Origin of the sequence: Spirosoma utsteinense (assembly GCF_014282275.1) — a bacterium.
Taxonomy (GTDB): domain Bacteria; phylum Bacteroidota; class Bacteroidia; order Cytophagales; family Spirosomataceae; genus Spirosoma; species Spirosoma utsteinense.
The window spans coordinates 115,343-201,310 of record NZ_VFIA01000009.1 but is presented as its reverse complement, the minus strand read 5'-3'; the positions used below and the strand labels follow the sequence as shown (position 1 = coordinate 201,310).

Annotated in this window: 73 protein-coding genes and 1 riboswitch (1 of these 74 running past the window's edge); of the genes, 29 read left to right on the top strand and 44 right to left on the bottom strand. The window is 53.6% G+C overall.

What is annotated here, in order from left to right:
- Nucleotides 1-286 precede the first annotated feature (286 nt).
- Complete coding sequence (locus tag FH603_RS09570) at nt 287-1,339, top strand: endonuclease/exonuclease/phosphatase family protein (protein WP_186737262.1); 1,053 nt, start codon at nt 287-289, stop codon at nt 1,337-1,339.
- A gap of 20 nt (nt 1,340-1,359) precedes the next feature.
- Here FH603_RS09570 and FH603_RS09565 read toward each other — a convergent pair whose 3' ends face one another.
- Complete coding sequence (locus tag FH603_RS09565) at nt 1,360-2,829, bottom strand: gluconokinase (RefSeq protein WP_186737261.1); 1,470 nt, start codon at nt 2,827-2,829, stop codon at nt 1,360-1,362.
- Between the two features lie 145 nt (nt 2,830-2,974).
- On the opposite strand from FH603_RS09565, the gene FH603_RS09560 reads away from it, so the two are divergent.
- Nucleotides 2,975-4,552 carry an FG-GAP repeat domain-containing protein gene (locus tag FH603_RS09560; protein ID WP_186737260.1) on the top strand — a complete coding sequence of 526 codons (1,578 nt, stop codon included), beginning with the start codon at nt 2,975-2,977 and terminating at the stop codon, nt 4,550-4,552.
- Between the two features lie 15 nt (nt 4,553-4,567).
- On the opposite strand, the gene FH603_RS09555 is transcribed toward FH603_RS09560, so the two are convergent.
- From FH603_RS09555 to FH603_RS09545, 3 genes are all read right to left on the bottom strand, one after another.
- Nucleotides 4,568-5,548 carry a type I phosphomannose isomerase catalytic subunit gene (locus FH603_RS09555; RefSeq protein WP_186737259.1) on the bottom strand — a complete coding sequence of 327 codons (981 nt, stop codon included), beginning with the start codon at nt 5,546-5,548 and terminating at the stop codon, nt 4,568-4,570.
- 168 nt (nt 5,549-5,716) lie between these two features.
- Complete coding sequence (locus FH603_RS09550; protein WP_186737258.1) at nt 5,717-7,087, bottom strand: alpha-L-fucosidase; 1,371 nt, start codon at nt 7,085-7,087, stop codon at nt 5,717-5,719.
- 45 nt (nt 7,088-7,132) lie between these two features.
- Complete coding sequence (locus tag FH603_RS09545) at nt 7,133-7,993, bottom strand: sugar phosphate isomerase/epimerase family protein (protein WP_186737277.1); 861 nt, start codon at nt 7,991-7,993, stop codon at nt 7,133-7,135.
- A 263-nt stretch (nt 7,994-8,256) separates the two neighbouring features.
- Between FH603_RS09545 and FH603_RS09540 the strand changes: the two genes are divergently transcribed.
- Entirely contained in the window at nt 8,257-10,539 is a 2,283-nt protein-coding gene (locus tag FH603_RS09540) for a DUF5916 domain-containing protein (protein ID WP_186737257.1), read from the top strand.
- A gap of 106 nt (nt 10,540-10,645) precedes the next feature.
- Nucleotides 10,646-11,494: a sugar phosphate isomerase/epimerase family protein gene (locus FH603_RS09535; RefSeq protein ID WP_186737256.1), complete on the top strand. Its 849-nt coding sequence runs from the start codon at nt 10,646-10,648 to the stop codon at nt 11,492-11,494.
- A 67-nt stretch (nt 11,495-11,561) separates the two neighbouring features.
- Here FH603_RS09535 and FH603_RS09530 read toward each other — a convergent pair whose 3' ends face one another.
- Both FH603_RS09530 and FH603_RS09525 read right to left on the bottom strand, forming a co-directional pair.
- Nucleotides 11,562-13,502 carry a glycoside hydrolase family 88 protein gene (locus FH603_RS09530; RefSeq protein WP_394366380.1) on the bottom strand — a complete coding sequence of 647 codons (1,941 nt, stop codon included), beginning with the start codon at nt 13,500-13,502 and terminating at the stop codon, nt 11,562-11,564.
- A gap of 310 nt (nt 13,503-13,812) precedes the next feature.
- A complete protein-coding gene (locus tag FH603_RS09525) occupies nt 13,813-14,877 on the bottom strand; it encodes a M20 family metallo-hydrolase (protein WP_186737255.1) in 1,065 nt (354 codons plus the stop codon).
- Nucleotides 14,878-15,074: 197 nt separating this feature from the next.
- On the opposite strand from FH603_RS09525, the gene FH603_RS09520 reads away from it, so the two are divergent.
- Nucleotides 15,075-16,379 (top strand): chorismate-binding protein, encoded by a 1,305-nt coding sequence (locus FH603_RS09520; RefSeq protein ID WP_186737275.1) that lies wholly within the window; start codon nt 15,075-15,077, stop codon nt 16,377-16,379.
- Nucleotides 16,380-16,495: 116 nt separating this feature from the next.
- Here FH603_RS09520 and FH603_RS09515 read toward each other — a convergent pair whose 3' ends face one another.
- Nucleotides 16,496-16,666: a hypothetical protein gene (locus tag FH603_RS09515; protein ID WP_186737254.1), complete on the bottom strand. Its 171-nt coding sequence runs from the start codon at nt 16,664-16,666 to the stop codon at nt 16,496-16,498.
- 146 nt (nt 16,667-16,812) lie between these two features.
- Nucleotides 16,813-17,070 (bottom strand): adhesin, encoded by a 258-nt coding sequence (locus FH603_RS09510; protein ID WP_186737253.1) that lies wholly within the window; start codon nt 17,068-17,070, stop codon nt 16,813-16,815.
- 190 nt (nt 17,071-17,260) lie between these two features.
- Here FH603_RS09510 and FH603_RS09505 point away from each other — a divergent pair, with 190 nt between their 5' ends.
- Together FH603_RS09505 and FH603_RS09500 are read left to right on the top strand one after the other, a co-directional pair.
- Nucleotides 17,261-18,364 carry a glycoside hydrolase family 130 protein gene (locus FH603_RS09505; RefSeq protein ID WP_186737252.1) on the top strand — a complete coding sequence of 368 codons (1,104 nt, stop codon included), beginning with the start codon at nt 17,261-17,263 and terminating at the stop codon, nt 18,362-18,364.
- 111 nt (nt 18,365-18,475) lie between these two features.
- Nucleotides 18,476-19,579, top strand: a complete 1,104-nt coding sequence (locus tag FH603_RS09500; protein ID WP_186737251.1) for a hypothetical protein — start codon at nt 18,476-18,478, stop codon at nt 19,577-19,579.
- An 83-nt stretch (nt 19,580-19,662) separates the two neighbouring features.
- Here FH603_RS09500 and FH603_RS09495 read toward each other — a convergent pair whose 3' ends face one another.
- Entirely contained in the window at nt 19,663-20,865 is a 1,203-nt protein-coding gene (locus FH603_RS09495) for an alpha/beta hydrolase family protein (protein WP_235985417.1), read from the bottom strand.
- 439 nt (nt 20,866-21,304) lie between these two features.
- Here FH603_RS09495 and FH603_RS09490 point away from each other — a divergent pair, with 439 nt between their 5' ends.
- The 5 genes from FH603_RS09490 (at nt 21,305) to glgX (ending at nt 25,465) form a co-directional block, all read left to right on the top strand.
- Nucleotides 21,305-22,018, top strand: a complete 714-nt coding sequence (locus tag FH603_RS09490) for a YiaD family glycine zipper/OmpA-like lipoprotein (protein WP_186737250.1) — start codon at nt 21,305-21,307, stop codon at nt 22,016-22,018.
- Between the two features lie 52 nt (nt 22,019-22,070).
- Nucleotides 22,071-22,286: a hypervirulence associated TUDOR domain-containing protein gene (locus FH603_RS09485; RefSeq protein ID WP_186737249.1), complete on the top strand. Its 216-nt coding sequence runs from the start codon at nt 22,071-22,073 to the stop codon at nt 22,284-22,286.
- A 5-nt stretch (nt 22,287-22,291) separates the two neighbouring features.
- A complete protein-coding gene (locus FH603_RS09480) occupies nt 22,292-22,642 on the top strand; it encodes a DUF3140 domain-containing protein (RefSeq protein WP_186737248.1) in 351 nt (116 codons plus the stop codon).
- A 69-nt stretch (nt 22,643-22,711) separates the two neighbouring features.
- Nucleotides 22,712-23,167: a ferritin-like domain-containing protein gene (locus tag FH603_RS09475; protein ID WP_186737247.1), complete on the top strand. Its 456-nt coding sequence runs from the start codon at nt 22,712-22,714 to the stop codon at nt 23,165-23,167.
- Between the two features lie 186 nt (nt 23,168-23,353).
- Complete coding sequence (gene glgX, locus FH603_RS09470) at nt 23,354-25,465, top strand: glycogen debranching protein GlgX (RefSeq protein WP_186737246.1); 2,112 nt, start codon at nt 23,354-23,356, stop codon at nt 25,463-25,465.
- Between the two features lie 94 nt (nt 25,466-25,559).
- Here glgX and FH603_RS09465 read toward each other — a convergent pair whose 3' ends face one another.
- From FH603_RS09465 to FH603_RS09440, 6 genes are all read right to left on the bottom strand, one after another.
- The gene (locus tag FH603_RS09465) at nt 25,560-26,288 is read right to left on the bottom strand and encodes a DUF3891 family protein (RefSeq protein WP_186737245.1); all 729 of its coding nucleotides are present in this window, start codon (nt 26,286-26,288) and stop codon (nt 25,560-25,562) included.
- Nucleotides 26,289-26,355: 67 nt separating this feature from the next.
- Complete coding sequence (locus FH603_RS09460) at nt 26,356-26,859, bottom strand: pyridoxamine 5'-phosphate oxidase family protein (RefSeq protein ID WP_186737244.1); 504 nt, start codon at nt 26,857-26,859, stop codon at nt 26,356-26,358.
- 100 nt (nt 26,860-26,959) lie between these two features.
- On the bottom strand, nt 26,960-27,373 hold the full coding sequence (locus tag FH603_RS09455; protein ID WP_186737243.1) for a four-helix bundle copper-binding protein: 414 nt from the start codon (nt 27,371-27,373) through the stop codon (nt 26,960-26,962).
- Nucleotides 27,374-27,910: 537 nt separating this feature from the next.
- The gene (locus tag FH603_RS09450) at nt 27,911-29,389 is read right to left on the bottom strand and encodes a hybrid sensor histidine kinase/response regulator (protein ID WP_186737242.1); all 1,479 of its coding nucleotides are present in this window, start codon (nt 29,387-29,389) and stop codon (nt 27,911-27,913) included.
- 110 nt (nt 29,390-29,499) lie between these two features.
- Nucleotides 29,500-29,937, bottom strand: a complete 438-nt coding sequence (locus tag FH603_RS09445) for a response regulator (protein ID WP_235985416.1) — start codon at nt 29,935-29,937, stop codon at nt 29,500-29,502.
- Nucleotides 29,938-30,099: 162 nt separating this feature from the next.
- On the bottom strand, nt 30,100-32,430 hold the full coding sequence (locus tag FH603_RS09440) for a PAS domain-containing sensor histidine kinase (RefSeq protein WP_186737241.1): 2,331 nt from the start codon (nt 32,428-32,430) through the stop codon (nt 30,100-30,102).
- A gap of 221 nt (nt 32,431-32,651) precedes the next feature.
- Between FH603_RS09440 and FH603_RS09435 the strand changes: the two genes are divergently transcribed.
- The gene (locus FH603_RS09435; RefSeq protein WP_186737240.1) at nt 32,652-33,296 is read left to right on the top strand and encodes a porin family protein; all 645 of its coding nucleotides are present in this window, start codon (nt 32,652-32,654) and stop codon (nt 33,294-33,296) included.
- A gap of 120 nt (nt 33,297-33,416) precedes the next feature.
- Here the strand turns inward: FH603_RS09435 and FH603_RS09430 are convergent, their stop codons facing one another.
- Nucleotides 33,417-34,889, bottom strand: a complete 1,473-nt coding sequence (locus tag FH603_RS09430) for a sigma-54-dependent transcriptional regulator (protein ID WP_186737239.1) — start codon at nt 34,887-34,889, stop codon at nt 33,417-33,419.
- A 98-nt stretch (nt 34,890-34,987) separates the two neighbouring features.
- Complete coding sequence (locus FH603_RS09425; RefSeq protein ID WP_235985415.1) at nt 34,988-35,356, bottom strand: response regulator; 369 nt, start codon at nt 35,354-35,356, stop codon at nt 34,988-34,990.
- A gap of 475 nt (nt 35,357-35,831) precedes the next feature.
- On the opposite strand from FH603_RS09425, the gene FH603_RS09420 reads away from it, so the two are divergent.
- The gene (locus tag FH603_RS09420; RefSeq protein ID WP_186737237.1) at nt 35,832-35,993 is read left to right on the top strand and encodes a lmo0937 family membrane protein; all 162 of its coding nucleotides are present in this window, start codon (nt 35,832-35,834) and stop codon (nt 35,991-35,993) included.
- A gap of 253 nt (nt 35,994-36,246) precedes the next feature.
- Here FH603_RS09420 and FH603_RS09415 read toward each other — a convergent pair whose 3' ends face one another.
- Nucleotides 36,247-37,332, bottom strand: coding sequence for an endonuclease/exonuclease/phosphatase family protein (locus FH603_RS09415; RefSeq protein ID WP_186737236.1), 1,086 nt, complete (start codon nt 37,330-37,332; stop codon nt 36,247-36,249).
- Nucleotides 37,333-37,625: 293 nt separating this feature from the next.
- Between FH603_RS09415 and FH603_RS09410 the strand changes: the two genes are divergently transcribed.
- The 3 genes from FH603_RS09410 to FH603_RS09400 all read left to right on the top strand — a co-directional run bounded on the left by FH603_RS09410 (nt 37,626) and on the right by FH603_RS09400 (nt 38,732).
- Nucleotides 37,626-37,877, top strand: coding sequence for a YtxH domain-containing protein (locus tag FH603_RS09410; RefSeq protein WP_186737235.1), 252 nt, complete (start codon nt 37,626-37,628; stop codon nt 37,875-37,877).
- Nucleotides 37,878-37,923: 46 nt separating this feature from the next.
- Nucleotides 37,924-38,292 (top strand): YtxH domain-containing protein, encoded by a 369-nt coding sequence (locus FH603_RS09405; protein WP_186737234.1) that lies wholly within the window; start codon nt 37,924-37,926, stop codon nt 38,290-38,292.
- A 107-nt stretch (nt 38,293-38,399) separates the two neighbouring features.
- Complete coding sequence (locus FH603_RS09400; protein WP_186737233.1) at nt 38,400-38,732, top strand: MGMT family protein; 333 nt, start codon at nt 38,400-38,402, stop codon at nt 38,730-38,732.
- 7 nt (nt 38,733-38,739) lie between these two features.
- On the opposite strand, the gene FH603_RS09395 is transcribed toward FH603_RS09400, so the two are convergent.
- From FH603_RS09395 to pgi, 5 genes are all read right to left on the bottom strand, one after another.
- Entirely contained in the window at nt 38,740-39,273 is a 534-nt protein-coding gene (locus tag FH603_RS09395) for an NADPH-dependent FMN reductase (RefSeq protein ID WP_186737232.1), read from the bottom strand.
- An 18-nt stretch (nt 39,274-39,291) separates the two neighbouring features.
- Nucleotides 39,292-39,858, bottom strand: coding sequence for a precorrin-2 dehydrogenase/sirohydrochlorin ferrochelatase family protein (locus tag FH603_RS09390; protein ID WP_186737231.1), 567 nt, complete (start codon nt 39,856-39,858; stop codon nt 39,292-39,294).
- A 90-nt stretch (nt 39,859-39,948) separates the two neighbouring features.
- A complete protein-coding gene (locus FH603_RS09385) occupies nt 39,949-40,878 on the bottom strand; it encodes a hypothetical protein (RefSeq protein ID WP_186737230.1) in 930 nt (309 codons plus the stop codon).
- Between the two features lie 211 nt (nt 40,879-41,089).
- Nucleotides 41,090-41,956: a PorT family protein gene (locus FH603_RS09380; RefSeq protein WP_186737229.1), complete on the bottom strand. Its 867-nt coding sequence runs from the start codon at nt 41,954-41,956 to the stop codon at nt 41,090-41,092.
- A gap of 157 nt (nt 41,957-42,113) precedes the next feature.
- Nucleotides 42,114-43,772: a glucose-6-phosphate isomerase gene (gene pgi, locus FH603_RS09375; RefSeq protein WP_186737228.1), complete on the bottom strand. Its 1,659-nt coding sequence runs from the start codon at nt 43,770-43,772 to the stop codon at nt 42,114-42,116.
- Nucleotides 43,773-43,894: 122 nt separating this feature from the next.
- Between pgi and FH603_RS09370 the strand changes: the two genes are divergently transcribed.
- The gene (locus tag FH603_RS09370) at nt 43,895-45,562 is read left to right on the top strand and encodes an ArnT family glycosyltransferase (RefSeq protein ID WP_186737227.1); all 1,668 of its coding nucleotides are present in this window, start codon (nt 43,895-43,897) and stop codon (nt 45,560-45,562) included.
- 123 nt (nt 45,563-45,685) lie between these two features.
- Here the strand turns inward: FH603_RS09370 and FH603_RS09365 are convergent, their stop codons facing one another.
- On the bottom strand, nt 45,686-46,699 hold the full coding sequence (locus FH603_RS09365) for a glycoside hydrolase family 5 protein (protein ID WP_186737226.1): 1,014 nt from the start codon (nt 46,697-46,699) through the stop codon (nt 45,686-45,688).
- Between the two features lie 102 nt (nt 46,700-46,801).
- Between FH603_RS09365 and FH603_RS09360 the strand changes: the two genes are divergently transcribed.
- Complete coding sequence (locus FH603_RS09360; RefSeq protein ID WP_186737225.1) at nt 46,802-50,152, top strand: DEAD/DEAH box helicase; 3,351 nt, start codon at nt 46,802-46,804, stop codon at nt 50,150-50,152.
- A gap of 85 nt (nt 50,153-50,237) precedes the next feature.
- On the opposite strand, the gene FH603_RS09355 is transcribed toward FH603_RS09360, so the two are convergent.
- Nucleotides 50,238-52,151: an alpha/beta hydrolase family protein gene (locus FH603_RS09355; protein WP_186737224.1), complete on the bottom strand. Its 1,914-nt coding sequence runs from the start codon at nt 52,149-52,151 to the stop codon at nt 50,238-50,240.
- A gap of 389 nt (nt 52,152-52,540) precedes the next feature.
- Here FH603_RS09355 and FH603_RS09350 point away from each other — a divergent pair, with 389 nt between their 5' ends.
- Nucleotides 52,541-52,843 (top strand): hypothetical protein, encoded by a 303-nt coding sequence (locus FH603_RS09350; RefSeq protein ID WP_186737223.1) that lies wholly within the window; start codon nt 52,541-52,543, stop codon nt 52,841-52,843.
- Between the two features lie 230 nt (nt 52,844-53,073).
- On the opposite strand, the gene FH603_RS09345 is transcribed toward FH603_RS09350, so the two are convergent.
- The 6 genes from FH603_RS09345 to thiM form a co-directional block, all read right to left on the bottom strand.
- Nucleotides 53,074-54,870: a M61 family metallopeptidase gene (locus FH603_RS09345; RefSeq protein ID WP_186737222.1), complete on the bottom strand. Its 1,797-nt coding sequence runs from the start codon at nt 54,868-54,870 to the stop codon at nt 53,074-53,076.
- Nucleotides 54,871-55,031: 161 nt separating this feature from the next.
- Nucleotides 55,032-55,766, bottom strand: coding sequence for a hypothetical protein (locus FH603_RS09340; RefSeq protein ID WP_186737221.1), 735 nt, complete (start codon nt 55,764-55,766; stop codon nt 55,032-55,034).
- Between the two features lie 161 nt (nt 55,767-55,927).
- Nucleotides 55,928-56,578: a thiaminase II gene (gene tenA / locus FH603_RS09335; protein ID WP_186737220.1), complete on the bottom strand. Its 651-nt coding sequence runs from the start codon at nt 56,576-56,578 to the stop codon at nt 55,928-55,930.
- Between the two features lie 6 nt (nt 56,579-56,584).
- On the bottom strand, nt 56,585-57,391 hold the full coding sequence (thiD, locus tag FH603_RS09330; RefSeq protein ID WP_186737219.1) for a bifunctional hydroxymethylpyrimidine kinase/phosphomethylpyrimidine kinase: 807 nt from the start codon (nt 57,389-57,391) through the stop codon (nt 56,585-56,587).
- A 64-nt stretch (nt 57,392-57,455) separates the two neighbouring features.
- Nucleotides 57,456-58,079: a thiamine phosphate synthase gene (gene thiE / locus FH603_RS09325; RefSeq protein ID WP_186737218.1), complete on the bottom strand. Its 624-nt coding sequence runs from the start codon at nt 58,077-58,079 to the stop codon at nt 57,456-57,458.
- Complete coding sequence (thiM, locus tag FH603_RS09320) at nt 58,076-58,891, bottom strand: hydroxyethylthiazole kinase (protein ID WP_186737217.1); 816 nt, start codon at nt 58,889-58,891, stop codon at nt 58,076-58,078. The genes thiE and thiM overlap by 4 nt, the downstream gene beginning before the upstream one ends.
- 47 nt (nt 58,892-58,938) lie before the next feature.
- Nucleotides 58,939-59,040: riboswitch (TPP riboswitch) on the bottom strand.
- A 255-nt stretch (nt 59,041-59,295) separates the two neighbouring features.
- On the opposite strand from thiM, the gene FH603_RS09315 reads away from it, so the two are divergent.
- Nucleotides 59,296-60,411, top strand: coding sequence for a glycoside hydrolase family 18 protein (locus FH603_RS09315; RefSeq protein ID WP_186737216.1), 1,116 nt, complete (start codon nt 59,296-59,298; stop codon nt 60,409-60,411).
- A gap of 20 nt (nt 60,412-60,431) precedes the next feature.
- Nucleotides 60,432-61,172 carry an SDR family oxidoreductase gene (locus FH603_RS09310; protein WP_186737215.1) on the top strand — a complete coding sequence of 247 codons (741 nt, stop codon included), beginning with the start codon at nt 60,432-60,434 and terminating at the stop codon, nt 61,170-61,172.
- Between the two features lie 85 nt (nt 61,173-61,257).
- On the opposite strand, the gene FH603_RS09305 is transcribed toward FH603_RS09310, so the two are convergent.
- Complete coding sequence (locus FH603_RS09305; protein ID WP_186737214.1) at nt 61,258-62,601, bottom strand: vanadium-dependent haloperoxidase; 1,344 nt, start codon at nt 62,599-62,601, stop codon at nt 61,258-61,260.
- Nucleotides 62,602-62,845: 244 nt separating this feature from the next.
- Between FH603_RS09305 and FH603_RS09300 the strand changes: the two genes are divergently transcribed.
- Both FH603_RS09300 and FH603_RS09295 read left to right on the top strand, forming a co-directional pair.
- Nucleotides 62,846-63,112, top strand: coding sequence for a hypothetical protein (locus FH603_RS09300; RefSeq protein WP_208493090.1), 267 nt, complete (start codon nt 62,846-62,848; stop codon nt 63,110-63,112).
- 41 nt (nt 63,113-63,153) lie between these two features.
- Complete coding sequence (locus tag FH603_RS09295; RefSeq protein ID WP_186737213.1) at nt 63,154-63,543, top strand: DUF5991 domain-containing protein; 390 nt, start codon at nt 63,154-63,156, stop codon at nt 63,541-63,543.
- Between the two features lie 550 nt (nt 63,544-64,093).
- Here the strand turns inward: FH603_RS09295 and FH603_RS09290 are convergent.
- From FH603_RS09290 to FH603_RS09280, 3 genes are all read right to left on the bottom strand, one after another.
- The gene (locus FH603_RS09290; RefSeq protein WP_186737212.1) at nt 64,094-65,191 is read right to left on the bottom strand and encodes an alpha/beta hydrolase; all 1,098 of its coding nucleotides are present in this window, start codon (nt 65,189-65,191) and stop codon (nt 64,094-64,096) included.
- 138 nt (nt 65,192-65,329) lie between these two features.
- The gene (locus FH603_RS09285) at nt 65,330-66,373 is read right to left on the bottom strand and encodes a proline iminopeptidase-family hydrolase (RefSeq protein ID WP_186737211.1); all 1,044 of its coding nucleotides are present in this window, start codon (nt 66,371-66,373) and stop codon (nt 65,330-65,332) included.
- Nucleotides 66,374-66,455: 82 nt separating this feature from the next.
- Entirely contained in the window at nt 66,456-68,339 is a 1,884-nt protein-coding gene (locus FH603_RS09280; protein WP_186737210.1) for a heparinase II/III domain-containing protein, read from the bottom strand.
- Nucleotides 68,340-68,579: 240 nt separating this feature from the next.
- Here FH603_RS09280 and FH603_RS09275 point away from each other — a divergent pair, with 240 nt between their 5' ends.
- Nucleotides 68,580-69,584, top strand: coding sequence for an NAD(P)/FAD-dependent oxidoreductase (locus tag FH603_RS09275; protein ID WP_186737209.1), 1,005 nt, complete (start codon nt 68,580-68,582; stop codon nt 69,582-69,584).
- A gap of 114 nt (nt 69,585-69,698) precedes the next feature.
- The gene (locus tag FH603_RS09270; protein WP_186737208.1) at nt 69,699-70,019 is read left to right on the top strand and encodes a 2Fe-2S iron-sulfur cluster-binding protein; all 321 of its coding nucleotides are present in this window, start codon (nt 69,699-69,701) and stop codon (nt 70,017-70,019) included.
- Between the two features lie 117 nt (nt 70,020-70,136).
- Here FH603_RS09270 and FH603_RS09265 read toward each other — a convergent pair whose 3' ends face one another.
- Nucleotides 70,137-71,519: a glycosyltransferase gene (locus FH603_RS09265; RefSeq protein ID WP_186737207.1), complete on the bottom strand. Its 1,383-nt coding sequence runs from the start codon at nt 71,517-71,519 to the stop codon at nt 70,137-70,139.
- A gap of 233 nt (nt 71,520-71,752) precedes the next feature.
- On the opposite strand from FH603_RS09265, the gene FH603_RS09260 reads away from it, so the two are divergent.
- Nucleotides 71,753-73,252: a glycosyltransferase family protein gene (locus FH603_RS09260; RefSeq protein ID WP_186737206.1), complete on the top strand. Its 1,500-nt coding sequence runs from the start codon at nt 71,753-71,755 to the stop codon at nt 73,250-73,252.
- An 8-nt stretch (nt 73,253-73,260) separates the two neighbouring features.
- Here the strand turns inward: FH603_RS09260 and FH603_RS09255 are convergent, their stop codons facing one another.
- The 7 genes from FH603_RS09255 to FH603_RS09225 form a co-directional block, all read right to left on the bottom strand.
- A complete protein-coding gene (locus FH603_RS09255) occupies nt 73,261-73,782 on the bottom strand; it encodes a RidA family protein (protein ID WP_186737205.1) in 522 nt (173 codons plus the stop codon).
- 25 nt (nt 73,783-73,807) lie between these two features.
- Complete coding sequence (locus FH603_RS09250; RefSeq protein WP_186737204.1) at nt 73,808-75,379, bottom strand: serine hydrolase domain-containing protein; 1,572 nt, start codon at nt 75,377-75,379, stop codon at nt 73,808-73,810.
- Between the two features lie 374 nt (nt 75,380-75,753).
- The gene (locus FH603_RS09245; RefSeq protein ID WP_186737203.1) at nt 75,754-77,889 is read right to left on the bottom strand and encodes a M3 family metallopeptidase; all 2,136 of its coding nucleotides are present in this window, start codon (nt 77,887-77,889) and stop codon (nt 75,754-75,756) included.
- A gap of 165 nt (nt 77,890-78,054) precedes the next feature.
- The gene (locus FH603_RS09240) at nt 78,055-78,582 is read right to left on the bottom strand and encodes a GNAT family N-acetyltransferase (RefSeq protein WP_186737202.1); all 528 of its coding nucleotides are present in this window, start codon (nt 78,580-78,582) and stop codon (nt 78,055-78,057) included.
- On the bottom strand, nt 78,579-78,992 hold the full coding sequence (locus FH603_RS09235) for a Dabb family protein (protein WP_186737201.1): 414 nt from the start codon (nt 78,990-78,992) through the stop codon (nt 78,579-78,581). The genes FH603_RS09240 and FH603_RS09235 overlap by 4 nt, the downstream gene beginning before the upstream one ends.
- 134 nt (nt 78,993-79,126) lie before the next feature.
- Nucleotides 79,127-82,060 (bottom strand): M16 family metallopeptidase, encoded by a 2,934-nt coding sequence (locus tag FH603_RS09230; protein WP_186737200.1) that lies wholly within the window; start codon nt 82,058-82,060, stop codon nt 79,127-79,129.
- 81 nt (nt 82,061-82,141) lie between these two features.
- Nucleotides 82,142-82,858 (bottom strand): SDR family oxidoreductase, encoded by a 717-nt coding sequence (locus FH603_RS09225; RefSeq protein WP_186737199.1) that lies wholly within the window; start codon nt 82,856-82,858, stop codon nt 82,142-82,144.
- Nucleotides 82,859-83,068: 210 nt separating this feature from the next.
- Here FH603_RS09225 and FH603_RS09220 point away from each other — a divergent pair, with 210 nt between their 5' ends.
- Both FH603_RS09220 and FH603_RS09215 read left to right on the top strand, forming a co-directional pair.
- Complete coding sequence (locus FH603_RS09220; protein ID WP_186737198.1) at nt 83,069-83,836, top strand: cupin domain-containing protein; 768 nt, start codon at nt 83,069-83,071, stop codon at nt 83,834-83,836.
- Nucleotides 83,837-83,869: 33 nt separating this feature from the next.
- Complete coding sequence (locus FH603_RS09215; protein WP_186737197.1) at nt 83,870-84,763, top strand: EamA family transporter; 894 nt, start codon at nt 83,870-83,872, stop codon at nt 84,761-84,763.
- Nucleotides 84,764-84,789: 26 nt separating this feature from the next.
- Here FH603_RS09215 and FH603_RS09210 read toward each other — a convergent pair whose 3' ends face one another.
- Nucleotides 84,790-85,968 carry the 3' portion of a glycoside hydrolase family 88/105 protein gene (locus tag FH603_RS09210; RefSeq protein ID WP_186737196.1) on the bottom strand. It continues 195 nt past the right edge of the window, so 1,179 of the gene's 1,374 nt are visible here — the last part of the coding sequence; its start codon lies off the right edge, out of view — the gene reads right to left on this strand; its stop codon occupies nt 84,790-84,792.

Here is an 85,968-nt window from a genome sequence, read left to right as displayed (position 1 = left end):
ATCAAGTGTTGTCTGATCGGCTTCTGACAAGACGAATGGAGTAGCGATTTGGCCCATACTACAAAGCTACTCTATTTTACTTCAACTATTAATTTGGAAGAGCACTAGCCCAACCCGATCATACCAGATGGATTTTCACAACAGTCTGCTGCATACAGCCAATAGATTGAAATCCGGATCAGGTCTGTCGTTGTTTCCCGACTAAGTTGTTTATTTACGAAAAGCACATCGGCTACCTATTCTAACCGCTTTGCCGGTCTGTACTCCTCTTTCAACGCACTTGTTTATGCTCGGTACCCCTTCTTCGCCTGTGGCTACTTCGCGCTGGCAGCGGTTTCGTCAGCGCCCACAGTCGGTTAGCCACTGGCTCAATGGGTTGGCCATCGGACTTTTCCTGGCCTGGCTGGCGGGAAGACTGCTGGGTCGTTTTTACTTCTTCGAGTTATTTACCCACTTCCAGACGCAGTACTTCGGTTTGGCAACCATACTAGTACTAGCCAATGTGCTTAGCTTGCTGGTACTGGGAAAGAAAAGCCTGGCCGGCTTCACGGTCATTCCGTTTTTGGTCTTTTTGGGGGTGAAAGGTTTCGAATACCCCATATGGGTGGCGGGTGATTATGACCCTGATGAATTGCCCCTGGCCGCCGACGTCCGGATTTTTCATGCCAATGTATTGTATAGCCGCACCGACTATGCCCCTACCCTGTCGCTGATCCACCAACAGCGGCCAGACATCTATGTTTTGCAGGAAATGACGCCCGCCAGCATTAGGCTCGTCACCAGAGAGCTGAGTCGGGAGTATCCCTACTGGTTTGCCTGCTGGTCGAAAGGGCCGTGCTGGGTGCTGGCCGGGAGCCGAAACCCGATTCGGGTCGATCAGCCGTTGGCAAGAACCCAGCGGATCATTGCGGGGACGACGCAGGTACGGGGACGAACGATAGGCCTGGTCACCGTTCACCCGCGTACGCCCCTGCTGCCGTCCTGGTTTCAGGAACGCAATGCCCAACTGACCAATGCGGCTCAGCGAACCCGATCGCAGGCGTTGCCAACGGTGCTGGTTGGCGACTTCAACATCAGCGTCTTCTCCCCGCTTTACAAAACTATTTTCAGACCCGTTGAGCGGACCTCCGAACGTCCACCCGTTGAAAAACCAGGGAATTTACGGCCCGCCCGGCGTTCGCTGACCCAACCGACATGGCCGCGCTTTTTTCCGCCGATGATGATTCCTATCGACCATGTCTTCACGAACGCCGGGTTCCGGCCTTTTTTATTCCACACCCTGCCCCACCCCGGCTCCGACCACCGGGCTGTTGTTGCTGACCTGAGTTTCAGTCGCTGAGCCTGCCAGGCTCAACGTATTTAGTACAACCGTGCCGATCCAGCCTGCCACTTTTTAAAGACATCGATATAGGTACGGTGCCGCAACGGGTCAGGCTTGAACGTCTCGCCAAACGCCACGCGTTCGGCTGCTTCGTCGAGTGAGGCAACCAGGCCAACGGCTTTCATCGTGAGTAGTACCGCCCCCATTGAACCGCTTTCGTTGCTGGCGTTGAGCCGAACAGGAATGCCAGCCATATCAGCCAGCATCTGCACCCAGAAGGTAGACTGCGCAAAACCGCCATTCGCGTGGATCACCCGGGCAGGCCCCGTATGCGCCACCAGCAGTTGATTGATACTAAGCAGATTGAAAAGCACGCCCTCGAGCGCTGCCCGCGCGAAATGGGCCTGCGTATGCTGCCAGTCTACATTCAGGTAAGCACCCCGCACGCTGGCATCCCAAAGCGGAGCGCGTTCGCCCTGGAGATAGGGCATGAACAGCAGCCCGTCGCAACCGGCCGGTACTGATTCTGCTTCGGTCAAAACTGCTTCCGTATCAAGCCGCGTCAGTTTTTCTGTCACCCATTCCAGTACGTTACCGCCGTTATTGGTTGGCCCGCCCACCACATAATGGTCTTCGTCCAGTATGTAGCAGAACAAACGCCCCTGCTCATCGCGGAGGGGCTCACGAACCGTTTGGCGGATGGCTCCGCTGGTTCCGATGGTAAGGGTGGCGGTACCCGCTTTGATGGCACCAGCACCGAGATTGGCCAAACACCCGTCCGAGGCCCCGATCACCAGCGACACCTCGGCCGACAGGCCCGTTTTGGCCGTTTCCGGCGAGAGCTTGTGTAACCGCTGATGCGTTGTTGGAACCAGCGTAGACAATTGTTGAGGCCGGACACCCGCATACTGTATCGCCTGCTCACTCCACTGCCTGTTAGCCGCATCGAATAAGCCCGTAGCGGTTGCAATGGAGTAATCGACCTCGAATGCACCAGTCAGTTTAGTCCACAGGAACTCTTTGATCGACCCGAAGCGAGCGGCCCGACGGAGCAGACGCGGGTCGTGTTCGCGGAGCCACGCCAGTTTACACAGCGGAATCATGGGGTGGATGGGTGTACCGGTTTGGGCATGAATGGCTTTGCCCAGCTCGGCCAGATCGGTACGGAGCGCGGTAGCTTGGGCTTCCGCCCGATTATCGGACCAGAGTATGACGTGACTAAGGGGGGCACCGGCAGCATCCATAGCCAGCAGGCTGTGCATGGCCGTGCTGAAGGCAACATGGGTGATGGTATGACCACTGGCAGCGACTTCCTCACTGACCTCGGCCATGACCTGCACGAAAGCCGACCAGATCTCGGCCGGATCCTGCTCAGCATACCCTGGCTCGGGATTGAGCGTCGTAACCGGAGCCGACGCATGAGCAATAATCTGACTGAGGTCATCCGGAAGCAGAGCAAGGGCTTTGACATTGGTTGTACCGACGTCGACCCCAACGAAACAGGTCATAGGCTGAAAATAAGTATGGGACGCAAAACAACACTTTTTTGAGTAGACTACCCGGCAGCAAGCGCAGGGCTAATGCCTTTTCGGTAACGAACACAGGTACTTTTTAAACGCTTTTTTGGGGTTATCTTTGTCAAAAGAGCCAAGTATGTATTTCCCCCGCCTGACGGTTATTGTCTTTCTTTTCATACACCTGCTGACGGCCTGTCGGTCTACCTCTTCCCAGGAAACGCCCACAACACCCACCACGCCTGCCCTCACCCAACTCAGCGGTCGACAGCTTAGCCAGCAATATTGCGGAAGCTGCCACCTGTATCCGGCCCCGTCACTGCTTGATAAAAAAAGCTGGCAGCAGGGCGTGTTGCCGCAGATGGCCCTGCGGATGGGGCTGTCGGATAAGCGGATGAGTACCCTGACCGATTTCAACGACACCAACGAACTGACGCGGGTGCTGGCCGCAAACGCCCTACCCGAAACCCCCATGCTCCACCCTGGAGACTGGCAGAAAATCGTTGCCTTTTACACCACCGAAGCACCCGACAAGCCGGTTCCGCAACCCGCTCATGATGCCCTGCAAGCCAGTCTGCCCCTGTTTCAGGCACAGTCGTCTACACAGGCCCTGTACGGATTCGTGACGTTGCTGACGTATGATTCACTGACCCACCGCACCTGGGCAGGCGACGGGCGCGGTCAGGTTTATGCGCTTGACCGAAATCTGCACCGGGTCGATTCGTTGCAGTTGGGAAGCCCCGCCACCGACCGGCGCACGAATCCCGATGGAAGTGCTGACTGGCTCACGATTGGCATCCTGAATCCAAATGATCAGCAGAAAGGGATGTGGTCGCATGCCGCGAAGAACAGCCCCGCCATAACACCACAACTACGGGGGCTGGAACGGCCCGTGCAGGTAACCACGGGCGATCTGAACCGCGATGGACGCGAAGATGCCGTCGTCTGCCAGTTCGGGCACTATACCGGCAAACTAACCTGGCACGAGCGCCTGCCCCAAACCAGTCCCGCCGGCGACAACTACCGGGAACATATCCTCGACGCCGTATCCGGAGCCCGGCTGTCGATCGTCCGCGATGTCGACAACGACGGCTGGCCCGACGTGGTGGCGTTGCTAACCCAGGGCGACGAGCAGGTAGCGGTTTATCATAACCTCCGCAACGGATCATTCCGGAAAGAGACCGTACTGCGCTTCCCGTCTGTTTATGGCTCCAGCTACCTCGAACTCATCGACATGAACCAGGATGGCGCGCCCGACCTCGTTTACGCCAATGGCGACAACGCCGATTACTCGCCTATCCTGAAAGGGTATCATGGGGTGCGTATTTTCCTGAACGACGGTCATTTCAAGTTCCGGCAGGCCTGGTTTTACCCCATGCACGGAGCTACGCAAACCGTTGTCCGGGATTTCGATCAGGACGGTGATCTGGACATAGCCGCCATTGCTCACTTCCCCGACTTTTCGCAACAGCCCTATGCGGGCTTCGTTTACCTGGAGAACAGGGGCAAACTCGCGTTCACACCCCGCACCTTCGCCACCGCTAACCGGGGCCGGTGGTTACGAATGACCGCTGGCGATATCGATCAGGATGGCGACGAGGATATTCTGCTGGGTTCTTTTTTCCGCCCCACCACCTTCGACCATGCCGACCTGATGAACTACTGGCGGAAACCCGGAGCCGGCATTATGTTGCTGAAGAACAAACTGAAGCAGTAGCGTCTGGTGAGCCCACTAGGGCACATAGGTTTCCAGCACCGTCATGTCGCCATCTGGCACGAGCGTTACGTTCGTTACCGAAGCCGGAATCAGCGCACACTCCCCCATTTTCAGCGAAACGCTGTAGCCACCCGGCGCGTTGACGGTAAGCCCGCCCGATACGCAGATCAGGACTACGAACGAATCGAGGTGGGTGTAATCGTGCTCCACTTCCTGATTGAAAGTCAACACGTTGGTTACGAAGTAATCGCTTTTTACCGCGTTGACTCCCTCATTGATCTTACGCTCGTACTGCGTCTTGTAGTCGTCGTAATGGTGGTAGTCGATAGCATCTACCGCCAGGTCGGTATGAAGTTCCCGCTTCTGGCCCGTCGTCGCATCAACCCGGTCGAAGTCGTAAATGCGGTAGGTGGTGTCGGATGTCTGCTGGATCTCGGCCAGTAGCAGCCCTTTCCCGATATAATGCACCCGGCCAGCGGGCAGGAAAAACACATCGCCGGGCGAAGCAGGCTCAATATTCAGGATATCCTGAATAGTATTGTCGGCCACGGCTTTAACATATTCTTCTTTCGTCACCTCGCGGTTGAAACCAGCGTTGAGCTTCGCGTCTTCGTCGGCCTGCATGATGTACCACATCTCGGTTTTCCCGTAGCCAACACCCCGCTCTTTGGCGAGTTCGTCGTTCGGGTGAACCTGAATGGACAGGTCGTCGTTGGCGTCGATGAATTTGATGAGCAACGGAAACCGGTCGCCGTACTGTTCGTAGACATGTTCGCCAACCAGCGCACCTTTGTACTGTGCGAGCAGGTCCCGAAGCGATTTTCCCTTCAGACTGCCTTCTTCCACCACCGACACGTTGCCTTCAACGTCAGACACTTCCCAGGTTTCACCGCAGTTGGGCAGGGGGCTGAAATCTTTACCGAGGACGGTGTTGATCTTCTGACCACCCCAGATTTTGTCTTTAAAAATGGGCTCGAACGTAAGCGGGTACAACATGAATATGGATTCGATTAAGCGTTTTGATTACTTCGTTGACAGCGAATGCCGGATGAATCCGTCAGACTCGGTCTATGAACAACAGCACACGGATCAAATTGTCACTAATTTCTTTTTAGCCCATCTACTCTGGCGGCAAAATGCTGCGCTGGCGGGAGCCGTCAGCGGTTATTTTTCTTCACCTGCCGACGCTTTGTATACGCCCACTTCAGCCAACTGAACCGGTCCGCTCGCGTTGGTAACCATGAGCCGGATGAGCGACGAACGAACGGCCGGAAACCGCAGCAGTCGTTTGTGGCCCACGGTTGTGAACGTTTGAATCGACTGCCACTCGGTACCGTTCCAGTACTCGACCCGACCGCTGGCAATCCGCTGTCCGTTGGCAATGTTTTCCTGAATCAGTATTCGGTCGAACGTCTGCTCTCCGTTCAGGTCGATGGTCAACGGCTGGGTAGCCGAGAGGGGGAGAAACGTGGTCAGTTGCTTGTCGGTCAGCTTCGGATTTTTTGCCACCAGATTTGTTTTGAACGTCTCGTTCAGCACCCGACGGAAAGCAGCCAGACTGGCTACGTCCGAATCGGCCAGCAGGCCGTCGCGATTGGGCGGCACGTTCAGCAACAGGAGACTGTTGCGCCCAACCGACTGATAATACAGGTTGACAAGATCCTGCGCCGACCGCACCTTGCTATCTTCGGCGGAGTGGTAGAACCAGCCTGGCCGGATAGACACATCCGTTTCGGCCGGCACCCATTGTTTACCCGTCGGATCGCCCCGGTTCAGGTATTTAGGGTCGGCCTTGCCGGGGGCAAGTCCTTCCGTATTGATCGTCGACCAGCACGTCTCACCAGCGTTTCCCGCTTCGTTACCCACCCAGCGCACGTCTGGTCCGGCATCGGAGAACAGAACCGCCTGCGGCTGCAACTGCCGCACCAGCGCCCAGTAGCCCGCAAAGTCATAGGTCATATCCTTTGCGTTTTCGCCCTTCGCCCCGTCGAACCATACTTCCGAGATGGGGCCGTAGTTCGTCAGCAACTCGCGCAGCTGGGCTTTGTAATAGTCGTTGTAAGCAGCCGTTCCGTAGCGGGCTTCGTGCCGGTCCCAGGGCGAAAGGTACACGCCGAACTTAAGGCCGTATTCGCGGCAGGCATCGGCCACTTCGCGCACCACATCCCCTTTGCCATTCTTCCAGGGGCTGTTTTTTACCGAATGCTCGGTCAGCTTCGACGGCCACAGGCAAAATCCATCGTGGTGCTTGGCCGTGATAATAGCCATCTTGAAACCAGCATCGCGCAGCGCCCGTATCCACTGGCGGGCATCGAGTTTTGTTGGGTTGAAAATAGCCGGACTTTCGGTACCATCACCCCATTCCTTGTCGGTATACGTGTTGACCGTAAAATGCAGGAAAGCGGTGGTTTCGAGTTGCTGCCAGGCCAGTTGGCGGGGCGTAGGACGCGCTAGGCTGGTAGGGTTAGACTGCGCCTGGGCAAACGAGCCCATTAATAACGCAAACAGCAGCGGTGCTGCGCGACGGATTTGCATTGGATACCGGTTAATTGGCTACTTGAATGGCGGTTGACGGCTCAACTACTTGACACTCTTCAGATACGCCATACTCTGGGGCACCTGCGTGGCAAACGATGAGCTTTCGTCCTCGATATAGTAATGTTTGATACCAGCTTTTTTGGCGGCCTTCAGCACGGCGGGCATATTGATCTGGCCGGTACCGAGCGCCACGTCATTTTCGACCGACGTGCCCCCCGACAAATCGCCCGGTATACCTTTCCGGAGGTCTTTGAGGTGCATCAGCTTGAAGCGGTTGCCGTACTTGGTCAGCAGTTCTTCGGGTTTCTGGCCCGGGAAGGCCGCCCAGAGCAGATCCAGTTCGAAGCTTACGTACTTGGGATCGGTGTTCTGGACGATGTAGTCGAAGAGGGTACCGTTTTCGTATTTAACAAACTCATAGCCATGGTTGTGATAGCAGAACGTAAGGCCAAATTCATCCTTGAGCTGCTTGCCGATGCGGTTGAAATTGGTAACGGCGGCTTTGGCATCCTCCAGGGTGAAGGGTGGTTTCTTGAGAATCCAGGCCAGCATGATATACTCTGCCCCCATGATCTTGGCGTTTTTTCCTATTTCCCGCAGCTTCTCCGGGTCCTGCAGTGCATCGTAACTGCCACCAAACGATGAGCAGCGCATCCCGCGGTCGTCGAGCAGTTTCCGGGATTCGGCAGCTGTTTTGCCCGCAAAGACACCACATTCCAGGTCCGTGATTCCCAATGCTTTGATGCTGTCGAGCGACGCTTCTACATTGGTCTTCATGCCCCGGCGGTAGGTGTAGGTCTGCATACCGGGTGTTTGAGGGAAGAGCGACTGGGCGTACGAAAGCTCGCCGTTGAATACGCTGAGCAGCAGCCCAACGATGGCTGCTTTACCCGAATAGTTCATGATGTTCATGCCTGTTTTTTGCGTTATCGGTTGCGCTGACAACGATTTATTGCCGCCCGCACCTCCCCTGTAAAGGTCAGGCCAAATTTGTTTTACTGCAAGCCGATCGAAGAAAACAGCTAGTAGCCCGAACGAATGAAGCCAGGACAACCCGTATATCATCCCGGAAAAAATCCGTTTAACCTTCTTTGATTTCAAAAGCCATCAATAAAAAATACCTTTCTGGCTACGATATCCTTCATCCAACCTGTTATCCCGATTACATGCCCCATTTTTACCGTAAGGCAATGCTGGTCATCTGTTTGCTCATGGCCCGACCGCTCCTGGCGCAACTGCCGGAACCGGCCGACCCCGATGCTACTCACAACCTGCACATCACCCGAACCAAAGCGCCCATCAAACTCGATGGACTGCTCGACGAACCCGACTGGCAGTCGGCTCCGGTAGCAGGCCAGTTTTTTCAGAATTTTCCGTTCGACTCGTCCTTTGCCAAACTACCTACCGATGTTCGGGTGACGTTCGATGCCAATTTTCTATATATCGGTGTTGTTGTCGGGCAGCCTCGCAGTACTTATATAACCCGGTCGCTCAAACGCGATTTCGAGGGCGGCACGAGTGATGTGTTCATCATCAACATCGACCCCTTCAAGGACAAACTCAATGGATTTCATTTTGCCCTATCGCCCTTTGGGGTACAACGCGAAGGCCTTATCGCCAACGGCTCCGAACTGTCGCTCGACTGGGACAACAAATGGTATGCAGAGGTAAAGAACTACGACGACCGCTGGGTAGCCGAAATTGCTATTCCGTTTAAAACCCTCCGTTACCGGCAGGTTGACGGCCAGAACACGTGGCGGATTAACTTCGGGCGTAATTCCCTGAAGCAGAACGAAACCTCAACCTGGTATCCTGTTCCCCGCCAGTTCCGGCCCAACAACATGGCGTTCACGGGCCTGCTGGTCTGGGATGATGCGCCACCCAAGCCGGGTCCGAACATCTCCCTGATTCCGTACCTGTCGGCCCGTACCAATCGCGACTTCGAGTTAGGGACGCCCATGGATAAAGGGATACAGGTGGGGGGCGACGCTAAAATTGCCATTACGCCTTCGCTTAACCTCGACCTGACGGTAAACCCCGATTTTTCGCAGGTGGAAGTCGACAGGCAGGTGACGAACCTGAGCCGTTTCGAGCTGTTCTTTCCCGAGCGACGTCAGTTTTTTCTCGAAAACAACGACCTCTTCGGCACCTTCGGGTTCGATAACAGCCGCCCGTTTTTCAGCCGGCGTATCGGCATTGCCAGAGGCACCCTCCGGCGCGTCAATACCGACGGTGACACGCTCAGTTACAGCAGCGCGGTGAACGTACCCATTCAGTTTGGCGCACGGCTCAGCGGAAAGCTGGACAAAAACTGGCGCATCGGTCTCCTGAACATGCAGACAGCGAGGGTCAGCCGCATCGACCTGCCCGCAGCCAACTACAGCGTAGGGGTGTTACAGCGCAAAGTATTCAGCCGAAGTACCATTGGGGCCGTATTCGTGAACAAGCAGAACTTCCAGACCGGTGACCAGCCGGGCACAGGCCCGGCCGCTTTCAACCGGGTGGCCGGACTGGAATACAATCTTTACTCGAAGGACAACAAGTGGGAAGGAGAATTTTACTACCATCGGTCGTTCAGCCCGCAAGAACTGACGACCGATGCTCAAACGGGGGGTGCCCACCTGATGTATACCGACCGCCGGTGGGAAATAGCCGTTAACGGGCAGTACATTGGCAGGCACTACCGCGCCGATGTGGGGTATGTACCGCGCCGGGGTGTTGTCAACTCATACCCCAAAATCCAATATAAAATCTACCCCAAAAACCCCGCCGTGTCCAGGGTTGTCAACGTCTGGGGGTTTGGCAGCGAACATGAACTCTCCGCGAACCTGCCTGCCTATCAACTCACCGACCGGAACAGTAACGTCTATTTGTTTTCCAGCTTTCTGAGCCAGGCCGAAGCCTACGTCGGTATGTCCAATAGCTATACCTACCTGTTTTTCGGGTTCGATCCGACCAATACCGACAGTAAAACCCTGCCTGAAGGGACAGGCTACACCAATACGACTTTGTTCGGGGCTTTCCAGTCGAATCAGCGCCGGAATTTCTCCTACAGTGCGGAGTTCACGACCGGACAGTATTTTAACGGCCGCTCTTCCAATGTAACGGGCGGGTTCACCTACCGATACCAGCCCTACGGCGTGTTTGCCATCGATTACAGTTATACGGCGATTGTGCTGCCAAAACCGTATGCCAGCGCTAACTTCTGGCTTGTGGGACCTCGTGCCGAGCTGTCGTTCAGTCGATCCGTATTTTTCAGTACGTTCATTCAGTACAACACCCAGGCCAACAATATAAACGTCAACTCGCGGCTTCAGTGGCGGTTCCGCCCTGTGTCGGACCTGTTTCTGGTCTACACCGACAATTATTTCTCGAACCAGTTTATTCAGAACCCGCTCGTCAAAAACCGGGCGCTGGTGTTGAAAATGACCTACTGGCTGAATGTGTAACCCGGCAATCGGTCAGTTGGCTATCAGTAAATCGGGCGGCTGTTTGTCTTGTATTGGCATAACGATCGGTGTACTAACCCGCTCCACAGCCTTTAATCAGTCAATCATGAAGCACCTTATTTTAGTCGGTTTGTTGCTGCTGACATCGCCTTCCCTTTTCGCACAAAGCAGCCAGTCGATTTTTCCGCAAACGCCCGGCATGGTATCCTATACCTACCGCAACAGTTTCAAGAACAATGTGGCAGCTACCCTCGACACCATAAAGGCGCTGGGTATCACCGATATGGAGTTCTCCAACCTGTTTGGCAAAACAGCGGCTGAACTTCGGAAACTGCTCGATGAACGGGGAATGCGCTGTTCATCATTTGGCGTAGGCTACCCCGATCTGATGAACAAACTACCGGAGGTGGGCCAGAACGCAAAGACGCTTGGCGCGCAATACGTACGGGTGGCCTGGGTTCCCCACGATGGGGCCTTCACGCTCGACGCAGCCAAAAAGACGGTGGCTGATTTTAACCGGTTCGGCAAACAGCTCTACGATGATTTCGGTCTGAAGTTTTGTTACCATAACCACGGCTACGAGTTTGAGAAACACGAAAACGGCACCCTCTTCGACTATATCGTTCAGAACACCGATCCGAAGTACGTAAGCTTCGAACTGGATATTCTGTGGACGGTTTTTCCGGGCCAGGACCCGGCGGCCCTGCTCAATAAATACGGCAACCGGTTTCAGCTCATGCACCTCAAAGACCTTCGCAAAGGAATTGTCGGCAACCTGTCGGGGGGTACACCGGTCGAGAACGACGTGGCGCTCGGCACGGGCCAGATCGACCTGCGTGCTGTGTTGAAAGCCGCCCAAAAAGCGGGCGTCAAACACTATTACATCGAGGACGAGAGCCCCAGCATTGCTACCCAGGTTCCACAAAGTATTGCGTACCTGAAAGGATTGAAGTAAAAAAACGGGTCTGATTTACCAGTATGATCACTGACAAATCAGACCCGTTTTTTACGTTAACGTCTGCTTATTGTTTCAGCAGCCACATAACCAGCTCTTTCCCGGCCTGAAAATTCTGATACAGGGCCGGAATCCGCCGTCCGTCGGTATACTCATTATACAGCCACGGATCGCCCACGGCAAACACAGTTCCCTTGCCTACCCTGGCTGTAGCCATGATGACGTGTTTGCCACTGGTCAGCATAGGCTGCGCCGGGGGCGTCAGGGCTAGCGGGGCCAGTTCCTTGATATAAATCGTCTGGGTAGTGGTGAAGATCGGGTTTCCGGTGGGGATGGTCAATTTGCCTCCCTCCCACTGGGTTCCAATGACACGGTTGACCAGCTCATCCTGAAATTTCATCCCAAAGCGACCGGCGAGTTCGTTGAAATGCGGTATTTCGCAGTTGGTGGTATCATTCGCCATCAAGACCAGCACACCACCCGCTTTCACCCACGATTCAATGGCGTCGATGTCTGGTTTCCGGATGTAGTTGGGATTGGCGGTCTCCTTCTTTGTGTCGGGGTCGACGATGATATAGACATCGACATTTTTCAGCGATTGGGCAGTGGGCGCACCGGGTACAGCTACTGTTTTTGCGCCGAGTTCGCGCATCGTGTTGCCCCAGAGCCAGAAACCGGAGTGCATCCGGTCTTCCCAGGTATAATGAAACCGGACCGGTTTCCCGTTTTCGGGTCCACCCGAATCATCCTTCCTGAATTCGTGGTTAAAGTAGTAGTCAAGGCCAACGGTTTTACCCCGCCCCAGCTTGCGTTCGCCGGCCATTTCCATCTCGACGCTGGCCATAATAAACGGCCCTACACCTTTCAGGTCGTTTTTTCGAATAGGTTCGCTCAGGTAGTACGCATAGCTCCCATCGCGGTAGGGCGTGCCGCCCAGCCCGCCAACGCTAACCGTACCATTCAGGTTTAACGTCCCTTCCGGTGTTGTTTCAACGAACGTTTTCAGAATACCGTCATACCCCCGTTTGGCATTGGCCTGCATGGTTTCGGGCAGGTAGCCTAACCGGACACCTTTCGCCAGCGCGTATACGAACATACACGAAGCCGACGCTTCCAGATAATTCCCCTTCCGGCTACCCTGATCCACGATCTGATACCAGCAGCCCGACGTCTTGTCCTGATACCTGACAACGGCAGGCATCAGTCGCTGTAGATACCCTACGAAGGCCGCACGTTTGGGATGATCGGCTGGCAGGTAATCGAGCACGTCGACCAGCGCCATCGCGTACCACCCGATAGATCGGCCCCAGAAATTGGGCGACCGTCCTGTCGTTGGATCGGCCCATTTCTGCGCCCGGCTCTCGTCGTAGCCGTGGTAAAGCAGGCCCGTTTTAGCATCGACCAGGTGTTTTTCGATGAGGGCGAACTGTAGGGCAATATCATTCAGATTCTCAGGCTGCCCGTAAAGGGTTCCGTATTCAGCATAGAAGGGCGCAGCCATGAACAGACCGTCGAGCCACATCTGATTGGGGTAACGCTGCTTATGCCAGAAGCCCTTCTCCTTCGTGCGGGGCTGTTCGGCAAGCTGAGCGCGGAGCACATCGGCTGCTTTTCGGTACTTCTCGCGGTTGGCTTCTGTTTGTTGAGCCAGCGTCAGCAACACGCGTCCGCCGGGCATATTGTCCAAGTTATACTCATCGACCCGGAAAGTACGGATACGGCCATCGGCCCCGACGTAGCGGTTAATGTCGCGGAGTATGTATTCATAATAGCGGGCGTCGGCGGTGCGGTCCCATACCCGTTCGAGGGCTTTCAGCACCAGCCCCTGCTCATAATCCCAGCGGGCGGGCTGCCCTTCTTTCGTAACAATAGAGTCAGGGTGCAGCGCCATCAGGCGGTCGGCCATCTGAACGGAGTAGGGCTTGTTTTGCGAATACCCCGGCTGGGTAAAACAAGCAAGCAGAAAGGTCAGCAGATAAAGGATACGGATTGGTTGAGGGACAGCCATCAGGTTCGTGGGGTTTCTGAAAGCAAAGTAGCACCGTGCGCCTTTCTAACCTACACAACCGGCCTGACAACCGATTGGGCCTTCCTGAAGCGACGGTAAACGGACAAATCACCGCTTACTGGAGGGGTTTGGTTGGCCATAAGACAACCACTAGTAGGGGCGTTTGATATGGATAATACCTTGCCCGTTTTTCCGAGTTTGGCTGGTCATAAAACAACCACTACCAGGGGCTTTGCCCACTGGCAGGGTTTTGCCACCAACCCTGCCAGTGGGCAAAGCCCCTGGTAGTGGTTGCGATCAAAGCACCTGATCAAAGCACCTGATCGAGCATCTGAATATACCCGTCGATCCCGTCACCTATTTCACGAAGGTAGATAAACTCGTCGGCCGAGTGTGACCGGCCCGAGTGGCCGGGACCGCATTTGAGCGACGGGCAGTTGAGCACGGCCTGATCCGAGGTTGTGGGTGAGCCGTAGGTATGACGACCCAGGGCTATACCAGCCTGGACGATGGGGTGATCGGCCGGGATGCTCGACGGCTTCAACCGAATGGAGCGGGGTTTCACGTCGGCCCGGACGTTGGCCCGAATCGTTTCTATGACCTCTTCCAGCGTGTACTGCTCCGTTACCCGCGCGTCGATGGTGAACGTACAGGAGTCCGGCACCACGTTGTGCTGGGTTCCAGCCTGGATCATCGTGACCGACAATTTTATTGGTCCCAGTGTGGGCGAGACCTTGGGAAACTGGTAGCCCGTCAACCAGTCGATATCCCGAATGGCGTTGTATATGGCATTTTCACCCTCGTCGCGGGCAGCATGGCCACTAACGCCGTGGGCCGTGCAGTCGAGGACGAGCAATCCCTTCTCCGCAATAGCCAGCTGCATTTCGGTTGGTTCGCCAACAATGGCGAAACTGAGGGGCGGCAGTTCCGGCAGGAGTAGTTCCAGCCCGTTACGACCCGAAATCTCTTCCTCGGCGGTGGCCGCCATGATGATATTGTGTGTCATGCCGGGCCGATCGTAGAAATGGACAAACGTTGCCAGCAGCGCAACCAGACAACCCCCGGCATCATTACTGCCCAACCCAAACAGTTTGCCGTCGCGCTCGATAGGTTCGAACGGATCGAGCGTATAGGATGTATTGGGGCGTACCGTATCGTGGTGCGAGTTGAGAAGCAGCGTTGGTTTGGCGGGATCGAAGTGCCGGTTTTTAGCCCAGACGTTATGCTGGAGCCGGTCGAAAGGGATCTGGTTCTGCTGAAAGAACGCTTCGATCAGCGCGGCTGTCTGGTCCTCTTCACGGCTGAATGAAGGCGTGGCAATCAGGCGTTTGAGCAGGGCGAGTGCGTTGTCGGCCAGGGCGGTGGATTGTGACATAAGCATACAATTGGGCCATCAAAGATACGCCAATAACGCATGCCCGTACCGACAGAACGTAGCTGGAATAGCCTGCCATGCCGCAGAAACACACAATGACCTTAGGGACAGATGAACAAACCGTAAAAACAGTGCACAAATTTCGTGTACAAACTGTTACCCTTACAGCCGACTCTAAACCGGCCGCTCTGCTGGCTATGCAACCTGACTTCGTCATCAATTCCGTTCGTACAACGCAACCCACCGCCCTCGATTTTTGGGAAACGGCCCGGCTGTTGGGCTTTCCCAGCGCCCTCTGGCGATTACCAAACCACCACGACAAGCACCTGATCGTTTCGCTGGACAAAACGTTGCCCCGCCTATCGGTCGATCTGGAGGAGTTGCCCGCCGGGTTTGCCCTTAGCCCCTTCGACAACCTCGATACGGGTACAGACAGCCCCGCCCGGACGCTCTTTATGCGCGCCGATATCCACGCCGTTTTCTCTGAAGCCGGTCCGGCATCGCATACGGTTTCTCCTCAAATCGGAGAACTGGGCGAAGCGGCCGAGCAGTTCCAAACCCTGTTGACAGACAGTCAGTCCCGGCCGGCTCCCAAACGCCCAATACCCTCCCGGCCCGTTCCCCTACCTGACCCGGAGGCCCAGGACCGGTATATGCAGGGGGTAGCTAAAGCGGTTGAAGCCATGCAACGGGGCGAACTCAGGAAGGTTGTGCTGTCGCGAACAAAACGCGTTTCATTCACCGATGCTCCGAACGCCGTAGCCGTGTTCGACCAGTTGTGCGCTACCTACCCAACGGCCTTTGTATCGGCGGTTTACCTGGCCGAAACCAACCAGATCTGGATCAGTGCCACGCCCGAACGGCTGGTGAGCAATAGTGCCAGCGGTATTTTTCAGACCGTATCGCTGGCGGGAACCCAGTCGGCGCTGGAACCCGACGGTACACCCAAGCGCCCATCGGAAGCGATGTGGTCGCAGAAAGAAATTGAAGAGCAGGCATTGGTCAGCCGATACATCATCGAATGTTTCAAACGGATCCGACTGCGGGAATACCTCGAAGAAGGGCCAAAAACGATCATTGCCGGCAACCTCATGCACTTGAGCACATGCTTTACGGTCGACACCCAGGCCGTGCGCTATCCCCAGCTCGGGACGGTTATGCTCCGGTTACTGCATCCCACGTCGGCTGTATGCGGTATGCCCCGCGATGCGGCTTTTTCCCTTATCCGACGGAGTGAAATCCATAACCGGGAGTTTTATGCCGGCTTTCTGGGGCCGGTCAACATCGACAGCAGTGATGCCCGTACGACGAGGTATGATCTGGAGCAGGCATCGGCAGCTACCAACCTGTTCGTCCACATCCGGTGTATGAAGCTGGAAGGAAACGTAGCGACACTCTACGCTGGAGCAGGCCTGACCGAAGACTCGGTGCCCGAACGCGAATGGCAGGAAACAGAAATGAAATGCCAGACGCTGTTGAAGGTGCTGAACGAAATGCCCTGACGAGTCTACCACCTGCCCCCCCAAAGCAAGTGCCGGTCCGTAGGGTCAATCATCGATGATTGACCCTACGGACCGGCACTTGCTTTGGGGGACGCTAAAAAAGGCGACCGGATGACTTAAGCACCTTCAGCCGGATCGTTGGGCGAGCGGGAACCTGCTTCGCTGGTTCGGTCACCCGATTCGCTGGCGGCTGATGATTGGGTATCACTGTCAGGCGCAGTACCTTCTTCGTCTGCGTTCTCGGTAGTAATAAGTGGCTGGTCTTCAGCTGATTCAGATGGCGTCATAACGTTAGTTAGTTAAAAGAACATAAACGACCTGGGTAGCAATGTGTTCGAGTGAGACTCGTTTCTACGTCCGCAAGTACACTTCAGCAGTCATAACCTACTCACCACCGGTCGTTTATGGAATGAAAAACAGGTAACGGTACCGACTACATGCTGTCGTCGTCGAGGTCGTCGTCAACGTCCTCATCCAGTTCTTCGCTCAGATCGATGTCATCCAGATCGGCCTCGTCGATATCGGCTAGGTCGGCGTCTCCGTAACCGCTGGCGGCACCGGAGCCCAGTTCATCAAATTCCGCACCGCCGTCAAAATCGTCGTCATCGTCGTCTTCGAGGGCAGCAGTTTCCGGATCGGGGTTCATCATCAGGACATCATCGTCCTGGTCGAACAGTGGCTGGTTAATCATGGGTGAATTGGTTTCAAAAATGTGTCAGGTTTGCACTGCTCATAACCCACCTCATCGAACTAAGGTTGCTTTGCTTAAAAACTATTTGAGCAAACGGCTTCGAACAGCAACGCGCTTTCCTTGTTGGTAAGTTTGGGCATGAGTACGAATCAAAAATACAAAAACCACCCATTAATCCACTACAAATCCGATGCGTAACTACCAACTTCGCCGACTGTCCGAGCAGCCAATCCTGAAAACGAGCGATGTAAAACCAGCCACGGAGGGCTTCGACGTGCTGGGTGCTTTTAATCCGGCAGCCTGTCTGGTAGGTGATGAAGTCATTCTGTTGTTGCGCGTAGCGGAGGCTCCCCGCGCCGAAAAAGGGTTTATCAGCATTCCTCTGATCGAGGAGCAGAACGGCATTCTGACGCTGACAATCAAACACTTTACCGAACCGGACGAAGACTACGACCCACGCGTTGTCACAATCCACGGCAAGCAGTACCTGACCTCGCTGAGCCATCTGCGGCTGGCCCGCAGCCGCGATGGTATTCACTTCGATATTGACGAAAAACCGTTTTTGTTCCCGGCCCGCATGGACGAGTCGTACGGCATCGAAGACGCCCGTATTACTTTTCTGGAAGGAAAATATTGGATTACCTACACGGCGGTGTCGGAACATGGTCCGGGTGTGGGGCTGGCCGTAACAACCGATTTCCGCGATGTCGAACGTGTTGGGATGATCCTGCCACCACCCAACAAGGATGTAGCCCTCTTCCCCGCCCGCATCAATGGTACCTATCGGCTGTTACACCGGCCCATGGTGTCTGACATTGGTAAACCGTCTGTCTGGCTGGCCGAATCGACCGACGGTATTCATTGGGGTAACCATCAGTTTCTGTTTGGCGGCCGTGGCCTGACCGACCCCCGGTTCGCCTGGGAAGGGGCTAAGATCGGGGCAGGCCCTGAGCCCATCCTGACCGACGAGGGCTGGCTGGTATGCTACCACGGAGCCGACCCTACCCACGCCTATTCACTGGCACTCGCCCTGCTGGACAAGGACGATCCGTCTATCGTCCTCGACCGGTCGGAAGCCCCGTTGTTGACGCCTGAACGGGTCTGGGAACGCGAAGGTTTTTTTCCGAATGTTGTCTTTGCCAATGGCTGGATTCAATGGCCTGATCAGGAACCTGCCATGTCAAGCGATGCAGGCGAACTGTCCCGTTCGGGCAAAATCTGGGTGTATTACGGTGCCGCCGATTCGGGTGTGGGACTGGCCGAGTTGATAACGGTTGATGCCTCAAATCAGTAGCGAACCCCAGTTGCGCCGGGGACGACGGCAACTCCGCGAAATGGCTATGTAGTTGGTTTGCGGCAGTAATTCGTAGTATTGCGGCCCGATACACCAACCATCTATACGAAAATGAGCACCCCTTTTTATAGGCTGGCAGTAGTACTGCTGCTGACTGCGGGCTGTAAAACCACCAGGCTCCCTTCTTCTTTTAAACCCGTTGCGGCCAGTACGGACACAGGTATACTGAACTGTTTTGTGGCGGGAACCACGTTACAGGGGGAGACCGTCTGGTGTGAAGCGTCGGCAGTAGCCTTCGACGGCAGAAACCTGTTGTTTGCCAACGACAAAGACATGCCAGCCCAGTTGAGTCCGGTCTTCGCGAAAACGCCGGCTACCCTGGCCGACTCGACTCAGGCCCCGACTTACCTGATGCAGCCCGCTTACGCTGCAGGCCGTAAATATGAGGACTTTGCCCAAACCCCCGACCGGAAGTTCGTGCTGCTCACCACCGCCTTCGACCGAACTAAACCCGGCAGCAGCGACTGGGATGGGTACAACACGATCTTATACTGGCCCACCGGCCATGAGCAGCAGCCGCATGTACTGGCACCCGACGATACCAGCCGCACATCGATCGCTTACCGGACAAAACTGGCGCGGGCACTGGCTACCAGCGAATTCCCGGAGGGTGCGCCTTACTTCAAAGTAGAAGGGCTGGCCGCTACCGATCAGCAGCTGCTGTTTGGCATTCGTGAAGTGGGCGAATCGTTTAAACGGTTCAAACCCGTCGACAAGATCGTGGCGGTGTCGTACACTGTTGAGAATACAGCGACTGGCGCGCGCATCCGCCTGAACGATGACTGGCGTGTGATCGCGGACTTCGATCCGGCCCAGACGGAGCCGACACTGCCCAAGCCATTGAGCCTGTCGAGCCTTGAGTACGATCCTGGTCGCCACTGTTTCTGGCTGCTGACATCGATCGAAACCAGCAGCCAGCTCGACGCCTACCTCTGGTACTGCACTCCCGCCGACCTCCTGGCCAACAAACCTTTTTCGCTTGTGCGCGATGCGCAGGGGCAACCACTGCGGTTTGGCCATAAAGCTGAAGATCTGACGATCCTGGATAAGAACAGGTTGCTGATCATTCATGACGATGACCGTTTTCAGCTACCCGTTGGCAGCAAAACACGCCAGCCGAACCAGGCCCCGTACACGATCGTTACGCTCAAATGATCTTTTTGCCGCTCTATCGGCATCGACTGGCAGCGAACCACGGGTTGTTCGCTGCCAGTCAGTGAAGCAGTTAACATGGCACCCTATTGCGTTCCCCCAAAGAACGAGTACGTTCCGGTAACGAAGCCTAAAATTCCGCTGGCATGGTTGGCTCCTCTCAGCTTTTCAAGCGTTACGTTGGTAGCGCCCCGCTTCTGCATGGCATCGTAGGTATTTTGCGAGTTCAGGTAAAGCACCGTATCGTCAGCGTCGCCGTGGTAAAGCCGGGTGCGGGTCTCTGGTTTCCAGTCATGGATATCGTTATCCTGAACGGCTTTCAGGAAACCGGCATCGGTCCCTTCGTTGATGGCTTTCTTAAAACTATCGGTGAAGGTGGTATGCAGGCTGACATTGATTGTGACATCCTTCCCGCTGGCCGTAACCTGCGATGCGTAAGGCTCCCTGAAATAATAGTTCATGGGGCGATTCAACCCGTATATACGATCATAGGTCAGCAACACCCAAACGTAGAGCCGGTTTATGCTGGCAACGCCACTGGTGGGTTCATTGACGATGTGTTGCATGAACGACGGTTTATCATAAGCCCCGGCTCCGCAACTCGATGCGACGAGGTTGAACTCGTCTCCGGTTTCTTCCTCGATTTTTTTCTGTAGCGCCATGGTAGCATACCCACCTTCCGAGTAGCCCGCCAGGAACAGGCGATCGTCCCAGCCAATCTGGTTTTCGCGGACAAACTCGCGGGTTGCCCGCAGCATGTCGAGCGATGCCGTTGCCAGACTGGATCGGTGTTCATAGGGATGAGGTACGTCTTTCGACGCGCCATAACCAACATAATCCGGCGCAGAAATGATGTACCCATGCGAGGCAAAGAGTGATCCGAGCATGTAGGCTTCGCTACCCCGACCAAAATAAGACGGCGCATCAGCGTCGTTCTGGATGGTACCATGTTGCATACTTAACAGGGGCACCGCCTTGCCGGCATCCGTGGGTACGATAACCACTCCGGAGGCATTGATTTTTGTACCATCGCTGTTGGTAGTAGTATACTCCAGCCGATAAGCCCGAATACCAAACCGGACGAAGAATTGAAACACGGCGCTGACGCCCGTATATCGACCCCGTAACTGTGACGGTGTGCTTTCTGTAATGAGAGAGCTGCTGATAAGTACCCTGCCTGCCGCTGGTGCCACCGGATCGAGCACGCTCGAGGTCTGGCAACCTGTTGGCGCTACCAGCAACATGCTACCCAGCAGCAGCATGATAAATAACGACTTTGTAATAAGCATGAATTGAATGTATAAAAATCTATAATAGTCTAGTATTCTAACGCACAGTCACTCTTTTTCGTTTGCTGCCCAACCGGGTTATACCTTAATCCCCCAAATACATATAACTGACTATCAATTGATTATAACAGTCTAGTCTGATATTCATGTCGGCGACTGTAAATTCTATGATAAAGGCTGCCGGAACCCATTTTCGTCTAATTTAAGTGGGGTAGTCTGTAGAAACCCCTCTACACAAGTAGGCATATGCCTTCCCGTTTTCCCTACTAGGCTTATTTGTTATACCTACTATACGTCAGATTTTAATTGGCTACAAAAACAAGTCAACTAACTTATTATCAATTGTTTATTCCACTCACACAAAAATCTATAGTCTTACTACATTAAACTGGTACAAGGTTTGGACATCTATTGTCAGTACCAATTATTCACAACACCTATGAAGAGTCAGTTCAATTCTATTGGCAAAAAGTCACTTATCGTGCTTATGGCCGGAAGCCTTTTATCAACAGATGTACTTACAAGTTGCAAATCAATCAAGAACAACACGAACAAAACGCAGCGGGGAGCTGGTATAGGGGCTGGTAGTGGAGCCGTAATTGGGGGCGTTGTTGGCCGTCGTTCGGGGAATACAGCACTGGGTGCCATCCTGGGAGCTACCGTTGGTGGAGCTGCCGGGGCCGTTATCGGCCGTCGGATGGACAAGCAGGCTGAAGAAATGAAGCGTCAGATGCCAAACGCCCAGGTCGAACGGGTTGGTGAGGGTATCAAAATCACGTTTGGTTCAGATATTCTCTTCGATGTCAACTCATACCAGTTGAAGTCAGAAACGAAACGTCAGCTCACCGAATTTGCGCAGACGCTCAACAAATACGAAGACACTGACATTCGTATCGAAGGCCACGCCGACGCTACGGGTACAGACTCACACAACCAGCAGCTTTCCAATCAACGGGCTAAAGCAGTCGGCTCATTCCTGGAATCGCAGGGGGTTAAACAGTCACGGGTCGATGAAAAAGGATACGGGGAGTCGCAACCCGTTGCTGATAATAATTCAGAAACTGGACGCAGCAAAAACCGCCGGGTCGATATTGCCGTCTTTGCTAACAAGCAAATGCAGCGCGATGCCAAAGCGGGCAAGCTGGATCAGTAAGCAATTCAGTGGCGTGAGGTGCCAACGAGTAGAAACCTAAACGAAACGGACAATGGCAACGGTGAAGAAAGGCGATGAAGTTACGTGGAAGTATGGTAGTGGGAAAGCTGAAGGCACCGTTGCCGAAGTTCATGAAGAAGCAGTTGAGCGAACTGTGCAGGGCACCAACGTGAAGCGCAATGGCTCTGCCGATGAACCGGCACTGGTTATTAAGCAAAAGAACAATAAAAAGGTAGTGAAATCGACCAGCGAGGTCACTAAAAAATAACTGCTATGGCCATTGCCTCACTCGACGACAAAGAGAAAAAAGATATCAGGTCTGACTTCAAGGAGGTCGTAAACATGTCGGCTACTCAAATCGACAAGTGGCTTCAAACCGACGAGTCAAAGTCTGTTGGTCAGAAAAAAGAGGACGATGATGAATCGATCGGGCATAAATCGGGCGAAAAGATCATCGAAATCCTTGGTAAGCAGGCAGATGACTTATCAGACGATGAATACGCTCACATGCGCAAAGTTGTTAGCTACGTTAAGCGACACAGTGCTCAGCGGCCCAAAGAGGTGGCTGGTTCGCCCTGGACGTACTCATTGAAAAACTGGGGACACGACCCGGAGAAGAAATAAAGAATCAGACAATCCTATTCAGTATAATCAGTTCACGCAATTCAATACACAATCAAACAACTTAACGTTATGAATGTTAAAGACACAAGAGGTGAAGTTCTCGATCAGCTGAATAAATTACTGACTCGTAACCATGATGCCGAGAAAGGTTATCAGGAAGCGGCTGAAAATGTAAAAGACACAGAACTGAAAAGTCTGTTTCTGGCTCAGTCCCGTCAGCGTGGTGAATTTGCGGCTGAATTAGACCGCGAAATACGGTCGCTCGGTGGCGAGTCTGACAATGGTACCAGCTTGGCGGCTGACCTGCATCGGGCCTGGATCAACATAAAATCTACGTTCGCCAGCGATGATGACAAAGCAACTGTACAAGAATGTCAACGAGGTGATAAAGATGCCCTCGAAAATTATAACTCCGTTTTACAGGAGACCGATTTAGTTGCCAGTACGCGCGAATTATTGCTGCGTCAGAAACAGAGCATCGACTCGGCGCACGCGTCGATGGCTCGTTTGGCCTTGGTAGTGTAGTGAATGGTGGGATCGGAAAGCCTACTCTCATTGAGGGTAGGCTTTTTTGTTTTTAATCTACTAATCCTATTGACTTTATTTAGCATTAACCCGCTACTCTTTCTAAAAAAACCATTCTCTCTTACAGGTGGTTAATCTCAGGCAAGGATGTTAATTGGATTAAAAACCATTCCTGAAAATCACGTTATGAGTAAGCAACAAAAAACGGCTCCTGCTCCAGAGCCAATTCAAACAAAACCGGGCAAGCCTTACCCCCTGGGTGCTACTTATGATGGCGAAGGCGTCAACTTTGCTTTGTTCAGCGAAAACGCTACTGCCGTCTATTTATGCCTGTACGATCCAGCCGATCCTTCATCTGAAACGACACGTATACCCCTGATAGAGCAAACTGATCTGGTTTGGCACATTTATGTCGACGGTCTGCAACCGGGTCAGCTTTATGGATTTCGTATCGATGGTCCTTACGACCCTAAATTAGGCAGCTTCTTCAACGCCAATAAATTATTGCTCGACCCGTACGCGCGGGCTATCAACGCGCCCATCAATCATAATGATGCCTGGCTGGGTTACGACTACAAAAACAAATCGGAAGACCGTTACCTCATCAAAAGCGAGGAAGATAGCGGCCCTTCTATGCCTAAATCGGTCGTTATCGACACAGATTTCGATTGGGACGGTGACGCTGCTCCGTCCATACCCATGCATCGCTCCGTGATTTATGAGATGCACGTAAAAGGGTTTACGCATACGCACCCGACGATCGACAAGTCTATTCGGGGCACCTATGCCGGTCTGGGAACGACCGAAAGTATCGATTACCTGACGAAATTGGGCATCACGGCTGTTGAACTGCTACCGATTCATCAGTATACAGATGAGAGCTACTGGGGTTACAACAGCATTGGTTTCTTTGCTCCGCAGAACACCTATTCGTCGTCCGGTATGGCAGGCCAGCAGGTGACGGAGTTTAAAGAGATGGTCAAAAGTCTGCACAAAGCGGGTATCGAAGTGATTCTCGATGTGGTTTATAACCATACCGCCGAAGGAAATCATTTTGGCCCTATGCTTTCTTTCCAGGGTATTGACAACCGGGCCTATTACCACCAGGTTGGCGATAGTCCGGAACACTACATGGATTATACAGGCACCGGCAATACCTTTAACATGAGCCATCCCCGCGCTTTGCAGCTGGTAATGGATAGCCTTCGTTATTGGGTAACGGACATGCACGTCGATGGATTTCGGTTCGATCTGGCATCGGCGCTTGTGCGTACCGATGAAGAAGTTGGTCGGGTTTCGTCATTCCTCGATACAGTGGCACAGGACCCGATTCTGGCACAGGTGAAACTTATTGCCGAACCCTGGGATATTCAGTCCTATCAGGTTGGTGATTTCCCGGTTCGCTGGTCGGAGTGGAACGGAAAATACCGCGATACCCTCCGGGGCTTCTGGAAAGGCGACGAGGGCAAAGCGCGGGAAACCACCCTTCGGTTGCTGGGCAGCCCCGACCTCTACAGCGATGGTCGCTCGCCAGCCAACAGCGTAAACCTGATTACTGCCCACGATGGGTTTACGCTCAATGACCTGGTTAGTTACAATGACAAGCATAACGAAGCCAACGGCGAAGACAACCGCGACGGCTCGAACGATAACATGAGTTGGAACTGCGGAGTCGAAGGTCCAACTGACGAGGTGGCCATCAATGACCTGCGCGAACGGCAGAAACGTAACTTCTTGGCAACCATGCTACTCAGTCAGGGAACACCGATGCTGGTCATGGGCGACGAATGTGGCCGCACACAGCATGGCAACAACAACGGCTACAATCAGGACAGTGAGATTAGCTGGATGAACTGGAATTGGGATGAGAAGCAACAGGCTCTTTTCGATTTCACGAGCCAGCTGACCAGTCTGCGCCGGGAAATACCGCTGCTAAGCCGGCGAAAGTTCTTTGGTAACGAGCAGGTTGCTTACATGCGGCCTGATGGGCAAGAGATGACAGAAGATGACTTCAATAACCCGCATACGCATTGTCTGGCTCTGTTTATCGATGGGTTACGGGTCGATGAGCAAACGGAGGATGGTCAGGCTATTGGTGACGAACAGTTGCTGTGGATCCTGAATGCCTACTGGGACGATGTCCCGTTTATGCTCCCTAAAATTGGGCGTAAAACCTCCTCCTGGGAAGTTGTTGTCGACACCTCGACGGGCCAGCTTACGCCGGATTGGAAAGACGTTAAAGGAGGCCATGAGTATGTAGTCCCCGGCCGCTCATCTGTACTGCTCCGGCTGCGCTAATCGTACCCTTTAGCAGGCAATAGAAAGAGCAGGCTGATTTGTTTGGGCATTATGCCATAAACAAATCAGCCTGCTCTTTTATACTGTACACCACTTATCCTTTACGAAACGTCCATTCTTTCAGCACCATTGGCGCGTCCTGCATCGCGTTGTATAGCTCGGTATCGTCCTGAAAAACGAGTTGCGGCAGCGAAAATGTTTCTACATGAATGGTAAAGTCCGATTCGGCAAACGGCCAGGGGCTCATACCCAACGATTCGTCTGGATGCTGAAAAATGAAATAAGGTATACCATCCGGCCCCTTGCTCACTTCCAGCTGTCGGCCTTCGGGCTGCACCTGATCCAGGCATAGCACCAGCGAAAGGGCATCGCACCATTGAACGAACGCATAGGCATAAGCCGCTTCTGCTTTCGATGCGTTATATTGCTTACGCCACTTAAGCTGATTGCCCGCCTGCTGGTCCAGGAACGTATCCAGCGCCTTGTCGGCACCCCGTTTGGATTCGTAGAGAAATGTAGTATGCATGGATAGCATCAGCGCATTCCAACGACTTTTCTGCAGGCCGATTTCGATCATCTTATAGCACTGCTTTACGGAATATTCCGGAATCTGGAAAGGCAACGGCGCGCCCGCCGTGGTCAGATGGTTGCGTCCTTCCCAGGGATCCTGCCCATCGTCGTGTTCCGTCAGCGCAATCAGGGTTTCAATCCAGTGGACGGGTCGTTTATCGATTTGCCAGCGCAGAGCCGCCTGAACTGCCAGCAGCCCATGTGCTTGCTGGTTGATTATCTGCCAGCCCGTATCCGTTTGAGTTACAATCATAAAATGCAAATGAGTGAACCATCAAGCCTTGGTGGCTCACTGATTCACTCATTCATTTAGTTGCCCGTTAATTATATACCTTCTCGTTTTCACCCATTTTAGGCGGATTACCCGTCACGACGGCTGCTGCTTGCTGAAACAAACGCACCATAGTGCTGTCATTCGAATCCCAGTATTCGGCCATCTGAGTGTGTACTTTAAGCAATGTCAGTTCTGGGTCATCCTTACCTTTCGGGAACCAGGCTTTAGCCTGCGGGTTCCATAGCTCGTCTATTTTAGCCCGGTCGTCTACCTCATTGGCAACACCTGATATAGACACATAATCGGCATCACTGACAGAAGCAAAGGCTACATTGACCCGTCTCTCATTCTGTTCGATCTGATCGACTTTAGGCGATGTACGCTGCGTAAAGAACCAAACGTTGCCTTCTTCATCGAACTGTAACGCAGCCATAGGCCGACTTACAAGATTACCCTGATCATCCACGGTGGTCATCATTGCGATGCGAATTTCTTCAACCATATCGCGGACTTTACTCATTTGTTCGTTCTTCTGTGGTTTGCTTTCCATAACGTAATGCGTGTAGGTAAAAAAACGTGAAGCGTAAGCGGTCGACGCAAGCGGTTTCGCCTGAGACATCCAGCTTACGCCTTACGACTATAACTAATTGTTAATTGTAAAGTGTTTCGCGAAGGTCGATTCCGTAAAACAGTGTTGCAGGGGTAAAAGCAGGCGTATTGGACGCTTCACTATGATGAGCCATATCCAGAATACCGACACAACTCGAAATTGTTTGCTGACAAAGCGCATAGACCTGACGACAGCGCTGTGTTTCGAAACCGTTTACCTCCTGTGCACACTTTTCACACACTTCAATACAAGCCTTTGCCAATAACCGGGTGTTTTCCGAACCCCGAACATAAAGCATTGCCAGCTGGCGGCACATGTCGGCGCAGTCAAGACTAAGGAAAATGCTTCTATACCAGTTTTCGATGTCTTCCGAGCGTGAACATTCGGTAGCAAATTCGTCACAGAGCGTGGCGCAACTGGTTAGTGAATCGTAGATAGTTTTCTTCCAGATCATAGCAAGAGGTTAGTTTAAGAGGGGTTTGAAAGACCTATACGTATGATCGTAACTGAACCCCTGCACTCTCCGTTTCCATCCGATCAAGGCGTGCCCAGCGACGCGCTTCAACAACGCTGACCGTTACTATGCGTTGTGGGTCGAGTTGCCCTTGTTCCAGTAAGTGGTTAGCAATTTCGATTGCTTTTGCGCGAGTACTAGGGTTAAGCGAACGCATCGCTGCCGGAAAATGAGAAGGTGTCCACATGGGGATAGTTGTCATACTAATTTACTATGTGCTTAAACTGTGCCATATCTATTCACACTGATAAGCAACCCAAATCACCATCAATAACCTACTGATAGTCAACTGAATAGATATCTTATTTTAAGCAAGATGAGCAGGAAAGGCCGTTAGTAAAGTGTGTATATTTGGGGACACTCACTATAATGTGTGTATGTTTTTACACAGCTGAAAACCCACAAAAAAACCAACTCTATATGAGTTGGTTTCAATTTTCCAGTTGTTTACGATTGGCTAACGGGACTGTCTTTCAACTATCTGGGAAAGTACAGTTTGAAGGTAGTTCCCTGCCCCAGTAAACTATCGACCTCAATGGAGCCTTTATGGCTGTTAATAATATTTTGTGTAGCGGTCAGGCCAAGGCCCATGCCACCCGATTTACCGGTAAAGAACGGATCGAACAGACGTTGCCGGTCGGCATCGCTGATGCCACCCCCATTGTCAGCCACTTCCACATAGACGCGATTATCTTCCGTAGATCCTGTCCTGACGGTAAGAATCCCTTTCCCTTCTTCCATGGCCTCAACGGCATTGACCAGAATATTGAGTAATGCTGTTTTTACCTGATCGCTATCCAGCAGCGCTGCACAGTCATTGGTATCGAAGCTGGTTTCGAGCCGCATGCGTTTGAGCTTGATCCGGTCAGCCACGAGTTGCAGGGTAGATTTCACGATAACATTGAAATCCTGCCGTTTACGGTCGAGTTCCCGCGGTTTGGAGGAATTGAGCATTTCCGTGATCAGCTGGCCAATACGGTCTACGTTCCGGCCAATGATATCGGTAAACATGGTGATGTACTCACTGTCTGTATCCAGTTCATCCTTTAACTGTTCCAGGGCAAGACTGAGGTTCGTCAGCGGATTTCGAACTTCGTGGGCAATGCTACGGGCAATTTTACCCGTCATGGTCAGTTTTTCGGCCAGGATCAAATCCTGCTGCGCCCGTTTTTGATCCGTAACATCGCGTACGATACCCTGGTACCACTCGGGCCGGCCAACGACATCATCAACGGCCCAGACCGAGATCAGGCAAATGCGTTTGCGTTTGTTCTTGGTAATGAGCACCGCTTCGAAGTCTTTGATCTGGCCATGTTCACGCACGTTGAACCGAAGTTCACGCAGGCAGTTCAGGTCGGCAAACAGCCGGGCGGGATTCAGTTGCCTCAACTCGTCGCGGCTGTAGCCCAGCAGACGCTCCACGGAGGGGTTCGCATCCTGGAAATGCATCTCGTTGTTGGCAACGAAAATAGCATCGATGGATCGTTCGAACAGGGAGCGGTATTTGTTCTCTTTTTGGGCTACTTCAGCTAATACACTGGCCTGGCGCAGGGCATAGCGAATACTCCGGCCGAGCAGTTGGGCATCGATACGGCCTTTTACCAGATAATCGGCAGCACCCAGTTCCAGCGCCGATTGGTCGACGGTAAGATCATCCTGCCCCGTGAGCAGAATCATGGGGGCGCGGCACCCCATCAGAAACGCTTCCTGAATAAGGTTGGTACCGGTTTGGTGTCCAAGGCGGTAATCGACCAGATATACATCATGTGCATTGGTCCCGATCATGCTCAGCGCACGGTCGTAACTATCTACCCAGTCAAGTTTGATGTTGGCATTTTCCCTGGCCGAGACCAGCGCCCGTGTCAACATATAATCGTCTTCGTCGTCTTCAACGAGTAAGACACGAATCACTGTTTTGGGTTCAGCGATGTCGAGCGGGGGAGCGACAGCATTCATAAACATTGAGTAAAAAATAATGAGCAGTCTATACTTGTCTACTGACTAAGTACAAAAGTCAAAAAAAGTCCATGCAGCTTGTAGTAAGTGCTGGCAGCCATTCAGGTTGCTTACGGCAGTTTGACGGTATCCATCCAGTACGTTTTAAGCGTACCTACCATTTCAACAAGTCGGTTAAAATTAAACGGCTTCGTTACAAATGAATTAACCCCTAGATTATAAGTCTTCAGGACATCTTCATCAGCCGATGACGTTGTCATAACGATCACGGGCAAACGACGCAGTTTAGGATCGTCCTTGATTTCTGAAAGCGCCTGAAATCCGTTTTTCCGGGGCATATTAAGATCCAGAATAAGCATATTCGGCCAGGGAGCATTTACTTCATTATAACGCCCCTGCCTGCGCAAATATTCCATCAGATCTTCGCCATCCTCCACAAACTGAATTCCCTGATCGTATCCATTCTGGCGCATGGCCTGCTCCAAAAACATACGATCATCCGCATCATCGTCGGCGATTAAAATAGTCATTGTAAGCTTACGGTGCATACGTTCGGTTTAGTAGTCAATGTTACGGAAAGCGCTGGAAATTCTTTATACTGACCCAGGCGTCAGTAGTTTATTCGTAACGAAAAGCTAAATACAGAAAGAAAATCTACTTAAAGAAAAGAGAATAACTATTAGTCATCAAAAATAGACAAAAACGAGACACTATACGTTGCCTATAGGCAATAAAATCGTAAACACAGACCCCTCACCCGGCCGTCCCTGAGCCTGTATATACCCCCGATGATTTTCAACCACTTTCTGTACAATCGACAGACCAATTCCGGTTCCGGTATAGTGTGAACGGGTGTGTAACCGCTGGAACAGCTGAAAGATCTGCTCGGCATATTGAGACTCGAAACCAATGCCATTATCGCTTACATCGATGCGATGGTAAGCGAGGGTCAGTAAATCGACGGGAACGAGTGTAGCGAAGCCGGGTTCCGGCGTGTTGACTTTCGTGTAGGTAATCCGGATATGTGGTATAGTTTCGGCACGGGTGAATTTAAGGGCGTTGCTGAGCAGATTCTGGAACAACTGCCGCCATTGCAACGCATCACCCTTGATAGTCGGCAGTGAATCGATCTCAGCACGTGCCCCTTTTTCAATGACTGTAGTGTCAAGATCGGTAAGTACATCCCTGACTACAGCGCTAAGGTCGACCGGGCAAAATTCGTCACTGTTGCTCGTTACCCGGGAAAACGTCAGCAGATCCCGAATCAGGATTTGCATCCGTTCCGCGGCCGATTGCATACGCCGGATCATGTCGGCTCCGGTTTCGTCCAGCAGTGACGAATATTGCTTCTGCAGGATATCGCCGAAAGCCATAACTTTTCGCAGCGGTTCCTGTAGATCGTGGCTGGCGACATAGGCAAACTGTTCTAAGTTAGCATTCGACTTGCGCAATTCACCAATCAGTGTATCGGCTTGTCGCTGCGCTTTTTTGCGTTCGGTAATATCGATGAACGAGATCACTAACCCATCGCCATCCAGTGGTGTTGCCGACGAATCGAGCCAGACTTCCACATCCGCTCGGTGGTAGGCTTCCATGCGTTCTGGTTGTTTCGTTCTCAGCACACGCTCATACATGGCAAATAAACCCATATCGATATGCTGGGGGTACAGTTCCAGTAGATTTTTTCCAACCAGATCACATTCCGAAGACCCAAGGTATAGCTCGGCAGCCTGGTTGGCCGATAGTATTCTCAAATCGATCAGGACGCCCTGATCATCATAAACAGGATCGTTGGACATTACTCCATTCAACGAACCGTCGAGAAGCTTGCTGACAAATTCAGCCTGCTGCGTCAGTTCCAGCGCAGCCTGCTTGTTTATGGTAATATCTGAGAAAGTCACAACGAGCCCATCGCCCAGTTTCGAACCCGACAAATCGATCCAGGTCGCGGTATCCTGGTAAAAGGCTTCGGTTCGAAACGGCTGTCCGGTTTCTACCGTGTTCACATACCGCGCCATCAGGCCCATATCCAGCTCCTCGGGGTATAGCGTAAGGAGTTTCTGCCCTATCAGCTCAGTTCCAAGGCGCTCCAGGTAGTGTTCAGCGGCAGGGTTGGCCAGAATGATTTTAAAATCGCAGATCACTCCGCTTGCCGGATCACGGATCGCTTCATAGGCAATGATACTGTTGATCGCTCCATCCAGCACACTATTTACCAACTCGGTTTGTTGCTGCTCCACCTGTTTGGCGTTCTTCAGATAGGTCATGTCATTGAACGTGATCACGAAGCCATCGTCCAGCTTGGCAACCGCTACATCGTACCACCCTTCCGCTCCTTTTCCGTCGCTGTAATCTGTCTCAAACCGCAATGGATTACCGGTTTCAACAACGTCAATGTACTGATCAAAGAAATCATGCGCTATCAACGACGGAAACAGGCTCAGCATGTTCATGCCAACCGGATTTTCTGTCAGCCCCAGTACGTTCATAGCGGCCCGGTTAATGGTTTGAAACTGAAAATCGACAATCGAACCCTGTTTCCCGTCCTTAGATTGCGCCCGAACAGCCACATAGGTAATGATTCCGTTCATGGACGCATCAAGCACTCCCTGCAGCCGTCGCCCCCGCTCTTCCAACTCAGCTTCGGCCCGTTTGCGAGCTGTTATATCGAGGAGTGTTGCCACAAATCCACGGGCCAGAGGAGTGACCGATACATCGATCCATACATCGAGAAAGTCAACATAGATTTCATCCCGCACTTCCTCGCCTGACTTGACCACGTGCACCAGCCGATCGATCAACCCCAGTGGACCTGCCGATGGACAGGTTTGCAGCAAAGAGACTTTTCGCATGTCGGCGAGCGACATAAATGTCATTCGCTCGGCTGCTCCATTCGCAAAATTCACCCGAAAATCATCTATCGTACCCTGACCATCGTGGAGTGGTTCGAAGGCAAGCATGGGGGTAGGCGACTGATTCAGAATAGCCAGCAAAAAGGATTCCTTTTCTGGGGTGTCAGCAGCTTTCGGGTGGGGTGTCATACACGAGCGAATTGATTGGTGTGTTCTACAAAGTGGGGAAAATAGTACGCATTTTATTCATCAACCCATTAAACCAAGTAGTTCCATAGATTGTCTTAAAGTGGTAAAATGCAAGGTGATAGGCCAATTGGAATCGATTTTGGCACTCTTGGCACGAATTTAACACATTAGACATGAAAAGCGGAGTAACATTCCGTCTATGTACCAATCACACAATCGCTATGAAAAAATCCATGAAAACCCTGCTGGCTGCTGCCATTTTAGCTACCGGCGCAACATTTCTCAACACCTCCGATGCAGTAGCCCAAAACCGCGTACGAACCGGTATAAAAGGAGGGTTAAGCGCAAGCTCATTGTTTTATGATAGCCAGGGCGTAAGTAATAAGAACGAACGAATTGGTTTTCATGCCGGCGTATTTACCCAGGTTCCGGTAAGTGAGTTTTTTGCCATTCAGCCAGAATTACTGTATATCAACAAGGGTGCATCGGGCGACTACAACATCGTTGGGTTTACAGGCAGAAATACCTTCAAACTCAACTACGTTGAATTACCAGTGCTGGCCACGTTTAAACTTGGTCAGGCTGTTGAGCTACAGGCTGGTCCGTATGTATCCTACCTGATGAACTCCGATCTTACTTCGAACGGTGACTTCGGGACGGGACGGGGCGCGATCAACCGCGGTAATTTCAACAAAGTAGATTATGGAATTGCTGGTGGCCTGAACGTATACTTTGGCAAAGCCTTTGTTGGTGCCCGCTACGAACAGGGGCTTCAGCGTATTGCCAATGGCGGTGCTGCACAGGCGGTGCTGGGTAATGCAAAAAATGGAGTAGGCTTAGTTTCGGTAGGCTTCAGCATTAACTAAGACTTTTTTTGATTAAAGTCGTAAAAGTCATAAAAGTCGTAAGGGGCTGACGCAAGATAACACCTGCGTCAGCCCCTTACGACTTTTATGACTTACGACTAGTACGACTCTTTTTACGACCTAAAGATGAATGTCGTACGCTTTCAGCTTGTTGTATAGCGTTTTGCGGTCGATGTTGAGTACTTCAGCCGCTTTTGTTTTGTTATATCCCGTTTTCTCCAGCACCTTGAGAATGGCTGCCCGCTCGGCGCTTTCCGAAACAGATTTCAGGTTTGCGGCCGATTGAGAAATAACAGGAACGCCCGACCGGTTAGGGTGGTAGTTTACCTGGACGTCGGTTGTTGCATCAACAGCCGTCAGATACTGGGGCGATAGAATTTCGTGGGGCAGCACATCGGCTTCAATATAATCACCCTGCGTTAGTAGTACGGCCCGTTTTACCACGTTCTGAAGTTCGCGCAGATTGCCGTGCCAGTAATATTCCTTCAGCTTTTCACGAGCTTCTTCTTCAAATCCCTGAATATCTTTCTCCAACTGCCGGTTAGCTAGTTCCAGAAAGTGTTCGGCAAAAATCATAATATCGGCCTTCCGCTCACGAAGGGGCGACAGGTGCATCTCGAACTCATTGATACGGTGGTAGATATCTTCGCGGAAACGCCCTTGCCGGACCGCATCACGCAGGTCCTCGTTGGTCGCTACAATAATTCGAACATCGACCGGAATATCCTGGTTTGAGCCAATGCGCCGGATTTTTCGCTCCTGCAATACGCGCAGCAGTTTGATCTGGTTATCGTAGGAAAGATTTCCGATTTCGTCCAGAAAAAGAGTGCCTCCGTTAGCAAACTCGAAGCTGCCGGCTTTGTCGGCCATCGCCCCCGTAAAAGAGCCCTTCACGTGACCGAACAACTCGCTACCAGCCAGATCTTTGCTCAGCGCTCCACAATCGATAGCAACGAACGGTTTGTCGGCCCGCTTACTTTTGAGGTGAACCGCATTGGCAACAAACTCTTTACCGGTGCCTGTTTCGCCCGTGATGATCACCGACATATCGGTTGGGGCAATCAGATCGATGTGTTTCTGAAGTTGATCGGCAACACGGCTTTTACCAAATATAAACCGCTTGCCATCGGGGGTAACCATGACTTTGGCCGATGCTTTGGAAACACTCCCCTTGGGTACGCCGGTTGAACTCGATACGGCTGTCGACCCGGTCGGTTGACTGAGCGACTGGCTACGTCGTTCCAGGGCACCTTTGATCGTATACAGTATTTCGTCGGGATAGAGTGGCTTGGTCACATAGTCATAAGCACCATGCTTTACCGTTTGCACAGCCACCCGCACGTCGGAGTAACCAGTAATAATGATAACGGCTGTGTTGGGATGCATTACCTTAATCCGGCGCAACATCTCCAGGCCATCTATATCAGGAAGTTTGAAATCGCAGATAACTAACTCATAAGCTTCTTTCCGGAGTAAAGTCAGACCATCCTCGCCCCGCTGCACTGATTCTGTCTTGTACCCCTGCTTGCTTAGAAAACGTTCGAGGAGCAGACATATATCATTATTATCGTCGATGATCAGTATTTTTTCCATGTATGGGAAGTAGCTTATTCAGACAGCTTTAGCCCGGAAAATAACAAAAGGGTGAACAATGTGACTAAGCTCGGCTGTATAAACAAAGTTACTCAAACCTAGATAGTTTGCAAAGCCATCTCCACTGACCGGCGCGTGAATGGCTTGCCAATGAAATAACTTGCTCCCTGTTCGGTGGCCCGCCGACGTTCGGCTTGGCCATCAAACGCACTGATCATAATTATTTTCGCGTCTAATTGCTCCTGTTTAATAGCGGGTAACAGATCAAAACCCAGCCCGTCGGGCAGATTAAGATCCAGAAAGATAGCGTCGAACTGCTGTGTGTTCAAACATTGACGTCCTTCTTCAATAAAATGAGCACAGGTAGGCTGATACCCAAGCCGACGTAACAATCCTGACAATAGCAGGCATATATCGGTCTCATCATCTATGATTAATACGCGTTTTGTGGCCGTAGCTCCATTCATAACGGTAGGTCTGAACTGCGATCTCGCGTCAACTCTCGTCATCATCCTTATCACGATCAGTATTGGTTTGCTAGTATATATCATGTTTATCTATACAATTCTATGCCCAAACTTATCGGTTTGGTAAAAACAGCGTATAAATGCCTACTAAACCCTGTCAGATTAAGGAATTATATCTTTCTTACCCCTTCTGCTCTCAGAAACAAGTATGATCATGATTCAGAATGCAGAGGTTACGGTGAGGGTTTTTTCTACGTTTATTCTACACCTGTAGATAAAAGTCCACATATTTTTCTGGTAGGGTTCGCCAACCGACTGAGATAACAAAAACATTTAATAACAGCTAAATGCTCATTTTCAAGCCAATAAGGCCCTTTTTTTGAGTAGACAACGGGGGCGTTTCAGATTTGGCACAACTTTTTCTATCTACCTAATCAACTACGAGACATTTACTCTGATTTACTCACGAAACGTCATGGGAAATTTACTTTACACGATAGCAGTTATCCTTATCATCATCTGGTTACTAGGCTTTTTAGGCTTTAACAGTTTTGGCTTGGGTAGTCTGATCCACGTTCTACTAGTCATTGCGGTCGTTGCGATCGTATTGCGACTAATCCAGGGCCGGGGGGTGTGAGGTAGGAAGTACTAGGTTATATTGCAAAGAGAGGTTTTACTTCTTCACGCACACAAAAATTATCTGGATCACCCTGATCCAATTCAGTCACGGATTAACCCGTGCAACCACATTTTAGGTTAAGTACAAGTTACGGTGGGTACGGAATCCCTGCGCCAAGTTGAGCGCAGGGATTTTTTTTGTCTACTTATTTCTAAGGGCCAGCCTCTTTGACGCCAGCCTTTTTTTAATCGATACTAAACTGGCAATGAACTTACTCGTTCGTTGCTTTCTTAATGATCTCTTTTGTTTCCTGGAGGTCATCGCTTTCGGGCTTAGGCAGGTCTTCAGCCCGATTTGGGTCGGGGTTGTAGGTCAGAGAGACCAGCATAGGAAAATGGTCCGATCCACAGTTTGGCAACCGCCGAATTTGCACCAGTTCAAAATGATGCGATACGAAGATATGGTCAAGAGGCCATCGGAGGAAGAAATAATTAGCATTGAACGTACTGAATAATCCCCGCCCGATGCGTGGATCGAACAAGCCGCTCACCCGCTGAAACAAGCGCGTTGTGTGTGACCAGGCTACGTCATTCAGGTCGCCAGCCACAATGATAGGCCCTGATTTATGACGGGCCTCTTTTCCAACCAGTAACAGTTCGGCATCCCGCTCTGTGGATCGGTAGTGTTCTGTCGGGCTCGGCGGCATAGGATGGACACCGTAGAAATGAACAAGCTGTCCCGATGCCATCGTGAGCTGTACGTATATGGAGGGGATATCCTCCTGTATAAGGAAGCGCAGTTCGTGTGATACCATCGGCAGCCGGGAATAAAACAGCAACCCATACATATTCTCCAGCGGACAATGTATCTGGTGGGGAAAGTCTTTTTCGATTGGCGACATCGCCTGCTTCCAGGTTTTGTTCGTCTCGAGCAGCAACAAGATGTCCGGTTGATGCTTCTCAATGAGTTCCAGCACCTCACCGGTCTTTTTGTTCTCCTGGTATACGTTGGCTGTCAGGAGTCGCAACGTATCAGGATCGGTAGCCTGGCCCTGGCGCTTTCTGTCCTTTCCTGTTGAGCGAACCTCCCGCTTGTGTAGCGCGGTATATGGATAGATGAGCCATCCCTGATAAAAGGAAGCCGCTACCAGTCCAATCGGAAGCAGAGAGGCAGGACCATCTACCGCGTGGCCAAATACAGCCCATGCTAACAAACCGAGCAGTGTCATTACGGATACCTGTAAATGAGGAAAGTCCCATATGCGTATCCACCAATAGTCGAGCCGGATCAGGTGAGCGAATGAAGCGAAAAGAACGAAACTGGTATAAAAAATTAGAAATAGAGAAATGGTGGTCATTCGATTAATCTGTGTAGTCTGGGGATCATACTTCGAGATAAACTGATTTAGTACAGGCATTTGTTTACAGATCCTACCCATGCTCCCTACTTCACGGGGAAGGTTAGGTCGGGAACAGTTGGGTAAAACATGGACGGCCCTGTAGAAAATACTCCCCATATAGCGAGTAACTCCGGCATACCGGAAACTTATATAACCGGCTTACTGACAGCCGCTTACTAGTACAGGAGAAAAGGTGGTACAAAATTTTCTATAGGAAGGTCGTATCAAGTCACACACTAAAGCCAGTACACATGAAATCGTTACCCGGAATTTTGGTAGGTTTAGCAGTCGGGGCTGTCGTAGGCCTTCTGCTCGCTCCCGAAAGTGGCAAAAAAACCCGTAAACGAATTTCGTCTGAATCGGATTCGTTCTTCAAAGATCTTCAGGACCAGCTCCAGACAGGTCTGGATAATATCAAAGGCCAATACAATGAGTATGTAGACACAGCTGCGTCGAAAACGCTGGATGTTGTCAAACAGGCAAAACGTAAGGCTAATTCTTAATTAATTAATTCATTCACGGACTAACTACCTTAAAACAACGAACAAGATGAGAAGCACACGCGATTTTCTAACAGGTATTCTAACAGGTGTAGTAATTGGTATTCTGACAGCACCACGCAGCGGTAAAGAAACCCGCGAAAAGTTGACCGAAGAGGCTAACAAGCGGTCGGGTGGTTTGAAAGATCAGTGGGAGAAAGGCGTTGCTCAGGTAAAAGATGGCCTGGAGCAGGCAAAAACCCAGGTAAACCAGTACGCCGACAAAGCAAAAGACCAGTACGAACAATACAAAGGTCAGGCACAGGATGCCTTCAACAAAGAAGACACCAAGTCGCAGTACAACGCGAAAGTTGACGAACTGGCTAACAAAACAGAGACTGGCGTAGAAAACGCACAGGACTCATTTAAAGTTAACTAATACGCATACCTGATTTACCCAACGCTCTGAAAGAAACCCCCACCCGGCTTACCGGGCGGGGGTTTCGTGTGTTAAATGAACGGGCGACCTTTGCCCAAACGATCAGCATGACACCAGCACGTGATTACTTCGGAGAAGTGTATGATGTAGTCCGCCTGGTACCCCGCGGACGGGTAACGACCTACGGCGCTATTGCGCGCTACCTCAGCCTGCGGGCAGGGGCACGCATGGTAGGCTGGGCCATGAACGCGTCTCATGGCCATGATGTGCCCGCCCACCGGGTCATCAATAGCCGGGGCGTATTATCTGGTAAACATTTTTTTGGCGGCCCAACGATCATGCAACAATTACTTGAAGACGAAGGCATTCGGGTGGTCGATGATCGGGTAGTCGATTTCACCACCGTGTTCTGGGACCCATCGGAAGAACTCGGTTTGTAGCGGTAAGTTAGGACTGGTGTGGCTGAATGGCGTCCAGCAGCGCGTCAAGTAGCGATTGTACAGCCCGGGACGTTGGCGGGTCGGTTATGTGGCCGTCGCTGTCCACTTTAGTGCGCACAAACGGTATTAATACCGAAGCCCCATCGACCCGGCGGGCCGACATCACACGCAGCGTTTCAAGCAATGATGCGTGCGCGAAGTTTCCTTCGGTAGCCGCCGTAATTACACCTGTAGGCTTATTGACAAACTCACCCGACGACACCACCCAGTCCAGCATGTTTTTCAACACGCCAGGTACGCCGTGTGCATATTCAGGGGTACAGATCAGGACGGCATCAGCCTCTCGCAGGCATCTCCGCAGGGCCGTTACGGTGGCTGGTGGATTGTCAGTGTCCCGCTCGGGGCTAAAATGTGGCAGATCGTCCAGGCCGTCGTAGAGATCAACGACTACCCCGGCAGGAACTAAGCGCGCTACGGTCCGGAGCAACGATGTGTTGGTCGACGCGGGCCGTAAACTACCCGATATGGCGAGAATATGCATGACGTAGTTCCTGTGTACCTAGCGCAACACCTTCGTGATCTCGTTCAGTTTCTCCATTTTCTGCACAAAATCGCCCTTGAGCTGGTTGCGTATAGCGGTCAGGTTATCCAGCGTTTCCTGTAAACTATCGGGCAGAATTTCTTCCAGTACTTCCCGAAAACGCTTGGCGAAAGTCGGTGACTTACCATTGGTAGAAATGGCGATCTTCAGATCACCTTTCTTCACCACCGAACTCAGGTAGAAATCGCATAAATCCGGCGTATCGGCAACGTTGACAAGAATGTGACGGGCTTTGCAGTCAACCTGCACCTGCCGGTTAACGGCTTTGTCGTTCGTACCAACGATGACCAGATCGAACCCCTCAAGAAAATCAGGGTGATACAGTTTTTGCACCAGCGTCACATTCGGGTGTTGCTGCGCGAGTTCCGGGATTTCGGACCGGATTTCCGGAGCTACCAGGGTTACATGGGCCTGGGGCGAGTTAGCCAGTACAGCCGTGAGTTTTTCCAGTCCTACGTAGCCCCCACCCACAATCAGGATGCGCAGTTTCTCGGCCTTAACGAAAATGGGAAAGAGGGTATTCATAAAAAAGTCGTAAGTCGTTGGAGTCGTAAGTCGCCAATGCTGACACCGGCAAATTTACGACTCCAACGACTTACGACTTACGACTTTTTTTTAAAACTTAAACCCTACGTTCACGCTCACAATCCGGCGTTTGGTATTGGTCGTTCCTTCAATGACATCGGCAAAACCGTGGTGATACATAAACCCAAGCATCAGTGGGCCGGCATCGAAGCCAAGGTTAGCAACCCCGTTGATGGTAGCTGCCCGAAAATCGCCCTGCTGGAAGTTAAACGCATTGTTATTTACGCCCAGCGGTGCTGCATATTCGGCCCCTACCGCGAGTCGTACCGCCGACACGCCCCGCTCCGACTGCGCCAGTTTGACACCGATCAGTGCGGGAATATGTAGATACTTCTGATCGACGTTTCCGATAATATCGCCGGGGCTGGTAACCGAGCCATCACCCGCCCGGTAAAAATCGGAGCTCGACGTCAGGTACTCAGCGCCGATCTGCCCGTAGATCCGGCCCCCACCCCGTACGAAAAAGCCCAGTTGGTAGCCAAGCCGGCCACTCAACCTGTCACCCGCTACGGTCTCCCCTTCGAAGCGGGTCGAATTGGCACCCCCGTAAATCCCGAACGTAAAGTTTTTATAATTCTCCCGGCGCTCCTTTTTTTCTTCTATTTCCTTACTACGCTGGCCATCGTCAAAACCTTCGTCGTAGGCTTTGCTCAAATCACGCTCGTCATACTGCTGACCCCGGTCCCGATCATCATACCGGTTGTCATACTTGCGATCCTCATTATTACGCTGGTTGAACTCCCGTCGCTCGTCGAAGCGGTCTTCCATCCGCCGATCGTCACGGCGCTCATCCCGACGCGAGGACCGGTCGTCAGAGCGGTCATCGTTCCGGCGCTCGTCGCGACGTGAGTCACGCTCATCCCGGTCATACCGCTCATTATTCGAATTCTGTTGCCCGAACACTAGGCTCGTGCTGCATACCCCTACGATCAGCAGGGCCGTTCTAAACTGATTTTTCATAACGTGTTGAGTTAATATTGACAATTGGACGTCACCGATACAACCACCCACTAAATGGAATGTTTGGTAAATCCATCGATTGAAATTGGCAGTAGTAATGGTAAGCCTGAAGGAGTGAATAAAGGTTGGCTACCGTGTAGCGAGCCCGAAAAGCAAAACGAGCGATTCCGTTGGGAACCACTCGTTTTTTGATAAAGCGTTTTGCTCACTGTTAGAACTTGAAACCAACACTGGCGCTCAAAATCCGGCGCTGCGAACCGTTAAAGCCCGTACCGCTTACCGCATCGCTAAAGCCATGGTGGTAGGTCAGGTCAAGAAATACCGGACCAGCGTCGAAACCTAATTGTCCCAGACCATTGAAGGTACCACTTTTGATCTTGAAGTCGTTCAGATCACCGAATTGGTTTGCATCCGAACCAATCTGGTTTGCGTATTCAAGACCAACCTGAAGTCGAATGGCCGAGATACCCCGATCCGATTCTACCAGTTTGTAACCTATGTACACAGGAACCTGAACGTACTTGATGTTGATTTGATCCTGGATGCTAGCCGCAGTCTGGCCTGAACCCGCCGTGAAATAGTTCGAGCTCGACGCAAAGTATTCAGCGCCAATCTGTCCATATAACCGGCCACCGCCCCGGACAAAGAAGCCGGCCTGATAACCCAAACGACCCGATAGGTCGCCATCCGTATTCGTGGTCTCACCCTTAAACTTAGTTGAGTTCAAACCGGCATAAATACCAAACACAAAGTTTTTGTAGTCCTTATCGCTTTTAACACGGGCCGGACGGTCAGTAGAGCTGTAGTCAGTAGAAGTCGTTGTTGTACCGTAAGTAGGCGTTGCCGCGCTGTTCACCGAACCTGAACTATTCATCGTACCATTGTTCATAGTACCTGAATTGGTCGTAGTAGTTGCGTTGCTATTCGATAGGTTGGTGCTATCGGTCGTTACGGGCGATGTGCCGTACGTAGCGTTCGTTGTCGTACCCGGAGTGGAGGACGAATTTGTGGTGGTCTGGCCGTTTGCCATCCCAGCACCCAGCAGGCAAATTGCCAGCAGCGTAACTTGAGTTTTCATTGCTTATCCTTTAGCGTTGAGTTGTACAAAAAAAGGGTGTAACCGAGGTTACACCCAATTAACAGGCCACTAGAGGGGATTGTTTTTGATTATTCCAATTTTGAGCAAATTTTATTCAGTCTCCTAAATCCAAACCTTACTCTAAACCGTAGACCCTTTATTCGCTTCGCATTGCTTTAAAGGCATTCATCAGTCCATTTGTTGAGCTGTCGTGCGTATTGACAGTGGTATCGTCCTGCAATTCGGGCAAAATACGGCTGGCAAGCTGTTTCCCCAACTCAACTCCCCACTGGTCGAAACTGAAGATATTCCAGATTACGCCCTGTGTAAATATTTTGTGTTCATAAAGCGCAATGAGGCTTCCCAACGTACGCGGTGTCAATTTCCGGAACAGGATTGAGTTCGTGGGTCGATTGCCCGAGAACGCTTTAAAGGGTGCCAGTGCCTGGATTTCTTCTTCGCTCTTATCAGCCTTACGTAATTCATCACCAGCCTCTTCCTCGGTTTTGCCATTCATCAACGCTTCGGTCTGCGCAAAATAATTCGCCATTAGAATGTTGTGATGCTCACCAATGGGCCGTTGGCTAATTGCTGGTGCCAGAAAGTCACAGGGTATGAGCTTCGTACCCTGGTGGATGAGCTGGTAAAACGCATGCTGGCCGTTGGTGCCGGGTTCGCCCCAGATAATAGGCCCGGTCTGGTAATCGACGGGCTGACCATTGCGGTCCACCGATTTCCCGTTGCTTTCCATATCGCCCTGCTGAAAATAGGCCGCAAACCGATGCATGTACTGATCATAAGGCAGAATGGCTTCCGTTTGTGCACCGAAGAAATTATTATACCAGATGCCCACCAGCGCCAGCGCGACCGGCAGATTCTCGTCGAGCGGGGCGGTACGGAAATGCTCGTCCATAGCGTGACCGCCTGCCAGCAATTCCTCGAAATTGTCGAACCCAATGTATAACGCAATCGACAGCCCTATGGCCGACCAGAGCGAATAACGACCGCCTACCCAATCCCAGAAGCCAAACATGTTGGCGGGATCGATACCAAATTTCTCAACAGCCGACTTGTTGGTCGACAGGGCGGCAAAGTGTTTGGCAATGTCCTCTTCCGAACCGCCGTTATCCAGAAACCACTGCCGGGCTGTTTGCGCGTTGGTCATGGTTTCCTGCGTGGTGAATGTTTTGGACGCAATCAGAAACAGCGTCGTTTCGGGCCGTACGGTCTGGAGCGTTTCGTAGATATGAACGCCATCGACGTTCGAGACGAAATGCACGCGCAGCTTCTGATCGTCGGCATAGGGTTTCAGCGCTTCGGTTACCATAACAGGACCCAGATCGGAGCCGCCAATACCAATATTGACAATATCCGTAATGGCTGCTCCCGTATAGCCGGTCCACTCCCCCGACCGAATGCGCTCCGTAAACGACTTCATGCGATTCAGCACATCGTTAACGTCCGGCATCACATCGGTCCCATCGACCAGAATAGGCGTGTTGGACCGGTTACGAAGGGCCACATGCAGCACAGCCCGCCCTTCGGTCTGGTTGATAACGTCGCCGGAGAACATTTTCCCGATGGCTTCGCTCAGTCCGGCCTGTTCGGCGAGTTGCAGCAACAGCGTCAGGGTTTCGTCGGTAATGCGATTTTTGGAGAAGTCGAGCAGAATGTCTTCGAACTGGCGCGTAAATTTTTTAAAGCGGTCAGCGTCCTCGGCAAACAAGTCGCGCAGGTGGCGGCTGTTCAGCACGTCATAATGATCCCGGAGTTGAGCGTAGGCCGGGAGTTCGGTAAATCGATGAGTAGGCAGCATGAAGATCGGGTTGTAAAGTCAGTGCGAATATCGGAAATCCCCCGCAATCTTTTTTTCGGCTACTTTTGCGTCATTGTATTCTGAGGAAAACTAGTCCTCCTGTTGCTCTAAAACGCTGGTTGATGAATCAAAAACTTTTCTTTTCCCTGCTGCTTGCCGCATTAGGCGCTCTGTTTTTCATTCCGTTCCTGGGGGGCGTGCGGCTATTCGACTGGGACGAAATCAATTTCGCCGAGTGTTCGCGCGAGATGATCGCGTTGGGCGACTACCTGCGTGTTCATATCGATTACAAGCCTTTTTTCGAGAAACCACCGTTCTTTTTCTGGTGTCAGTCGGCCATGATGACCCTCTTTGGCGTCAGCGAATTTTCGGCACGGCTACCCAATGCTCTCTGCGGCATCATCACCCTCGTTTACCTGTATCAGCTCGGCCAGAAGCTCCACAGTCACCGGTTCGGGCTGCTGTGGTCACTGGCCTATCTGGGCTCGGTAACGCCCCATCTTTATTTCCGGTCCGGCATCATCGACCCGTTTTTCAACCTGTTTATTTTCGCCAGTCTGGTCAACGTGATCTTTGCCTCGTGGAAACGCGAACGGATGACCACGCCCCTGCATACCCCCCGGCCGGAGTGGGCGTACCTGCTCCTTGGTGGCCTCGTGCTGGGGCTAGGCATCCTCACCAAAGGCCCGGTAGCCTACCTCATCGTGTGTCTGGTTCTGCTGGTTTACTGGGTACTTAGCCGTTTCCGGTGGTTCATAACCCCGGTTCAGTTTATTGGCTTTTCGCTGTCAGCCGCGCTGGCAGCAGTGGCCTGGGGCGGCCTGGAAACCTACCTGCATGGCCCCGTATTCGTACGCGAGTTTCTGACCTACAATGTCCGGCTGTTCAGCACGCCCGATGCCGGGCATGGCGGCTTTCCGGGCTATCACTTCGTTGTTTTGCTGGTGGGCTGTTTCCCGGCATCGATCTTCGCCATCCGGGCGTTTGCTCCGCTCTTCATCGAGCGCAACTACCAGCGCGAGTTCCGGCGGTGGATGCTCATGCTGTTCTGGGTGGTACTGATTTTGTTTAGCGTCGTACAGTCCAAAATCGTGCATTACTCATCGCTTTGTTACTTTCCCCTGACCTACCTGGCCGCCCTCACGCTGACACAGCTGGAAGAGCGCAAAATTCAGTTTACCAATTGGCTGAAAGCGGGACTGATTGCGGTAGGAAGTATTTTCATCGTGGCTACCGTAGCGGCTCCCTTTCTGGCACAACGCATGGAGCTGGTCAGGTCATGGGCCGATCAGGACCCGTTTACGCAGGGCAATCTGAACGCAGCTATCAACTGGACGGGCTGGGAAGTCCTGCCGGGCGTGTGGCTGCTCATAGTTCTGTTCGTGGCGATCCGGTGGTACAGCGCCCGTCAGCCCGCGCAGGCATCGGTAGCGCTATTTGGCGGGATGGCCGTGTTTATAACCCTTACATTATGGTTTTTCATTGGCCGTATCGAAGGCATCTCGCAGGCAGCGGCCATGCGATTTTTTGAGCGCGCTCAGGGTCAGAACGTCTATGTCCGAACCCATGGCTACCGCAGTTACGGCCCGTTTTTCTACACGATGAAGCCCTCCGTGACGAACCCGAACTACTACAACGACGACTGGCTCATGCACGGACGAATCGATAAAGACGTGCTGTTCATCCGCAAGAGTTCCACCTCCCCTACCCACCTCGACTCTCTGCCCGATGTGCGCCGGACCGGCGAAGAGAACGGATTTCTGTTTTACAAGCGGCAGGCCCGGAAGTAGTTTGGTATCCTGGACGGCCACGTCCGGGTGAGCAGCTAATCTCCCCGGACGTGGCCGTCCAGGATACAGCCATAAAAACATGAGTACGTTCGACAGATGCAATAAACTCCTGTACTATGTGCTCTACGGTTTCCCGGCCTTGTACGCCTGCATAGCTTTTTTGAAATAGCGTCCCTGCCGGGTTGGCGTAAAGTTCCAGTCGGAGAAAAGCATAGGGGCCCATTGCGGGTCGAACACCCAGACAACGTAGGAAATTTTGTTCGTGTCGCAGTAGCTGGTAATGGCATCGCCGTAGGACTCGTCGCTGATCACCGGCACATGAGCGCCTTTATCGTCAGGGCCGCAGAAACCTACTTCGGTCAGTATCAACGGGTATTTTTTAGCTACATAGCCCCAGTCGGCGGTCCATTTATCGGCCCAGGGCTTTTCGCGCTTCATGGGATAGGGGTGGCTGACGTAGCCAATTCCTTCGGCCTTGATCGGATTGTTCGCTACTTCTTTCAGGTCATACGCCCAGTTGAAACCGGCCACCAGCGGAATCGCTTTGGACCCGTTGGCCCGGATAATCGTAATCGTTTCTTCCATCAGGGTCTTCCACTCGGTCCAGCTACAGGTCCCCAGCTTACCGCCCATGACTGTTGGTTCGTTGAACAGCTCAAAAAACGCCACGGTCGTATTGTCTTTATAATGATCGGCCATCGTTCGCCAGAACTCGAACGACTCCTTGTGAGTGGTTTCGTACATGGGGCTCTGGTATAGCTCGTTCTTTAGGTTGCCGATGCTGTGCCAGTCGATAATGACATACAGCCCCAGCTCTTCGGCCCAGCCCACGCCTTTGTCCAGCAATTGTAGATACGGCTCTTTCCCGCGGCTGCGCCAGGCCGTTGGGTGGACCGGCAACCGGACAAGGGTAGCCCCCCAGCGTTTCATCTCTTCAAAATATGCCTTGTTCCAGTGGCCGCTTTTCTCCAGCCGGTCGGGATCGCTCGCATTCAGGCCCCTGAACACAATGGGTTTACCATCGGCCGTAACGAATGTATTCCCCTGCACACGTACAAGGTCTGGCCTGGTGGCCGTTTGAGCGGCAACGGAGCCCGCCATCCATACCAGGAGGAGGGGTATCAAAACTAGGTTCATACCGAAATTACAGGACCGCTTGTTGGTTTGTCTGGATTGCAACCTACTTTTATTCGTTCAGTTTATCAACCAGGCCTAACCAGAATTTCATTATACGAGCGAATGGCAGGATTTGACTACAATCTGGAGGCCATTACGATCCCCACCCTGACCGATAGTCTGCTGGCGAAACACAGCAACGGGTTTATTTCGTCGGCCGACGAATACGCCGACGTTGTGCCGCAGGTTATCGATATCAACCACGGCTCATTCACCAGCGCATCACGTGCTGCGTTCTTCCCGCTCGTCGTTGTCCGGCAAACGCCACAGTCGGTGCTGGTATCCTGTGCCTGTACGGAACCGAAGGACAGGTTATGTGCCCATCAGGTGCAGGTGCTTTCGGCGCTACTCCGGCGAAAAGAGCTACGGATCTTCTTCGACCCGGCCCTACGGCATGAAATGATAAAGCAGGTCGCCAGGGATTATGGGCTGGAACAGGAACCATCACTGGACACTTTTTTTCAGGTTGAAATCGATAACCGCGCCATCAGCATACATCCCAGACGCCCGGATCTGCTGCGGCTCAGCCCCGCCGATACGGCACTGCTCACGGCGAACCTGGTACCCACGTCCGGATCATCCCTCCCACGGCCAGATGCACCCCCGACGCAACGAAAACAGATACTGGTCTTTACGAAGCATCGGTATTATGACCACTTTTGTCTGGAGCTGTTTGAGGCCGCTACCGGTAAAAATGGCAAAGTAAAAAACCCATTCACGCCAATCCAGCCCCTTGATTCACTAACCAGCGTCGACAGTCTGCCTGCCGTGAAGTTCTATTCGGCAGTGGCTAAATTTCAAACCCACCACCGCCCGAAGAACGAAGGCGCCGACGTCGACAGCTTGCGGATGGTAGCCCGGAACCCGCTGAAACTGGGGGTTTATTACCATACGAACAGCGTATCTGAAAATATCTCGGCTGCCTCACTGGTCCCGGTGAAGCTGGACGTTCTCGACGCCAGCCTCCGGCTAACGGTTCGGCTGGTCGATAGCTTTTACGAGATCCGGGGGTCGCTCATGCATAAAGGCACGTCTTATGAGCTTCACAAACTGTCCCTGCGTTACGAATACTTCGTGCTGCTGGACGATGTGCTGTACCTTGTCGACAGTACCGACTACCTCCGGGTTATCCAGTTTTTCGGCAAGAAAAACAACCAGGTAGCCATTCACGCATCGAAATACGACGAATTCCGGCAGTCGGTGCTGGCGAAGCTGGAAGACCGAATCGAAATCGACTACAGCTATCTGGAACCGGCAACGCCGGGGCAGTTGCTGGAGGGCGGTTTTACACAGGAGCGGGAACGAATCATCTACCTGACCGACTCCGAAAATTACGTCCTCTTCACGCCCGTCGTCAAATACGGTAACGTGGAGGTGCCGGTCTTATCGAAACGCCAGATCCAGTCGGTCGACAGCCGGGGGAAACCCTTTACGGTAGCCCGCGACGACGAAGCTGAAATTCAGCTTACGATGGCCGTGATGAGCCAGCACCCCGACTTTTACGATCAGCAGAACCAGCCGCAGTTCTACCTGCACAAAAAACACGTACTGGATGAAAGTTGGTTTATACCCGCGTTTGAGGCATGGACGAGCCAGAATATCCGTATTCTCGGCTTCAATACGCTTAGAAACAATACCCTTAACCCAAACAAAGGAACGGTTTCCGTTACGGTCAGCAGCGGCCTGAACTGGTTCGAAACAACGCTGGGGCTAACCTACGGGAAGCAGCAGGTATCGCTGAAACACCTGCAGAAGGCCGTAAAAAACAGAAGCCGGTTTGTGCAGCTGGACGATGGAACCCAGGGCCTGTTACCAACCGAGTGGCTCGACCGCTTTGCCGCCTATTTCCAGGCGGGCGAGGTAGTCGATGACCGCATCCGGACGCCAACCGTTAACTTCCCGACCATTCGCGAACTTTACACCGACGAACAACTGCTGAATGACGTGAAGGATCAGCTGGCGCTGTACGCCAAAAACTTCAACGACTTTCGGTCGATCCGGGCCGTTGTGGTGCCGACCGAGTTACAGGCCACGCTGCGGGATTACCAGAAAGAAGGCTTGAACTGGCTCAACTTCCTTGACGAAATGGGCTTTGGCGGGTGTCTGGCTGATGATATGGGGCTGGGCAAAACACTTCAGATCATTGCGTTCATCCTGTTGCTGCGAACCAGGAACCAGGCCGGCACCCAGTTGATTGTAGTCCCTACGTCTCTGCTCTTCAACTGGCAGGCCGAAGTGGCAAAGTTTGCTCCCAGCCTGAAAATCCACACGTTTTACGGAGCCAACCGCGGTCTGACGAAGAAGGAGTTCGACCGGTACGACATCATTCTTACGTCCTACGGTACACTCCTGTCGGAGATCCGGTTTCTGAAAGAATACCCGTTCAACTACATCTTCCTGGACGAATCGCAGGCCATTAAGAACCCGGATTCGCAACGCTATCAGGCCGCCCGGCTCCTGCAGGCGCGCAACCGGATCGTGCTGACGGGCACACCCATCGAAAACCATACCTTCGATCTCTACGGGCAGCTTTCGTTCGCCTGTCCGGGTTTGCTGGGTAGCTACAACCACTTCAAGGCCCATTATTCAACCCCTATCGACAAGTTCGACGACCGGCAGCGCGCCCGCGAGCTACAGGCCAAAATCAAGCCGTTCATACTCCGGCGGACAAAAGCGCAGGTGGCCACCGAGCTGCCCGACAAAACGGAAATGATTCTTCATTGCGAAATGGGGCTGGAACAGCGTCGCGTGTATGATGCCTATGAACAGGAGTTCCGGAATTTTCTGCTGACCACAAAAGAAGGCGACATTCCCCGCGAACGGCTGCATGTGTTGCAGGGGCTGACGAAGCTTCGCCAGATTTGCAACGCCCCGGTATTGCTCAACGACGAGGAGTTCTATGGCGACGCATCGGCGAAGATCGACATACTCATGGAGCAGATCGAAAGTAAATCGCCCAACCATAAAATCCTCGTTTTCTCGCAGTTCGTTTCCATGCTCGATCTGATCCGGACCGAACTGGAGACCCGGCAGATCAGCTTCGAATACCTGACCGGGCAGACAACCAACCGGGCCGACCGCGTAAACCGGTTTCAACAGGACGAAACGGTACGGGTGTTTTTGATCAGTCTGAAAGCTGGCGGCACTGGATTGAACCTCACGCAGGCCGACTATGTGTACCTCGTCGATCCGTGGTGGAACCCGGCCGTCGAGAACCAGGCCATCGACCGGAGTTACCGCATCGGGCAGAAGAAAAATGTGGTTGCCGTACGGCTGATATGCCCCGATACGATCGAAGAGAAGATCCTGGAACTTCAGGAGGCCAAACGGGAACTGGCCGACAACCTGATCAAGACCGACACAGCCATCCTGAAATCCCTGTCCCGCGCCGATTTACTCAGGTTGCTGCGGTAAGTGGCTCAGGTAGTGTGTGTAACCTAAAGTTGTAGTAGTGTGGTGGTGTCGGGTCCTCAGACCTGACACCACCACACGCAACCCATCACCTGACCAGCCCCGAGCCGCGCAGGTATTTGTCCAGAAATTCCCTGACGGCTTTATAGGCCGTGATCTCGTTTTCTTTTTTTACAAAGCCATGACCCTCGTCCGGGAAGGTAACGTACTCGACCGGTACGCCGTTTTTCTTCACGTTTGCCACAATTTCGTCCGATTCGATCTTTAGTACGCGCGGATCGTTAGCGCCCTGAATTACCAGCAGCGGCTTTTTGATACGCTCCGTATGGAACAGGGGCGACTTGTTGTAAAGGGCTACCGAATCGGTTTTCGGGTGACCAATTTCTTTGAACATCGACTCCCGCTGTGGCCCCCACCATTCGGGCATACTGTTCAGCGTGCGGAGCCAGTTGGCTACGCCGAAAATATCGACACCCACGGCAAACTCATCAGGCGTGAACGCGAGTCCGGCCAGCGTCATGTAGCCGCCGTAGGAACCACCCATAATACCAATTTTAGCCGGATCGACATAGCCGGTAGCCACCAGCGCTTTTTTCGACTCGACACAGTCGCGCAGGTCAGCATCGCCATGTTTGCGATCGTCGGCTGCGTAAAACGTTTTGCCGTAACCCGAACTGCCCCGGTTGTTGACCGCCAGTACCACATAACCGCTGTTAACCAGATACTGCACCAGGGGCGAATAGGTTAACCGTGTCTGGCCGCCCGGCCCGCCGTGAATCGACAGAATGGCCGGTAATTTCTGACCGGCAGGCATATCCTTCGGCTTATACAACAGGGCGGGTATCTCCATTCCGTCGAATGACTTGTACCGAATTACCTCGCCCGATACCATATCGCTGGGGCTTATCTCGGGGTTTAGCCCGCGGATCAGGGGCGTAGCTTTGCTCGACTCAAAATCGTAGGAATACAAGGTTGCCGGCGAGTTGGAGCTGTTGACAAAGAAGATCATCCGGTTCTCGCTATCGCCGATACTCACCCCGGTAACGTCGCCACCGGGCAAGGCAGGCAGCGTAACGGACTTGTTGCTGCGGGTGTCAATAATTTTCAGTTCGGTACGCGCGTCGTTGTTGATCGACACAACGCGGTAGCGGCCCTTGTGCGACAGGTAGTCGGCTGAGATGTCCCAGGCGGCTTTATCAAGAATGTCGCTCTTGCCCGTTGCCAGATCATAGGCCTTCACATACGAAAACTCGTTGCCTTCGTCGGTCGAGATCAGCAGCCTTTTCCCGTCGGGCGTGAATCCTTCCGGTCCGTTGTTCACCTCACCCTCGTGTTTGGTTAGCAACGTTGTCTCTTTGGTCCGGGCATCGTACAGATAGACATCACTGTTGGCGGTAGTTGACGGCTTCGACAGGGCAATGTACCGTCTGTCGGGCGAAACGTCGCCGGGAAAAAAGCCACCGGGATTTTCGAAGATCATCTTCGGTTTCAGCGTGGCTATATCCATCTCATACATATCATAGGCCGATGGGCTTCGCTGATTGGACTGGTAAAAGAAGCTCTTGCGGTCGTGACTCAAGCCGCTGAACTGGTATTTAGCTTTACCCGCGGGGGTAAGATCAGAAACAGCTCCACTCTTCTCACGCAGGTAGATATGGTTCAGTTCGTTGCCACCCTGGTCACTACTGTACAGGATACGCCCATCGGGAAGATAGCCAATAGCAAAAATCGCGTTGGTCTTCGACGACGTCAGCTGCTTGGGTTGCCCGCCTGCAAACGGCACCTCATACAGATTGAACACGCCATCCTGGTTGCTGCTGAAAAGAACCGTCTGCTCATCGGGAGCGATGTCGGCCCCACCAAAGCGGATGGTTTTCATAAACTGCTCGATCGTGTATTTTTTGGGAGCAGCCCGTTTAGGAGCCGGGTCGGCCACAGCCACTACAACGGCCAGTGTGAAGCTGGCGATCAGCAGTACACCCGAAATAAGTTGACGTTTCATTCTGTTATCAAGTTTAGTGGACGCTGGCAAGATATAGCCAGTCCGTCGAATATACCATAAAATGATTGAGCGAAACCGCTGACGCACAACTCGCTACCTATGATTTAGCGAAAGGCATATAGAAGTAGTAGAAAATGGTGTCGGGTCTGAGGATCTGACACCCCGGAAAAGCAATACAGCCATCCTTAAATGGCTCTTCCGTGATGTTCATGCTTAGGTGCTATAGCTACTCATTCTCCCGGAGCACCCCACCGCCAGAGAGCCAGCCAAAGCAACTCGATAACAACAACCACCCCATCAATGAACCGATAAATAGATATTTAAACCTTATGTTACTCATATTAGATATTTGACTAATTTAGCAGAAAACAAAGAAACAACCAGTTCGCATGTCCTTACTTGCTTGTCAATTATCCGCCGTAACTAAACTTGACTTTGTCGCCGACGCCTATATGGTGAGGGATGGAGAAATGATTGTTGTTGTACTTAAGCCAGGTATTCGGGAACGCCTGCCCCTTCATCGGTCCATGCTGATGTTTCAGGCCGCTACCTTCTGCGTCGATGCTGTCATAGAAGCCTATGAGCGGGACGTAGTAGAATTCCTGGCCGAGTCGATGCTTATTGCCGAAGGCTTCCTGCTCAAATCGACACAACGCAGGATCAGCCGAAAAGCGTCCTTTTGTCTAAACTGAACCGGCGCTTCAACCGGCGGTCAGGTTTGTAACAAGGGACTGCTTCAGAATCGTTTTCGTCAGGCAGGCTCTGGCTGACGAAGGTCGGATTATACAGTTACGGCGTTTATCCGGAGCGGGCTGATCGGCCAACGATCAGCCCGCTCCGGGAAGCCTTATCCGTTGAGCGGTAAGACGGGGCGTTAGTCCGTATCTGACTCAAGAATCCTCCGCGCTTTAGCCGGGGAGTATCAAAAGTTACGCTGCCATACCTCGCGGAATTGCAGTTGCTGAGGGGTTGCCTGCGGGTCAGGTTGAAACTGGTATTTCTGCACGAGTTCTTTTTCCGAGACCGTACTTTTAGCCTTTATCTCCTGCCCGTCTCGTCTAACCGTCAGCTCATACACATCACCCACTTTCTGTTTCTTGAGTTCATCCTGAATGGCGCGGAACGTTTCGCCTGTTACAGGCTGCCCGTTATAAGCGATCCACTCGTCTTTCTCCTGCAAACCCGCTTTGCGAAGCGAATCGCTCAGGGTTGTCAGCAAAAATTTATTGTCAACAAAATTGGCTCCCATGCCCATATAAGGCACTTTCTGGCCTGTGTTCACACTTGGCGTATACGTAATACCCAGCTTCCGGTAATAGTCGGCGAAGGGTAGTGGTTCAGTGGCTTTCACGTAACGATTGAAAAAATCAGCGATCTCCGGGTATGTCTTTTGCGTAAAAACGGCGAAGAATTCTTTTTCAGGGAAGGCTTTGTCAGGTCCGTAAGTCATAGCCAGCTCGTTGACAACCTCCCGCAGACCCCGCTTGCCGTTCGACAGTTCAAGCAAACGAATATCCAGCAAACCGGCCACCAGCGCCCCGCGGGCGTAGATATTGCCATACTGCCGCTGGCCCTCGTCGGTATAGCAGGTCAGGCCTAATTTGCTGAGGCTATAGGTCGTATCGACGCTTTTGTCGTAAGCAATTTTCTGCGTTAGCTCATCGAGATACGTAGGCAAGTCCATGAGCTGACCGCGCAGCTGCATGGCGTCGCTGGCCCATTCGGTCACCCCTTCGTACAGCCACAAATGTTCGGAGGGCGTAGGCGTTACAAAGTTGAACTGCTGAATGATCTCGCTGTGGATGTTCAGCGGAGTAACGACGTGGAAAAACTCGTGGGCGGCAATCGAAGTCATGTTGTCGGCCAGTTTTTTCGAGAACTCTTCTTCCCGAATTACATACTCCGAGCTGTACGAGTGCTCCCAGGCACCCCAGTCCTGATCTTCGAAATGATACAGGAAGGTATAGCGCTTGACGGGAAGCTGCTTTAGAAACTTACCGGCTGCGTTGAGCATCGACTGCATGTTCTCCAGCAGTTGATCGGACTTGATCTTGTCGGTCTTCGAATAGGTATACACATCGATCTGCGCGCCGGCTACGGTCGTGGTGGCTTTAGTCAGGCGACCGAGCAGGATGGGCGAATCCACGATCCGGTCGTAGTTAGCAGCCACGAAATAACCCTTATTATTTTTCTCCAGCGCCGTACCCACGGCCCATTCGGTGGGGTAGTCGATTTTCACTTCAATGGGAGCCGTCTGCATCCCGCTCGGGAAGCCGAACACGCCCTGCCCGTTGATGAGCACGTGATCTTTTTCAATAGAGGTGCCGCACATGTTGTACGGCTTGTGCTCGTTCACCGGCGTATCCCATGTCTCGGCAATGCTATACTGGATCGTTCTGACCTTTTTCGGCTGGTCAAGTTTCCACTGATTGGTAGAAACCTGCTCGGTTTTCAGCGCACGACCTTTCGCATCGAGGGCTTTGAACGACTTTACATACCGGCCAATATCCATGATCTGGTAGGTTCCGGGCGCAGTAGACGCAAACTGGTAAATGGCATTGTCGGCGGTCAGTCCAGCCACGTGCAGTGTCACCTTGAACTGGTCGTCGGCCCGGTCGTTGAGGTTGATTTCATAGACCAGCGGCAGACCCGGTTTGGCAAACGTGAGCTGGGCAAAAAGCGTGGCCGAAGCCAGTACAAGAAGGCGTATGATCTTCATAAAGCGAGTTGATGAAACAAAACAGCCGCAAAGTAGCCGAATCAGCAACACGCCTGAAAGCACATGGTTCATTCGGAATTATTCAGGGATGAGCGGTGGCCGATAGTCGCTACCCGCTGTCGCCCGTGTGCAACCGGCATCGAACTCAAAAAGCCAGTCCGTCAGACAGTCTTCGCGGGTTGTCCATTGAGCGCCGGCGGTACCCCGGTCGTGGCGACCTGAAGGCTTTCGGTAGTCTGGTGGGTTACGACCGTACCCCGCGTGGGCGTGGCCGGGTCTTTTTTGGCAAAGCCAACCGAGTTCACCAGGCTCTTCATCCGCGATGGATCATATCCTGCCAGATACGCCAATAAGGACACCGATACGGCAAATTTGAAGTAGGACGATGCCGACAGGCCGATGAAGTTGCCATTGTTTGCGGGATCGACGGAGGTCGTAAAATTGGTCAGGTATGATCCGGCAATGAAGATCAGGTAGGTAATAAACCCCCGTAACATGGACACCAGCGGGTTCTCGGTCATGTACACGTAACTATTGAACTCTTCCGATTCCGGGTCGATCGGTTTAGAACGTCTGTAATGGAATTCGTTACTGGCTGCCAGGTTACTCGCAAAGCCGCCCAGTACTCCCGCCAGCGCCGACAATATAGCTACGTTGATAGGGGTAAACGTAGCCGCATATAACAACAGGTATTTGGTATTGAACACGCCTTCATGAAAGATCAGGTCCCGGTAGGCGCTGGAGTTCAAGCTCATACCGCAAACAAAAAGCAGCAGCCAACCGGTGAACATCAATGCACCCAGCCCGGTTTTGACAAGCTGATTAGCGGTGCTCAGTTCTTCGAACAAGGGTTCTTCCGGCGTATCGGTTGCGGTAAGCGTAGCGTTGACATTCATGGCGATTGAGGTTTAGTATAAGGAAATCTACACCATTACCTACTGTATGTCAACAGTTTAGATACCATTCAGGGGTAAACGCCTGCCTTATTCCGTAGAAGTACGCCCGGTCTGGTTATCCTGTTTGTACTTTCCTGGCCGATGTTTTTACAGAATGGCGATCATACCAGCCACCGGTGCCGGGTATAAGCATCATTCCAGAAGTACCACTCCAGCCGACTCGCCATGCGAAACGCGTCCCGCATGCGATCCTGCTCCACCGGACTCGCAGCTTCAGCAAACCGATCGGTCAGGGCCAGCATCTGGGTCACCGACAGATCGAAGGCTTCACCCGCATACGTGTCGATCCAGGAGCGATAGGGGTTTTCCCGGATGGCTTGCCGATAGATGTACTTTCCTACCTCGCGGTATATCCAGAAACAGGGCAGAACAGCCGCGGCTCCCACGGCTACCGATTGGAGCGAGGTGGTTGCCAGCAGGTAATTCGTATAGGCAAAGCAGGCAGGCATCTTCGCCGTTTCGGGCTGAATGTCGTACAGCGCGAAATAGGTTTCGTGCAGCCCCCGCTCCACGAGAATGGCGTTTTGCGCAAACTGCGTGAATTGCAGACTATCGTCGGCGGTAGCGGCCCGCGCAGCCAGTTGATTCAGCGCCCGGCTGAAATCGGTCAGGTAGAGCGCGTCCTGCTGGATGTAGTACTGGAACGTAGCCGACGGCAAACGACCCGTCATCAATTCGTCCACAAACCCGTGATTTAGTATAGCGTCGTAGATGGGCTGGATATCCTGCCAGAGTTGTTCCGTGAAGTTCATACGGGTTTATTGCCAGACGTTAAAAAAATGGTGGACGGGTCCGTGGCCATGGCCCAGTTTATACACAGCGCCCATTTGCAGTGCCTGCGTGAGGTAGTCTTTAGCGGCAGCAACAGCGTCGACAACCGATAGCCCACGGGCCAGCCCGGCCGCAATGGCCGACGAAAGTGTACAGCCTGTCCCGTGGGAGTTACCCGTTTGGATACGGGCCGTAGGAAATGAATACTGCTCGTGGGCCGAGAGGTAGAGCAGGTCGGTACTTTCGACTGTTGTCAGATGCCCGCCTTTTACCAGGATCGCGCCCGGACATAGTCTGGCCAGGTCCACGGCTGCCGGCTCCATATCGGCGGTGGACTCAACGGGTCTCCCCAGGAGTACGCTGGCTTCGGGCAGATTGGGCGTAACGACGGAAGCCATCGGCAGGAGCCACGTTTTTAGCGCGTCGACGGCCTCATCCTGGAGGAGTTTATCCCCACTTTTAGCCACCATCACGGGGTCCAGCACAATGTTTCCAACCCCCAGTTCGGCCAGCGTTTTAGCGACTTCCACGATAACCTCCGCCGAGTGGAGCATCCCGATCTTCACCGCATCGGTACCGATGTCGCCCAGCACGGCCTTAATCTGCTCGGCAATGAAGGCGGGCGGCACCGGCATGATGCCTGTTACGGCCACCGTATTCTGCGCCGTCAGGGCAGTGATAACCGACATTCCATAGCAGCCCAAAGCCGCAAATGTTTTCAGATCGGCCTGAACACCAGCCCCTCCCCCGCTATCGGAGCCGGCAATGGTGAGCGCGCGTTTGTACGTTTTCATGGGTTAAATGAGTGAAAAAGTGACTGAGCGTGAGCGGTGTAACGAGTAAGAGCCTACTACCGCCCTATCCATTGTCCAGCAGTTTAATAAGGGCCCGGGTGGCTTCGTAGGGCGACGGATGGCCGCAAATGGCCGAAACCACGGCGGCACCGGTTGCGCCAGTCTCCCGGATCGACTGAATAGTAGCTGCGTTGATCCCCCCAATGGCAAAAGTAGGCCGGTTAGCGCGCTGGCAAATGACCCGTAAACCGGCCAGCCCCAGCAGGCTCGATGTATCCGGCTTGGTGCCGGTAGGAAAGATGGTTGCTACCCCAAAATAATCCAGATCGGTGTCGCGGGCGGCCTCCAGCTCGGCAAGCGTGTTGACCGACAGGCCGATGATCCGGTTGGGTCCGATCAACCTGCGGACCAGCGCATGGGGCATATCGTCCTGACCCACGTGCACGCCGTCGGCATCAACAGCGAGCGCAATATCGACACGGTCATTGATGATTAGTCGGGCCTCATACGCTTGGGTGATGCGTTTCAGCTGGGTGGCCACGTCCAGAAAATCGCGCGTCGACAGGTCTTTCTCCCGAAGCTGCACCCACCGAACGCCCGCCCGGCAAGCTTCCTCTACGACATAAGGCAGGGTATGCCCGGCCTGTCGGGCAATGGGCCCGTCGGTTACCAGATAGAGCCTGTTCACCCGATGGTCAGTTGATACCGGTCGGTGATAGCGCCTTCGGTCAGTTCGTACAAAGCGTCGAGAAAGTTGAGTTGTAAACTGCCGGGTGCCAGTTTTGAGGCAGCCGCTATCTCTCCCGCAATGCCTGTGACGACCATAGCGTGGGCCGCAGCCTGAAAATAATCGGAATTGACGGCAGTAAAAGCGCCCACTAAGGCGGTTGCGGTACAGCCCATACCCGTTACTTTGGTCATGAGCGGGTGGCCGTTGGCTACCGTAGCCAGCTGTTCGCCCTGAATGATATAGTCTTTCTCTCCACTAACAACGACCACACTACCCCAAATGGCGCTCAACCGCCGAGCGGCATCAATGGCAGCCTCTGAGCCGTAGAGACTGTCGACACCCTTGGTCTGGGCATTCAAACCGGCCAGCGCCATAATCTCGGACGCATTCCCCCGTATCACCGTGGGTGACGCCAGCGCCAGCAGTTCTTCACTAACCCGATTCCGATAAGTAGTAGCCCCTACGCCCACCGGATCGAAAATGATGGGCTTGTTCAGGGCTTTAGCCTGGCGCATGGCGAGCCGCATTCCCTCGACGAAATTAGCATCCAGCGTGCCGATGTTGACGACCAGCGCACTGGAAATGGATACAAACTCTTCCACTTCCTCCGGCGCATGCACCATGGCGGGTGAAGCCCCCAGCGCCAGCAGTGCATTAGCCGTGTTGTTCATCACCACAAAGTTGGTGATGCTGTGGATAAGTGGTGACTGATAGCGTATCCGCAGAATATCGGCCCAGATCGATTGAGGAATTTGAGAAGTTTGAGACATGATGCTGTTGATTAAATCAGTAACAGCAACTTCAGGAGGGAGCGGGATGCGGCTCATGAACTTTTCCCTACGGCAGTATGAGCTGCATCAGGTAATGAGGGTATCCTCTCAGTCAGACCAGATCGGTACTGACACCCCTAAAGTTGTTTGGCAAAGGTAGGGTATGGCGGGAGTATGTCAAGCACAATCTCCTGTTTTGAAAAGCCAGATGCAGCAGCCCGACCGTAAGCGCTTACGGCACACTACGCCCCGTAAAGTCTGAACAGCCTGGCAGCGGTAGCCTGGATCCGGTTTTTCAACACAATCGGGCAGCGGTAACGGTTAACGTATCAACGACCTGCCGTTCTGTTCATCTGTCTGGCAAATAGTCCCGTATGTTTGCCCCTCCCAAACCCATTTACGTCATGTTCCGCACGTTTCCTTTCCTTGCTTTTCTGTCGATTACCCTGCTGCTGGCAGGTTTCAAACCCGCGCCAAAGCCCAAACCGATCGTGCTGGCCTACGTAGGCGGTTTCCGGGGACAGATCGATGCCGGGCAGATTGCCGCCGAAAAAATTACGCACATCAACTACGCCTTTGTGGATGTGCGCCAGAACCGGGCGTGGCTACACAACCTCGCCACCGACTCCACCAACTTCAAAAGTCTGAACCAGCTCAAACTCCGCAACCCCGACCTTAAAATCCTGATCTCGATTGGGGGCTGGTCGTGGAGCGAGAACTTCTCCGACGCGGTCGTGAGCGATACGGCCCGGCTGGCGTTTGCGGCATCGGCGGTAGACATTGTCCGGCAATACCAGCTCGATGGTATCGATATCGACTGGGAATACCCCGGCATGAAAGGCGAAGACAACGTGTTCCGTCCCGAAGACCGGGAAAACTTCACGCTGCTGTTCAAGGCATTGCGGGAGCAGTTGAACATCCTCAAGAAACAAACCGGCCAGAACTACCTCGTCACCACGGCTCTGCCCGGTTTCGACGCCATTTTCACCCATACCGACATGGCGCAGGCACACCAATACCTCGACTATATCAACGTGATGTCGTATGACTTTTTTACGGGTGGGCCGCTGGCGGGGCATCACACGAATCTGTACGAAACGGGCAAGGTCAAAAACGAAACCTCGGGCGACAAGGCGGTAAAACTTTACCAGAAAGCGGGCGTTCCTGCCGAAAAGCTCGTCCTGGGCATCGCTTTTTACGGGCGGGCGTGGCAGCTGGAAAACGGCGATCACAAAGCCCACCCGCGTACCATCACAAAAGTAGAACGGGGCGGTGGCTATACCTTTATCAAAGACACGCTGCTGACAAACCCCGCTTACAAACGCTACTGGGATCGCAAAGCCAAAGCCCCCTACCTGTATAATGCCGACCTCAAACGCTTTGTCTCCTACGACGACGAAGCATCCGTACGGGCCAAGTGCCAGTATGTGAAGAAAAAAGGACTGGCGGGTGTCATGTTCTGGGAGTATTTCAACGATCCTAAAACGTATCTGCTCAACGAGATCAATAAAGAACTATAACACGACTGCATTACGAACGTATGGATATTACAACAAACACTGTATTGATTACGGGCGGAGCCTCCGGCATTGGCTGGGCCCTCGCCGAACGATTTCTGAAAGCAGGCAGTCAGGTCATCATTTGCGGACGCCGGGCCGACAAACTACAGGAAGCTCAGCAGCAGTACCCGCAACTCCACATCCGCCAGTGCGACGTGGGGCTGGCCGCCGACCGGGTGGCGCTGCTCGACTGGGTAAGCACCGAGTTTCCGCAGGTCAACGTGCTGATCAACAACGCCGGTATTCAGCGCCGGATGCAGCTGACCAATAGTCAGGAAGACTGGACCGAGAGCCAGTCCGAACTAGCCATCAATCTGGAAGCGCCCCTCCATCTGTCGATGCTGTTTATTCCGCACCTGCGACAGCACCCGAAGGCCGCGATCATGAACGTCACGTCCGGGCTTGCTTTTGTGCCGGGTTCTTTTGCGCCTATCTACAGCGCCACCAAAGCGGCCCTGCACTCATTCACGATGTCGCTGCGGCACCAGTTGTCGGGCACGTCGATTGAGGTGATCGAACTCGTGCCACCCGCCGTCAACACCGACCTGGGTGGCACGGGGCTGCACAACTTCGGCGTACCCGTTGGTGACTTCGCCGACGCCATGATGGCCGGAATCGAAGCGGGCTCGCCGGAGATTGGCTACGGCACGTCCGAAACGAACCGACTGGCCTCGCGGGAGCAGGTCGATGCGATTTTCCGGCAGATGAACAGCCGTTTCTAAGGAAAAAGGTTCTAAAGCAACGTGACGTATTGTATCCGGGGTTTACAGGTTTGCTACAAACCCCGGATACAATACGTCACGTTGCTTATTTCTGGACGAGTACGGGTCGGACTTCGGCCCCATCCCGACGGGCTCGTTTGATGACCTCCTCCCCGACTTTGTGGCCCATATCCATCCCCACGACGTTATCGACCCGGAAGTGAACGCCCCCTTCGAAGCGTGACTCAGCCGCTTCTTTCGCTTTGTTCATGAAGAACGCAGCCGCTTCCGGGAACAGATAGCCCAGCACTGTAGCGCGGGCCGTAGATATGGTCGCGTGACCCGACGGGTAGCTGGGGTGCGGGGGCGTAAACAGCAGCGGGGGCACATAGGTCGAATCATACTGGTTGGGCCGGATGGACCAGTAGGCGTATTTGGCATCCCAGCAGGCGATGTAGCCGTCCTGCGCAGCAACGCTGACGAGCGCATAGGCGCGGGCCGCCTGGGGCGGGTTCATGTGCAGGTTGTGCTCGAACAGTTTCTGGTCCAGCGCATCACCCCAGTAATCGTTACTGGCCCAGTAAAACGCCCGCCCAATCGCTGCGGGTGATTTTTTGACCTGTTTCAACTCCTTCATATCACCGGCTGGCTCAGGGGGCGGGCCCGGCCGAAACTGATTTCCTGCCGTGAGCACCCACGGTTTGCAGCCGCCCGCCATAGGCTGAATGGGTGGCCGTTTGTCGTTCCACAGACCCGTTCCGGTCGGGCGTTTCCCATCCCATACAGCATCGGCACCGTCGGCTTTGGCCAGCTCCACTACGGCCTTTCCCACCCGCTGCCCTAACTCGAAGCCCGCTTTGCTGTCGCTGGGATACACCACACCCGCCAGCACCCGCGACCGGCACGCACGCTCGGCCACCTGCCGAATCGAATCGGCTTTGGCGGGAAACAGATACCCCAGAATCGCAGCCGCGGCCCCGGCCGCCACCGCATGTTCGCAAGGATACGATGGACTATCGGGGACAGCAAGGTAAGGCGTCAGGGTTTTGTTATGAGTCGATGGACGGGGCCGCCGGTAGGTTGTCTTCGTATTCCAGGCCGCCACCGTCGCGTCATAAACCGCCACATTCATCAGCGCTTTTCCCCGTATCCAGGCGGGAGGGAAACCACCGTACAACTGCTCGATAGCGGCTTGCCAGCGATAGCCCGGTGCTCCGGCATTCCAGTAGTCGATCAGTTGGATCGTAGCCGAATCCCGCTGGCGTTGCATACTGCCCAGGGTTTTCTCTTCGGCCTGGGTAGCAGTCGCGTTGGGTGGTGGCGGCAGTCGGTAGGCCTCCCCCAAGGGAATGACCCACGTTTTCCAGGACCCCGCCCGTGGTTCCAGCTGGGCGCGGCTTTGCCCGAGAGCAAGTGTACCTAATGCAATGAATAGCAGGGTAGTCTTCATGAAAAAAGAGAATTTGGCTTCCGGTCAAAGCTAATTCTACTATTCCGCTCTACCTAGCGCACAAATACGCCTTATAAGCAGGGGTTTATACGGGTTTTCAGTAGCCGTTTATGTAGCAATACAACTCCTGATGAAACCCGGCTGAGCAACGGCAATCAAAACAACCGTTCACCATTTATGTTAAAATGATACCGAATACATTTGATTCACAGGCTTGTTGTTACGCCACTACCCACTTGTTATCATGCCCGTGTATTTCCAAAAACTGTTCAGTCTCGTTACGCCCCTCGTGCTGTTGTCGCTGGCGGGTGTCGTCATGATTGGTTACGGCTTCGTCGATATGAGCCGGGAAAATAACGTGCTCCAATTTTTCTTCGGTATCCCCCTCGCGGCCGGCGCGTTCGGCCTTCATACGTTGGTACGCCGGGCTTGCCGACGCAATACGCTGCACGTGTGGGTGGCCGAACTGGTGATCGTATCCCTGATGTGGTACGGATTCAACAAGTCCTGACGTTCCGGACCTCAATCACGACGCTTAATCCCTGAATGTATATGGCCAGATTCACGTTCATAACGGGTTTACTCCTTCTGGTAACCCTCCTTTTCAGCTTCCAGCAAACCAATAGCTGGATGGGTAACTGGACGGGTGAGCACCCGGACGGTATCACGTATACGATTACCGTCAAGGATAAATATAAGGGCATGAATCTCTGCCAGGTCCATGCTCAGGGAATTCAAACGTTCTACACCCTGGATTGCTGGGCAACGGGTACACCAACGACCCTGAAGGTTTATTACCGCTCCACCACCGATGGCGCTTTTTACGCCGACAAACGCGTCAAGCTCAATGATCCTCTGTTTATTTTAACCCGTGAGAAAGGCAAAACCACCTGGCAGTGGCAACAGATTTTCGACGGAAAAATGGTGGTGCGGAAGGAGTGACGGGAAAACTAAGGTTAAATACTGATACAGATAACATGCTCGTTGCTTGCAGGACGAATATGGTACTCGACTACTTACTGTTGAGCCTAAGGATCTGAAGCAATCATATAATGTATAAACTCCCTCTACGCACAAAGACCTGTTCGATCACTTGCTGATTTCCGGGTGATTGCTGATAAGCTCATCCTGATAAGTGCTAACCCTAACTTTCTCTATTATAAGGCACAAGGTTTGCGCCTGTTGACCAACAAGTGTTGACCTTAGAGGTATTTGAGTTAGCCCGTAGGGCTTACATAGCGCAGCGTCGGTAGCCAAATGGGGCCATTGAGTGGCCCGCGTGGCGTAGGTACGCAACAAACCGAGCAAACGGGTGTGTACCGCAGCGGCAGCCCGGCTACGGCACACAAGGTCTTGTGAGGTCCTTATTTTAGCTATTGCAATTATCAACCACTACCAGGGGCTTTGCCCACTGGCAGGGCGCATGTCCAACCCTGCCAGTGGGCAAAGCCCCTGGTAGTGGTTGATAATTGCAGTACAACACCCACACCCCCTACTTCTTCCCTCCTTTCACCGGCTCAGACGACAGATTCATCGTGAAGAAGGGCAGCATTTTCTGCTCGATACGCTCGCCGATTCGGTTGATATGATCGCCGTCGTACTCTTCGTAGGTGTGCGGGATCTGGTAGTTGGTCAGCATGGCATCCAGGACTTTATTGGTGGCGGCAATGCTCGCATCCTTCGAGCCGGCGTCGAACGCCAGCGCCTTCAGTTGCCTGATGTTGGCGATGTACTGGTCGAGGGTGGCAAGTGGGGCATTTGCGGCCCATTTAGCAGTCACCATCGGCTGGGGCTGGCCTTCCTTCACCGGCAGGTCCAGGTAAAAGGGCGCATTGGTAGGGTTGGGAGACCAGGAAGCTGCCGATGCAAACATAGCTTTGGTTATAAAATCGGCTTTGTCAAGCTCGGCCACCGTTTTCACGCCTTCCATCCGGGCGGCCATCTCGGAGCCTCCCGGCCCGCCCATGTTCGGTATCATGCAGCAGGGACTGAGCAGGTAGAGACTGGAGAACGTTTCAGGGTGTTTCTGCCCAATCCGGATCGTGCCGTACCCACCCATCGAATGCCCCGCCAGCCCGCGACTACCAGCCTGTGGGATGGTACGATACTGCTTATCGATATAGGTCACCAGCTCCTCGGCAACGAAGTCTTCCCAGTTGCCAATCGTCACCGAGTTCGAGTACATGCTCCCGAAATAACGATTGTAGGCATTAGGCGTCACGATGATGAACTCCTTCGTTTTTCCATCAGCCAGCGCCTTGTCGACGACGGCGGGCAGATTGATCCAGTGCTTGGTCAGGCCGTACCATTTGTCGTCACTGTCGGTGAAGCCGTGCAGGAAATAGATGACCGGATACCGGCGTTTCTTGTCGGTCTGATAGCTGGGCGGCAGGTAAATGGATACGTCGCGGTCGGGTGAGTCACCAGCCAGATTGCCTTCCAGCCCCTTCCCGTGCACTTTTATGCGTTCCACCCTGCCGGTTTTGGGTGAACTGGTCTGGCTATAGCCGTTCGTGGCTAATGCTAAAATAAAGATAAAGAGAAGTGACTGAGCGAGACGACGAAAATGAGAATGGGTGTTTGGTTTCATGATGGACAAGGTATTTAGTTGTACGTATCCTGGCCGGGCTGGCGCACCAGCGGCCACGTCCGGGTGAGAGAAATACATAGTTCACCCGGACGTGGCCGCTGGTGCGCCAGCCCGGCCAGGATACAAAAGCCGGTCTACCTACAGCGTTACTTTCTTCTCGCCCGCGTCGACGCCTTTGATGAATTTGATGAGGCCCTGCATGTAGGTTTTCTGATCGTCGTACATCGACATGTGGCTGCCGTTGGGGCAGTAGAGGTAGCTGCCATTGGGGAGCTGCGTCGCCATCCACTTCATGTGCTCGGGGTCCATGGTGTCGTACTGAGCGCCGATGGTCAGCGTGGGGACGGTGATTTTGGGTAGGTCGGCTTTGCGGTCCCAGTTGGTTAGTTTACCGGCAATGCCAAATTCGCTGGGCCCCTGCATGGTCACGTACAGCGACTGATTCGACTTGCCCAGCGCGCGCGTCATGGGTTCGGGCCACTGGTCGATGGGTAGTCGGCAGATATGTTTGGCGTAGAAGTTAGGCATCAGCAGCTCCATATAGCGCGGTGCCGTGTATTCGCCCCGGGCTTCGATGGCGTTTACCTCCTTCACAACCGCCGGGTCCATCTGCTTCGCCAGCACCTCATCGGCATATTTGCCGTAGTCGGGGCAGCTCGACATCATATTCGAGATTACCAGCCCTTTCAGGTTCTTGCCGTATTTCAGCGCGTACTCCGTCGCCAGAATACCACCCCACGAGTGGCCCAGCAGGTAGAAATTATCGGGCGTGAGGTTGAGCGCGGTACGCACCTGCTCCACCTCTTCCACGTAGCGGGGCAGATCCCAGAACGTCGTGTCGTTCGGGTTGTCGGAGTTGCCCGTTCCCAGCTGGTCGTAGTAGATGAACTCGATGCCTTCGGCGGGCAGGAAGCTTTCCATCACCTCAAAATACTCGTGGGTCGCGCCTGGCCCGCCGTTGAGTAATAGCAGTTTAATTTTGGGGTTGTTGCCAAAGCGCTTGGTCCAGACGTTGAACGTACGGTTAAGCGTTTTGACAGGAATGATGCGTACCCCACCATCGGCAACTCCGCTCGTATCGGCGGTGAAATAGGTTTTTAGCGTCGCCGTATCGGTATCAGACGACCGGCACGACCCGAGCAGGCACGCCGTAGCGAGCAACAGGCAGGAAAGGTAGTTCATCGAAAAATCAGGTAAGGATAAGTCAGTTGACAAGTATACGCAGGCTTGAGGATAAACCCATCATTCGTAACAGCCTTCCTGATTATTTACGCAGCCAGTCCCCCAACGGCAAAACGGGCTTTTTGAGCTGACTAACTGCTTTCTCAGTAAGGAGCAGCACCGTCAGGACATCTTTCGTGTGAGCAGGCATAGCAAGCTCGAAACCCAGCAGGGTGGTGCCGGGATTGGGGGCATCATACGAATGGGGCGGGTTGGTGGTCCAGGTTTGTAAAGTGATACCCGCAGGCTCCTGTACCTCCACAATGAGCTTTTTGCCAGCTTTGGTCAGTTCGGCGCGGTTCTTACCAATGAGTTTTACATCGGTTCCGGTCAGCATGGTCCAGCGAACACGGGCCGGGCTGGCAACCGCAGCAATTTCATCCCGCACGACCACATACGCCTGGTCCACAATGGCGATGCCCCGGCTGGCGCTGGTCAATGACCCTTTGTACAATTCGCTCAGGTTAACCGTCGCGCTCTGGAACAGCGGATTTCTGGACGAGCCGGTAAGGCTGGCAAACCCATCGACCCGTTGCAGGCTATCGTTGACCATCAGCGTATTGTGTACGCGGTTCGAATAGCGATAGACTTCCCACCGCTGCGAATTCTGCTTGCGGTTCCACAAATCCACGCCTTTGGATTCCAGCGAATTGTAATCCTGCATGCCGAAGTCCATGGCCCAGCGCACCCCGTCGGCCTCCATGACGAACGAACCAGCATCCATGTGCGCGTGATTGCTCGACGGCGTCCCGCCTTTGATGCCCACAAAGATCGCGGCCGGGTCGGTCCAGGACGTGCGCATCAGGGCGACGGGGTTCCGGCCAGCACCCGTCCAGGTCGTTGATGCAGGTGCGGGGATTTTATCGACGTTCATACCAGCACCCCACAGCATGATAGAAGGCAGCAGCCGGTCGCTGACATTAGCAGCCGCTTCACCCCGCAGCAGCCGCCCCCGCTCCACCCACACCAGCGACGGGTCACGTGCTTTGTTGGCAAACCAGAACAGGGCCGGTTGTAATTCAGGGTTCTTACCCGCATCGGCGTAGTTGAACGACATACCTGACGGACCAGCCATGTTGGTCATGTAGCCAGCCGTTTTTAGAAAGCCGGGCCGTTGCACCAGCCCAAAATCCTGACCGAACGCTTTTTCGATGGCGCTGATGAACAGTACATTGAAACTCGTTCCGTAGCCCCAGTAGCTGTAGCCTTCGGGGTATGCCCCATCCGGCGCATAATCGTCCATCGGTAACACGATGCTTTCGATAGCCCGGTTCAGGACGGTTCGGGCCAGTTCCGGCTTGTCTTCGTAGATGGCCAGCGCGCCGTAGGCCATGCCCGCGTTGCAAACCTGATTCCAGTTGTGGGTAGCGGTAAGCCAGCTGTTGTTCTTGGGATCGAGCGACGGCTCGATACCCTTTTTCAGAATGGCGTCCCGGATGGTAGCCCGCGACGCTTCCGACAGGTCGGCGTAGAGCCAGTCATAGCCAATAGCCACACCGAGCGTCATTTCGGCGACGTCCAGAAAATGCGACGGGTTCCAGTCGCTGAACGCCGATACGGCCAGCAGTTCCTTTTCGGCCCGGGTGCGGTATTTCTCCTGACCGGTCATGCGCCAGGCGTAGGACAGGAAGAAGATACGGCGCAGGGCCTCCCGCGACTTATCGAGCAGGCGACGACCAATCTGAATCCGTTCGACGGGGGGCGTTGGTACGATCCTGTCGCACTCGGCCAGGATCACCTGATGCACGCTGCTCCAGGTCTTGTCGGCGGCAACGGCTCGTTTAAGCAGGGCTTCTTCGCGGCTTAGCAACAGAATACGGGGGTGACCCGGCAGTTTCGTCGTAACCGTCAGGGGTTTATCCTGCGCCGACAGGCGGAGGCATACCTGTATACAAAAAGCCAGCAGGAAAATATGTCGTCTGTTCATAACAGGGAATCGGTTCCTCAGGAAAGCGTGGCCCGCTGTTTTTATACCATCTCAACCCGCCCAAGTCACAGCCCTCACATTCCCTCCCGTTATCCCTCATCACTATTTGTAATGACCACCAGCGAAGCGCTAACGCTACCTTTGCTCACGAATTATTCACCTATCCAGACTGTTCTAGTAGTAGAGCAAAGCAGCTGATTTTGTCAATAACAGTTGCCGCCTAAATAACGTAAAAACGTAATGATTACCACAGATATATGCATCATTGGCGCGGGGCCGGTTGGCCTGTTCGCCGTTTTTGAAGCCGGTTTATTAAAAATGCGCTGCCACCTCATCGACGCTCTTCCGCAGGTGGGCGGGCAGCTTTCCGAGATCTATCCGCAGAAACCCATCTATGACATTCCCGGCTATCCGGCGGTCAACGCCCAGACGCTGGTCGACAACCTGATGGAGCAGATCGCGCCCTTCAACCCCACGTTCTCGCTGGGCGAGCGCGTCGAGGGGCTCGAAAAACAGGACGACGGTTCGTACATCATCACCACGAGCGACAATACCGCCGTGCATTGCCAGGTCGTTGTCATTGCCGGTGGACTGGGGTGCTTTGAACCCCGTAAGCCGGAGATCGAAAACCTGGAGCGTTTTGAAGGCAAGGGCGTCGCCTACATGGTAAAGAACCCCGAGCAACTGCGCAACCGGCGGGTGGTGCTGGCCGGCGGGGGCGACTCGGCCCTCGACTGGACGGTTTTTCTGGCCAATATTGCCCAAGAGGTGACGCTCGTTCACCGTAGCGATACGTTCCGGGGCGCACCCGACTCGGCCGAAAAAGTATTCGAACTGGCCAAACAGGGTAAGATCAACCTCGTTCTGCAATCGAACATAACGAGTATCAACGGAAACGGGCACCTGCAGGAAGTGAGCATTACGGCCAAAGATAAGACCGTGACCATCCTCCCCGCCGACAACCTGATTCCGCTCTTCGGCCTGACGCCCAAACTGGGACCCATCGCCGACTGGGGACTCACGATCGACAAATCGGCGATCAGCGTGGACACAACGGATTACTCGACCAACGTAGAACGCATCTACGCCATCGGTGATATCAACACCTACCCCGGCAAGCTGAAACTGATCCTGTGTGGTTTCCACGAAGCCGCCCTGATGTGCCAGAGCGCGTTCAAATACGTATACCCGAGCCAGAAACTAAGCTTCAAATACACCACTGTCAACGGGGTACCAACTTTTTGAAAAGAGTCGTATTAGTCGTAAGTCGTAGAAGTCGTAAAAGTCACATGTGGCTGGCGCGTCACTCGCCCAATCACCCCCTTACGACTAATACGACTTCTACGACTAACCTAAATTATGATCCAATTCACCATAGAAGACCGCGATGGGGAGCGGCAGACGCTCGAACTACCGGAAGGTATTAACCTGAGCCTGATGGAAGTTATGAAGGCGTCGGACTATTCCGTTCTGGCTACCTGTGGCGGGATGGCCCTTTGTGCTACCTGCCACGTACAGGTGCTGGAAGGTCTCGACAGGCTCCCCCCCGCGCAGGACGCCGAACTCGACATGCTCGATACCCTCCCCGACGCCAACTTCGACAGTCGTCTGGCGTGCCAGCTACGCCTGAACGAGTCACTTGAAGGCGGCATCTTCCGCATACGGGGCGAAGAGCAGTAACCGCTACATATCAGGCCCGTCAGGGCCTCAACAGCGCAGCGTCGGTAGGTACCCAACGATTATGAACCCGATGGCCGATCCTGATTCACCATTACCGGGCCCGTCATTTACGTGCTGCTAAACGAACTTGATCTTGTTGAGAGCGAAGAAGGTCATCTTCAATAAGAGCCATCCATGTTTGAACCGGGAGATATTGGTTTCGCCGTAAGTGCGCGCCCGGTAACGGATCGGGATCTCAACAAATTTCAGGTTGAGCTTCGCCGAGCCGAAAATCAGGTCGAAGTCGCCGAACGGGTCGAAATCACTGAAGTAAGCGCGGTTGGCGATCAGCCGCTGATAGTTCTCCTTCGACAAGACTTTCGTGCCGCAGAGCGTGTCTTTGAGCTGCTGGTTCAGCAACCACGAAAAGGCAACTGAAAAGAACTTGTTGCCCAACAGATTGAGGGTACGCATGGCTTCTTTTTCCATGGGGTACACCAGCCGCGTACCGTTGATGTACTCGCCCTTACCGGAAGAGATCGCTTCGAAAAATTTAGGCAGGTCTTCGGGCGGCACGGTCATGTCCGCATCCAGAATCATCAGGATATCACCGGTAGCCATGCCAAACCCCTTTCGGACCGCATCCCCTTTCCCTTTGCCGTCCTGCTGCACACATTTTATGTCCCGCTGCGAACGGTAAAGCTCCGCAACCCGCTGAATTTCGCACCAGGTATCGTCCGTTGAGTTACCTTCCACGAAAATAAGCTCGGTATGGCGACCCATTACGGCTGTTCGGCGAACGATCTCTTCAATGTTTCCTTTTTCGTTCCGGGCCGGCACTATTACGCTCACACTATAGGCCGATGGGGGTTTCAACCCGTGGAGACTGCGGGCCACGATGAACGTAAATAACCCGAAGTAGTTGAATATCGGCAGGTTTACGATGTACCGGTTCATCAAGCCCGACAGCAGAGGAACATAGTACGGCATCAACACTTTACGGCCCGTCCGTACCACGTCCATCGAACAAATTTGCAGCAGGTTAATGATATCGTCTCTGTCGAGCCAGTTCTGCCGTTTTTCCGGCATTTTCAGCCCCAGGGTTTCAGCCAGTTTCAGGATCGGCGTCCATAACAGATTTCGATACGTAATAATGATACGGGTGGCAGGGTGACAAACATGATGCAACTGGCCGATGACCTGCTGTACATCATCGAAAGTGCCGATCGTATCGCTCAGGAGGATGAAGTCGAACTGCTCCCCAATCCCGCCAAGCTGTTTGGCATCGCACGTATAAAACTGGTGCTGTGGATACATCGTCCGGGCATGCGTAATGAAGGCTGGATTGATGTCGATCCCCACCCCCCGCGCAGGAGACAGTTGATCGAGTACGTAGCCCGTACCACAGCCAATCTCCAGCACTGAACTTTGCCGGGGAATTGTGTACCGAAGAAATTTGAGCAGACAACGGTAATAATAACGGTTACGCTTGATCCAGCAATCGCGTTCAAGGCCATTCATGTGGATAGAATTAGGGTTTACTACAGTACGAATTTACCGGGACAACGAAAAATAGCATAAGTAATTTTACTCATAGTTTATAACAAAATAATTGACATATGAATACTTAACTTACTGTTATTAAGCAGGGTTACAAACTTAAAGAAAAGGTTGTAATACTACCTATTTATATGTTCAAGCTCATGCGCTGGTTTCAAAAAACGTAGTAGGTTTACAGGACACTATCCACTGGTATGCATCGCTCCACTTACGTACTTGGCCTGATCGTAATCGGTTTTTTTGCCGTTAAAGTGCTCCGTTTTCAGACTCTTGGCTACACGTTCAACGACATGTATGCCTTTTTACAGATGTCGCGTAGCTGGATAGACGACCGTCCGTTCATGTATGAGAATATCTGGGGCTACCACCACCGCATCCATAATTACTACACCGTTTTACTGTGGGGCCCTTTATGCCGGGCGTTTGGTGCCTACGGGCTGTTTGCGGTGCAGTCGATACTACTGGCGGTAGGGTTTGGCGTTGCTAACGAACGGCTTATCCGGCGAACCACCCCTAACTGGGCCCGGTATATGCTGCTGATCATCATCCTTCTGGGACCTGTATCTTTCTGGCTCAACGATCACCCGAATATCGGCTGGCATACCGAACTGACCTACCTACCCCTGGGACTGCTTTTTTCGTTGGCCTTGCTGAGCCGGAACACCTGGGCGACTATGGCGGCTGGTATGGCTATTGTGCTGGTAAAAGAAGACGGTGCAGTCCTGGCCGCGCTCATCCACCTGAGCTACAGGGGCATGCGGTATGTTAGAAAACACCCCAAACGCCCCCTATATACGTGGCTGTCTCAACAGCAGTTCTGGCTGGTGGCAGTGGGCTGGGTGATAGTATTCCTGACCGGTATGGTATGGCTGGGCATTAAAAATAATTTTGCCGAACCTCGCCTTCAACTGGCATTGGCACTGCTTGAAACCAACATAAACGATGCAGATTTCTGGCGGCTGATGCTGAAACAAACCGGCGAGTCTCTGTTGCTGCTGCTGCCAGTGGCTGGCCTGCTCTGTGTATTTGTCTGGCAACAGCGGGAAAGCCTCGCCACCAGCCTGTTTATCATCTGGAGTATCGGCATCGTGACGCTGACGCTGCTCAATTTTGTTCAGAGCGTTCACTACTACGAACAACCCCTGTTTTATCTGGTAGCCCTGACCTGGCCACCCCGGTTCGTGCTGGTCTGGGCATTTTCAGCGGCATTCCTGACACTGGTGGCGGGTATCTATGCCCGTCAGTTCCGGCCTCTTTCGGGCAGATGGGCCAGGTTGACCTCGGTCGGCCTGCTGGTCGTTCAGGTCCCCATTCTTTACCTGGCCCGGCCCGATTTCCCTTCCCCCCGCGACTGGGTCCATACGCTGAAGGGCCGCTACGCCAGCGACAAGGACACGACACTACTACAAGCCGACGACCTGGCTATAGTGCAGTGCCTGGCCGACAAGTTACCGCACCATGCCAACGTTTTCGCCTTCGACTACCTGGTACCATTTTTCCACCGGCAATACGGCATCTGGCCTACTGGCAAGCACTACAAACCGGCCGATATAGCATTGATCCCTATCCACGACAAGCAAGGACTGGCTTTACGCCTGCCCATGCAGAAGCCCTACCGCATCATTCGCCTGCGTGCCTATAACTTGTATGTCTCGGCCGGTTACGAACAGGTAGCCCGATCGTGTCTGCCCTGATCCCTGACTTACTCGACCTCAACGACCATCTCGATTTCGACGGCCGCATTCAGCGGCAAGGCGACCATACCCACCGCTGACCGGGCGTGTTTCCCTTTGTCACCCAGCAGGGCTACCAGCAGATCGGAACAGCCGTTGACAACTTTGGGCTGATCGGTGAAATCAGGCATGGAGCTAACAAAACCCGTCACTTTCACGATCCGGCGAATACGGCCCAGCTCGCCCAACTCGGCTTTCAGCGTAGAGAGCACCGAAACGGTTGCCGCTTTGGCGGCTTCGTATCCCTGCTCTATGGTCAGGTCTTTGCCCAGTTTACCCGTGATGGTCGATCCATCGGCGCGGGTCGATATATGCCCGGCCAGGAAAAGCAGGTTGCCGGTGCGGACAACTTTAACATAGTTCCCTGCCGATTTGGTGGGGGCCGTCAGGGTGAGGCCCATACCGGTCAGTTTTTGCTCGACAGACTGAGCGTTTGCCGTATTGCCAAACACCAGCATGGTCAGGCAACAGGCCGTAAACAGGAGTTTCATAGGTAGTCAGTAGTTACGGGTGAAGTTACTTGAGGCTGACCTCCCGGAAGTCCAGCTGCTGAATCAAAGCCGGATTTTCCGGTGTCAGCGTAAAGAATACATCGATGTTGGCCCGGTCGCCTTCCATCATGAAATGGCCACGCAGCTGATTTTCGGGAATCATGTCGCCAACCCGTTTGATGGCACCCGCTTTGGCGTATAGTTCCTGCACCACCTTCCGGCGGGTCTCTACCGATTGATCGGGAAAGAAATTTTCGGCGAAGATCCCGCTGCGTTCGGCGTTCGCGAAATCGGGTAATAACTTCACCAGTTGGGCTTTGCGCTGCGCCAGGATGGGCGAAACGGGCAGTTGGCGGGGTTGTAGCTTCCCAATGGATAGCAGCGTATCGACCACTACCGAGTTGATATTGCCCATACCGGCATAGGTCAGGTTGCCGTAAGAAATTACACCGATGCCATATTCAGGCAGGATGCGCCACTGGCTGCCAAAACCCGGCAGCCCACCGCTATGCCCCACATCGACGATACCGGCACAGTTTTTATTCCAGCGCAGCCCGTAGCCGTAACCACCGGTAGTCGGGCAAAGCTGCCCCGCCGAGTTACGGGCTTGTGCGTTTAGTCCGGCAAACGTCCAGGGCTGTTGCATCTCCCGAACCGAACTCCGCTTCACCGGCATTGCCGGACCGCTGTCGGCATCACTGCGCGGTGGCCAGGCCGCCTGATGAAACGCTACGTACTTACTAAAATCCTCGATCGACGTGATCAGGCCACCCATAGCCCCCCACGAGCCATCGTGGAGCAGTTCCTCCTCCACCCAGGTACCGTCTTTCCAACGGTAGCCATGCGCCAGCCGGTCGGCAGGAACGCGGTCGTATTCCCACTGCGTATCGAGCATACCCAGCGGCTTCAAAATTGACTCGGTGATGTACTGCTCATAGGATTTGCCCGACACAACGCCAATGATACGGCCCAGCATGGCAAAGCCAAGGTTGCTGTATTCATAGGCGATACCCGGCGCGTTGGCCGTCGAGATGCCGTTTTTCAGCAGGGTTAGTAGTTCTGCATCGGTGTCGGCAAGCTGTCGGTCGCCCCAGGGATTGTCTTCGGGGAACCCGGCCGAGTGGGTCATCAGGTTACGAACCGTAATCCGGGGCGCATCGGCGGTGATGTATTGGTGGGTTTTAAATTCCGGGATGTACTGCTCGGCGGGGTCATCGAGCCGCAGTTTCCCTTCGTCGCGCAGCTTAAGAATAGCCATCGCTGTCAGGCTCTTGGTCATCGACGCAATCTTGAACAGCGATTTGGCCGTAGCCGGCGTCTTTTTCGCTACGTCGGTATAGCCATAGCCACCCGAATAAACCAGCTTCCCATCGAGCACGATCCCGAAGGCCATGCCGGGGTAATGGTACTTCTCGGCCCGCTCCCTGTACAGCTTTTCAACGATGGGAAAGGCAGCCTGTAGCCGGGACAACCGGTCAGGGTCGGTGAAAGCAGGCGGCTGGTACGTACTAACCGCCTGAACGGGTGCCAGACGGGCTGGCGACTGAGCGTATGCGGTGACAGCCAGAAGAAACGGTAAAGCAAAAAGGTGCTTCATGAGGTAAGGAGCGTTCGAATACAGGTATTGACACGCTAACTTAACAAATTACCGCACGTAATCTGGCTATTTCGGGGCACTGAACACCGCACAAATTGAGCCACTGAATTTCTACGGATTATTCTGACAGGATTACAGGATTAAACAGGATAAAAGCTGAATCTGTGCAGGAGGTCATATCAAACCGTGTTCCAACGCTTCCAGCGTATAGACTGTGGGGGTTTGTGTATCCTGGACGGCCACGTCCGGGTGAGAGAAAATCCTATTAAAACCCGGACGTGGCCGTCCAGGATACATAAACCCCCATAACCCACTTTCGGCGCTATCCTGGACAGCGTACTTGTCCAATCCTGTAATCCTGTCAGAAAAATCATTTATACATCCTTCATCAACCCTCTCCGGCGAAGCAGCGGTTTGATGTCGGGTTCGGCACCCCGGAAGTTGCGGTACAGTTTCATGGGATCTTCGGTGCCGCCCCGTTCGAGAACGTTCTTCCGGAACGACTGCGCCGATTTGGGATCGAACAGCCCTTTCTGTTTAAACACCTCGAAGGCATCGGCATCGAGCACCGCCGACCAGATGTAGCTGTAATACCCCGCCGAATAACCACCCGCGAAGACGTGCTGGAAATAAGTACTCCGGTAACGCGGGGGAATCTGATCGATCAGGCCAATCTTGTCCATCGCCTGCTTTTCAAAGGCGATCACATCGGTTGGAATCTCACCGGGTTTGAGCGTGTGATACGCCATATCGAGCATGGAAGCGGCCAGGTACTCCGTCGTTTCGAAGCCCTGGTTGAAGAGGCTGCTCTTCTTGATCTTGTCAACGAGGGCGTCGGGAATGACAGCCCCGGTTTGGTAATGTTTGGCGAACAACCGAAGCATCTCCGGTTCCATTGCCCAGTTTTCCATGATCTGGGAGGGTAGTTCTACAAAATCGCGCGGCACCGACGTACCCGACTGACTACCATAGGTTACGTTGGAAAGCAACCCGTGCAGGGCGTGGCCAAACTCGTGGAAGAAGGTGGTCGTTTCGTCTACGCTGAGCAGCGCGGGCATATTCCCTGTTGGCTTGGAGAAGTTACAGACGATGGACACGACCGGCGTTATTTTCTTGCCGTTCTCCACCTCCTGCCGACGGTAGCTGGTCATCCAGGCACCACCCCGTTTGCTGGCCCGTGGAAAAAAGTCCATGTACATAATACCGATATGACGCCCATCAGCCTCTTTCACTTCATAGGCCATCGCTTCTTCGTGATACACGGGCAGATCGGTACGGCGCTCAAAACGCAGACCGTACAGGCGGCTACAGAGCATGAAGATCCCTTCCCGGACATTGTCGAGCGCAAAATAGGGGCGCAGTTCCTGCTCGTCGAACGCGAACTTTTGCTTGCGAAGCTTCTCGGCATAGTAACGCCAGTCCCAGCTGGACAGCTTTTCATTTTTACCATCCTTGTCCATGAGCGCCTGCAATTCAGCCGCTTCCTGCTGCGCTACCGGCACGGTAGCCGTCCAGAGCTGGTTGATCAGTTCGCTCACTTTGGCCGGTGTCTGGGCCATGCTCTCTTCCAGTATATAAGCCGCGTGATTGTCATAGCCCAGCAGCTGCGCCTTCTCTGCCCGGAGCCCTACCATCGTCGACATGATCTGCTTGTTGTCATGCTCGTCGTTGTGGTTGCCCCGTTCCAGGTAAGCCCGGAAGATCTGTTCCCGCAGCGCCCTGTTGTCGGCGTAGGACAGGAACGGCATAATGCTCGGATTTTGCAGGGTGAACACCCATTTCCGGACCGTCGGACCGTCCTGCGGATTGCGTTTTTTAGCTGCGTCGGCGGCAGCGGCCACAACCGAAGCAGGCAGGCCGCTCAGATCCTTTTCATTGTCAATAACGAGCGCGTAAGCGTTGTTCTCGGCCAGCAGATTCTGGCCAAACTTCAGCGTCAGCACCGATAGCTCTCCGTTGATCTTCCGCAGGCGTTCCTGTTTGTCGGTAGGGAGCGCGGCTCCATTCCGGACAAAATTCTTGTAGGTCTTTTCCAGCAGCCGCTGCTGGTCGCCGGTCAGTTTGAGTTTGTTCCGCTGATCATACACCGCTTTTACCCGCCCGAAGAGGACAGGGTTCAGCGAGATATCATCGCTGTTCTTTGACAGCTTCGGCGCAACCGTCTGGGCAATTTTCTGGAGTTCGTCGCTGGTGTTGGCGCTGTTCAGATTGCCAAAAACGGTCATCACCCGCCGGAGCAGGTCGCCACTGGCTTCCAGCGCTTCGATGGTATTGGCAAACGTAGGGGCCTGCTTCTGTTTCGTGATAGCGGCTATCTCGGTAGCCTGTTGGCTCATCCCTTCTTCAATGGCGGGCTCAAAATGTTCGGGCTTGATTTTGCCAAAGTCGGGCACGCCAAAAGGCGTGTTGTAGGGCGTAAGAAACGGATTGGGGTCGGTGGGCGGATGGGAAACCGGGGCCGATACACTCATAAGCACAGTCGATATCAAAACAGCAGCTATCGTTTTCATGAATTGGAAATTAGGGGCAGACCAATACAAATATACCCAATTTCGTGCTACCGACGCGACGCTGTTGAGGCCCTAAAGGGCCATTTGGCGGGTGCGTTACGCAACCCTGCCAGTGGTCGTAGACCCTGGTAGTGGTTGCGTAACGCACCCGCATCTTTTCAATCGCTACGCGGTTTCCAATACTTTTTCCATGACAATAAACGACAGCGGCTGTTTGGGCAGGCCAAAGCGCGTATCGTCCATGGGAAAGGGTTCGGTCTCGCCGGTGGGCTGGTAGCCGCGCCGTTCGTAGAACGCAATCAGCTCGTGGCGCTGCGGAATCACCGTCATTTTCATGGCACGGCACTGCCAGTCGCGGGCGAGCTGTTCAGCAGCTGTCATCAGCTGTTTACCGATGCCGCCCGCCTGCGCGTCGGGCGAGACGGTCAGCATACCCAGGTACAGGCGATCGCCTTTCTTTTCGAGGTACACGCAGCCTATCAGTTGACCGTCCTGCTCATATTTCAGGATCGTTGCCTGTGGATTTGCCAGCATGGCGGCCAGGCCGGTTTCATCCGTCCGGATACCGTCGAGCAGGTCCGCTTCGGTGGTCCAGCCCCGGCGTGAGCTATCGCCCCGGTAGGCACTGTTCACCAGATCATTTAAAGCCGGAATATCGGCCTGGCTGGCCGGCGAAATAAGCGTTGGGGTCATGACCGGCGGGGCCCTACAGAATCATAGACAATTACCTTTTCCCAAAGCGCTGAGTAGTCTTCCACAAATTTGAGGTGAATCGGATGTTTCTGGTAGACCTCCTCGTCCTCCAGGTTATTAAAAAAGCACAGCCACGAAACGGCATACCCTTTCTCGATGACGCTCCGGTCGGTAGTGGCCGGGGAGCCGATATGTACAAACTTGATGGTTGGCACTTTTGCCAGTTTATTCAGCCCTTCGAGGAGTTTGGCCTTGTCGGCTTCGTTACCCTTGTTTTTGAGGTAGAAATAAACATGGTGGACAAACATATCGCCGGCGGCACTGGTCAACAGCTGCGAGGCTGGTAACGTGGTGCTCAATCCGGCGATGACACTCTTTTTAACGAAATCTCTGCGTGACTGGTCGTTCATGGGGAGTTCGGTTGTAGATACGGACATACACCCGCCCGTACTGACGCAAAAATGACCAACCCTTCGTTACCAAGCAACTATTCTGATTAACGGCCTGCCGGTGCATCCGGGATGGCGCACCGGCAGGCTATCAATTACTTGCTCTTTTTATCTTTCTTAACCGCCGGTGCTGTTCCCGACGATGACCCGGCTTTGGCCGGTGCTGGCGTCGTTTCCACACTCGCTGTTGTCGTTACCGGCTCGCCTTCTTTGTCCAGCTCGACCACTTCGTAACCCAGTCGCGACAGACCCGGCTTCACCAGTTCCTTATTGCCGACTACCGTGATGATCATGTTATTGACCGGCAGCCGCTTTTTGGCAATGGCGTCGATCTGCGCTTTCGTGATGCCGCGCAGGATGGCGCTTTGCTGCTCCACATAGTTGGCGGGCAGGTTGTAGTCGATGATCCGGCTGAGGAAGTACGCTTTCTGGAGCGAGGTTTCGTACCGCAACGCATCGACCTGACCCAGCGAACTCTTTACAAACGTCAACTCCTGTTCCGTAATGCCCGTCTTGCCGTAGTTGGTGATCTCTTTGACAAACTCCACCACCGAGCTATCGGTAGCAGCCGCTTTAACCCCCGCCTGCGCCGTAAACGGACCGGGTGTTTTGGTGCTTGAAAATCCCGACCGGGCACCGTACGTCCAGCCCTTATCTTCGCGCAGGTTCATATTGATGCGGCTGTTGAAGGCCCCGCCCAGCATGTAGTTGGCCAGATAGGTCTTGTAATAATCGCCTGTGGCGTCGTAGGGCAGATCGGTCAGGTAACCCACCCGTATTTCCGACTGGGCGGCCTTTTCCTTGTCGATCAGGTAGATCCGCGTTTTGTCGATTTTACGCGTCGACGCCGTTTTGGGCAGCGCCACCGGTTTAGCCGTCCACTTGTTCAGGAACGCCAGCTTCGACTTCACACCCGCCTGCTCCACATCACCCACGATCACCAGGTTGGTAACCGATGGCGAGAAGTATTTTGCGTAGAACGCCTTGACATCGTCGAGCGTAATAGCTTCGACTGTTTTAGCCGTACCACTCACCGGCACCGACCGGATATTATCCGCGCCGTAGAGCAGTTTGTTATAGGCTTTGTTGGCGATGACGACCGGCTGCGTACTCTGGTTGGCAATCAACTCCAGTTGCTGCTTTTTGAGCCGCTCGAAATCATCGGCCGAAAATTTGGGATGCAGTAGTTTCTCCTCCACCAGGGCCAGCGTCGAATCCAGATTCTTCGTCAGCGTCTCGACCGATACGTTAATTTCTTCCGTACTGGCCCGAATATCAATGCTGGCACCGAGTTTTTCCAATTTCGTGTTCAGTTCTTCATTGGAATACCGCTGCGTAGCCTCGTTCATCAGCGCAGCCGTCAGTTGGGCGATACCGGCTTTGGACGGATCATTGGCCGACAGCAGGTGGCCGCCTTTGATGGCGAACAACATCGTTACGGCGGGGATCTCGTCGTTACGGGTGCCAATCACATTCAGGCCATTGGGCATTTTATCGGTCCAGAACGGAGGAACCTTCAGGGCTGGGTTAGCACCGGGGCCGGGCTTACTGGCGCGATCGAAACTGTCTTTCGCTTTTGTATAGGTCAGCCCGTCATACCCATAGCTGGGTGCCTTGTAGTCGGCCGTCGATATGGTGTAGTTGTCTGGTTTGGCTACGATTTCTGCTTTTCCTTTCGGGTAAACGGTCAGCACAACGGCGTTTTTGCCTTTTACATACTGGTTATACACCCGCATGATATCTGCTTTCGTCACGCTCCGGTAGCGTTTGAATTCCTGCGGCAAATAGTTAGGATTTCCGAGGTAGGTCTGGTACGCAGCCAGCTGCGATACTTTACCCGATACGCTGGCCAGATCGTTGATGAGCTGGGCCTCGCGGGTGGCGGTGAACTGCGCGATATCATCATCGGTAACACCCCGGCGCTCAAACTCAGCCAGTGTCTGACGAACGATGGCTTCGGTGCTGTCCAGGCGTTTGTCGGGAAACGGCAGTACGGTCAGCGTGAATCTACCCGCCAGCTCCGTTGCCGGATGCGATGCATTGGCCTGCACAGCCAGCTGATTTTTAACCAGATTTTTATAGAACAGCGAGTTTTTACCACCGCCCAGAATTTCGGCCAGTGCGTCGAGGGGGGCTTCGTCGGGGTGATAGTTCGGCACCGTCGGAAACACGATCTGAAGCATCGGAAAGCGTACGTTGTCCTCGTACGACACATACCGGTCTTTGTCGAGAACGGGCGTTGGCACCTGCGTTTTTGTCACCTCAGGACCGCGTGGGATCGTCCCGAAATACTTCTCCACCATCGCCACCACCTGACTCGGGGTTACATCGCCACCAATGGTCAGTACCGCGTTATTGGGGCCATACCACCGCAGGAAGAAGTTTTTGAGGTCGTTGACGCTAACCCGGTTCAGGTCTTCGATATAACCAATAGTCAGCCACGAATACGGGTGACCATAAGGAAAGAGGTTTTTGGCGACATACTCACCCGACAACCCATAAGGCCGGTTGTCGTAGTTCTGGCCACGCTCGTTCTTGACGGTTGCCCGCTGGATCTCGAATTTCTTCTGTGTGACAGCGTCCAGCAGAAACCCCATCCGGTCGGCTTCGAGCCAGAGCGCCCGTTCGAGTTGGTTGCTCGGCAAGGTCTCGTAGTAGTTGGTCCGGTCGCCGTTGGTTGAGCCGTTGAGCGTTCCACCCGACTCGGTCACGATCTTAAAATGCTCATCGTCGGCAACGTGATCGGAGCCCTGGAACATCATGTGTTCGAAGAAGTGAGCAAAGCCTGACTTACCAATCTCCTCGCGGGCAGAACCCACGTGATAGGTTACGTCGACATGCACGATGGGATCGGAGTGATCTTCGTGGACGACCAGCGTCAGGCCGTTGGGCAGCACATACTTCTCATACGGAATCAGGAGTTCTTTCCCTTGCCGGGTGACTTTCTCAACCAATTTCGTTTGTGCAGACGCCACACCCGCCCCTAGCCAGGCCATCAGCAGCGCCGTATAAACGGTAGTTTTTTTCATGTTGGGCACTTAACAAAGTAAGTGCCCAAGTTACGCAGATAAACAGCACACTGCCAGCCGCCCATCCGGCTTTCCAACCGCTTATTTCCCGCCGGGACGTGTTGGCCGGACTTCAATCTTACTCGGCAACGTACGGGGGTTCATTTTCAGCAAATCGTACACGATCTGGCCGATGTCTTCGGGCTGGATTTTCCAGGCGTCGGCATCGCTCGGCTCGTGGTTGTCGAAATACGTCGCCACCGAACCGGGCATGATCGTGCTTACCTTGATGCCTTCGCTGCGGAGATCGAGCATAACGGCCTGGGTGAAGCCCACCAGCCCGAATTTACTGGCGTTGTAGGCAGCGCCTTTCTCGAAGAAGTTCGTACCGGCCAGGCTGGCAATGGTAATGAAATACCCTTTGCTTTCTTTCAGCGCGTTCAGCGTGGCTTTGGCGGTATTGAATACGCCCGTTAGGTTAATGTCGATCGTTTCCTGCCACTGCTCGGGCGTCAGTTCCTGGATGGGCGCAAAGTGGCCCACACCTGCATTGGCAATGACGTAGTCGAGCCGTTCCCACTGCTGGATGATGGCGTCGACCACGCGCTGCTGCGACGCCAGATCCCGCACGTCGGCAGCCATACCGATGGCGTGGCCGGGGTTAATTTCGTTCAGTTTGGCCGCAGCCAACTCGGCCGCCACCGACGAGCGGCTGGTAATAGCCACCTTCACACCTTCTTTTATGAGTACTTCGGCAACGCCGTAACCAATTCCTTTTGAGCCGCCCGTAATGAGCGCCGTTCTGATGTGATCTGCCATGAGAGTATATAGATTTGTCGATGCGCTGAGCGCTCTGTAGACATGGACGATAACTCGGTAGCCAGCGGTAAGGTTTCGGAACGGATGACCCTCCCGGTCACGGTCCTGGCCCGCTTCCCGCTCTGCCCGTCTGAACTATCTTCGCCTTCAGGTAGTAAAGCCGCGGGTATTTGTGGTTTTGTACAGAACCCTTCTCCCCTACTCCTATTTATGAGATCAGCTATCGCCTACATCGCTCTTCTTGGCCTTTCGACAGGTTTTATCGCCCTACAGCCCGTATCATCCGGCGTCTACGAATGGCAGAAATCCCCCATAACCAGGAAGGCGGGTGTTGAGCAACGGACCCTGCTGGAAGGCAGCACAACCGATTTTACGCACCTCAAAGTACACGCCACGACGCTGGCCGCTCACCAGGCTCCGCACCCGGCCCATACCCATGATGACGAAGAACTGATCATCATCAAGGACGGCGAACTCACGGTGACCATTGCCGGAAAAACAAAGACGCTGGGTACAAACAGTATTGCGCTGATGATGCCCGGCGACGAACATGGTTTCGAGAATAAAAGCGATAAACCCGCCACCTATTACGTCATGCGCTACGAATCGAAAGCGCCGGTGAACCTGGTGCGGGGCCAGCAGGCGGGCGGCTCGTTCTGGGTCGACTGGAAAGACGTAGCCTTTCAGCCACACGATAAAGGCGGCATCCGCCGTATGTTCGACCGGGCCACAGCCATGACTAAACGATTTGAGATGCACGTCACCACGCTCAACCAAGGGTTGTGGAGCCACGCTCCGCATACACACCGGGCGGGTGAGATCCTGATCATGGTCGAGAACACCGCCCAGGAAAGCATCGACGGTAAGCTGCACCAATCCAAATTGGGCGATGTCATTTTTCTGGAATCCAACGCGCCCCACGCGCTGCAAAATACCAGCAACTCCAGTTGTACGTACTTTGCCTTCCAGTTCGAGTAGTGAACGGCCTGCCCGTTCGTCGATTCGCGTCATATGGCACTGATCATCCTTTCTCTGACAACCGGTGCCGTGCTGATACGCATCGTGGCCAATCCCCTGTCGAACGTATTTCAGAAGCAGTTGACGCAGCGATCCGCCGAACCCCTGTTCGTTATTTCGGCAACCTACGGTTTTCTGGGACTCGCCTGTCTGGTCGTCTGGCCCCAGCTCCGTTTTGAGGGGCTGTCGATAGTGTTCTGGCAAAGTATACTGCTGGCGGGCCTGCTGGCCATGGTGGGCAATGTGTTTCTGGTGAAAGCTCTGCAGATCGGCGATTTATCGGTGCTTGGCCCTATCAACGCCTATAAATCCATTGTAGGTATCCTCATTGGCATTTTTCTGCTGAACGAGGTACCCGGCTGGTGGGGACTGGCGGGAATCGTACTCATCGTCGGCGGTAGTTATCTGGTGGTGAACCAAAGCGATCAGCACACCGGGTTTTCGTGGGCGTTGTTCCAGCGCCCCGAGATCAAACTACGCCTGACCGCGCTTGTGTTTTCTGCCATCGACGGAGCGTTTCTGAAGAAAGCGATCCTCTTGTCGACACCCACTATTGCTTTTTTTTACTGGTGTGTGTTCGGGTTTATCTTCACCCTGATCTGGATTTTGCTGACCATGCGCCGACAGTGGCGTCACCAGACGAAGCTGCTGGTCAGCCACAAATTCACCTTCATCGGCTTGTTGGTGGCCGTGGGCGTCACGCAGATGACGAGCAATCTGGCGCTGGCCCAGCTACCCGTCGGCTATGCGCTGGCGCTTTTTCAGCTCTCAGCCCTGATCAGCGTCTTGTTCGGCTACCAGTTTTTTCGTGAGCAGGACATTGGCCGAAAACTCACCGGGGCCCTGATCATGACCACCGGTGCCATCCTGATCGCTCTGCTGGGCTGAGCCATGTGCCCTGCCAGCCACTACCTTCAACGCTTCTGTGTCAGCTGTTGCAAAGAGCTGTCGTTGATTTCGAACGATTGTTTTGCCAATAGATTGATCACTTCCGAACCCGCCAGCAGCACAGGGCCATAGCTGTGGGCTGCGTAAACGTTGATAGGGCGGTGGTAGTAAAAGGCCGGATCGAAACCCATGCCAGTCCCGACGCAGGTACCTTCGACCTGTCCGTTGTCGGTTACTTTGGTCGATACGGCGTTCCACGCGAGCAGGGTCATGGGCGCATACGCCAGCCCGTCGATCCAGCCCCGGTTGATGGCCCGCGCAATTGAAAAGGTATAGATCGCCGTTGCCGACGTTTCCAGGTAGGAGTCGTTGCGGTCGAGCAGCTGGTGCCAGAACCCTGACCCCGACTGGCAGGCCGCCAGCCCCCGCACGTGGGCCCGCAGCAGGTCGAGCACGGCCGCCCGACCCGGATGGCTGGCGGGCAGTACCTCCAGCAACTCCACATTGGTCATGATAGCCCAGCCGTTGGCCCGCGCCCAGTGAAACTCGGGGTGGTCCTTCATCCCTTCGACCCAGCCGTGCATGTACAGGCCTTTCTGCGGGTTGAACATCCGTTTCGAGAATTGTAACACTTGTTTTACGGCTTCGTCGTAGTAGGCTGCGTCGCCGGTCAGCTTACCCATCTGTGCCAGCGCGGGTACCGCCATGAACAGGTCGTCGAGCCAGAGCGTGTTGGGCTGAGGCCGGTTTCGGGCGAGCGTCCCGTCGGCCAGGCGGTGTTCTTTTTTGGTAATGTAGTTGATATACCGGTCGATTTGCGGGCGCAGGTTCGTCTTGACGCCACCCGCCCGGCTGGCCTGGATCATGGCCGCACACATGGCCCCGGCATCGTCGAGGGCATGGGGTGCCAGCATCTGCCGGAGGGGTGTGTTGGCTTTCGGTTCGGCGGTGACCTGCGGCTGAAAATAAGGGATCAGCCCATTCAGGAACGTCAGCCGCTGGTTGGTGTACTCGGCGAAGCGCGGATCGCCGGTGGCCTCGCTGGCCCGCAGCATCCCGGTATAGGTAACGCCCCACTCATAGCTCGTCAGCCGATAGTCGCCGGGTTTTATGATGGCCTCGGGCCTGAAAGTTGTAAAATCGGTGATGGGCTGACCCGTGGCGCGGTCAACGACCTGCATGGGCGTCACCTCGTTCAGGTAGCT

What these genes read in the sequence shown, in the direction of transcription:
- FH603_RS09415 (WP_186737236.1), bottom strand. Translation starts at nt 37,332, where the DNA reads ATGACCACCATTTCTCTATTTCTAATTTTTTATACCAGTTTCGTTCTT.
- FH603_RS09455 (WP_186737243.1), bottom strand. Translation starts at nt 27,373, where the DNA reads ATGATCTGGAAGAAAACTATCTACGATTCACTAACCAGTTGCGCCACG.
- FH603_RS09285 (WP_186737211.1), bottom strand. Translation starts at nt 66,373, where the DNA reads ATGAACTACCTTTCCTGCCTGTTGCTCGCTACGGCGTGCCTGCTCGGG.
- FH603_RS09350 (WP_186737223.1), top strand. Translation starts at nt 52,541, where the DNA reads ATGTCCTTACTTGCTTGTCAATTATCCGCCGTAACTAAACTTGACTTT.
- FH603_RS09550 (WP_186737258.1), bottom strand. Translation starts at nt 7,087, where the DNA reads ATGCAAATCCGTCGCGCAGCACCGCTGCTGTTTGCGTTATTAATGGGC.
- tenA (WP_186737220.1), bottom strand. Translation starts at nt 56,578, where the DNA reads ATGAACTTCACGGAACAACTCTGGCAGGATATCCAGCCCATCTACGAC.
- FH603_RS09390 (WP_186737231.1), bottom strand. Translation starts at nt 39,858, where the DNA reads ATGAATACCCTCTTTCCCATTTTCGTTAAGGCCGAGAAACTGCGCATC.
- FH603_RS09475 (WP_186737247.1), top strand. Translation starts at nt 22,712, where the DNA reads ATGAATGTTAAAGACACAAGAGGTGAAGTTCTCGATCAGCTGAATAAA.
- FH603_RS09360 (WP_186737225.1), top strand. Translation starts at nt 46,802, where the DNA reads ATGGCAGGATTTGACTACAATCTGGAGGCCATTACGATCCCCACCCTG.
- FH603_RS09355 (WP_186737224.1), bottom strand. Translation starts at nt 52,151, where the DNA reads ATGAAACGTCAACTTATTTCGGGTGTACTGCTGATCGCCAGCTTCACA.
- FH603_RS09555 (WP_186737259.1), bottom strand. Translation starts at nt 5,548, where the DNA reads ATGTTGTACCCGCTTACGTTCGAGCCCATTTTTAAAGACAAAATCTGG.
- FH603_RS09215 (WP_186737197.1), top strand. Translation starts at nt 83,870, where the DNA reads ATGGCACTGATCATCCTTTCTCTGACAACCGGTGCCGTGCTGATACGC.
- FH603_RS09310 (WP_186737215.1), top strand. Translation starts at nt 60,432, where the DNA reads ATGGATATTACAACAAACACTGTATTGATTACGGGCGGAGCCTCCGGC.
- FH603_RS09530 (WP_394366380.1), bottom strand. Translation starts at nt 13,502, where the DNA reads ATGGCTGTCCCTCAACCAATCCGTATCCTTTATCTGCTGACCTTTCTG.
- FH603_RS09485 (WP_186737249.1), top strand. Translation starts at nt 22,071, where the DNA reads ATGGCAACGGTGAAGAAAGGCGATGAAGTTACGTGGAAGTATGGTAGT.
- FH603_RS09560 (WP_186737260.1), top strand. Translation starts at nt 2,975, where the DNA reads ATGTATTTCCCCCGCCTGACGGTTATTGTCTTTCTTTTCATACACCTG.
- FH603_RS09510 (WP_186737253.1), bottom strand. Translation starts at nt 17,070, where the DNA reads ATGATTAACCAGCCACTGTTCGACCAGGACGATGATGTCCTGATGATG.
- thiD (WP_186737219.1), bottom strand. Translation starts at nt 57,391, where the DNA reads ATGAAAACGTACAAACGCGCGCTCACCATTGCCGGCTCCGATAGCGGG.
- FH603_RS09305 (WP_186737214.1), bottom strand. Translation starts at nt 62,601, where the DNA reads ATGAAGACTACCCTGCTATTCATTGCATTAGGTACACTTGCTCTCGGG.
- FH603_RS09565 (WP_186737261.1), bottom strand. Translation starts at nt 2,829, where the DNA reads ATGACCTGTTTCGTTGGGGTCGACGTCGGTACAACCAATGTCAAAGCC.
- glgX (WP_186737246.1), top strand. Translation starts at nt 23,354, where the DNA reads ATGAGTAAGCAACAAAAAACGGCTCCTGCTCCAGAGCCAATTCAAACA.
- FH603_RS09515 (WP_186737254.1), bottom strand. Translation starts at nt 16,666, where the DNA reads ATGACGCCATCTGAATCAGCTGAAGACCAGCCACTTATTACTACCGAG.
- FH603_RS09300 (WP_208493090.1), top strand. Translation starts at nt 62,846, where the DNA reads ATGCCCGTGTATTTCCAAAAACTGTTCAGTCTCGTTACGCCCCTCGTG.
- FH603_RS09235 (WP_186737201.1), bottom strand. Translation starts at nt 78,992, where the DNA reads ATGAACGACCAGTCACGCAGAGATTTCGTTAAAAAGAGTGTCATCGCC.
- FH603_RS09440 (WP_186737241.1), bottom strand. Translation starts at nt 32,430, where the DNA reads ATGACACCCCACCCGAAAGCTGCTGACACCCCAGAAAAGGAATCCTTT.
- FH603_RS09240 (WP_186737202.1), bottom strand. Translation starts at nt 78,582, where the DNA reads ATGACCCCAACGCTTATTTCGCCGGCCAGCCAGGCCGATATTCCGGCT.
- FH603_RS09340 (WP_186737221.1), bottom strand. Translation starts at nt 55,766, where the DNA reads ATGAATGTCAACGCTACGCTTACCGCAACCGATACGCCGGAAGAACCC.
- FH603_RS09280 (WP_186737210.1), bottom strand. Translation starts at nt 68,339, where the DNA reads ATGAACAGACGACATATTTTCCTGCTGGCTTTTTGTATACAGGTATGC.
- FH603_RS09315 (WP_186737216.1), top strand. Translation starts at nt 59,296, where the DNA reads ATGTTCCGCACGTTTCCTTTCCTTGCTTTTCTGTCGATTACCCTGCTG.
- FH603_RS09540 (WP_186737257.1), top strand. Translation starts at nt 8,257, where the DNA reads ATGCCCCATTTTTACCGTAAGGCAATGCTGGTCATCTGTTTGCTCATG.
- FH603_RS09420 (WP_186737237.1), top strand. Translation starts at nt 35,832, where the DNA reads ATGGGAAATTTACTTTACACGATAGCAGTTATCCTTATCATCATCTGG.
- pgi (WP_186737228.1), bottom strand. Translation starts at nt 43,772, where the DNA reads ATGCTGCCTACTCATCGATTTACCGAACTCCCGGCCTACGCTCAACTC.
- FH603_RS09295 (WP_186737213.1), top strand. Translation starts at nt 63,154, where the DNA reads ATGGCCAGATTCACGTTCATAACGGGTTTACTCCTTCTGGTAACCCTC.
- FH603_RS09410 (WP_186737235.1), top strand. Translation starts at nt 37,626, where the DNA reads ATGAAATCGTTACCCGGAATTTTGGTAGGTTTAGCAGTCGGGGCTGTC.
- FH603_RS09255 (WP_186737205.1), bottom strand. Translation starts at nt 73,782, where the DNA reads ATGAAACTCCTGTTTACGGCCTGTTGCCTGACCATGCTGGTGTTTGGC.
- FH603_RS09345 (WP_186737222.1), bottom strand. Translation starts at nt 54,870, where the DNA reads ATGAAGATCATACGCCTTCTTGTACTGGCTTCGGCCACGCTTTTTGCC.
- thiM (WP_186737217.1), bottom strand. Translation starts at nt 58,891, where the DNA reads ATGTCTCAAACTTCTCAAATTCCTCAATCGATCTGGGCCGATATTCTG.
- FH603_RS09425 (WP_235985415.1), bottom strand. Translation starts at nt 35,356, where the DNA reads ATGAATGGAGCTACGGCCACAAAACGCGTATTAATCATAGATGATGAG.
- FH603_RS09480 (WP_186737248.1), top strand. Translation starts at nt 22,292, where the DNA reads ATGGCCATTGCCTCACTCGACGACAAAGAGAAAAAAGATATCAGGTCT.
- FH603_RS09570 (WP_186737262.1), top strand. Translation starts at nt 287, where the DNA reads ATGCTCGGTACCCCTTCTTCGCCTGTGGCTACTTCGCGCTGGCAGCGG.
- FH603_RS09225 (WP_186737199.1), bottom strand. Translation starts at nt 82,858, where the DNA reads ATGGCAGATCACATCAGAACGGCGCTCATTACGGGCGGCTCAAAAGGA.
- FH603_RS09385 (WP_186737230.1), bottom strand. Translation starts at nt 40,878, where the DNA reads ATGAAAAATCAGTTTAGAACGGCCCTGCTGATCGTAGGGGTATGCAGC.
- FH603_RS09435 (WP_186737240.1), top strand. Translation starts at nt 32,652, where the DNA reads ATGAAAAAATCCATGAAAACCCTGCTGGCTGCTGCCATTTTAGCTACC.
- FH603_RS09220 (WP_186737198.1), top strand. Translation starts at nt 83,069, where the DNA reads ATGAGATCAGCTATCGCCTACATCGCTCTTCTTGGCCTTTCGACAGGT.
- FH603_RS09245 (WP_186737203.1), bottom strand. Translation starts at nt 77,889, where the DNA reads ATGAAAACGATAGCTGCTGTTTTGATATCGACTGTGCTTATGAGTGTA.
- FH603_RS09395 (WP_186737232.1), bottom strand. Translation starts at nt 39,273, where the DNA reads ATGCATATTCTCGCCATATCGGGTAGTTTACGGCCCGCGTCGACCAAC.
- FH603_RS09370 (WP_186737227.1), top strand. Translation starts at nt 43,895, where the DNA reads ATGAATCAAAAACTTTTCTTTTCCCTGCTGCTTGCCGCATTAGGCGCT.
- FH603_RS09430 (WP_186737239.1), bottom strand. Translation starts at nt 34,889, where the DNA reads ATGGAAAAAATACTGATCATCGACGATAATAATGATATATGTCTGCTC.
- FH603_RS09270 (WP_186737208.1), top strand. Translation starts at nt 69,699, where the DNA reads ATGATCCAATTCACCATAGAAGACCGCGATGGGGAGCGGCAGACGCTC.
- FH603_RS09230 (WP_186737200.1), bottom strand. Translation starts at nt 82,060, where the DNA reads ATGAAAAAAACTACCGTTTATACGGCGCTGCTGATGGCCTGGCTAGGG.
- FH603_RS09505 (WP_186737252.1), top strand. Translation starts at nt 17,261, where the DNA reads ATGCGTAACTACCAACTTCGCCGACTGTCCGAGCAGCCAATCCTGAAA.
- FH603_RS09525 (WP_186737255.1), bottom strand. Translation starts at nt 14,877, where the DNA reads ATGTCACAATCCACCGCCCTGGCCGACAACGCACTCGCCCTGCTCAAA.
- FH603_RS09535 (WP_186737256.1), top strand. Translation starts at nt 10,646, where the DNA reads ATGAAGCACCTTATTTTAGTCGGTTTGTTGCTGCTGACATCGCCTTCC.
- FH603_RS09380 (WP_186737229.1), bottom strand. Translation starts at nt 41,956, where the DNA reads ATGAAAACTCAAGTTACGCTGCTGGCAATTTGCCTGCTGGGTGCTGGG.
- FH603_RS09290 (WP_186737212.1), bottom strand. Translation starts at nt 65,191, where the DNA reads ATGAAACCAAACACCCATTCTCATTTTCGTCGTCTCGCTCAGTCACTT.
- FH603_RS09450 (WP_186737242.1), bottom strand. Translation starts at nt 29,389, where the DNA reads ATGAATGCTGTCGCTCCCCCGCTCGACATCGCTGAACCCAAAACAGTG.
- FH603_RS09275 (WP_186737209.1), top strand. Translation starts at nt 68,580, where the DNA reads ATGATTACCACAGATATATGCATCATTGGCGCGGGGCCGGTTGGCCTG.
- FH603_RS09400 (WP_186737233.1), top strand. Translation starts at nt 38,400, where the DNA reads ATGACACCAGCACGTGATTACTTCGGAGAAGTGTATGATGTAGTCCGC.
- FH603_RS09260 (WP_186737206.1), top strand. Translation starts at nt 71,753, where the DNA reads ATGCATCGCTCCACTTACGTACTTGGCCTGATCGTAATCGGTTTTTTT.
- FH603_RS09445 (WP_235985416.1), bottom strand. Translation starts at nt 29,937, where the DNA reads ATGCACCGTAAGCTTACAATGACTATTTTAATCGCCGACGATGATGCG.
- FH603_RS09500 (WP_186737251.1), top strand. Translation starts at nt 18,476, where the DNA reads ATGAGCACCCCTTTTTATAGGCTGGCAGTAGTACTGCTGCTGACTGCG.
- FH603_RS09250 (WP_186737204.1), bottom strand. Translation starts at nt 75,379, where the DNA reads ATGAAGCACCTTTTTGCTTTACCGTTTCTTCTGGCTGTCACCGCATAC.
- FH603_RS09545 (WP_186737277.1), bottom strand. Translation starts at nt 7,993, where the DNA reads ATGAACTATTCGGGTAAAGCAGCCATCGTTGGGCTGCTGCTCAGCGTA.
- FH603_RS09490 (WP_186737250.1), top strand. Translation starts at nt 21,305, where the DNA reads ATGAAGAGTCAGTTCAATTCTATTGGCAAAAAGTCACTTATCGTGCTT.
- FH603_RS09460 (WP_186737244.1), bottom strand. Translation starts at nt 26,859, where the DNA reads ATGGAAAGCAAACCACAGAAGAACGAACAAATGAGTAAAGTCCGCGAT.
- FH603_RS09465 (WP_186737245.1), bottom strand. Translation starts at nt 26,288, where the DNA reads ATGATTGTAACTCAAACGGATACGGGCTGGCAGATAATCAACCAGCAA.
- FH603_RS09520 (WP_186737275.1), top strand. Translation starts at nt 15,075, where the DNA reads ATGCAACCTGACTTCGTCATCAATTCCGTTCGTACAACGCAACCCACC.
- FH603_RS09405 (WP_186737234.1), top strand. Translation starts at nt 37,924, where the DNA reads ATGAGAAGCACACGCGATTTTCTAACAGGTATTCTAACAGGTGTAGTA.
- FH603_RS09265 (WP_186737207.1), bottom strand. Translation starts at nt 71,519, where the DNA reads ATGAATGGCCTTGAACGCGATTGCTGGATCAAGCGTAACCGTTATTAT.
- FH603_RS09365 (WP_186737226.1), bottom strand. Translation starts at nt 46,699, where the DNA reads ATGAACCTAGTTTTGATACCCCTCCTCCTGGTATGGATGGCGGGCTCC.
- FH603_RS09495 (WP_235985417.1), bottom strand. Translation starts at nt 20,865, where the DNA reads ATGCTTATTACAAAGTCGTTATTTATCATGCTGCTGCTGGGTAGCATG.